The organism is Streptomyces sp. CS113 (assembly GCF_002188365.1).
GTDB classification, from domain to species: Bacteria; Actinomycetota; Actinomycetes; order Streptomycetales; family Streptomycetaceae; genus Streptomyces; species Streptomyces tendae.
This window is the reverse complement of the sequence record NZ_KZ195574.1, coordinates 4,755,932-4,868,742: the sequence shown is the minus strand read 5'-3', so window position 1 is coordinate 4,868,742 and position 112,811 is coordinate 4,755,932. Positions and strand designations below refer to the sequence as shown.

Genomic DNA, 112,811 nt, shown 5'->3' with positions numbered 1-112,811 from the left:
TCGTGGCGCTGCGGGCGGCGGTCGGTCTGTTCGAGGATCCGGATGTGAAGCTGCGCACCTGGGCCGGACAGTCGGTGCAGCGATGGCATCCGCTGCCGGACGGGCGGGGCGGCGACGCGGAGGTGGGTGACCTGCTCGACCGGAGCCGGCACCTCTTCAGCGACTACGTGCTGCGCCGGCGCAAGTGGGAAGCCGGGCTGGACGGCTGAGGCTGCGCAGCGGTCCGGCAAGGGCCGCGGTGACCGTCACCGAGGCAGGCGTGCCGCACCAGGGCCCCGGTCGGTGAGCGCCGAGCCGCGTCGAGGCTCCGGGGATCGGAGTGATCCCACGGTGGCACCCCGGGCCTACGGGATCAGTCTCCGGTCGTACGTCCAACTACCGCTGTGAGCCGACGCGTTGCGCGGTGCCCGGCGTCTAGCTTCGGCTGCATGACCGACAGCAGACCGCGCACCTCGCGCCGAACCGTCCTGACCGCGCTCCTCGGCGGAGCCCTGTCCGTGCCCCTCCTGGGCGCGGCCCCCGCGTCGTCGGTGCCCGCCGCGGCCCTGGAGTTGCCCCCGCTCACCGGCCCCCACCCCGTGGGCCGGCGCACCCTGCACCTCGTCGACCGGCACCGCGGCGACCCCTGGGTGCCGACGGCGCGGGGCCGGGAGCTGATGGTGTCCGTGTCCTACCCGGCGCGCCCGTCCGGCGGGCACCCGGCGGCGTACATGACCGAGAGCGAGGCGCGGCGGCTCCTGGAGCTCAAGGGGTTGGCCGGGGTCGTGCCGGCCGCGACGGTCGCGGGGACGCTGACGCACGCGCAGGCCGACGCGCCCCCTGCGCCGGGGCGCTTCCCCCTCGTACTGCTGTCCCCCGGCTTCTCGATGCCGCGCACCACGCTCACCGCGCTCGCCGGGGAAGTGGCCGCCCGCGGTTACGTCGTCGCCGCGGTGGACCATGCCTACGAGTCCGTCGGGACGGAGTTCCCCGGCGGCCGGGTCCCGCCGTGCGTGGCCTGCGACCGGGTCGGCGTCGACGTCGACGAGGCGACGGTCGTGCGGGGCCGGGCCGCGGACCTCTCCTTCGTGATCGACGAGTTGACCGACCGCCGGAGAGCGGGGGCACTGGCGCGCATGATCGACCCGGGCCGTATCGGAGTCGCCGGGCATTCGATCGGCGGAGCGGCCGCCCTGGCCACGATGGCGGCCGACCGCCGGGTACGGGCGGGGGTCAACCTGGACGGGGGCTTCTTCGTGCCGGACGCGGGACACCGCATCGGCAGGCGCCCGTTCATGATGATCGGCGCCGAGGCCGTCCACGGTCCCGGCAACACCGCGAGCGACTGGGCCGGCACCTACGACCGCCTGCACGGCTGGAAACGCTGGCTGACCGTGGCGGGGGCCGGGCACTTCTCCTTCACCGACATCCCCTGGCTGGCGGAGCAGCTGAGGCTGCCCGATCCGGAGGTGCCGCTCTCGGGCGAGCGGGGCTGGTACATCACCCGCGACTACGTCGGCGCCTTCTTCGACCTCCACCTCCGGAACATCCCCCAGCCCCTCCTCCACGGCCCCACGCCGTCCCACCCCGAGGTCGGCTTCCACCAGCCGTAGCGGGGGCCGCAACGGGCCCCGCCGGGACCGTCACTCCAGCCCCTCCGCCAATCCCTCCGCCAGCACCTCCGCCAGATGCCGCCCCCGCACCCCCGCCAGCTGCTCCAGCTGGGTCCGGCAGGAGAAGCCGTCCGCCAGGACCACCGCGCCGTCCGGGGCCTCGCGCACCGCCGGGAGGAGCTGGTCCTCGGCGCACGCGGCCGACACCTCGTAGTGGCCGGCCTCGAAGCCGAAGTTGCCGGCGAGGCCGCAGCAGCCGCCGCTCAGCTCACCGGTCAGGCCCGCCGACGCGCGCAGGCGCCGGTCGGCCGCGTCACCCAGGACCGCGTGCTGGTGGCAGTGGGTCTGGCCGACCGCCGGAAGGTTCACGGCGGGCGGTGTCCAGTGGGGGGCGTGGCGCTCCAGCGCTTCCGCGAAGGTCAGCACCCGCGCCGCGAGCCGGGCCGCGCGCGGGTCGTCGTGCAGCAGCTCGGGCAGGTCCGTGCGCAGGGCGGCGGCGCAGCTCGGCTCCAGGACGACGACCGGCGCGGACGTCTCCAGCACCGGGGCCATCAGGTCCAGGGTGCGCCGCATCACCGCCCGTGCCCGGTCGAGTTGGCCGGTGGAGACGTACGTCAGGCCGCAGCAGACCCGGCCGCCCCGGCGGGCCGTCAGCAGCGCCAGGGCCGACCGCGACGTACCGTCCCCGACCACCGCACGTCCCCGCAGCGTCGGCGGCAGCGCGACCCGCAGCCCCGCCGCCTCCAGCACTCGTACGGCCGCCCGGCCGACGGAGGGCGCGAGGTGCTCGGTGAAGGTGTCAGGCCACAGGACCACCAGGTCCCCGCCCGGACCCCCGCCCGCGGCCGGCCGCCCTCCCCGCCTCCGCCACCACCTGCTGAAGGGCTCCCGCGCCAGCCGCGGCACCTCCCGCTGCCCCGCGATCCCGCCGAGCCGCTTCGCCACGGCCGTCAACGGCCGTACCGACGCGAGCGCGTTGACGACCGGTGCCGCCCGCACCCGGGCCGCCCAGCGCAGCCACACCGGCAGCCATCCCATCGCGTAGTGGGCGGCGGGGCGGCGGCGCCCGGCGTAGTGGTGGTGCAGGAACTCCGCCTTGTACGTGGCCATGTCGACCCCGACCGGGCAGTCGGAGCGGCAGCCCTTGCAGGACAGGCACAGGTCCAGGGCGTCCCGGACCTCCGTCGACCGCCAGCCGTCCGTGACCAGTTCACCGGCGAGCATCTCGTGCAGCAGGCGGGCGCGGCCCCGCGTGGAGTGCTCCTCCTCCCCCGTCGCCCGGAAGGACGGGCACATCACGCCCGCGCCCGGCGCCGACGTCGTACGGCACTTGGCGACCCCCACGCAGCGGCGCACCGCCGCCGAGAAGTCGCCGCCGTCGGACGGGTAGCCGAACGCCACGTCCACCGGCTCGCGCGGCAGGACGGCGAAGCGGAGGTTGGTGTCGAGCGGCGCCGGGCGGACCAGCATCCCCGGGTTGAGGAGGTCGTCCGGGTCCCAGAGGGCCTTCGCGCGCTCGAAGAGGGCGACCGTCTCCGCGCCGTACATCCTCGGCAGCAGCTCGGCCCGCGCCTGTCCGTCCCCGTGCTCCCCGGACAGCGAACCGCCGTGCGCCACGACCACGTCGGCCAGTTCCTCGGAGAAGCGGCGGAAGCGGGCGACTCCGGCGTCCGACAGCAGGTCGAAGTCGATGCGTACGTGGATGCAGCCGTCGCCGAAGTGCCCGTACGGCGTGCCGCGCAGGCCGTGCGCGGACATGAGGCGCCGGAAGTCCCGCAGATAGCCGCCCAGCCGGGCCGGCGGCACGGCGCAGTCCTCCCACCCCGGCCACGCCTCCGAACCGTCCGGCATCCTGGTCGCCGTACCGCTGGCGTCCTCCCGGATCCGCCACAGCGCCCGCTGCCCGCCCGGGTCGGTGACGACGAGGGCGTCCACGACGTCCGCCGCCCGGACGACCGCCTCCGCGCGCGCCCGCGCCTCCGCCTCCGTGTCGCCGCCGGTCTCCACGAACAGCCAGGCGCCGCCCCTCGGCAGCCCCTCCGTGGACGGCACCAGGTCCACCGCCATGCCCTCCACCGTGAGCGGGCCGAGCGGCAGCAGTCCGGCCGCCGCCTCCGCCGCGCCCGCCTCGTCGGCGTAGCCCAGCACCGCCAGCGCACGTGCGCGGGGCGACTCGACCAGCCCGACGACCGCCTCGGTCAGCACGCCCAGCGTGCCCTCGGAGCCGCAGAAGGAGCGGGCCACGTCCGCGCCCCGCTCCGGGAGCAGGGCGTCCAGCGCGTAGCCGGAGATACGGCGGGGCAGGTCGGGGAAGCCGGTGCGCAGGCGGGCGAGGTCGCCGTCGACGAGGTCGCGCAGGCCTTCCGGCGCCCCGGCCCACTCCTGGCCGAGCCGCAGCCGCCGTCCCCGCGCGGTGAGCACGGACAGCTCGCGCACGCTGTCCGCCGTCGTGCCCCACGCCACCGAGTGGGAGCCGCAGGAATTGTTGCCGATCATGCCGCCGAGCGTGCAGCGGCCGTGGGTGGAGGGGTCGGGGCCGAAGCGCAGGCCGTGCGGCGCGGCGGCGTCCTGGAGTCGGTCCAGGACCAGCCCCGGCTGGACGACGGCGGTACGCGCCTGCGGGTCGAGCGCGACCAGCCGGTTCATGTGCCGGGTGAAGTCCAGCACCACGCCCGTGCCCGTCGCCTGACCGGCGATCGACGTCCCGCCGCCCCGCGCCACGACCGGCACCTCTCGCTCCCGGCACACCTCCAGTACGGCGGCCACGTCGTCGGCGTCCCTGGGCGCGACCACCCCGAGCGGAACCCGCCGGTAGTTCGAGGCGTCCATGGTGGTCAGCGCCCGGGACGTGGTGTCGAACCCGACCTCGCCGCGGACGGCCCTGCGCAGTGCTGCCTCCAGATCGGTCATGCCCTCCAGCATGGGCTCTCGTGGTTCCGTACAGGTCCGCACGGCGGAGATCTCGTCTCATCGGACGGACATGGCTTCGCCCGGTTTGGCCGACGGGATACCCTCCGGCACGTGGCTGAGATCCAGATTCCTGCTGACATGAAGCCCGCGGACGGTCGTTTCGGCGCGGGTCCCTCCAAGGTGCGGGTGGAGGCGCTGGACGCCCTGGCCGCCACCGGTACGTCCCTGCTCGGCACCTCCCACCGCCAGGCGCCCGTCAAGAACCTGGTCGGCAAGGTCCGTGAGGGCATCCGCGAGCTGTTCCGGCTCCCCGACGGCTACGAGGTGATCCTCGGCAACGGCGGCTCCACCGCGTTCTGGGACGTCGCGACGCACGGCCTGATCGAGAACAAGTCGCAGCACCTGAGCTTCGGCGAGTTCTCCTCCAAGTTCGCCAAGGCCGCGAAGCTCGCCCCGTGGCTGGCCGAGCCGACCGTGGTCTCCGCCGACCCGGGCACCCACCCCGAGGCGCGCGCCGAGGCCGGCGTGGACGTCTACGGCCTCACGCACAACGAGACCTCGACCGGTGTCGCCATGCCGATCAAGCGCGTGGCCGGTGCCGACGAGGGCGCCCTCGTCCTGGTCGACGCGACGTCGGGGGCGGGCGGCCTCCCGGTGGACATCGCCGAGACCGACGTCTACTACTTCGCCCCGCAGAAGTCCTTCGCCTCCGACGGCGGCCTGTGGATCGGCGTGTTCTCCCCGGCCGCGATCGAGCGCGCCGAGCGCGTGCACGCGTCCGGCCGCCACGTCCCGGAGTTCTTCTCGCTCCCCACGGCGATCGACAACTCCCGCAAGAACCAGACGTACAACACCCCGGCGCTGGCCACCCTGTTCCTCCTCGGCGAGCAGCTGGACTGGATGAACGGCCAGGGCGGCCTGGACTTCACCACGGCCCGCACCAAGGACTCCTCGTCCCGCCTGTACACGTGGGCCGACGAGTCCAAGTACGCCACCCCGTTCGTCTCGGACCCGGCCAAGCGCTCGCAGGTCATCGGCACGATCGACTTCTCCGACGACATCGACGCCGCCGCCGTCGCCAAGGTGCTGCGCGCCAACGGCATCGTCGACACCGAGCCGTACCGCAAGCTCGGCCGCAACCAGCTCCGCGTCGCGATGTTCCCGGCGATCGACCCGGCGGACGTCGAGGCACTCACCAAGTGCGTCGACCACGTCATCGAGAAGCTGTAACCGTCCCACCGGCTCGACGACGAAGGGCGCCCGGCGGATCATCCGCCGGGCGCCCTTCGCGTATCCGCAGGCTTTGGTCGGCGACCCGCACCACAGGCCCCGCCCGGCGACGCGCACCGGCCGTGGACAGCACCGCGCCGCTTGAAGCTGACACCGTGTGAGGACCTAGCGTTGCCGTCGTGGACGACGACGGGACGTGGTGGACAGTGGGCGAACTGGCGCTCGCGTCCGGGGTGTCGGTGCGGGTGCTGCGGCACTGGGACGCCCTGGGGGTGGTGTGTCCCGAGCGTACGCCGAGCGGCCATCGCCGTTACGGCCCCGCACACGTCACGCGTCTCTACCGGGCGCTGGCCTTGCGTCGGACCGGTCTGGAGCTTCGCCGGATCGCCGCGTTGCTGGACCACGAGGATCCGGACCCGGCGGCGACCCTGCGTGCCCACCTCGACGACGTCGAGGAGGACCTCGAACGGCGAAGCCGGCTCCGCGACCGGCTCGTGGCGGCGCTCGGGAGCCCGGAACCGGACCAATTGATGAAGGTGATCGAGAACATGACGATGTTCGAGCAGTATGTGCACGGCTACCGTCCCGAGGAGAGCACGCGTCTCGCGGACCAGGCGGACGCCCTGGTCGAACTGCTCCACGGCGGCACCCGCTTCCGGCCCGGCGAACGGGTCCTGGAGATGGGGTGCGGCGTAGGTGCCCAGACCACCACCCTGGCGTCGCGGAGCCCGCACGCGCACTTCGTGTCCTGCGACATCGCCCCGGACTCGCTGGAGTCGGCCTCGCGTCGCGTCGCCGCCGCGGGGCTGACGAACGTCGAGTTCGCCGCGAAGAACGTGTTCGACCTCCCCGAACCAGAGGGAGGGTTCGCCGAGGCGTCCTTCGACCACGTCTTCGTGTGCTTCCTGCTCGAGCACCTGCCCGCTCCGGTCGACGCGCTGGAACGGCTGCGGCGCCTCGTCCGGCCCGGCGGCACGATCACGGTCATCGAGGGCGACCACGGATCGGCCTACTTCCATCCGGACGACGAAGCCGCGCGCGCGGCCATCGCGTGCCAGGTGACCCTGCAACGCCACGCCGGCGGCGACGCCCTCGTCGGCCGGCGGCTCTTCCCCCTGCTGCACGAGGCGGACTGGTCGGACATCACCGTCACCCCTCGCACCGTCTATGTCGACGGCAGCCGGCCCGAACTGGCCGACAGCTTCACCAGACGCACCTTCACCGCGATGATCTCCGGTGTCCGGGAGCCCGCCGTCGCGGCGGAGCTGATCGATCCGGCCACCTTCGACGCGGGCATCGCCGCCCTGCGGCGTACGGCCGAACCCGACGGGGTGTTCTGCTACACGTTCTTCAAGGCGGTCGCCCACCGCCGGACCTGACCGCGGCTCACGCGGATACGTTTCTCAGGCCAGCCCCGCCGCGATGGCGCGCCGTACCGCGTCGGCGCGGTCGCGGATGTGGGTCTTGGCGAACAGGTTGTTGATGTGGGTCTTGACCGTGGCCTCGCTGATGTAGAGCCGCTCGGCGATGCCGCGGTTGGACAGGCCCTGGCCGATCAGGGTGAGGACCTCGCGTTCGCGGGGGGTGAGGTCGTCCGGCAGGGGCTGCCCGGCCGTCCCGCCGGGGGCGGGCGCCGCCTTCGCCCTGGCCGTGGCGAGCAGGCGGTCCTGGACCTCGCGGTCGAGGACGGACTGGCCCGCGCCGGCGGCCCGGATGGCCCGGGTGATGTCCTGGCGTCCCGCGTTCTTGGTGAGGTAGCCGCGGGCTCCCGCGCCGAGCGCGCCCAGGATCGACTCGTCGTCGGCGAAGGTGGTCAGGACGACCACCGCCACCTCCGGGTGCTCCTCGGTCAGGCGGCGGGTGGTCTCGATGCCGTCCATCACCGGCATCCGCAGGTCCATCAGCACCACGTCGACGGGGCCCGCCGCCACCGCCGCCAGCACCTCGCCGCCGTCCGCGGCCGCCGCGACGACCTCGATGTCCGGGGCCAGCCCGAGCACCGCGGCGAGCGGCTCCCGCACGGCGGCCTGGTCGTCGGCGACGATCACCCTCAACCGCGCCGGTCCCTCAGTCGGTTCGCTCATCCCGGAATCACCGCTTCCACCTGCCAGCCGCCCTGGTCCTGCCCCTCGGTGACCGGCCCCACGCTGACGCTCCCGCCCAGCAGGGCGACGCGCTCGCGCATGCCGATCAGCCCCATCCCGCTGCCCGCGCCCGGGGTCACCGCACGGGTGGCGGGCCGGTTGCGGACCCTCAGTGTGATCGACGCGGCGGTGAACGCCAGCTCCACCTCGGCCCGTGCGCCGGGAGCGTGCCGGGCCGCGTTGGTCAGGGCCTCCTGGGCGATCCGCAGGAGGCCCTGGGTCACCTGGGCCGACGGCTCGCGGACGGTGCCCGTGACCGTCACGGCGTCGCGGTGGCCCGCGGATTCGGCCATCGCCGTCAGGCTCTCCAGCAGCGGCAGCGCGTCCTCGCGCAACGCGTGCACGGTCCACTGCGCCTGCTTCAGACTCTCCTTGACCAGGCCGTGGGCCTTGGCGGTGGCCTCCCTGACCTTGTCCAGGTCACCGGTGTCGAGCAGCGCGTCGGCCAGCTCCAGCTGCATGTTGATCCCGGCGAGGGAGTGCGCCAGGACGTCGTGCACGTCCCGGGCGATCCGGCCGCGCTCGGTGAGGACGGCGGTGCGGGCCTCGGCGCGGGCGGCGCGTTCCGCCGCCTCGGCGGCCGAGAGTGCCGACCGTACGGCCCGGCGCTGGGTGCGGTTGAGGATGCCGACCACCACCGGGACGCCGGTAGTGAGGCCGAGCAGCCAGGGCAGCTCCGGGTCTCCCGGACCGAGGTGGAAGTGGAGGACGGCGGCGCAGAGCAGGGAGCACGCCGCCGCGAGGGTGAGGGCCCGCCCGGTGTCGAGGCGGTATCCGATGTGCCCGGCGAGGAAGTAGGCGAACAGGTAGCTCGTACCGCTGTCGCTGACGCCGATCAGGGCCGCCGCCGCGGCGATGCCGAGGGCGAGCCAGGTGAGCGCCAGACGCGGGGGGACCCGGTGCTCGGGGACGGCCCGCGCGAGCAGTGCCGCGGAGTTGAGCACGAAGAGGACGGTCACCGCCAGGCCCTGGCCGCTGAATCCCATGGGCCGGATCGTCAGCGCTCCCACGGCGACCACCGCGAGGCTCAGGCCCCACTGCACCCGCGGATCCTGACCGGGGACCGGCCGCGGGTCCTGACCGGGGACCGGCCGCGGGTCCTGACCGGGGACCGGTCGCGGGTCCGCCCCCGGGGACGGGGGCGGAGGGAACTCGGTGGCGGACACCGGCCGAACATAGCGCACGGTCAGGCCGTACGGTCGAGGACGGGCGCGGCGGGAGCCCCGGCGACGGCCCCGGCCCGGGCCCGGCTGCGTACGTAGATCGTGCCCACCCGCGTGACCACCTCGGTGACCGCCATCAGCACGAACGCCGTCACCCAGGCCTGGTCGCCCGTGATGTGGTGGGCGATGCTGAAGCGGGCGACGTCGTCGGCACCGCCGCCGTGCTCGACCCAGACCTGGAAGCCCATGCGGGCGCCCATGCCCAGCACCCACAGGATCGCCGACACGGCACCGGCCTTGATCATGAGCTGCCCGCCGAGCGCCCTGATCCGGGTGTAGACACCGCCCGCGACGCCGAGCGCCGCGCCCACGGCCGTCAGGGCCCCGATCAGCACCAGGTCGTTGCCGCCGGTCGGGACGGAGTCCAGGTAGGAGTACGCCACGAAGGCCACGATCCCCAGCGGGATCAGGAACGTCTTGCGGTCGAGCCGGTCTTCTCGCAGCTGCCGGAAGACGACCAGGACGAGGGCGATGTCGGTGATCCACTCAGTCGTTGTCATGCCCTCAAGGCTGCTCCGACCAGGCGCTCAGCACCTGGACCCATGGGTGGAGCCGGGGGTGGAGATCTCCCGGTTCCCCGGTCTCCACCCCCGCTCTTCACCCCGGCCCCGCCCAGCCGCCGACTACCGGCCCAGCCGCTGGAACCTCCGCACCGCCAGCGGCAGGAAGACCGCCGTCAGGATCACCGGCCACACGCCCGCCATCAGCAGCGCGTGCTGCTCGACCCACGAGTCGCCGCCGCCGACCGGCGTGCCGAACAGGTCGCGGGCGGCCGCCGCCGTGGACGAGATCGGGTTCCACGCGGCCACCCAGCCCAGCCAGTCGGGCATGAGCTGCGGGGCGACGAAGATGCTGGAGATCATCGTCAGCGGGAAGGCCACGGCGAACAGGCCGCCCGCCGCCTCCGGGTTGGGGACCAGCAGGCCCAGCCACACGCCGATCCAGATCAGCGCGAACCGCAGCCACAGCAGCAGTCCGAACGCGGCCAGGAAGCCCCAGCCGCCGTCCGGACGCCAGCCCATGGCCATCGCAGTCAGCATCATGATGGCCAACTCCGCGCAGGCGACGACCAGATCGGTCACCCCGCGCCCCGCGACCACCGCCGAGGACGACATCGGCATGGAGCGGAACCGGTCGATGACCCCCTTCGTGGAGTCGTACACCACCACGGTCGCGGTGTTGATGAAGCCGAACGCCATGGTCATCGCGAACATGCCCGGCATCAGGAAGTCCTTGTAGTCCCCGCCGCCGGGCACGGTCATCGCGCTGCCGAAGACATAGCCGTAGAGGAGGACGGACAGGATCGGGAAGCCCAGCTGCCAGGCGATGTTGACGGGCTGGCGCTGGTAGTGGGTCAGGCCGCGGCGGACGATGTTGCCGCAGTCGGCGAGCAGCCAGTACAGCCTCCCGCGCTCGCGCGGGGCCGTCGCCGGGTCGGCGTGCAGGTCGAGGGCGCTCATGCCGCCACCGCCTCCTTCGCCGGGCTCTGCGCGTCCCGCGCGTCCTCCGCGCCCGTACGGTGGCCGGTCAGGCGCAGGAACACGTCGTCGAGGCTCGGCCTGCGCAGTCCGATGTCCTCCACGGCGACGCCCTCGTCCTGGAGGGTGCGCGCCACCTCGGTCAGGGCCGCCACCCGGTCGGTGACCGGGGCGTGCACGCGCAGCGCCTCGTCCTGGACCTCGGGTTCGCCCTTGCAGACCCGGGCGACCGTCTTCACCACCCGCGGGATCTCGGTCCGGTCCGCGACCACGACCTCGATCCGGTCGCCGCCGACCAGGTTCTTCAGCCCGTCCGGGGTGTCGTCGGCGATGGCCCGGCCCCGGTCGATGACGGTGATGCGGGAGGCGAGCTTGTCGGCCTCCTCCAGGTACTGCGTGGTCAGCAGGACCGTCGTGCCGCCCGCCACCAGCGCCCGGACCGACTCCCAGACCTCGCCGCGGCTGCGCGGGTCGAGGCCCGTCGTCGGCTCGTCCAGGAACAGCACGGACGGGGCGAGGATCATCGACGCGGCGAGGTCGAGGCGGCGCCGCATGCCGCCGCTGTACTTGCCCACGCCCCGGTCGGCGGCGTCGGTCAGGTCGAACCGCTCCAGCAGCTCGACCGCGCGGGCCCGGGCCCGCCTGCCGCCCAGGTGGAACAGGCGGCCGAACATCTCCAGGTTCTGCCGGCCGGTGAGCACCTCGTCCACGGCCGCGTACTGGCCGGTGAGGCCGATCCGCGCCCGCACCTCACGGGCCTGCCGGGCGAGGTCGAGGCCCGCCACCTCGGCCCGTCCGCCGTCCAGCCGGATCAGCGTGGACAGGATGCGCACGGCCGTGGTCTTGCCCGCGCCGTTCGGCCCCAGCAGGCCGTGCACGGTGCCCTCGCGGACGGCCAGGTCGAAGCCGTCCAGGGCGCGTTTGTCGCCGTACCTCTTCTCCAGCCCCTCGGCCCGTACCGCGTACGTGTCGCTCATGGGTCCCAGCCCCCTTTCCCTTCCCAACTGAGTACACCGTACCCGATTGCGCGTACGCCGTACCCAGTTTTCCGGCGCGGACTTAAACTGACCCCATGGCGAGCGGCACGGACACCAGCGGCAGCGGCGACATCGGCCGCACCCTCGACCTGTTGTGGGACACCGGCCGGCGCCCCAGCCGGGGCCCGAGGCCGGGCCTGACGCTGGAGCGGATCGTGGAGGCCGCCGTCGAGGTCGCGGACCGGGACGGTCTCGGCGCCGTCTCGATGCGCCGGATCGCCACCGAGCTGGGCACCGGCACGATGTCCCTGTACCGCTACGTCCCGGGCAAGGGCGAGCTGCTCGACCTGATGCTGGACCGCGTGCAGCGCCCGTCCGAGAACCCCGCCGACCTCGGCGACGGCGGCTGGCGTGCGGCGCTGGAGGGCCTCGGCCACGCCACGCTCGCCCTCTACCGCCGCCACACCTGGCTGCTGGAGGTCAACCAGTCCCGCCCGATCCTCGGCCCGGCCGCCCTGGACGGCATGGAGAGGGTGCTCGCCCGGATCAAGCCGATGGGCCTGACCGACCCCGAGCTGGTCTCGGTGATCGTCATGGTCGACGGGTACGTCGTCGGGGCCGCCCGCACGCAGGTGTACGAGCGGGAGGCCGAGCGCAGCTCCGGACTGACGGACGCGGAGTTCTGGCAGGCCCAGGAGCCGGCGCTGGTGAAGGCCATGAGCAGCGGGCGCTACCCCGTGCTGTCCTCCCTCTCCGAGGACGCCTTCGGCACCGGCTTCGACCACTTCGAGTTCGGGCTCCAGCGCATCCTGGACGGGCTGGAGGTACTGGTGACCGCACGCCGGGCCGCCGACGCCCAAGCCACCGACGCCCGGGCCGCGGGGGACGCCCCCGCCCCGGCGGACGACTCAGCGGCGGCGGAAGACCCGGCGTAGGCCGAGCAGGGCCGCGAGCGCGACGAGCAGCCCGACCGCGCCGACCTTGAGCGTGGTCCCGCCCGGGCCGTCGGACCCGTCGGAGCCCCCGCCCGAGGCGTCGGAACCGCCGCCGGAACCGCCGCCCTTGCCCGGCACGTCCTCCGCCTTCACGGGGCTGTTCGCCCCCTCCATGCCGAGCAGCAGCTTCTTGCCGTCGATGGTGTAGGTGGCGGACTCGCCCTGCCCCAGGGGCACGCTGATCCGGTCCTGGCGCTGGATCTTCCCGCCGTTCCAGTCGTACCAGATGCCCCCGAGATAGCCGCGCACGGCGAGCTGCTCGCCGTCCGGGGAGAACGCGGCGTCCGTCGCCCACAGGTCCACGGGCACGGTGGGCTTGAAGACGTTGGCGCCGGAGGACGACAGCTTCGCCGGGCCCTCGTACAGGTGCCCGCCGTCCTCGTGCTTGTCGATGAGGTAGACCCGGCCAGTCTTCGGGTGGACCAGCATCGACTCGGCGTCGCGCGAACCGTCGGCGTACTTCACCACGTACTGCGTCGCCTTGACGGTCTGGTCCTTCAGCTCGGTCGGCTCGGGCAGCTCGTAGATCCACACGTACGGCCAGGTCACGCCGTCGTTGTCGCCGATGTCGCCGACGAAGATCTTGTTGCCGGGCCCGATGGCGATCGCCTCGACGTCCCGGGGCGTGCCGACGCCGGACAGCGCGACGCGGGCGACGGTCTCGCCGGTGGCGCCGTCCACGGCGTAGAGGTAGGGCCCGGTGTCCTGGTCGTTGTGCGTCCAGTAGACGCCGGGGTGCAGGCGGGACGCGGCGAGGCCGCTGGACTCGGTGATGCGCGGGTCCTTGATCGTGAACCCGTCGCTCCCGGCGGGCGCGTCGCCCCCGTCCGCCGCTGAGGCGGGCACGGCGAACGCGCCCACGAGAAGGGCCGAGGCGAGGAGGGCGAAGGGTCGGCGCATGCGCCAAGCCTGCCATCCCGCGCGGGCGTTCACGTCGCCGGTCACCCCGTCGGTCACCCTGCGTGGTCGGGCTCACATCGCGCCGGTCGGGCCGATCGTCCATGATGAGCGGATGCTCAGGTTCATGTTCGTCGGTGACTCCATGACGATCGGAAGCGCCGGCGAACACACGTGGCGCTACCGGCTGTGGCAGCACCTGCGCGACTCCTACGGCCGCCCCTTCACCTTCGTCGGCCCGCGCGAGAGCCTCCACGACCAGGTGACGGACGCACCCACCTCGTACGCCTACGCCGAGCCCGACTTCCCCCGCGCCCACCTGGCCGGCTGGGGCGAGGGCTGGCACCACATGGCCCCGCTGATCGAGGAGACGGTGCGGGCCTGCCGAGCGGACGTCCTCCTGGTCTCGCTGGGCCTGATCGACCTGGGCTTCTACACCAACGCCGAGCAGACCAACGACAACGTCCGCGTCTTCGTGGCGAACGCGCGCTCGGCCAACCCACGCGTGCGCGTGGCCGTGATGCCGGTGCTGCACAACATCCGGGTGGACGCGGACGACACCTTCGCCGAGCAGGTCGCCCACTTCAACGAACTCCTCGCCAAGACCCTCACCGACCTCGACGACCCGCGCTCCCCTCTGCTGTTCGTCCCGTCGCCGGCGGCGTACGACTTCCACACGGACACCTACGACGGCACGCACCCCAACGGGAGCGGCGAGCACCGGATCGCGGAGGCGTTCGCGGCGGCGATGGACGAGGAGTGGGGGCTGGGCGGGCCCTACTCCCCCGCCGCGTAGGCCGCCCGGATCTCCCGGACCAGCCGGCCGGCGCAGGACCGCACGGCCCGGCCGTTCCAGTTCTCCGTCTCGTGCCCGAGGTAGACGGCGCGCGCGTGGGCAAGCGGCGGCCGGTACGGGGCGGGCAGCCGCCCCAGGGCCCAGTCCGCCGCCGCGTCCTTGGACCGGATGTCACCGGTGACGAGCGTGCTCCAGACCCGCGCGAGGGTGAGCAGCACGTTGCGCGTGTCCGACTCCAGCCGGCCAGCAGCTCCGGCACCCCGGCGGCGATCGCCCGGCGCAGGTCGCCGAGCGGCACGGGATCGAGCAGGGTCGCGGACGGCGGGCCGTACAGCGGGGCGTCGGCGCGCAGCACCATGGTCAGGAGCGGGGCGAGGTCGGGGTCGTCCTCCGGCTCCGGGACGGTGCCGCGTTCGTAGGCGTCGCGCAGCCACTCGCCGTACAGGTACTCCCGGCGGGGCGGGTACCGCCAGGGCCGGACCTCGTCCCGCACGACGGCGATCAGCTCGACGGGACGCCCTTCACCGCCGGACACCCCGAGCAACTCCCTGGTGATCCCTTCGCGTTGCCCGTAGGTCGTCGGACGCGCCAGGACGACGAGGAGATCGAGGTCGCTGTACGGGCGCAGCCCGCCGAGGGTGGCCGAGCCGTGCGCGTAGACGCCGAGCACGTCGCCGTCCTCGTCGAGGTGACGCCGGACGAGGGCGACGAGGTGATCGGTGCGGTCCCGGTCCCGCTCTGGCATATGCGCGTCCTCCCGTGCCCTGGTCGCCGTGCGTATCGTTGTACCGCGCGGCTGCTCCCGCCCGTGGGACAGCCGGGCAGGAGCGCCACGATGACCGTCCTTGACGACAGGATCGACATGGCCGACGCCAACACCAAGCGCTTGGACGAGTGGTTCGAGCGGCTGGAGCGGATGCCCGTCCCCGAAGGATTCAGGGTCGAGATCGTCGAGGGCAACGTTCATATGACACCGCAGCGGGACACGCATTGGGCGATCATCTTCCGCATCGCACGAGCCGTCGACGACAAGTTCGGCAAGGACGTCAAGATCTTCTCGGACGTTCGCATCGACTTCCCCGGCCATGAGAACGGCTTCTGCCCGGACGTCGCCAAACTTCGCGACGGAGCGGAGCCGGACGGAACGGGCCACTGGCGCTACCAGGATGTCGAGTTCGTGGCCGAGGTCATCTCCCAGGGCACCGCCGTCAACGACTACGGCCCCAAAAAGCTCGCCTACGCCGCAGCCGAGGTCCCCCTCTACCTCATCGCCGACCCCTACCAGGGGCGCTGCCACGTCTTCTCACAGCCTAAGGACGGGGACTACACGGCCGAGTTCCGGCTCGCCTTCGGGCAGGACCTGGACCTCACCGACACCGTCCTCGGCCTCACGCTCCCCACCGCGGACTTCCCCCGCGACTGACCGGACCTGCCCGCTTGCCTGGAGCGCACTCCAAGTCGTTGGCTTGGGGACCATGAAGTACACGCAGCTCGGACGCACGGGACTCAAGGTCAGCCGGCTCGTCCTCGGCACCATGAACTTCGGTCCGCAGACCGACGAGACCGACAGCCACGCCATCATGGACGCGGCGCTGGACGCCGGCATCAACTTCTTCGACACCGCCAACGTGTACGGCTGGGGCGAGAACAAGGGCCGCACCGAGGAGATCATCGGCAACTGGTTCGCCCAGGGCGGCGACCGGCGCGACAAGACCGTCATCGCCACCAAGGTGTACGGCAACATGGGCGCCGACGGCGAGGCGTGGCCCAACCACGACAAGCTGTCCGCCGTGAACATCCGGCGTGCGGTCGATGCCAGCCTCAAGCGGCTCCAGACCGACCACATCGACCTCTACCAGTTCCACCACATCGACCGCGCCACCGGCTTCGACGAGATCTGGCAGGCGATCGACACCCTGGTCCAGCAGGGCAAGGTGCTGTACGCCGGGTCGTCGAACTTCCCCGGGTACAAGATCGCCCAGGCCAACGAGACCGCCGCCCGGCGCGGCGGGACCATCGGGCTGGTCAGCGAGCAGTGCCTGTACAACCTGGCCGAGCGGCGCGCCGAGATGGAGGTGATCCCGGCCGCGCAGGAGTACGGCCTGGGCGTCATCCCGTGGTCGCCGCTGCACGGCGGGCTGCTCGGCGGGGTCATCAAGAAGGAGGTCCAGGGCGGGCGCCGGGCCTCGGGGCGCGCGGCCGACGCCCTGGCCGACCCCGCGAAGCGGGCGCAGATCCAGGCCTACGAGGACCTGCTCGACAAGCACGGCGTCGAACCGGGCGAGGCGGCGCTGGCCTGGCTGCTGACCCGGCCCGGCGTGACCGGTCCGATCGTGGGTCCGCGCACCGCCGAGCAGCTCGCGTCGGCGCTCAGGGCCGTGGAGCTGGAGCTGTCGGACGAGCTGCTGGCCGGGCTCGACGAGGTCTTCCCGGGGCCGGGCCCCTCTCCGGAGGCCTTCGCCTGGTAGCGGGGTGAGGCGGTGAGCGGGGCGGCGGCCGCCCCGTCGGCAGGTCAGCCGAGGGCCGCCGCCACCGCCACCACGACGAGCATCAGCACGAGCACACCGGCCATGATCCGGTTACGGGTCTTCGGTTCCACGTCCCCGAGCCTAACCGGACGCGCCGAGCGGGCTGCGGGCGACCGCCTCGTAACGGGGCTGCTCGCCCGGCACGCCCGACTCCGGCAGGTTGCTGCGGACCAGTGCCAGGTCGGTCACGGTCCAGGTGGGGCCGGTGAAGCCGGCCAGCGCCTCGACGTAGGGGCGGAGGTCGCACGCCTGCCTGCTGCGGGCCAGCGTCAGGTGGGGCTGGTAGCGCCGGTGCTCGCCCATTTCGACGCCCGCCCTGCGTCCCGCCGACTCGGCCCGGTCGGCCAGCAGCCGCAGGGTCGCCAGGCCGCCCTCGGCGCCCGCCCACAGCGCCCGCCCGCGCCCGAACTGGCCGCCGCCGCGCAGCGCCAGCTCGAAGGGCGCCGTGCGGCGGGCCGCGCGCTCCAGGCGGGCCGACAGGTCGGGGACGACGTCGTCGTCGACCTCGCCGTAGAAGGCGAGGGTCAGGTGCCACCCGGGACGCCCGGTCCAGCGCAGCCCGTCCGCGCCGGGCAGCCCGCGCAGCGCGGCCACCTCGCCGGCGAGCGCGGCGGTGACGTCCTCGGGCGGCAGCACGGCGGCGAACAGTCTCATGCCGGACAGTCTCCCCCCGGGGAACACGTGTGCGTCCGCGCGTGTCCTGGTCACCGTGCGTATCGTTGTACTGCGCGGCTGCACTCGCGTCGGGGGCAGCCGGGGAGGAGCGCCACGATGACCGTCCTTGACGACAGGATCGAGATGGCCGAAGAGAGCGCCGAGCTGACTCTGGACGTCATGTTCGAGTGGCTCGAGAAGATGCCCGTCCCCGAGGGATACAAGACCGAGATCGTCGGGGGTCACATCTTCATGACGCCGCAGCGGGACACCCACTGGGACATCATCGCGGACATCTATGACCAGCTGCGCACCAAGTATCCGCGCAAGCGCGTGAAGTCCGACGTGCGCATGGACTACCCGGGGTATCTCAACGGCTTCGCGTCCGACGTCGTAGCCCTGGCAGAAGGGGCCCGGAAGGACGACAAGGGCCACTGGCGCCCCGAGGACGTCGAGTTCGTCGCCGAGGTCATCTCCCGGAGCACGGCGGGCAACGACCACGGTCCCAAGAAGGACGCCTATGCCGCCGCCGACGTCCCCGTGTATCTCATCGTGGACCCCTACGCGCGGGAGTGGCACCTCCACACCCTCCCCAAGGACGGCAAGTATCACGCCGCCGTCAGCTTCGGTTTCGGCGAGGACGTCGACCTGACCGGCACCGTCGTCGGCCTCACTCTCGAGACCGACGACTTCCCCCGCGACTGACCGGGCGCCGGAGACGGCCTACGCCGCCGGTGCCAGTGCCTCCCGGCGCTCCCGCGGGACGAAGCGGACCTGCGGGTGGCCGCGGTGCCAGCCGACCGACAGGCGCAGGTTGCCGACGCGGGCCAGGACCAGGCCGATGACCAGCGCGGCGGTGGCGGCCACCGCGCCGCCCGCGGCGAAGCCGGCCCGGGCGCCGTAGGTGTCGGTGACCCAGCCGACGATCGGGGCGCCGACCGGGGAGCCGCCGAGGAAGACCATCATGTACAGGGCCATCACGCGGCCCCGCATGGCCGGGTCGGTGGACATCTGGATGCTGGTGTTGGCGGTGACGTTGACGGTCATGCTGAAGACCCCGATCGGGACCATGAGCAGCGCGAACAGCCACAGCTCGGGCGCGGCCGAGGCCACGATCTCCAGGGCGCCGAAGCCGAGCGCCGCCGCGATCAGGACGCGGAGGCGGGCCGTGCCGCGGCGGGCGGCGAGCAGCGCGCCGGCCAGCGAGCCGACGGCCATGAGGGTGTTGAAGAGGCTGTAGGCCCCGGCACCCGCGTCGAAGACGTCGTCGGCGAAGGCGGACAGGAAGACCGGGAAGTTGAAGCCGAAGGTGCCGATGAACCCGACCAGCACGATGGTCCAGATCAGCTCGGGGCGGCCGGCGACGTAGTGCAGGCCCTCGCGCAGCTGGCCCTTGCCGCGCGGGGCGGGCTGGACGGTGTGCAGCTCGCGGGCGCGCATCAGCAGCAGGCAGCTGAGCGGCGCGACGAAGGACAGGCCGTTGGCGAGGAACGCCCAGCCGGTGCCCACCCCGGTGATCATCAGACCGGCGACGGCGGGGCCGACGAGCCGGGCGGACTGGAAGTTGGCCGAGTTCATGCTGACCGCGTTCTGCAACTGGTCGCGGCCGACCAGCTCGGAGACGAAGGTCTGGCGCGCCGGGTTGTCCATGACGGTGGCCAGGCCCATCGCGAAGGCGGCGACGTAGACGTGCCAGACCTGGACGTGGCCGCTCAGGGTGAGGACGGCGAGGGCGAGCGCGGTCAGGGCCATCGCGGACTGGGTGACGAGCAGCGTGGGCCGCTTGGGCAGCCGGTCGACGAGGACGCCGCCGTAGAGGCCGAAGAGCAGCATGGGCAGGAATTGCAGGGCGGTGGTGATGCCGACGGCGGCCGAGGAGCCGGTGAGGCTGAGCACCAGCCAGTCCTGGGCGATGCGCTGCATCCAGGTGCCGATGTTGGAGACGACCTGGCCCATGAAGAACAGGCGGTAGTTCCTGACCTTGAGGGAGGCGAACATCGACGTCCTGCGAGGGGCGTCGGGGGTGGTGGTGGTCGGGTTGTCGTGGCCGTCAGGTGCGGGGGCGGAAGCTGCTCCGGATCCCGTACTCAAAAGGTTCGCCTCCTCGCGAGAACTGCCTTACTTGTGTGCGAGCTTCTCCAGCACGGGGGCGGCGGCGCGCAGTTTCGCCCACTCGTCCTCGTCGAGCCCCTCGACCAGCGTGGCCAGGAACGCGTTCCGCTTGCGGCGGCTCTCCTCGAGCATCACCACGGCCTGCTCGGTCTGCGTCACGACCTTCTGGCGCCGGTCCTCGGGGTGCGGCTCCAGCCGGACCAGGCCCTTGGCCTCGAGCAGCGCCACGATGCGGGTCATCGAGGGCGGCTGGACGTGTTCCTTGCGGGCCAGCTCGCCCGGGGTCGCACTGCCGCACAGGCCCAGGGTGCCCAGCACCGACATCTCGGTGGGGCTGAGCGACTCGTCGACCCGCTGGTGCTTGAGTCGACGGGACAACCGCATCACGGCGGAGCGCAGGGAGTTCACGGCGGCGGCGTCGTCGCCATGCTTGAGGTCCGGCATGTTCCTTAGCCTAACTCATTAGTCTCGCGAAATACCACCGCACGACCGCCGACTGCCCGTGACGCCCACCACTGAAACCCGCAGTTCACCCGTACGAGTGAGTCGTTTCCGGAAATGGAGGCATCACCCGGCCGACCGGGGCGACCCTCGTGCTCATGGGGACCAGCGTGCTCAGCCTGCGGATAGACGGGGAGCTGCTCGACCGGCTCCGGGGCCATGCGGCCAAAAGAGGAATGAGCGTCCAGGACTATGTCGTCCGGACGCTCATCCGCGATGACTTCGACGAGCGGTTCCAGTCCGCCGTGGAGGAGACGGAACGGTTCTACGGGGTGCCGTGACCCCGGAGGATCAGGTCAGGCCCAAGGCCGGCATCAGGTAGTAGAAGACGAAGACCGCCGACACCACGTGCATCGCCACCGGCACCTCGCGGCCCCGTCCGGCCGCCAGGCGCAGCACCGAGAAGGTGATGAAGCCCATGCCGATGCCGTTGGTGATCGAGTAGGTGAACGGCATCATCAGCATCGTCACGAAGGCCGGGATGGCGATGGTGAAGTCGGACCAGTCGATCTCCCTGATCGAACCGGCCAGGATCAGGAAGCCGACCGCGATCAGCGCCGGGGTCGCCGCCTGCGACGGGACCATGGTGGCGATCGGCGTGAGGAACAGCGCCAGGGCGAACAGCGCGCCGGTGACGATGTTGGCGAAGCCGGTGCGGGCGCCCTCGCCGACGCCCGCCGTGGACTCCACGAAGCAGGTGGTGGCGGAGGCGGAGCTGGCACCGCCCGCGGCGACCGCGACGCCGTCGACGAACAGGACCTTGTTGATGCCCGGCATCTGGCCCTCGCCGTCGGTCAGCTTCGCCTCGTCGCCGACGCCCATGATCGTGCCCATCGCGTCGAAGAAGCACGACAGCAGCACCGTGAAGACGAAGAGCACGCCGGTCAGGACGCCGACCTTGTCGAACCCGCCGAACAGGCTGACCTCGCCGACCAGCCCGAAGTCGGGCGTGGCGACGGGGTTGCCGGGCCACTCCGGGGTGGTCAGGCCCCAGGACGGGATGTCGGTGACCGCGTTGATGATCACCGCGAGGACCGTCATCACGACGATGGAGATCAGGATGGCGCCCGGGGTCTTGCGGACGATCAGCGCGAGGGTCAGCAGCACGCCGAGGACGAAGACCAGCACCGGCCAGCCGTGCAGGTGGCCGCCCACGCCCAGCTGGAGCGGGACGGTGGTCTGCGCGGCGTCGGGCATCCGGGTGATGAAACCGGAGTCGACGAGGCCGACGATCATGACGAACAGGCCGATACCGATGGAGATCGCCTTGCGCAGCCCGTAGGGCACCGCGTTCATCACGCGCTCCCGCAGACCGGTGGCGACCAGCAGCATGACGATGAAACCGGCCAGCACCACCATGCCCATGGCGTCTGGCCAGGACATCCGCGGGGCGAGCTGGAGGGCGACGACGGAGTTCACGCCGAGACCGGCGGCGAGCGCGATCGGCACGTTGCCGATGACGCCCATCAGGAGGGTGGTGAAGGCGGCCGTCAGGGCGGTGGCGGTGACCAGCTGGCCGTTGTCGAGCTGGTTGCCGTACATGTCCTTCGCGCTGCCCAGGATGATCGGGTTCAGCACGATGATGTAGGCCATCGCGAAGAAGGTGGCGAAGCCGCCGCGGATCTCACGGGGCAGGGTGCTGCCGCGCTCGGAGATCTTGAAGTAACGGTCGAGACCGTTCTGCGGGGGACGCCGGTCTTCCGGCGACTCGGGGGACGGGGGGACCTTGGCGGAGGCCGAGGTGGACATGCGGGGACCTCATCACCAACAGGTTCCCCCACGGCCTTGTCGGTGTTCCTATTGGTGTTTTCTACGAATGAAAGCGGTCAGAGACAAACGGGTTCAGTATGAACGTATGAGCCCCTGATCGCTATCTCCGCGCGTAGACCGGTTCGCTCACCGCGTGGCGCCGCGCCGTCAACCCGTTCGCACGCTCCTCGTAAGCTGTACGCATGACGAAGTGGACACCCACGCACGAGGCGCCGGAGCCCCTGGAGGGCCCCGTGGTCCCGACCATCGTCGGCGGCACCATCCTCTGGTTCGTCCTCTTCCTGGTGCAGCTGCCCTTCTACGGCTGGTTCGAGGACCACGGGCACACCTGGTGGGTGTGGACCTGCCTGGCCGGCGCCGGCCTCGGCCTGATCGGCATCTGGTACGTCCGGGGGCGCGACGCCGCGATCAAGCGGGACGCCGCCGAGGCCCGGAAGTAGTACCTGGGCAGCACACCGCGCCGGTGCGTCTCGTACCCAGGTCGGATCTTCTCCGCACTCGGTGGGTGAAGCCGTAAAACCGCACGTACCGTCGAATGCATGACGCATCTCGACGCGGACAGACGCGATCCCGCGCACCCCGCGCACCCCGCGCACGCCGTGGACACCTCCTCGCCCGCGACCGGACTCACGGCGGCCGGGGTCGCCGAACGGCTCGCCCGCGGCCAGGTCAACGACGTGCCGGTGCGCAGCAGCCGGTCCCTGGCCGACATCGTCCGCGCCAACGTCTTCACCCGGTTCAACGCGATCATCGGCGTGCTCTGGGTGATCATGCTGATCGTCGCGCCGATCCAGGACAGCCTGTTCGGCTTCGTGATCCTCGCCAACACCGGCATCGGCATCATCCAGGAGTGGCGGGCGAAGAAAACCCTGGACTCGCTGGCCGTGATCGGCGAGGTCCGGCCCACGGTGCGCCGGGACGGGAAGCCCGCCGAGATCAGCACGTCCGAGATCGTGCTGGACGACGTCATCGAGATCGGGCCCGGCGACAAGGCCGTCGTCGACGGGGTGTGCGTCGAGGCGGACGGGCTGGAGATCGACGAGTCGCTGCTGACCGGCGAGGCCGACCCGGTGGTCAAGCAGCCCGGCGACCAGGTCATGTCGGGCAGCTTCGTGGTCGCGGGCGGCGGCGCCTTCCGGGCCACCAAGGTGGGGCGCGAGGCGTACGCGGCGCAGCTCGCCGAGGAGGCGTCCCGCTTCACGCTGGTCCAGTCCGAGCTGCGCTCCGGCATCTCCACGATCCTCAAGTACGTCACGTGGATGATGGTCCCGACCGCGATCGGCCTGATCCTCAGCCAGCTGCTCGCCAAGGACAATGAGCTGGACGACTCGATCGCGCGCACCGTCGGCGGCATCGTGCCCATGGTCCCGGAGGGCCTGGTCCTGCTCACCTCGGTCGCCTTCGCGATCGGCGTCGTCCGGCTCGGCCGCAAGCAGTGCCTCGTGCAGGAGCTGCCCGCGATCGAGGGGCTGGCCCGGGTCGACACCGTCTGCCTGGACAAGACCGGCACCCTCACCGAGGGCGGCATGGACGTCACCGGCCTGCGCCTGCTCGACGGCGCCGACGAGGGACACGTCCGCACCGTGCTCGGCGCGCTCGGCGCGTCCGACCCGCGTCCCAACGCCTCCCTCCAGGCGATCATCGACACCTACCCGGTCGACGGGGCCGCCGGGGCGTGGCGGTCCACGGGGGCGCTGCCCTTCTCCTCCGCCCGCAAGTACAGCGGCGCCACCTTCGACGAGGGCGACGGCGTCTCCCGTACCTGGCTGCTGGGCGCCCCGGACGTGCTGCTGGCCGAGGACGACCCGGCGCTCGCCGAGACCGGGCGGCTCAACGAGCAGGGCCTGCGGGTGCTGCTGCTGGCCCGCACCGACCGGGGGCTGGACGACCCCGGAGTGGCCCGGGGGGTGACGCCCACCGCCCTGGTCGTCCTGGAACAGCGGCTGCGCCCGGACGCCGCCGACACCCTGCGCTACTTCGCCGACCAGGACGTGCGCGCCAAGGTCATCTCCGGGGACAACGCGGTGTCGGTCGGCGCGGTGGCCGCGAAGCTCGGGCTGTCCGGGGCCACCGTGGACGCGCGCCGGCTGCCCGCCGAGCGGGAGGAGATGGCGGGCGCGCTGGACGAGGGCACCGTGTTCGGGCGGGTCACCCCGCAGCAGAAGCGGGACATGGTGGGCGCCCTCCAGTCACGCGGGCACACGGTCGCGATGACCGGCGACGGCGTCAACGACGTCCTCGCGCTCAAGGACGCCGACATCGGCGTGGCGATGGGCTCCGGCTCGGAGGCGACCCGGGCGGTCGCGCAGATCGTGTTGCTCAACAACAGCTTCGCCACGCTGCCGTCGGTGGTGGCCGAGGGCCGCCGCGTGATCGGCAACATCACGCGCGTGGCGACCCTGTTCCTGGTCAAGACCGTCTACTCGGTGCTCCTGGCGATCCTGGTGGTCTGCTCCCAGGTGGAGTACCCGTTCCTGCCCCGCCACCTCACCCTGCTCTCGACGCTCACCATCGGCGTCCCCGCCTTCTTCCTGGCCCTGGCCCCCAACAAGGAGCGGGCCAGGCCCCACTTCGTCCGGCGCGTGATGCGGTACGCGATCCCGGGCGGGGTGGTGGCGGGCGCGGCGACCTTCGTGACGTACCTGGTCGCACGGCAGCACTACACCGGCCCGAACGCGCTGGACGCGGAGACCAGCGCGGCGACGCTGACGCTGTTCCTGATCTCGATGTGGGTGCTGGCGATCATCGCCCGCCCCTACACCTGGTGGCGGGTGCTGCTGGTGGCGGCGATGGGGCTGGGCTTCCTGATCGTGCTGGTGGTGCCGTGGTTGCAGGACTTCTTCGCGTTGAAGCTGGTGGGGGTGACGATGCCTTGGACTGCCGTCGGCATTGCGGTGGCTGCGGCCGGCGTTCTGGAGTTCACCTGGAGGTGGGTGGACCGGCGGTTTCCGGTGTGACGGTTGCGGATTCGTTGCCGACTGCTGCGCCGTTGTGGCTGGTCGCGCCCACGCGGCGGAGCCGCATATCGAACACTGCCCCGCGCCCCTTTGGGGCGCGTTGCGCCTCCCCTAGTCGAACCAGCGGTCCCTTGCCAGCTCGTCCGTCCTCGACTCGTCCTCCAGGAGGGCGGCCACCTCGAAGCGGCGGGGCCACTCGCCCGCCGCCCAGGCCAGGCCGGCCGCCACGCCCTCCAGGGTCGCGGCGTGCAGCGCCCCGTCGTCCGTGAGGCGCCAGTCGATCTCCACGCCGTCGACGACCAGTTCGTCGTGCTCCACGTACGACACCGGGGTCCGCGCCCCGAGCAGCACCCGCACCGGCTCCGGTACGTCGTGCTCGCTGCCCTCGGAGTCGACGCGGCCGGTGACCGACTCGCTCAGTCGCCGTACCTGGAACAGCTCGGCCAGTTCGGCGGCGCGGGCCGGGCGGACCGGCAGCAGCGGGACGCCGGAGGTGAACGGCAGCAGGTCGGGCGAGTCGACCACGACGGCGTCGGCGGCGTCCACCACGCGCACCTCGCCGTCGACCACGGCCCGCACCTCGTCCGGCAGGGTGACCTGCTCCGGGTCCAGGTCGGCCAGCGCGCCGTAGAGGGCGTGCAGTTGGGCGGCCGTGACGGGGCGGTCGGGGTCGGCGAGGCGGTCCAGGAGTTCGGCCGCGCCGCCGGGCTCGTCGAGGAGGGCCGCGACCGAGGTGCGCACGCCCAGCGCCCTCAGTACCTGCTCGTCCTCGAAGCCGGTCGCGTCGGCCTCGTCGTACAGGCCCCGCAGCAGCGGGTCGCCGCCCGCCGCGCGCAGACCGGCCGGGCGGCGTCCGCCGAGCACCGGGTGCCCGCGCAGCCACCACGCGGTGTACGGCCGTACGACCTCGTGGGTGCCGTCGGGCAGCAGGACGCGCACGGGCTCGACCAGCGCGTCGCGCAGCGGCGGCCGGGACAGCAGGGCGAGGGCCTCGGGCCAGTGGTCGTCGTCCACGAGGTCGAGGTCGCGCACGGCGACGATCTCGGTGGCGACCGGCGGGACGGGGCTGTCCGGGAAGCGGTCGAGGACGTCCTCGCCCCACACGTCCACGGCGTCGAGCAGCCCCGCGTCGTCGGGCTCGGCGAAGTCTCCCTCGCGGGGCTCCAGTTCGTCGGGGTCCAGGACGACGTCGGTGGCGCGGACCAGGGCGAAGGTGACGAGCACGCCGCAGGCGGCCAGCGGGTCCGGCCCCCACTTCTCGGCGAGTTCCGCGTCCACGGCGGCGAGTTCGTCCTCGCGCATGACCTGGGCGAACGGGCCGCCGGGGAAGACGAGTTCGCCCGCCGGGGAGAGTTCGCCGTCCTCGTCGGGCAGGGCGAGGGCACCCAGCCAGGGCTCGTCCCCGGCGTCGAGTCCGGCGCCCTGGACCAGGCCGAGGACGGTGTCGGCCAGTTCCTCGGCGTCGAGGGCGTCCTCCTCCCAGTCGACGCCGCCCTCGTCGTCCAGGGAGGCGGCGACGGCGGCCCTCACCTGCGGGGTGGTGAGCACGGCGCGCGGGGTGGCCGGGAGGGCGCCGAGCTTCTCCAGGAGCGGGTGCGCGGCGTCCGGGTGGGCGACCTTGAGGCCGAGGCGGGTGAGGACCTCCGGGTCGAGGGAGGCGGCGTCCGGGGAGGGCAGCAGCACCTGCCGGGGCCCGATGGTCGTCCGCCCGTCCGCAAGGGGCACGGGCAGCCCGGACAGCCGGTCCGGGTCGACCCCGGCGAGGCTGTCGTAGAGGCTGCGCCACCAGGCGGGGGCCTTCTCCAGCCCCGCCAGCCGGTCGATCGCGTCGGTCAGCGGCACCCGGGCCACGCCCAGCGTGCGCAGTTCGGCGCGGCGTTCCAGACCGGCGGGCAGCAGGGTCGGCAGCACCTCCGCCAGCACCCGCACCGTGTCGGCGCCCGCGCCCTCCACCACCTCGGCGTCACGGGGCCGCAGGGACTCCGGAAGGTCGTCCTCCGCGTCCCGGCCCCCGGAGGGCAGGGCGGGCGGCAGGAAGGAGGTGCGGGGCAGCCGGTCGAGGATCGCCTGCCGCAGCGCGCCGTCCAGTTCGCCCCGGCCCAGCGCGCCGGGCACCAGGTCGATGAGGCCGACGGCGACCGGGCGCCAGTCGGCGAGCAGCCCGGCGTAGGCGTCGGCGGCCCGTTCCGTCAGGAAGTCGGTCAGCGGTCCCGGGGCGGTGTGCCGCCGGGTGGCGTCCAGCGGGAAGGACGCGATGAGCAGGGCGGGCACGCCGAGCGGCTCGTCGCTGGGGGTGGGCGCGTGGACCACCGGACTGGTGCGGGGGCGTTCGGGGGCGCCGTCGGCGTCGACGGGCACCGCCCAGGTCACGGACCAGTGGGGGCGCAGCCGCTCCTCCACGGGCCGGTCGGCGAGGAGGTCGGGGGTGAGCGGGCCGTGTGCGGCGGCGGTGCGCCAGCGGGTGACGCCTTCCCGGGAGTCCTCCACGACGGTGAGGGAGTCCTCGGCGCGGCGGGCCAGGGTGCGTACCTCGTCGCCCGCCTCGATCACCACCTCCGCCAGGCCCGGCAGGGCGAGCAGCAGGGCGTCGTCCACACCGTGCAGGAGCCGTTCGGCGAGGTCGGCGGCGGCCGTGTCGCGCAGCGGCAGGATGACGGCCGTGTCGTAGGGGGCGGGGGCGCTGCCCTCGGCGGGGAACGGCAGCCGCAGCAGCGGGACGTGCCCGTCGCGCCGCCGGATCTCGTCGCCCAGGCCGGGGCTGTGCCGGGCGGTGTCGGCGGCCAGGTCGCGGGCCTCGGCCAGGGACCAGCGCACCCCGCCGTGCCGGCCGACGACGGCGGGCTCGTCGGTGACGGCCAGGACGGCGGCGAAGCCGACCCCGAACCGGCCGACCGAGCCCTCTGCCGCGTCCCGCTTCGCGGAGGCGCGCAGGGTGGACAGCGACTCGACGCCGGTCGCGTCGAGCGGGGCGCCGGTGTTGGCGGCGACGAGGACGCCGTCGCGCAGGGTGAGCCGGAGCCGTCCGGGCACGCCCGCCCGTGCGGCCGCGTCGGCGGCGTTCTGCGCGAGTTCGACGACCAGCCGGTCGCGGTAGCCGCCGAGGACGAGGTCCTCCTCCGCGTTGGCGTCCTCACGGAACCGGGCCGGGCTCGTCGCCCAGGCGTCCAGCACCCCGCGCCGCAGCCGTGCCGTCCCGAACGGATCGGCACCCTCGGCGGCAGGCCGTACGAACATGCTCACGGTGACTCTCCTCATCGACGGACCACGAAGGTACCGCCCAACCAGCCCGTCCTGGGGGTGCCCCCTCTGGGGGAGTTTGAGGACGAGGCCGTCAAGGCCGAAGCGGGGTCTGGGGGCGCAGCCCCCCAGGGAACTCGGCCACGACGCACCCGCGCCGAAGAACGCACCCGCGCTACGAGTGCCCCAGCTCCGCCGCCGCCTGGTCCTCGGCCACCGGCACCGAACCGGAATCCGCGGCCGGCCGCAGCGGGAACGGATCCACCCGCGTCTCGTCGATCACCGGCGGAGCCACCCGCGGCGGCTTCGGCATGACCGCGGCCTCGGAGTGCCCGCCGCACCCGTAGGCCAGCGACACGACGTGCCCGTCGGCCGGGGAGAACTCGTTGGCGCACACCCCGAAGGCCTGCCCGAGCGAGCCGCCGATCCGGGCGAGGAAGCCGCAGCTGACGCAGGAGGCGGGGGCCGCCTGGGCCATCGCGGTCTTGGGGCCGTAGCCGTCCTCCCAGCGATCGGCGGCGACGTGCAGGCCGTACCGGGAGAGCACCCGGGTACGGCGCAGGCCCAGCTCCTCGGCGACCGCCGAGATCGTGCCGCGGGCCGGGACGGTGGACAGCTCGGCGGGCGGCCCGGCGGTCACCTCGGCGTCCTCGGCCTCGACCAGGTCGGCCATCTCGTGGGAGACGGCCGAGTTCGGCGGCGGCTCGTCCTCGCCGGTCCAGCCGGGCTCGAGGCGCAGGTCGTCCGCGTCGGTGGGCAGCAGGTCGCCGGGGCCCATGTCGCCGGGGCGCAGCCGCTCGCTCCACGGCACCCACTCGGGGGCGAGCAGCGCGTCGGGGCCGGGCAGCAGCACCGCCTCGTCCACCGTGACGATCTTGGCGCGGGAGGCGCGGGCCACCGTCACGGCCCAGCGCCAGCCCCGGTACCCGAGCTCCTTGCAGGCGAAGTAGTGCGTGACGACCCGGTCGCCCTCCGACACCATGCCCTCGTGCTCGCCGACGACGCCTGGTGCGGCGGCCTCCTCGGCTGCGGCGCGGGCGAGGTCGAGGGCCTCGGCGCACAGGCGGTCAGGGGTGCGGCTTCGCGTTGTCGCTGCGCTCACAGGTATCGCTTCTCTCCATACGCCGTCTCACGAGTGCGCCGCTGTGTGCGAGGGGCGGACGGAGCGGACCTGTGGACCGCGTCGACGTCCGCGCCCGATCGCGCTCGGGCGCACCTACGTCATCCATTCTGCGGGATGGCCGTACGGCGCGCGGCCGAGAACGTTCGCCACGGCGCGCTACGCACGCTACCTGTTCATGTGCCCTGGGCCTACACCGACGGAGGTTTCGGCGGGGTACGGTCCGGCGCGTCCGGGCGGTGCCGGCGCCCGGGTCACCCGACTCGATCACCGCCATACGTGCCGTATCGACGCTACAGGGGCCGCTCTCGGGGCACTATGACGGGGTGGCAGCCGCACGGACGGAGTTCAAGCGCGGGAGCCGGCGGCACGGTCCCGGCTCCCGGTTCCGTGCGGTCGGCCGGGCGCTGCGCCTGCCGGTGACCGGTACGGCGCGCGGCATCCGGCGGGCGACGCACGCGCACGGCGCGGGCGAGTCGGGCCTCGGCAAGCTGATCGAACTGCACGGGGTGAACGGCGCCGGGGACGTGATGATCACCGTCTCGCTGGCCTCCACCGTCTTCTTCTCCGTCCCCACCGACGAGGCGCGCGGGCGGGTCGCGCTGTACCTGGCGATCACCATGGCGCCGTTCACGCTCCTCGCGCCGGTGATCGGCCCGCTCCTGGACCGGCTGCCGCACGGCCGGCGCGCCGCGATGGCGACCGCGATGGGCGCCCGCGCGGTCCTCGCGCTGGTGCTGTCCGGCGCGGTCGTCACCGGCGGCATCGAGCTGTACCCCGCCGCACTGGGCGTGCTGGTCGCCTCGAAGGCGTACGGGGTGGTCAGGAGCGCGGTGGTGCCGCGGCTGCTGCCGCCCAAGGTCTCCCTGGTGAAGGCGAACTCGCGGGTCACGCTGTGCGGGCTGCTGGCCACCGGCGTGGCCGCGCCGATCGGTGCGGGGCTCCAGCAGGTGGGGCCGCGGTGGCCGCTGTACGGCGCCTTCGTGATCTTCGTGGCGGGCACCGTGCTGTCGTTCACGCTGCCGCGGAAGGTGGACTCCGCGCGCGGCGAGGACCGGGCGCTGCTCGCCGCGGACGAGGAGCACCTGCCGGGGCCGCTGCGCAAGCGGGGCAAGCGTCCGGGGCTGCGCACGGTGGGTCCGGCGGTGACGCACGCGCTGGCCGCCAACGCCGGCATCCGCTGTCTGACCGGCTTCCTGATCTTCTTCCTGGCGTTCCTGCTGCGGGTGCACCCGATGACCGGCCAGAGCGCCGCGGTGTCGCTGGGGATCGTGGGCGTCGCGGCCGGCGCGGGCAACGCGCTGGGCACGGCGGTCGGGGCGTGGCTGCGGTCCCGGGCGCCGGAGGTGATCATCGTGACGGTGGTGGCGATCGTGCTGGGCGCCGCGGTGGTCGCCGCGGTGTTCTTCAGCGCCTTCCTGGTGGCGTGCCTGGCGGCGGTCGCCGGCTTCGCGCAGGCGCTGGCCAAGCTGTCCCTGGACGCGCTGATCCAGCGGGACGTGCCGGAACTGGTGCGCACGTCGGCGTTCGCGCGCTCGGAGACGCTGCTCCAGGTCTCCTGGGTGCTCGGCGGCGCGGTGGGCATCGTGCTGCCGCTCAACGGCACGCTGGGCCTGTCGGTGGGCGCCGCGATCATCGCCGCCGGATGGCTGACGACCGTACGGGGTCTGCTCGACTCGGCCCGGCACGGGGGCCGGACTCGGCCGAGGGTGGCGTGACCACGCCACGCCGTACCCAGGTGGGGGACGGGCCCGGAGCGCCGTATAGCCTTCGGCCATGACCACGTTGCCCCGCGGCACCGCCGCTCTCGGACATCGCGTTGTGCGACGCCGCCGCGCCGTCGCCGCCGTAGGCGCCGTGTCCGCCGGACTTCTCCTGCTGTCCGCCTGTGACGAGCCGACCCCGATCGCGACGATCACGGTCGGCAGTGACTCGGTCAGCTCGGAGGCCACCTGCGGCGGAGAGGGCGAGACCCTTTCGGCCGACGAGATCGACAAGTGCCTCCAGGACAAGGACGCGAAGACCATCACGGTCGACCAGGACGAGACCGTGCGGTTCGGCGTCGACCCGGACGTCGCCGACAAGCACTGGACGATCCTGATGAACGGTCAGCAGCTGGTCGAGGACAGCGACAAGACCTACCGCACCGTGCCGGGCAGCGTGTTCTTCAACGCGCAGTACGGCGCCCAGGGCAACTCGACGAACGTCGCCGTCGCGGCCCGGGACGGCAAGGACGGCAGCCAGAACATCACCGGTGTGTGGGTCTTCAAGCTGAAGAAGGACTGACCGCCCACGTCCTCCGTGCACCTTCTCGTGGCCACCGCGGTCCCCGTCGAACGGGACGCGGTGGCTCGGGCGTTCCCGGCGCCGGGCGCCGAGGTGCCCCGTCCGGGCATCGTCCTGCACCGGCTGCCGGACGGCTGGGACCTGCTGGCCGCCGGGGTGGGCCCGGGCCGCGCCGCCGCCTCCACGGCCGCCGCGCTGACCGCCGCGGCCCTCGACGGCACGCCCTACGACCTGGTCGTGTCGGCCGGCATCGGCGGCGGCTTCGCCCCGGACGCGCCCGTCGGCTCGCTCGTGGTCGCCGACGCGATCACCGCGGCCGACCTGGGCGCCGAGACCGCCGACGGCTTCCTGCCGGTCACCGACCTCGGCTTCGGCACCGTCACCCACCTGCCGCCGGCCCCGCTGGTCCGCGCCGTCGCCGCGGCGACCGGGGCCCGGCCCGGCACCGTCCTGACCGGTTCCACCGTCACCGGTACCGCGGAACGCGCCGCGCTGCTGCGGGCCCGCCACCCGGCGGCCCTGGCCGAGGCGATGGAGGGTTTCGGTGTCGCCGAGGCCGCCGCCGCGCACGGCGTGCCGGTGCTGGAACTGCGCGCGGTCTCCAACCCGGTCGGTCCGCGCGACCGCGCCGCCTGGCGCATCGGCGAGGCACTCGCGGCACTGACGGACGCCTTCGGGAAGCTCGCCCCCGCCCTCACGAGTTGGAACGAACATGACCGACATGACTGCTGACGCCGCCGCGCCCCTGCGGATCGCGTACTCCCCCTGCCCGAACGACACCTTCGTCTTCGACGCCCTGGCCCACGGCCGCGTGCCGGGCGCCCCCTCCCTCGACGTGACCTTCGCGGACATCGACGTCACCAACGGCATGGCCGAGCGCGGCGAGTCCGACGTGCTGAAGGTGTCGTACGCCGTGCTGCCGTACGTCCTCGACGACTGGGCCCTGCTGCCGTGCGGCGGCGCGCTGGGCCGGGGCTGCGGGCCGCTGGTGCTGACCCGGGAGGCGGACGCGGACCTGCGCGGGCGCACGGTGGCGGTGCCCAGCGAGACGTCGACGGCCTATCTGCTGTTCCGGCTGTGGGCGGCGGACACCGTGCCCGGCGGGGTGGGCGAGATCGTCGTCATGCCCTTCCACGAGATCATGCCGGCCGTGCGGGACGGGAAGGTCGACGCGGGACTGGTGATCCACGAGGCGCGCTTCACGTACCAGAACTACGGGCTGCACAAGCTCGCCGACATGGGCGAGCACTGGGAGCACACCACCGGGCTGCCGATCCCGCTCGGCGCGATCATCGCCAGGCGCTCGCTGGGCGAGCCGACGCTGACCCGGCTCGCGGACGCGGTGCGCGCCTCGGTCCGCGCGGCCTGGGACGACCCGGAGGCTTCCCGGCCGTACGTCATGGAGCACGCGCAGGAGATGGACCCGGCCGTCGCCGACCAGCACATCGGGCTGTACGTCAACGAGTTCACCGCCGACCTCGGCGAGGACGGCTACGCGGCGATCCGGGGCCTGCTGACCCGCGCGGCGGCCGAGGGACTCGTACCGGCCCTCGGCCCGGACGCGCTGGCGTTCCCGTAGGACGGCCGGGCCCTGGGGGATCAGACGTCGAGCTGGTCCGCGACCGCGCGGAGCAGCCCGGCGATCTTCTTGCCCGCGGTCTTCTCGGGGTAGCGGCCGCGCTCCAGCATCGGCGTGATGTTCTCCAGGAGCGTCGTCAGGTCCTGCACGATGGAGGCCAGCTCGTCCGGCTTCTTGCGCTGCGCGGCCGCGACCGAGGGGGCCGGGTCGAGCAGGGCGAGCGACAGGGCCTGGTCCCCGCGCTGTCCGGCGACGACGCCGAACTCGACGCGCTGTCCCGGCTTCAGGCTCTCGACTCCGGCGGGGAGGACCGAGGAATGGACGAAGACGTCACCGCCGTCGTCGCGGGAGAGAAAGCCGAAGCCCTTCTCGCTGTTGAACCACTTGACCTTGCCGGTAGGCACGTCTGTCCTCGTCCTCGTACTCGTCGGAAACTGCTCGGAAATGTGCTCGGAAACGGCTCTTGATAGCACTCGGGCGGGTCGTCCTGACCCGCCGGTACCCAGGCTAATGGTGATCGGACGGGTGACAAGACGTCCCCCGGCTGTTCTCCAGGCCTGGGAACTACCCTGGTCGGGTGCGTGAACAAACCCAAATGAATTCCGCCGCGCCCGGTGACCGACTGATCCGCGCCGGTGCGATCGTCTTCTTCGTCGGCGCCGTGGCCACTCTGGTCACGGTGGCCCCGCTGCTGCTGGGCACGACGCCGTTTCCCACCTACATGTTCGGACTGAGCATGCTGATGGGAGTGGGCTTCCTGGTCGCCGGTGCCGGGGTGCTCCGGTCGATCGCCGCCGGGCGGCGTCAGGCGCGCGCCGCGTCGAGCCCCTCGGCGTCGCCCTCGCCGTCCCGGTAGGCCGCGAGCCACTCCGGGAGCGCGGTGAGGTCGGCGAGGACCACGTCGGCGCCCGCCGCGCGCAGCTCCCCGGCGTCGCACGGTCCGCTGGCCACGGCCACCGAGCGGGCCCCGGCGGCGCGGGCGCCGCGGACGTCGCCGACGTGGTCGCCGACGTAGACGTCCGCGTCGTGCTCGCGCAGCGCGACGGCCTTCTGCTCGGCCCACAGGCCGCCGATGACGGCGTCCGGCTCGATGCCGAGGTGCGCGAGGTGCAGCTTCGCGTTCGGCTCGTACTTCGCGGTGACGACGATCGCCCGGCCGCCCGCCTCGCGCACGGCGGCGACGGCCTCGCGGGCGCCGGGCAGCGCGAGCGTCGGCTCGATCGCGTACTCCGGGTAGATCTCCCGGTACAGGTCGGCGACGGCCTCGATCTCCCCGGCCGGGAACCAGTTCGCCAGCTCCTCGGCCAGCGGCGGCCCGAGCCGGGTGACGGCCAGGTCGGCGTCCACGTACGTCCCGGTGCGCGCGCTCAGTTCGAGGTAGCAGGCACGGATGCCGGGCCGCGAGTCGATCAGCGTCATGTCGAGGTCGAAACCGACGGTGGGCGCGGGACGGTTCGTGGAAGCCATGCCCCCCATTGTGCCGGGCGCCCGACGGGCCCGGCCGGCCGCGGGCTCCGTCGGGCGCCGGGCGGTCGGGCGGGGGCCGGGACCCAGGGGCGCCGCGTCCTTCGGCCCCGGGCCGTTCGTGTCCCCAGGGGGCCGTCGCCCGGGGTGCCGTCGCCGGCAGCCCCCGGGTCGTCCGTGCCCTCCCGGGGCCGGGACCCAGGGCGGGCGCCGCCTTCCGCCCCGGGTCGTACCGTCGCCCCGGGCGTTCTCTTTTCAGCCCACCGAGTCGGGTGGTGAGTGGGCACAGGCCGGGGGTCCAGGGGGCGGAGCCCCCTGGTGCGGCCACCGTGACGCGCCCCGCCGAGCATCCGGGGCCACGGACTCGGGGAGGGGGCGACGGACGTGGCGCGGGCAGTCACGAACGACTCGGCTGCCGAAGGGCCCCGTCAGCCGCGTGGGCGGCGGGAGCGCCAGAGGAGGTAGAGGGCGGTGGCGACGGCGGCGGTGCGCAGGACCCAGGGCCAGGTGTCGGCGATCGCGTCGTTCATGTGGCCCTCGGCGACCGGGTCGCCCCAGCGGCCCTCGGTGCGGCCCCAGAGCCAGACCACGCCCGCGGCGACGACCGTGCCGGGCAGGCCCAGGACGGCCCACTTCGACTCGGCCGGGGTCAGCCGGCGGGAGAGGTAGGCGATCAGCCAGCCCAGGCCGAGGGGGACGAGGCTGCCGAGCACGGCGCCGACGAGCAGCAGGGCCGCGGCGAGCAGCAGGAGCGGGTTGTTCCAGCCGCCCTCGGGCCACACGCGGGGCAGCCGGCGGACCTTGCCCCGGCCCCCTGTTCCGGCCGCCGGGTCGTCGGCCTGCGCCGGGGCCGCGGCGTCCGGCGTCTTCCCGGTGGGGGTGTCCGGCCGCTCCGCCTCGTCCGCCGGGCCCGGCGGTCGCCTGAGCAGCTCCGGGATCTCGACGCCGCCGGTGAACCCGGGCACGCTGTCGCCGAGGCCCCCGCCGGCGAAGGGGCCGTCGTCGACGCGCCACCAGTCGGGTTGGCCCTCACCGACGTCCCCCAGTTCCCGCGCGCCCGCCAGGTGGGGCGGCACGGCGGCCTCCGGCGCGGCCGGGGCTTCCGGCACGGGGCGGCGCCGGCCCTTGCGCCGCGGGGTGGCGCGAGGCCCGGTGTCCCGCTGCTCGGGCACGGCGGTGGGCGACGGCGCCGCGCCCTGCTGCCGTACGGCGCCGGTGCCGGTGCCGCCCGCCGCGGTGACGATGTCGTCGGGTTCGCCGAGCCGGTCCAGGATGCGGCGCACCGCGGCGGGGCTGTCCACGGTGGTCTTCGCCCGGTGCCGGTCGATCTCGTTGCGCAGCTCCGACACCAGGCGCATCCGGGTGGCCGACGGCAGCTGCCGCTGCTGGGCCACGTCGCCGACGCGGCTCAGATACTCGAAGACGACCTGGTCGCTCTCGATCCCCACGTTCCCCTCCGGGGCGGTGCGTTGTGGTACTCCGTCGTGCCCTGTCGTACCCCGTCGGACGAAGGTACCGAATCCTCCCCGCCCGGCCGACGGCACCGCACCGGCGCACGCGCACCCCCGCCGTCCGACCCACCCGCTAACGTGGGCCGGATGAGCACCGAGGAGAAGTCCGCGGCCCCCCGGTCCCTCGCGGAAGCGCTCCGCGTCAGGGACGACGTCTCGCTGGCCGCCCTCCTGCGCAGTCGCCCCGACCTCATCACGCCCGTGCCGACGGACCTCACCCAGCTCGCCACCCGCGCCGGCACCCGCGCCTCCGTGGTGCGGGCACTGGAGCGCCTCGACCGGTTCACGCTCCAGACGGCCGAGGCGCTGGCCGTGGCGCCGGACCCGGCGTCGTACGGCGAACTGCTCGGCCTGATGGCCGGTGACGAGGAGGACCCGGCCGTCGCCGCCGCGCTGCCCCGGGCCGCCGCCCTGCTGCGCGAACAGGCGCTGGTGTGGGGCGCCGACGACCGGCTGCGGCTGGTGCGCACCGCCCGAGAGCTGCTCGCGCCCTCCCCGCAGCACCCGTCCCCGACGGGGCTCGGCCCCACCGTGCGGGAGGCGACGGCGGGCATGTCCCCGGGCCGGATCCAGGAGATCCTCGCCGCCGCCGGACTGCCCTCGACCCACGACTCGGTCTCCGCCGTGTCCGCGCTCGGCGCCCTGTTCGCCGACCGGCGGCGGATGGCCGCGCTCCTGGCGGCGCTGCCCGCGGAGTCCCGGGAGGTGCTGGACCGGCTGGTGTGGGGGCCGCCGTACGGCCAGGTCACCCACGACCCCGCCGCGCACCTGCGCGCACTCCTGGACCGCGGCCTGCTGCTGCCGACCGCGCCCGGCACGGTCGTGCTGCCCCGCGAGGTCGCCCTGCACCTGCGCGCGGGCCGGGCGCACCGCGCGCCCGAGCCGGTGCCGCCGCCGGTGGAGGCGGCCGCCACGCACCGTCCACAGGTGGTGGACGCCACCGCGGCCGGGCAGGCCCTGGCGGCGCTGGCGACCGTCGACGAGCTGCTGAAGGAGTGGGACGAGGGCGGCCCGTCGGTACTGCGGGCCGGCGGTCTGAGCGTGCGCGACCTGAAGCGGACCGCCGTCGCCCTGGACCTGCCCGAGCCGGTCGCCGCCTTCTGGGTCGAACTGGCCTACGGTGCCGGTCTGATCGCCTCCGACGGGGAGGCCGACGAGCGGTACGCGGCGACCCCGGCGTACGACGAGTGGCGCGAGCTGCCGCCCGCCGAGCGCTGGGCGCGGCTCGCCGGGACGTGGCTGACGGCCACCCGGACGCCGGGCGTGGTCGGCGGGCGGGACGCGAAGGACCGCACGCTCTCGGCGCTGGGCCCGAACCTGGACCGCTCGGCGGCGCCGGAGGTGCGGCACCGGGTGCTGGCCCTGCTGGCGGGGCTGCCCGAGGGCGCCTCGCCCGTCGCGGAGTCGGTGCTGGCCCGGCTGCGCTGGGAGCGCCCGCTGCGCGGCCCGCGGCAGGAGCGGGAGACCGGGTCCGGCGAGGCGCGGGACGACGACCTGCGCAGCCGGATCGCCCGGTGGACGCTGTCCGAGGCCGAGCTGCTGGGCGTCACCGGGCGCGGCGCCCTCGCGGCACCGGGGCGGGCCCTGATCGGCGCGCCCGAGGCACCCCGCCCGGCGGCCAAGGGGCCTGGGGGACCGGAGGGTCCGGGCGACAAGCTCCCCGTCCACCACCACCGCACGCCCCCGGTGTCCGCTCCCCCGAGCCCCGCCGAACGGGCCGCGGCCACCGCGACCGCCGCCCGGCTGCTCGCCCCGCTCTTCCCCGAACCGCTGGACCACGTGCTGCTCCAGGCCGACCTGACGGCGGTGGCGCCGGGGCCGCTGGAGCCGGAGCTGGCCGACGTGCTGGGGGTGCTCGCGGACGTGGAGTCCAAGGGCGGGGCGACGGTCTACCGGTTCACGCCGGGTTCGGTACGCCGGGCGCTGGACGCCGGCCGGAGCGCCGCCGACCTGCACGCGTTCCTCGCCCGGCACTCCCGTACGCCGGTGCCGCAGCCCCTGACGTACCTGATCGACGACGTGGCCCGGCGGCACGGGCGGCTGCGGGTCGGCGCGGCCTCGGCGTACGTGCGCTGCGACGACGACGCGACGCTGGACGAGATCCTCGCCGACAAGCGGGCCGCCGCCCTCGGCCTGCGCCGTCTCGCGCCCACCGTGCTGGCCGCGCAGGCCGACCCGGCGGCGCTGCTCGAGGGGCTGCGCGCGATCGGGTTCGCGCCGGCCGCCGAGTCCGCCGCGGGCGACGTGCTGATCGCCCGCGCGGACTCCCGCCGCACCCCGCCGCGGGCCGCCCCCGAGCCGGTCCCGGACGGTCCGCCGGCGCCCGACGACACACTCCTGGCGGCGGCGCTCCGCGCCGTGCGCGCCGGTGACCTCGCCTCCACGACCCCGCGCAAGCCGGGCCCCGGCGACGAGGGGAACGGCGGCGGGGGCGGAGCGCCGGGCGGCACGCTGCCCCGCACGGGCGCGGCCGAGACGCTGGCCACGATGCAGGCGGCGGTCCTGACCGGCGAGGCGCTGTGGATCGGCTACGTGAACGCCGAGGGCGCCGCCAGCCAGCGCGTGATCGCGCCGATCCGGGTCGAGGGCGGCTTCGTCACGGCGTACGACCACACGGCGGACGAGGTGCGCACCTACCCGCTGCACCGGGTCACGGGCGTGGCCGAGCTGGCGGACGACGCGGGCTGAACCGGCGTACGGCACCGACGTACGAGACACGCGTACGGCACACGCGTTACGAGACACGTGTACGGCCCCCGTGTACGACGCGCGGCGCACTTTCGGGTGTACGCGGTGGTTCATGCACGCCACGCCGGGTGATTCGCACCTGAGAGGGAGCTTTTTTCATATTCCGCATCGGGTCACGGGCGGTCGGGCAGCCACCGGGTGCCCTGCAAACCAACCGAAAGGAAGAACCCGATGCGTACTGCCGTTCGCCGTGTCGCCACCGTCCTGACCTCCACCGCGGCACTGATCGCGGCGTTCGCCGCCGAGGCCGCCGCCGTCGGCATCGACCTCGGTGGGGGCCTCACCCTCTGACCGTCCCCCTTCCGCCATCCTCCGGCGGGCCGGACCCCCAGCCCTTCCGGGCCCGGCCCGCCACCCCCGCCGAGACCTTCGCCGAGAACCCCGAAAGGCCCCCCATGCGCGGCAAGACCCCCGCCCCCGGTCCCGACCGTTCCACCGCCCGCTCCGCCGTCGCCGTCTCCGTCGCCGCCCTGATCACCGCGGCGGCGCTGTTCGGGGCGCTCGCGCCGAAGGCCGCGGCGGTGGAGGGGCCGCTCATCAACAACATCAGCATCGCTCTCCTGTAGGCCCCGCGCCGCGATCAGGCACACTTGACGTTTGGCCGAGCCGTCGTCCGGCCGTACGCACGCGAAAGGGTGCCGCCCGTGAATGGTCCGCTGATCGTCCAGTCCGACAAGACCCTGCTCCTGGAAGTCGACCACGAGCAGGCCGCCGACTGCCGTCGGGCCATCGCGCCGTTCGCCGAACTGGAGCGGGCGCCGGAGCACATCCACACCTACCGGGTGACCCCGCTGGGCCTGTGGAACGCGCGGGCGGCGGGCCACGACGCCGAGCAGGTCGTGGACGCCCTCGTCGAGTACAGCCGCTACCCGGTGCCGCACGCGCTGCTGGTCGACATCGCCGAGACGATGGACCGCTACGGCCGCCTCACCCTCTCCAAGCACCCGGCGCACGGCCTGGTCCTGACGACCACCGACCGGCCGGTCCTCGAGGAGGTCCTGAAGTCGAAGCGGATCGCGCCGCTGGTCGGCACCCGCATCGACGCCGACACGGTGGCCGTGCACCCCTCCGAGCGCGGGCAGATCAAGCAGACGCTGCTGAAGCTGGGCTGGCCGGCCGAGGACCTCGCCGGGTACGTCGACGGCGAGGCGCACCCGATCGACCTGGCCGAGGACGGATGGGCGCTGCGCCCGTACCAGAAGCAGGCGGTGGAGAACTTCTGGCACGGCGGCAGCGGTGTCGTCGTGCTCCCCTGCGGCGCGGGCAAGACGCTGGTCGGCGCGGGTGCGATGGCGCAGGCCAGGTCGACGACGCTGATCCTGGTCACCAACACCGTCTCCGCCCGGCAGTGGAAGCACGAGCTGGTCAAGCGCACCTCGCTGACCGAGGACGAGATCGGCGAGTACAGCGGCACCCGCAAGGAGATCCGGCCGGTCACCATCGCCACGTACCAGGTGCTGACCACCCGGCGGAAGGGCGTCTACCCGCACCTGGAGCTGTTCGACTCCCGGGACTGGGGGCTGATCGTCTACGACGAGGTGCACCTGCTGCCCGCGCCGGTTTTCAAGTTCACCGCCGACCTCCAGGCCCGGCGCCGGCTCGGCCTGACCGCGACCCTGGTGCGGGAGGACGGCCGCGAGTCGGACGTGTTCTCCCTGATCGGGCCGAAGCGGTTCGACGCGCCGTGGAAGGAGATCGAGGCGCAGGGCTACATCGCGCCCGCCGACTGCGTGGAGGTCCGGGTCAACCTCACCGACTCGGAGCGGCTCGCGTACGCCACCGCCGAGGCGGAGGAGAAGTACCGCTTCTGCGCGACGACCGACACCAAGCGGAAGGTGACGGAGGCGATCGTGCGGCGGTTCGCCGGACAGCAGATCCTCGTCATCGGCCAGTACATCGACCAGCTGGACGAGCTGGGCGAGCACCTGGGCGCGCCGGTCATCAAGGGCGAGACGTCCAACGCCCAGCGGGAGAAACTCTTCGAGTCCTTCCGGCAGGGCGAGATCAGCGTGCTCGTCGTGTCGAAGGTCGCGAACTTCTCGATCGACCTGCCGGAGGCGACGGTCGCCATCCAGGTGTCGGGCACGTTCGGCTCGCGGCAGGAGGAGGCCCAGCGCCTGGGCCGGGTGCTGCGGCCGAAGGCCGACGGCCACCAGGCGCACTTCTACTCGGTCGTCGCCCGCGACACCCTCGACCAGGACTTCGCCGCCCACCGCCAGCGCTTCCTGGCGGAACAGGGCTACGCCTACCGGATCATGGACGCGGACGAGGTCCTCGGCTGACGCTCAGCGGCGGCGGACGCCGGCCTCCTCGCCGTACTCGCCGAGGACGACGACGTCGAAGGCGGCGCCCGCGAACACCCTGACGGCGCGCAGGGTGTCACCGAGCCGGTGCCGGTGGCTGCCGGCCACGGGCGTGGCACCGGACGCGCGGCCCGGTGCCGGGGCGGGGGAGATGGTTGCTGCGCTCATGTCTCCATGGTGCGACCGCCCACCCCCGACCGGCATCGGTCTGCGGACCCAATCCCCGCCCGCCTCGGCTACGACCCTGGAGGGAGCGCATCCCCCAGCGCGGATGACGTGATCCCCTAGGGGTCGACCACGGGTCGGTCCCGGGACCGCGAAAAACGGTTGGCCCGCGCCACCCCCGCTCCCCTAGAATCTCCGCTCTTGCCCGCCTCCCCACGGAAGGCCGCCGTCCGGACGGAAACCGGTCGGTTCGTCGCGCGCCGACAGCGCGCCCACCACACCGCAGGTCATCCGGAGGCACCCCCTTGTCCACGCCCGGCCACGACGACCCCCTCTCCAAAGAGCGCTCCCACCTCGCCGCGTCCCGCTCCGCGCTGCGCGCCATGCGCGAGGACGTCGAGTCCCTCGACATCACCGACGTGACCGCGAACTGGGTCAACGCCGCGGTGCTGGAGGCGCAGATCGAGCAGCGCATCAAGGCGCTCGCGGACCTCAGCGAGACCCCGCTGTTCTTCGGCCGGCTCGACTACCTGCACGCCCCGGGCGCCGAGCAGGCGGAGGGCGGGGAAGGGGAACGCTTCTACGTCGGGCGGCGGCACGTGCACGACGCGGACGGCGACCCGATGGTGATCGACTGGCGGGCGCCGGTCTCCCAGCCGTTCTACCGCGCGTCGAAGAAGGACCCGCAGGACGTCTCGCTGCGCCGCCGCTTCGGCTACACCGGCGGCGACCTGACCGCGTACGAGGACGAGCACCTCCTCGACCCGGCCGAGGCCGCGACCACCAGCAGGCTGCTCCAGCAGGAGATCGAGCGGCCCCGCGTCGGACCGATGCGGGACATCGTGGCGACGATCCAGCCCGAGCAGGACGAGATCGTGCGCGCCGGGCTGGCCGGCTCGGTCTGCGTGCAGGGCGGCCCCGGCACCGGGAAGACCGCCGTCGGCCTGCACCGCGTCGCCTACCTCCTGTACGCGCACCGCGAGCGCCTGGCCCGCACGGGCACGCTGGTCATCGGCCCGAACCGGTCCTTCCTGCACTACATCGAGCAGGTGCTGCCGGCGCTCGGCGAGCTGACGGTGCGCCAGGCCACCGTGGACGACCTGGTCGCCCACGTCGAGGTGCGCGGCACGGACGAGGCGGCGACGGCGGTGATCAAGGGCGACGCCCGGATGGCGGAAGTGCTGCGCCGGGCCCTCTACTCCCATGTCACTCCGCCCGCCGAGGGCGTCGTCGTGGTGCGCGGCTCGCGCCGCTGGCGGGTGCCGGTGCACGAGCTGGAGGAGATCGTCCGCGAGCTGCTCGCCCGGGACATCCGCTACGGCGCCGCCCGCGAGGCGCTGCCGCAGCGGATCGCGCACGCGGTGCTGGTGCAGATGGAGCGGGCGGGCGAGGCGCCGGACGACCGGGTGCAGAACGCGGTGGCGCGCAACGCGGCCGTGAAGGCGCTGGTGAAGTCGGTCTGGCCGCAGGTCGACCCGGCGAAGCTGGTGCTGCGGCTGCTCACCGACGCGGACTTCCTCGCCGAGCACGCCGAGGGGGTCCTGACCGAGGACGAGCGGAAGGCGGTGCTGTGGGTGAAGCCGGCCCGCTCGGTGAAGTCCGCGAAGTGGTCACCGGCCGACGCCGTGCTGATCGACGAGGCGACCGACCTGATCGAGCGCACCCACTCGCTCGGGCACGTGGTCCTGGACGAGGCGCAGGACCTGTCCCCCATGCAGTACCGCGCGGTGGGCCGGCGCTGCACCACCGGCTCGGCGACCGTGCTGGGCGACCTGGCGCAGGGCACGACGCCGTGGGCGACCCGGAGCTGGGCCCAGGCGCTGGGGCACCTGGGCAAGGGCGAGGCGGTGGTCGAGGAGCTGACGGCCGGTTTCCGCGTGCCGACGGACGTCATCGCGTACGCCTCCCGGCTGCTGCCGCACATCGCGCCGGGGCTGACGCCGGTCGCGTCGATCCGCGAGAACCCGGGCTTCTTCGACATCCGTACGGCCCCGGACGGGGCGGCCGACGTGGTGGCGGCCTGCCGTGAGCTGCTGGAGCGGGAGGGCTCGGTCGGCCTGATCGCCGCGGACGCGCGGGTGCCGGAGCTGGCGGCGGCCCTGGCGGCGGCCGGGATCGGCCATGTGGGCCCCGGCGAGGAGACCACCCACGCCACCCGCCTGACCCTGGTCCCGGCCTCGCTGGCCAAGGGCCTGGAGTACGACTACGTGGTCCTGGACGAGCCGCAGGCGGTGGTCGACGGCGAGCCGGACGAACGGACGGGGCTGCGCCGCCTGTACGTGGCCCTGACCCGAGCGGTCTCGGGCCTCATCGTGACCCACACGACGGGCCTGCCACCGCAACTGGCGTAGCTGCGGGCAGTCGCCCGCCGCCGCTGCGGGCAGTCGTGCCGCTGGGGCGGCACGGGTGGGCGGTGGGGGTACCTCCCAGGCCGTTCAGGCACTGGGGGAGGCACCCCGCCACGCCGGGCTGCGTCCCCACCCCCCCGGCGAGCACCAGCCCAGGTGCACCGCTCATCCCCCGAGCACCCGCCGCCACTCCAACACCGCGTCCGCCGACACCGCCCCCGCCCACCCGGAGGGCCGCGCCGCGCCGCCGATGTGGAAGCCGTCGATCCCCGCGTCCAGCAGACCCGGCACGTGGTCGAGCCGCAGTCCGCCGCCGACCAGCAGCTGCTGCTCGTACCCCGGCTCCCCCCGCCGCCGCGCCTCCGCGAGCAGCACGGTCAGGCCGTCGTCCACGCCACCGGCCGCCCCGGCCGTCAGATAGGTGTCCAGGCCGGGGAAGTCCGCGAGCTGCTTGCGCAGCGCGTCGCGGTTCGCGGCGCGGTCGATCGCGCGGTGGAAGGTCCACCGGCACCCGTCCAGCACCTCGGCGATCCGCTCCACCGCGCCGAGGTCCACGTCGCCCTCCGCGTCGAGGAACCCCAGTACGAACTGCGTGGCCCCGGCCTCCCGCATCTCGTCGGCGACGCGTGCCAGACGCTCGACGTCCCCGGCGGCGAACCCGTCCGCGAGCCGGAGCATCACCCGTACGTCGATGTCGACGGCGGCACGGATCGCGGCGACGGTCGCGGCCGACGGGGTGAGTCCGTCGGCCGCCATGTCGGTGACCAGTTCGAGGCGATCCGCGCCTCCGGCCTGGGCGGCGACCGCGTCCTCGACGTCGAGGGCGATCACCTCCAGGACTGCACGCTTGCTCATGGGACCCCATTCGTCGGCCTGCTACAGGTCTAGTCCAATCCAAGACTACGCCCCAACGGCAGGCCCGGGGTCCCGCGCCGCCGCTCAGTCGCCGAAGATGTTCAGCTCCGCCGCCTCCACCCCGGCCAGCTCGTACGCCGCCGCGCCGTCCAGGGGTCGGCCCGCGTAGAGCCGCAGCAGGGTGGGACCGTCGCCGATGTACCGGCCCGGCGGCCGCTCGCCGCTCGCCTCGCCCAGCTTCAGCGGCTCGTCGAGGTCGTCCAGGTCGGCGTGGAGCGGCACGTGACCGCGCGCCCGGGTGATCGCGCCGAGCAGCGCGAGCGCCTCCGGCAGCCCGCGCCCCGCGTACGCCCCCGGCTCGCCGAGGGTCACCCGTACGTCACCGGCGTGCACCCACTCGCCCAGGGCGACGGCGTCCAGCCGGCCGTCCGACCGGGCGATCACCGGGCCCGCCTCGGTCATGCCCCGTTCCAGTTCGTCGACGACCCGGGCGTTGCTCCAGTCGGCGCGTTCGGCGATGTCGCGGTCGTTGGACTCGGGCGAGAAGACGCCCTTCTCGAAGCGTCGCTCCACCACCCGGATCAGGGCGCTGGAGCAGTGCGCCAGCACGTCGCGCACGGTCCAGCCCGGACACGCGACCACCGGCAGTGCGAAGTCCGCGTCCGCGCGGGAGCGCAGCAGGGGCACCAGTGCGTCGCGTTCGAGGGTCAGCAGTCGGCCGGGCAGCTCGGGGTCGCGTACGTCGCGCAGGTCTGCGGGAGTCGTCATGGCTCCACGTTAGGGCCCGAGCAGGTCCTCCAGTTCGGCCGCGTAGAGAAGTGCGGGGTCGAATCCCATGCCGGTGAACTGGCCGGCGAGTTCCAGCGACAGGACGCCGTGCAGCCGGGACCAGAAGGACAGGGCCCGGCGGAGCGCGGCGGAGGGCACCGGGCGGTCGCCCGCCCAGTGCCGGTGGGCCTCCAGGTGTGCGTCGAACGCGCCGGCGGCGCCCTGCGGCGCCGGTCCGGACGGCAGCGCGGCACAGGCGTCGACGATGACCGCCATGGTCTCGGCGGCGATCCCGGTGATGTCGTCGGGCGCCCGGTAGCCGGGGACGGGGGTGCCGAAGATGAGGAAGTAGCGCTGCGGGTCGTCCAGTGCCCAGGCGCGCAGGGCGTGCGCGAGACCGGCCAGGTCGGCACCGGCCTCGGCGGCCGCCCGGAAGGCGTCGGCCTGGCTGCGGTAGGCGTCCCGGATGAGTTCCGTGATCAGCTCGTCGCGGCCGTCGAAGTAGCGGTAGAGCGCGGGGCCGCTCATGCCCATCCGCTTGGCGATCGCGTTGAGGGAGAGCGCGGAGGCGCCCGCCGTGGCGATCTGCTCCCACGCGTGTTCCTTGATCTCCGCGCGCACCTGGGTGCGGTACCGCTCGCGCGGGGTGCTGGTGCGCGCCTCCGGCATGGTCCGCCCGCCGCCTTTCGAGTTCGCCCGGCCACCCGCCGGGAACGCGAGCACTTCGGTTAGAAGCTATCACGAACATTATCTGGAAGAATGCGCCCATGGCCGACCTCGACGCCCTGCGCTCCCGCTTCGCCCGCGCCCTGGCGGGAGCCACCGCCCCCGGCGCCGCCTCCGGTACCTCGCCCGGCGCCGCGCCCGGCGCCGCCCCCGGCACGCGCGCCGCCGCCGTCCCCGGTCCCGACCCCGCGCCGTACGCCGACGATCTGCTCGCCCGCTGGCAGGAGCCCCAGCGGCGCTACCACACCCTGGCGCACCTCACGGCGGTCCTGGACCACGTCGACGTACTGGCCCAGCACGCCGACGACGCGGACGTGGTGCGGCTCGCCGCGTGGTTCCACGACGCCGTCTACCGGCCGGACCGGTCCGAGAACGAGGAGCGCTCGGCCCGGCTCGCCGAACGCGCCCTGCCCGAGGCCGGGGTGCCGGCGGCGCGGACCGCCGAGGTGGCCCGGCTGGTGCGGCTCACCGTGACGCACGCCCCGGCCGCCGACGACCGCGACGGGCAGGTTTTGTGCGACGCGGACCTGGCGATCCTCGCCTCGCCGCCGTCGGCGTACGCGGCGTACACGGCGGCCGTGCGCGAGGAGTACCACTTCGTGCCGAACGAGGCGTTCCGCGAGGGCCGGGCCGCGGTCCTGCGCCAACTCCTCGACCTGCCCGTCCTGTTCCACACCCCGTACGGACGGCGGGAGTGGGAGGCGACCGCCCGCCACAACCTCACCGGCGAGCTGGAAATGCTGTCGCTGCCGGACACCCCGGACGTCTAGCCTGCCCGGCATGCGAAGCATGGGCGGGGATCAGGTGGAGGAGGCCGTCGCGGGCGCCGTGGCGCTGCTGCGGACGGCGACGGACCGGGACTGGCGCGCGACACGGGCCGGACGGCTCGCATGGGACTGCCGGTACACGGCGGAGCACGTCGCCAGCGACCTCATCGCCTACGCCGGGCAGCTCGCCGGACGCGCCACCGAGGCGTACGTGCCGTTCGAGATCACCCTGGACGGCGGCGACGACGGCCTGGACCCCGCCGACAACGAGGGCGTCCTCCAGGTGATCGAGACGACCGGCGCGCTGCTCGCCGCCGCCGTCCGCACCACCCCGCGCGAGGTCCGGGCCTTCCACCCGTACCCCTTCCGCAGCGCGGACCGCGAGGGCTTCGCCGCGATGGGGATCACCGAGGTGTTCCTGCACACGCACGACATCGCCGAAGGTCTCGGACTGACCTACGAACCGCCCGCCGAGCGCTGCGCGGACCTCCTCGCCCGGCTCTTCCCGCACGTGCGGCCCGACGCCGACCCCTGGCGCACCCTGCTGTGGGCCACCGGCCGCGGCGACCTGCCCGGACGCGCCCCGGTCACCGAGTGGCGCTGGCGCAACAACCTGGTGATCCCGGCCGAGCGGCTCACCCTCCAGGGCCTCACGCCGGCCGCCGCCACCGACCTCGCCGCGGGCGGCGACGGCGGCTTCGCCTGGGTCGACGGCGGGCCCTTCCAGGGCACCCGGGACGCCGCGGGCATGCTGGTGAAGGCCTACGAGACGGGGGTCCACCGCCCGGTGTGGGGGGTCTTCGTCCTCGTCCGGCGCGAGGACGGGCGCGCCGTCGGCGGGATCGGCTTCCACGGGGTGCCGGACGAGGAGGGCCGGGTGGAGATCGGCTACGACCTCGTCGAGGCGGCCCGGGGCAACGGCTACGCGACCGAGGCACTGCGCGCGCTGTCCGCGTGGGCGCTGGGGCGGGAGACGGTGACGTCCGTGCGCGCGACGACCGAGCCGGAGAACACGGCGTCGCAGGCGGTCATCGTCCGCGCCGGGTTCACCCGGGTCGCCGGGGACTTCGCCGAGACCGGTGCGACCGGTGCGACCGGTGGGACCGGTGAGGGCGGCGAGGGCGGCGAGCGCGCCGGGCAGTTCGCCTACGAGCTGCGCGGCTGAGCACCCGGGGCGGTACGGGCGGCCCCCTTGCGGCGGCGCAGTCCCGCCCCGTGCAGCAGCCGGACCACCTCGCGGCTGCTGACCTCCAGCGCGCCGGCGGACACCGCGTCGGTGTACCGGTGGGCGGGCAGGTCGTAGTGGTCGCGTTCGAAGGCGCGGCGCGGCACGCCCAGGGCCTCGGCGAAGGCGTGCAGTTCGGCGTAGGAGACGTCGCTGACCAGGTGGGACCAGAGACGGCCGTGGCCCGGCCAGGTCGGCGGGTCGATGTAGAGGGTCATCGGAGGGTCCTCATGAGGAGGCGCCGCCGGCGGCCGCGCCCAGCGAGCCGACGGCCGCGACCTTCACGCCGGCCTTGCCGCACACCCAGTGCGGGTCGGGGCCCAGCTCCGGCTCGACGTCCAGCGCGTGCGGGTCGCCGGTGCCGCACACCGGGCACAGCGGCCAGCGGCCGTACCGCTCCAGCAGGGCGTCCTGCACGTCCTGCGCGACCAGCCCGGCGACGAACTCCGCGCCCTCGGGCCACTGCTCGACCCACCAGCGCCGCTGCACGACGGACTCCTCGACCAGCGAGACGACGTCCGGTTCGGCGACCTCGCCCGCCACCAGGTCGGCGAGCACGAGGGCGCGTGCGGCATGCAGGGCCTGCTCCAGGGGGCTGATGGGGTTCATGCACCCATTGTGCGCACTCTTGACCCGCGGACCGAAACGAAAATATCTTTCATGAGTGACCGATGAAGTGAAGGAAACTTTCGCGAACGCCTCCGGGAGCCGCCGCGCCGCCGGAGGCGGGAGCGCGCCACCCGCGCCGCCCGCGCCCGCCGCCCTCGCGGCCAAGGTCCGCACCCTGGCGCCGTCGATGACCCGGTCCATGCAGCGGGTCGCCGAGGCCGTCGCGGGCGACCCGGCCGGCTGCGCGGCCCTCACGGTCACCGGCCTGGCCGAGCTGACCGGCACCAGCGAGGCGACCGTCGTCCGCACCGCCCGGCTGCTCGGCTACCCCGGCTACCGGGACCTGCGCCTCGCCCTCGCCGGGCTCGCCGCCCAGCAGCAGTCCGGCCGCGCGCCCGCCATCACGACGGACATCGCGGTCGACGACCCGATCGCCGACGTGGTCGCCAAGCTGGCCTACGACGAGCAGCAGACCCTCGCGGACACGGCCGCCGGTCTGGACACCGTCCAGCTCGGCGCGGCCGTCGCCGCACTGGCCGCCGCCCGGCGCACCGACGTGTACGGCATCGGCGCCTCCAACCTGGTCGCCCAGGATCTCACCCAGAAGATGCTGCGCATAGGGCTCATAGCCCACGCGCCGGGCGACCCGCACCTCGCCGTCACCAACGCGGTGCAGCTGCGCGCGGGGGACGTGGCCGTGGCCATCACGCACTCCGGCTCGACCGGGGACGTCATCGAACCGCTGCGGGTCGCCTTCGAACGGGGCGCGACGACCATCGCCGTCACCGGGCGCCCCGACAGCTCCGTCACCCAGTACGCCGACCACGTGCTGACCACGTCCACCGCCCGGGAGAGCGAGCTGCGGCCGGCGGCGATGTCGTCCCGGACCAGCCAGCTGCTGGTGGTGGACTGCCTGTTCGTGGGAGTGGCGCAGCGGATCTACGAGTCGGCCGCGCCGGCTTTGGCGGCGTCTTACGAGGCGTTGGCGCATCGGCACGGGGCGCTCCGCGCGGGGGCGGGGGACCGTAGGGCTTGATCATTGTAGGCGGCTGCGGGCCGAGTGTGGCTGGTCGCGCAGTTCCCCGCGCCCCTGGGTATCTACAGCCACCGTAAGCTGAAAAGGGCTGCATCCTGATGACCTCCACCCCCCATCACCCCAATCTGCGTTCCCAGTTGGAGACGTTGACGACCGAGGCGTTCCGGCCGGAGCTGGCCGAGATCGACCAATTGGACACACTCGACATCGCGCGGCTGATGAACGGCGAGGACGCCACCGTGGCCGCCGCCGTCGCCGAGCGGCTGCCGGAGATCGCCGCCGCGATCGAGGCCGTGGCCGTCCGCATGGCGCGCGGCGGGCGGCTGGTCTACGCGGGCGCCGGTACCGCCGGACGGCTCGGCGTGCTGGACGCCTCCGAGTGCCCGCCCACCTTCAACACCGCCCCCGGGCAGGTCGTCGGCCTGATCGCGGGCGGCCCGGACGCCATGGTGACCTCCGTCGAGGGCGCCGAGGACTCCCCCGAGCTGGCCCGCGCCGACCTGGAGGCCCTCGCGCTGACCGCCGACGACACGGTGGTCGGCGTCTCCGCCTCCGGCCGCACCCCGTACGCCGTCGGCGCCGTCGAGTACGCCCGCTCGCTCGGTGCCCTGACCGTCGGCCTCGCCTGCAACCGGGACAGCGCCCTGGCCGCCGCCGCCGAGCACGGCATCGAGGTGGTCACCGGGCCCGAGCTGCTCACCGGCTCGACGCGGCTGAAGGCGGGCACGGCGCAGAAGCTGGTCCTGAACATGCTGTCGACGATCACGATGATCCGGCTCGGCAAGACGTACGGGAACCTGATGGTGGACGTCCGCGCCTCCAACGAGAAGCTGCGGGCCCGCTCGCGCCGTATCGTCGCGCTCGCCACCGGGGCCGCCGACGACGACATCGAGCGGGCCCTGACCGCGACCGACGGCGAGGTCAAGAACGCGATCCTGGTCCTGCTGGCCGACGTGGACGGCCCGACGGCCGCCCGGCTGCTGGCGGAGTCCGGCGGCCACCTGCGGGCGGCGCTGGCGGCGGCGCTCGGCTGACCGGCCGCGCCGCCTCCGGTCGGCCGGGGGCCCGGGGCGGTCCGCGCCGTGTGCGATTCTGAAGGACATGAACCACGCCCAGCTGACCGCCCTGGGCCGCGCCCTGCGCCTCCTCGGTGAGCACGGCGAGGCCCTGACCACCGACACCCCGGAGGCCAAGCTGCACGAGGTCCGCGCGGACCTGAAGCGTGCGCTGGACCAGCTGGAGGAGAGCGTCACCACGACGGCCCCCAGCACCCGCTGCCCGGAGCACCCGAACGGGCCGGTCGACAGTGCCGCCCCCGACCTGTGCCTGCTGTGCGAGACCCGCCGGCGCACGGCCCGCCGCGCCGAGTACAGCGGCGGACCGCTGCCGGCCCGGCCCGCCGAGCCGGTCCAGTCCCGCTACGGCGTCCGGGGCGACCGGCCGCAGCCCCAGCAGCGCTGGCTGCCCGAGCAGTGGACCGGCCAGACGTGGCAGCTGTGCGGCACCCCGCGCCGCGACCGCCGCGAGGCCGAGCTGTACATCGCGGCCCAACTGCGCGGACCGCACGCGGCGATGGCGTACCGGCTCGTCCACGAGTTCACGGACTACGAGGTGCTGCGGGTGTGGGGCACGCCGGTACGGGTGGACATCGAGCCGATGGGCGGCTTCTGACGTGGTGAGACGCAACGACCAGCGGCGCGCCGCCCTCGTCGACGCGGCGATCGAGGTACTGGCCGCGCAGGGCGCCCGGGGCCTGACCTTCCGGGCGGTGGACACGGAGGCCGCCGTCCCGCCCGGCACCGCGTCCAACTACTTCGCCAACCGCGACGACCTCCTCACCCAGGCGGGCGCCCGCGTCTACGAGCGGCTGCACCCGGGCGAGGCCGCCCTCGCACGCCAGCGCACGGCCCCTCGCGACCGTGACACCTACGTGCGGCTGATGCGCGAACTGGTCGACCGGGTCGCCGGGTTCCGCACCGGCTACCTCGCCCTGCTCGAACTGCGCCTGGAGGCCACCCGGCGCCCCGAGCTGCGCGCGGTGCTGACCGAACGCGTCCGCGAGGACGTCGCCGCCAACGTCGCCCACCACGAGGCGTCCGGCCTCCCCGGCGACGCCATGGCCGTCAAGCTGCTCATGCTCGCCCTGAACTGGCTGATCGTCGAACGGCTCACGCTGCCGGACGTGTTCACCGAGGAGGAGCGGGACCGCCTGGTGACGGCGGCGGTCGACCGCATCGTGATGCCGCAGGGACCGGCCGGGGGCTGAACGCCCGCTCCCGCCCGCCGGGTCAGATCTGGTTCTCGCCGCCGTCGACGTACCAGTTGGCGCCGAGGACGAAGCTGCTCTGGTCCGAGGCGAGGAAGGCCACCACGGCGGCGACCTCCTCGGGGCGCCCCATCCGGCCGATGGCGGTGTCCCCGGCGAGCTTCGTGTGGACGGTGGGCGCGTTCGACTCGCCGAAGAGGTTGGTGATCCCGGGGGTGTCGACCGGGCCGGGTGAGATCGCGTTGACCCGCACGCCCCGGCCCTTGAGTTCGTTGGCCCAGCCCCGCGCGAAGGTCCGGACGGCGGCCTTGGAGGCGGCGTACAGGCTGAACGCCTCCGCGCCGTTGTCGGCGGCGGTGGAGGCGTTGAGGATCACCGAGGCGCCGTCGTTGAGCAGCGGCAGCGCCTTCTGCACGGTGAAGAGGGTGCCCCGCACGTTGACGCCGAAGATCTCCTCGTACCGCTCCGCGGTGATCTCCGCCAGCGGCACGAGGGACGCGGTCGCCGCGTTGGCGAAGACCACGTCGAGCCCCCGGCCGCGGGCGCGGACCGCGTCGTAGAGCCGGTCCAGGTCGGCCGGGTCCGAGACGTCACCGGCCACCGCCGTGACCCGCTCCGCACCGATGATCTCCACGGCCGCGTCCAGCGCGGTCTTGCGCCGCCCGGTGATGAACACGTGCGCGCCCTCGTCCGCCAGCCGCACCGCACTGGCCAGGCCGATCCCCGTGCCGCCGCCGGTGACGACGGCCGTCCTGCCTTCGAGCTGTCCCATGGTCAAAGACCTCCAGAGATTCCGTACCGATCGGTACTGAAATCGACCGTAGCACATCCGTACCGATCGATACGGAAGGAGTAGACTGAGGCCATGGAGACGCGACAGAAGGGGTCGATCGGCCGGCCGAGGGGATTCGACGCCGACGAGGCGCTGGAGAAGGCCATGCGGGTCTTCTGGGAGCAGGGCTACGAGGGCGCCAGCCTCACCGACCTGACCGGCGCCATGGGCATCACCCGCACCAGCATGTACGCGGCCTTCGGCAACAAGGAGGACCTGTTCCGCAAGGCGCTCGAACGCTACGAGGAGGGCCCCGCCTCCTACGTCGCCCGCGCCCTGCGGGAGCCGACCGCCCGCGAGGTGGCGACCGCGTTCCTGAGGGGTGCCGTCCAGGTCAGCACCCGCCCCGACTGCCCGTCCGGCTGCCTGGGCGTCCAGGGCTCACTCGCCGCCGGCGAGACCGGACGCACCGCCCGCGACCTGCTCGCCGACTGGCGTGAAGGGGGCGTCGGCCAACTCCGCGACCGGTTCCGGCAGGCCGTCGACGACGGCGACCTGCCGCCCGGCACGGACCCCCTGCACCTCGCCCGGTACCTCATGACCTTCGCCAACGGCATCTCCGTACAGGCCACCGGCGGCGCCACCCGGGAGGACCTCCAGCGGGTGGCCGACACGGCCCTGCGCACCTGGCCGCCCGCGTGATCCGTCAGGCGCCGACCGGACCGGCCGCCGCCAGGGCCTCCGTGACCGCCTGCCGCAGCGAACGGCCGGTGACCCGGCGGTTCTCCCCGCCGGCCAGGTGCGCCGCGGCACGCCCCACCCAGTCCGGGTCGCCGAGGAGCTGGAGCGTCCCGTCATCGGTGAGCTGCCGCAACAGGGCTTCCAGCCGGAGCGCGTCGACCGCCCGGTAGGGGCGGGTGTGCTGATCGAAGCGCAGCTGGTGGTCCTCATAGGGGTGGCGCAGCGTCATGTGCAACCAGCCGCCGTCACGCGAGGCGACCATGCCCCTCAGCGTGTACTGGCCCCTGGTGTTCGTGTTCCAGGGGTGCTTGCCCCAGGTGATCCTGATGCCGTTCATGATCCTGGACCACGGCACCAACTGCCCCTCGGAGCCCGGCTCGCGCTGGTGCAGCCCTTCCGGGCGGAACTCCACCCAGTGGGCGCCGGCCTGCGTGGCGTCCCCGACCCCCCAACGGCCGTCGGTCAGTTCCAGCGGTCCCAGAGACACACGGTCCTCCCCCATGCGGTCATTGAACCACGCGGACGGCGACGCCCTCAGGGGTGCGCACTCTCGCGGTTCGTCCTGCGCAGCCGCGCCTTCAGCACCTCCTCCGGCCGCGCCACGGCCACCGACGCCTGCGGGCAGTCCCACTCCCGGCCCCCCGCGACCGGCCTCAACTGCACATGGCCGCCCACGTGCCCCATCACCTCCCCAACGCGCCCGTCCCTCGCGTCCACGGCATGCGTGCCGACGGCCGGCCGCTCGCCCCGCACCACCGACGCCAGCCGCTCCGCGACCCGTACGTTGCACCGCCCCAGGTCGACCAGGGCGAACGGCTCGTCACTCGCGCCGGTCACCGGATCGACGCACAGGGACGGCAGGACGACACCGGCGCCCACGAGGGCCTGCCGCAGGGACTCGACGACTTCTTCGGTCGACCGCACCCTTCCTCACCTCCACGCTGAGTTCGTGATTCGCGACACAGCGTGTCCGTTGCGCTCCTAACCTGGCCATACAGGGCGCTCCAACAATCCCTGCTGTGCGACCGGGAGTTCCGTCACCATGCCAGGACCGAAAGACCTCGACCCGTCCTCGTCCCCCCGCGCCCTCCTCGGCGCCGAGTTGCGCCACGCCCGCGAGAAGTCCGGCCTGAGCCAGGAGGAACTGGGCGCGCGGCTGTTCGTCAGCGGCTCCTTCATCGGCCAACTGGAGTCCGGCACGCGCCGGATGCAGCCGGAGTACGCCCGCCTGCTGGACGACGTCCTCGGCACGGAGGATTTCTTCCGGCGGAACTGCGGGGCGTCGGCCAAGTCCAAGTATCCGGAGCACTTCGCCCAGGCGGCGGAGGCGGAGGCTGTCGCTACCACGATCAGGCACTACCTGCCGCTTCTGGTTCCGGGCCTCTTGCAGACCCCGGGCTACGCCGAGGCGCTGTTCCGCACGTATCGACCCATGGCGTCCGACGCCGAGGTCGAACAACTGGTGGCCATCCGGATGGAGCGAGCGCGGCTGCTGAACAATCCAACAACCCCGCTGTTGTGGGTGGTGCTTGACGAAGCCGCGCTCCGTCGTCCGGTCGGCGGCAGTGCGACCATGGCGGAGACCTTGCGTCATGTAGCGGAACTGGCGGCCAGGCATCGGATCATCGTGCAAGTTCTGCCGTTCAGCGCCGGAACACATGCCGCGATGGGCGGCTCTCTGAAGCTCATGGAGTTCGCTGACGCGCCTACTCTCTGCTTCGTCGAGGGACTGGACATGGGCGCGCTGCTGGACGATCCCCTCACTGTCGCCCGGCACAACCTGACGTTCAGCCTCCTCCAGGCCACCGCTCTGTCTCCACCCGACTCGCTGGTCCTGATTCAGTCGGTGGCGCAGACTTACGAGCATGAACAGCACTCCTGAGGCCACTTGGCGCAAGTCCAGCTACAGCGCAGGAGACGGTGGCGACTGCCTCGAAGTCGCCACCGGCATCCCCACCGTCGTCCCGGTCCGGGACTCGAAGAACCCCGTCGGCCCAACCCTCCGCTTCCAGGCCGAGGCATGGTCGGTCTTCGTCGACGAGATCAGGCGCGGCGTCTCTGGCCGAGGTGGGTGGTGACCGCGGCCAACCCGGCTGCGCCGTACGCCGGCCACCGGCCCCCGGCCCGGTAGCCCTCCGCTGCTCGTACGTCCGCGTACCCGCCGACGACGACCGGGACGGCGAACAGGCCCAGCGGGAGTCCCCGGAAGATCACGCCTTCGGGTCCACCAACGGCAGCGGCGCGAACTCGTACCCTTCCCACAGGCGGCGGGAGATCTCCTCCGGATAGGGCGCGACGGCCGACTCGGCGTCGAAGACCCGCACCAGGCGCTGCCGCGTGTCGTACGCGGGCCAGCCCGGGTCGCCGGTGCGGGCGAAGGCCGTCCAGGCGGCGCGGAAGCCGGACGACAGGGCCAGCGCCTCCGGGGACGGCTCCGTGCCGCCGAACTGGAGCAGCCCCAGGTCCGCCTGGAAGGTGCCGAAGAGGAGCGGGATGTCCAGGGCGTGGCAGGCGCCCAGGGCGCCGTCGAAGGCGGGGGCGGGCCAGGTGAGTTCGTAGACGTGGGACCGGCCGCCGCCCGCGAGGTGGGCCTCGGCCAGGTGCAGGGACGGCATGGCGAACAGCCAGTCGGTCTGGACGCGTTCGTAGAGGTCGTTGGCCGACGCGTCCGGGAACGCGGCGCGGTAGGCGGCCTCGCCGCCCGGGGCGTACAGACGCAGCGCGGCGCTCGCGCGGTCCTCGCCGATCTCGCCCAGCTTGCCCGCCATGGCGGTGAACAGGCGGTTCTCGTCCCGGTTGTGACCGGCGATCAGCTCGACGTCGCGGGCCGCGCCGGCGGCGAGCGCCTGCCAGGGCGTGACGGGGAGGAACTCGCCGTCCACGACGGGCGCGTACGGGGTGACCGTGGGCGCGGCCTGGCCCCAGCGGGGGACGTTGCCCGGCATCTTCGGGGCGAGGGCCTGGCCCGCCTTGACGAGCTGGTCCGGAGTGAGGTCCGCGAGGTCTTCGACGGTCGGGCGCAGGCCCAGCTCGGCGGCGAGGGCGGTGCCGATGTCGGCGGCGAGTGCGGTGGAGAAGAACGTGCCCGGCACGCTCTGGGCGACGGCCCGCCGGAAGAGACCGGCCGCGCGGGGCATGGCGAGCAGGGCGGCCACGGAACCGGCGCCGGCCGACTCGCCGAAGATCGTGACCTGGTCGGGGTCCCCGCCGAACGCGGCAATGTTCTCCTGCACCCAGACCAGCGCCGCGATCTGGTCGAGCAGGCCGCGGTTGGCGGGGGCGCCCTCGATGTGGGCGAATCCCTCCATGCCGAGGCGGTAGTTGAGGGTGACGACGACGAGGTCGCCGTCGGCGGCTATGCGGCGGGCGTCGTAGGCGGGGCTGCCGGAATGGCCCATCTTGTAGGCGCCGCCGTGGATCCAGACCATGACCGGGCGGTGGGCGGCCGGGTCGGGGGCGGGCGTCCAGACGTTGGCCGTCAGCCAGTCGTCGCCCCCGGGGGCGTCCGAGGAGCCGGCGGTGCCCGCGACTCCGAGGTCCTGCGGGGGCGGCGGGCCGAAGGCGTATGCGTCGCGTATGCCGTCCCAGGGGCGGGGGCGGCGCGGGGCGGCGAAGCGGGCGTCCCCCACCGGGGGCTGGGCGAAGGGGATGCCGCGGAAGACGGTCAGGCCGTCCTCGGTCCGGCCGCGCACCGCGCCGGAGGAGGTGCGCACCACGGGTTCCACTGACTCGGCAGGTCCAGGGATCGTCATCCTCCGGACCCTACGCCGTGGTGCGCACCGCGCTCAGCTGAGGGTCTTCAGCGATGCCGCGTCGTACGGGGCGAGTTCGTCGAAGCGTCCGTCGAGGACCTTCTCGGCCCACCGCGGGTCGTGGAGCAGCGCGCGGCCGACGGCGACCAGGTCGAACTCGTCGCGCTCCAGGCGGTCGAGGAGGTTGTCGAGGCTGCCGACGGGGGCGCCCTCGCCCTGGAAGGCCTTGGTGAAGTCGCCGTCGAGGCCGACCGAGCCGACGGTGATGGCGGTCCTGCCGGTGAGCTTCTTGGTCCAGCCGGCGAGGTTGAGGTCCGAGTCCTCGAACTCCGGGAGCCAGTAGCGGCGGGTGGAGGCGTGGAAGGCGTCGACACCGGCCGAGGCAAGCGGGGCCAGGATGGCCTCCAGCTCCTGGGGGGTCTGGGCGAGGCGGGCGCCGTAGACGTCCTGCTTCCACTGGGAGTAGCGGAAGATCACGGGGAAGTCGGCGGAGACCGTCTCCCGTACGGCGGCCACGATCTCGGCGGCGAACCTGGTCCGGGCGACGGGGTCGCCGCCGTAGGCGTCGGTGCGGCGGTTGGTGCCGGACCACAGGAACTGGTCGACGAGGTAGCCGTGGGCGCCGTGGATCTCCACGCCGTCGAAGCCGATGCGCTCGGCGGCCGCGGCGGACTCGGCGAAGGCGCCGATGACGTCGTCCAGGTCGCGCTGGGTCATCGCGGTGCCGGTGGGCTCGTCCTCGCCGATGCGCAGGCCGGACGGGCCGACGGCGGGGGCCTCCGGGAAGGGCTGGTCCCCGGCCTTGCGGACCATGCCGATGTGCCACAGCTGCGGCACGATCGTGCCGCCCGCCGCGTGCACCGCCTCGGCGACCTTCGCCCACCCGGCGAGCTGCTCCTCGCCGTGGAAGCGCGGGACGCGGTCGCTCTGCCCGGCCGAGTCGTGGCCGACGTAGGTGCCCTCGGTGACGATCAGTCCGACACCGGCGGCGGCGCGACGGGAGTAGTACGACACCACGTCCTCGCCGGGGACGCCGCCGGGGGAGAACATCCGGGTCATCGGCGCCATCGCGATGCGGTTGGGCACGGTGAGGCCGTTGATGGTGGCCGGGCGGGCGAGCAGTTGGGCGGCACGGTGGGTGGCCTCGGCGGGGGTGACGGTCACGTGGGGGCTCCTGGGATGGGGTACCAGTCGGTATGTGCGCGCGCATTCATCGCACTCCAACGGGAACGGGCCGGCCCCGCCGGACCATTCCGCCCGGCGCCCCGATGTGACCCGGGCCACAGCGGAAGGAGTGAGGGGCGGAAGGGGCGAGCGGTGGGCGGGGGCCGGACACGCCCGAGGGCGGCACCCCCCTCGCGGGGAGTGCCGCCCTCGGTCCGTGCTGGACGGTCGATCAACCGGAACCGGTCGATCAGAAGTCCATGTCACCGCCCGGCATGCCGCCCGGGGCGCCCGCCGGAGCGGCCTTCTCGGGCTTGTCGGCGATGACGGCCTCGGTGGTGAGGAACAGCGCGGCGATGGAGGCGGCGTTCTGCAGGGCAGAGCGGGTCACCTTCGCCGGGTCGATGATGCCCTCGGCGATCATGTCGACGTACTCACCGGAGGCGGCGTTCAGGCCGTGGCCGACGGTCAGGTTGCGGACCTTCTCCACGACGACGCCGCCCTCGAGACCGCCGTTGACGGCGATCTGCTTCAGCGGGGCCTCAAGGGCGAGCTTCACGGCGTTGGCGCCGGTCGCCTCGTCACCCGTCAGCTCCAGCTTCTCGAAGACCTGGGAGGCCTGGAGCAGGGCCACGCCACCACCGGCGACGATGCCCTCCTCGACGGCCGCCTTCGCGTTGCGAACGGCGTCCTCGATGCGGTGCTTGCGCTCCTTGAGCTCGACCTCGGTGGCGGCACCGGCCTTGATGACGGCCACGCCGCCGGCCAGCTTCGCCAGGCGCTCCTGGAGCTTCTCGCGGTCGTAGTCCGAGTCGCTGTTCTCGATCTCGGCGCGGATCTGGTTGACCCGGCCCTGGACCTGGTCGGCCGAGCCGGCGCCGTCCACGATCGTGGTCTCGTCCTTGGTGATGACGACCTTGCGCGCGCTGCCCAGCAGGTCCAGCGTGGCGTTCTCGAGCTTGAGGCCGACCTCCTCGGAGATGACCTCGCCGCCCGTGAGGATGGCGATGTCGCCGAGCATGGCCTTGCGGCGGTCGCCGAAGCCCGGGGCCTTGACGGCGACGGACTTGAAGGTGCCGCGGATCTTGTTGACGACCAGGGTCGACAGGGCCTCGCCCTCGACGTCCTCGGCGATGATCAGCAGCGGCTTGCCCGACTGCATGACCTTCTCCAGGAGCGGCAGCAGGTCCTTGACGTTGCCGATCTTGGAGTTGGCGATCAGGATGTACGGGTCGTCGAGCGACGCCTCCATACGCTCCATGTCGGTGGCGAAGTACGCCGAGATGTAGCCCTTGTCGAAGCGCATACCCTCGGTGAGCTCCAGCTCCAGACCGAAGGTCTGGGACTCCTCGACGGTGATGACGCCTTCCTTGCCGACCTTGTCCATGGCCTCGGCGATGAGCTCGCCGATCTGGGTGTCGGCGGCGGAGATGGAGGCCGTGGAGGCGATCTGCTCCTTGGTCTCGACATCCTTGGCCTGCTCGAGCAGGGCGGCGGAGACGGCCTCGACGGCCTTCTCGATACCGCGCTTGAGGGCCATCGGGTTGGCGCCGGCGGCGACGTTGCGCAGGCCTTCCTTGACCAGGGCCTGGGCGAGGACGGTCGCGGTGGTCGTACCGTCACCGGCGACGTCGTCCGTCTTCTTGGCGACTTCCTTGACCAGCTCGGCGCCGATCTTCTCGTACGGGTCCTCGAGCTCGATCTCCTTGGCGATGGAGACACCATCGTTGGTGATCGTGGGGGCGCCCCACTTCTTCTCGAGGACGACGTTGCGGCCCTTGGGGCCGAGCGTCACCTTGACGGCGTCCGCGAGCTGGTTCATGCCGCGCTCGAGGCCGCGCCGCGCCTCCTCGTCGAACGCGATGATCTTGGCCATGTGAAGTGGTCCCTCCAGGACTGGGGGTGATTCCTTCGGACCGCGCCCGCGCCCGCGACGGACGGCTCGCCGACCGCGTGGTTCCTTCCCCACCCGGCCCGCGGGCCTCACCGACCCGGTCCTTCGTTGTCACTCTCACCTTCAGAGTGCTAACGCCAATGATTAGCACTCGCCCCCATCGAGTGCAAGCGCCTCTCGGGGATCGGGCCCCGCCGTCAGCCACCCGCGAACAAGGGGACGAGGGACGTCCGGGCAGGCCGAAGGGCCCGTACCCAGGAGGTACGGGCCCTTCGGATGAAGACCGGGTGCTGCGGTGGCCGCGCGTCTCAGGCGCTGAGGCGAACCATGTCGGCCTGCGGGCCCTTCTGACCCTGCGAGATCTCGAACTCGACCCGCTGGCCTTCTTCGAGGGTGCGGTAGCCGTCCATCTGAATCGCGCTGTAGTGGACGAAAACATCCGCACCACCGTCGACCGCGATGAAGCCGTACCCCTTCTCCGCGTTGAACCACTTGACGGTGCCCTGAGCCATGCCTAACTCCCCTATTACTGGCCCTTGCACAGATCCGCACTTCGCGAATCCGGGTCAGACCTCGCCCCCTCACGACTGGGGGCGTGCGCCGGAACGCGTCGACCGCGGCTGAATGTATCTGTCCAACTGCCGTCTGCAACAGGTCAATCGGACGAGAAATCTGGACGCACCCGGTCCGGAATGTGGCGAGAATTCGCCTGAATTCGGGTCAAGTCGGGTCACGCAAAGGGAACAAAAGCCGCGAAATACGCTCGCACTTTGGCTGCTTCTTGTCGGGCGGGCGGCAGGAATTAACGGTTCCCGTTGTGCTGATCGGGAGCGCGTTCCCCAACTCTACCGCGCTCAACCACATGGAATTGCCCCCTCCGTTTCTCTTACGGAGAGGGCAATACGCACTACAAGGTGTATCTGCGGTGGATCAGTCCCGCATCGGTGACCGCGTCAGCCGCCGGCCACCGCCGGGATGATCGAGACGCCCGCGCCGTCCGGCGTCGCCGTCTCCAGACCCTGCTCGAAGCGGACGTCGTCGTCGTTGACGTAGACGTTGACGAAGCGGCGCAGCTTGCCCTGGTCGTCCAGGACGCGGGCGGCGATGCCGGTGTGGTTCTTCTCCAGGTCGGAGATGACCTCCCCGAGGTTGGCCCCGTCGGCGCTCACCTCGGCCTTGCCGCCGGTGTAGGTGCGCAGGATGGTCGGGATGCGAACGGTCACGCTCATGCGAGGCCAGCCTCTCGGAAGGAGTCCAGGTTCGGGCGGATGGTGGCGGTGAGGCCGGTGCCGGCCACCGCGTCGAGGGTCTTCAGGCCGTCGCCGGTGTTCAGGACGACGGTGGTGAGCGAGGGGTCGAGGACGCCGTTCTCGATCAGCTTCTTGGTGACGCCGACCGTCACGCCGCCCGCCGTCTCCGCGAAGATGCCCTCCGTGCGGGCGAGCAGCTTGATCGCGTCCACGACCTGCTCGTCGGTCACGTCCTCCACGGCGCCGCCGGTACGGCGGGCGATGTCGAGGACATAGGGGCCGTCGGCCGGGTTGCCGATGGCCAGCGACTTGGCGATGGTGTTGGGCTTCTGCGGGCGGACCACGTCGTGCCCGGCCTTGTACGCGGTGGAGACCGGCGAGCAGCCCTCGGCCTGCGCGCCGAAGATCTTGTAGGGCTTGTCCTCGACCAGGCCCAGCTCGATCAGCTCCTTCAGCCCCTTGTCGATCTTCGTCAGCTGGGAGCCGGAGGCGATCGGCACGACGATCTGGTCGGGCAGCTGCCAGCCGAGCTGCTCGCAGATCTCGTACGCGAGGGTCTTGGAACCCTCGGCGTAGTACGGCCGCAGGTTGACGTTGACGAAGCCCCAGCCCTCGCCGGCCGGGTCGCCGATCAGCTCGGAGCAGAAGCGGTTCACGTCGTCGTAGTTGCCCTCGATGCCGACCAGCTCACCGCCGTAGACGGCGGCCATGACGACCTTGCCCTGCTCCAGGTCGTGCGGGATGAACACGCAGGAGCGGAAGCCGGCCCGGGCGGCGGCGGCGCCGACGGCCCCGGCGAGGTTGCCGGTGGAGGAGCAGGACAGGGTGGTGAAGCCGAAGGCGCGGGCGGCCTCGATGGCCTGGGCGACGACGCGGTCCTTGAAGGAGTGCGTGGGGTTGCCGGAGTCGTCCTTGACGTAGAGCCCGCCGGTGACGCCCAGCTCGCGGGCGAGGTTGTCGGCCTTGACGAGCTTGGTCCAGCCGGGGTTGATGTTCGGCTTGGTCGCGACGTCGGCCGGGACGGGCAGCAGGGGGGCGTAGCGCCAGATGTTCGCGGGGCCCGCTTCGATCCGCTTGCGCAGCTCTTCACTGTCGTAGGCGGAGAAGTCGTAGGCGATCTCGAGGGGGCCGAAACACTCTTCGCAGGCGAAGACCGGTCCGAGCGGAACCCGGTGGCCGCACTCCCGGCAGCTCAGCGCGGCGGCGGGGCCGAGGTCGACGGCGGCGTCGGTGGGGTTCGTGGAGGTTTCGGCAGTCTGCACAGCCATGGAGGCGAGGCCCTTTCTCCTCATCTTCCTCACGACGCATCTCGCCGTGAGACGGATTTGGCACCTTCCCTAGCCGGGAGCCTCGCCACGTCCGTGTGACAAGAACCGACTGGAGGGTTGCCGGGGCTTCATCGGGCCGTATCCCTCTGCCCCTCTGGATGAGCGGTGTGAAGTTGTTTCGCTGGTACACGCGGCGACCCCGGCATGCGGTGGTCCCACGCGTTGTTCAAGACTGTAACCGAAGGCCAGGACGGTTGAGATAGTCGTCCGTACCGCGAGATGGATCACAACGGATCACGAAGGAGACCTCGGGACGTGCTGGAAGAAGTCGAGCGCTGGCTGGACGCACGCTCCTGGGCCGCCGGGGACCGGCCGGTCCAGCACCTTCTGTCCGCCAAGCACGCCACCGGGCAGTCGGTCAGCGTGGTGCTCCCCGCCCTGGACGAGGAGGCGACGGTCGGCGACATCGTCGCGGTGATCCGGCGGGAGCTGGTGCTCGGGGTCCCGCTGGTCGACGAGATCGTGGTCGTGGACTCCGGGTCGAGCGACCGCACGTCGGAGGTGGCCGCGGCGGCCGGCGCGCGCGTCGTCCACCGGGACGCGATCCTGCCCCGCATCCCCGCCGTGCCCGGCAAGGGCGAGGTGCTGTGGCGTTCGCTGCTGGTCACCGGCGGGGACATCGTCTGCTTCGTCGACGCCGACCTGCGCGAGTTCTCGGCCGACTTCGTCTCCGGGATCGTGGGCCCGCTGCTCACCGACCCGGACGTGCACCTGGTCAAGGCCATGTACGACCGGCCGCTCGGCACCGCCCCCGGCCAGGGCGGCCGGGTCACGGAGCTGATGGCCCGCCCGCTGCTCAACATGCACTGGCCGCAGCTGGCCGGCTTCGTCCAGCCGCTGGGCGGCGAGTACGCGGCCCGCCGCTCCCTGCTGGAACGGCTCCCCTTCCCGGTCGGCTACGGCGTCGAGCTGGGCATGCTGGTGGACGCCCTGCACCTGGTGGGCCTGGACGCGCTCGCGCAGGTCGACGTGGGGGTCCGCGTCCACCGCCACCAGGACGGCCGGGCCCTGGGCCGGATGGCCGCCGCGATCTACCGCACCGCCCAGCTCCGGCTGGCCCGCGGCCACCTGGTCCGGCCGGCCCTCACCCAGTTCGAACGCGGCGTCGACGGCTTCGAGCCGCACACCTACGCCGTGGACACCGAGGAACGCCCCCCGATGACGGAGATCACGGAGTACGCGACCCGGCGGGTGGCCTGACCTCCGGGCCTCAGCCGGGGACGCCGTCCGACCAGCGCCACCGGCCGGCGGAGTCCGGCTCGCAGGTCAGGTACTCGCCGCCGCGGCCGTGGGTGCTCAGACCCCGGTGCTTCTTGGCGCAGAACTGGCCGTCGGCGTAGCAGTTGCCGGCCGGGCTCTTCAGCTCGCAGGTACCGCTGCCGCCGCCCCCGGTGCCGCCACCGGTGGTGCCGCCCGTGCCGCCGTCCCGGGTCTTCGACGGCTCGGGGGTCGGCTCGGGAGTGTGCAGCAGGCGGCCGGCGCAGTCACGGCCGTCACGCGGAACGGTGAACGTCACGGCACCGGAGCCGCCGCTCTGCTCGCAGACCTTCTCGCCGCTGCCCCAGGAGGAGGCCCGCTGTCCGGTGCCCTGGAGGCGCACGGTGTAGCCGACGTGTGCCTTCTCGGCCGCGCTGACGGCCGCCCCGATGCTGCCGCCGGTGAGGTCCGGCAGCGTGACGGCGGTCGGGGTGGGAGTCGGGGTGGGAGTCGGGGACTCGGTGCCGGGGGACGCCTCGGGAGTGGGACTGCTGCTCGGCGTGGCCGTGCCGGTGGCGGAGGCCGCGGCCTTCGCGGGAGTCTCGTCCGCCGTGCTGCTCGCGTCGCCGTCCCCGCAGCCGGCCAGGGCCAGCGCGAAGGCCGCGATCAGTGCCGCCGTGCCCGCGAGTCTGCTCGTGCGCCGGTGCCGTGTGCGTATGGGCATGGTGCGCCCACCCCCCAAGAAGTTGAAATGTGCACCGCACATCCTCAACCTGTTCACACTTTTCACACAAGACGCGTGACCGAATCGCCGTCGGGGTGACACCGGGGAACGTTTGAGGTTCGAGGGGTCGGGCTAGGTTGAGGCCATGGCTTCTAGGTTCGGTGCTGCTCAGGTGCTGGTCGCCTCCAACCGGGGGCCCGTCTCGTACGAGGTGCGGGAGGACGGGTCGCTGCACGCCAAACGGGGCGGGGGCGGGCTGGTCTCGGGGCTGTCGGCCATCGGGCCCGACGCCGGCGCGCTGTGGGTGTGCTCGGCGCTGGGCGACGGCGACCGCGAGGCGGTGCGGCGCGGGGTCGGCGAGGACGGCGTGCGGATGCTGGACGTACCGGCCGACGTGCACGCGGACGCGTACAACGGGATCGCCAACAGCGTGCTGTGGTTCGTGCACCACATGCTCTACCAGACGCCTCTGGAGCCCGTCTTCGACGCGGAGTTCCGGCGGCAGTGGGCCTCCTACGAGGCGTACAACCGGGCCTTCGCGGAGGCGCTGGCCGAGGAGGCGGCCGAGGGCGCGGTCGCGATCGTGCAGGACTACCACCTGACGCTGGTGCCGGGGATGCTGCGCGAGCTGCGGCCCGACCTCAGGATCGGGCACTTCTCGCACACGCCGTGGGCCCCGGTCGACTACTTCCGGCTGCTGCCGGACGACATCGCCGAGCAGGTGCTGCGCGGGATGCTGGGCGCCGACCGGCTCGGCTTCCTCACCCGGCGCTGGGCCGACGCGTTCAGCGCCTGCTGCGACGCCGTGGTCGGCGGGCTCGGCGGCACGGAGATCGGCGTGCACGGGCTCGGCGCCGACGGCGACTTCCTGCGCAAGCGGTCGCACGAGGCCGATGTCGAGGAGCGGATGGCGGAGCTGCGGGAGCAGATCGGCCAGGGGCGCCGCACGATCGTGCGGGTGGACCGGACCGAGCTGTCCAAGAACATCGTGCGGGGGCTGCTGGCCTACCGGGAGCTGCTGGCGGGGCGGCCCGAGTGGCGCGAGCGGGTCGTGCACGTCGCGTTCGCCTACCCCTCGCGGCAGGACCTCGCCGTGTACCGGGACTACACCGCCGAGGTGCGGCGGGTCGCGGAGGCCGTCAACGAGGAGTTCGGCACGCCGGGCTGGACGCCGGTCGTGCTGAACCTGAAGGACGACTTCGCCCGGTCGCTGGCGGCGTACCGGCTGGCGGACGTGGCGCTCGTCAACCCCGTGCGGGACGGGATGAACCTCGTCGCGAGGGAGGTGCCGGTCGTCTCCGACACGGGGTGCGCGCTGGTGCTGTCGCGGGAGGCGGGGGCGTACGAGGAGCTGGGCGAGGACGCGGTGGTGGTGAACCCGTACGACGTGGTCGGGACGGCGGACGCGCTGCACGAGGCGCTCGTCCTGCCGGCCGGGGAGCGGGCCGAGCGCTCGAAGCGGCTGGCGGCCGCCGGCACCGCGCTGCCCCCGGCCCGGTGGTTCCTGGAGCAGCTGGACGCGCTGCGGGGCTGACGGGCGGGGCTACCGGGCCTGGACCGGCGGGCAGGTGCCGGTGTCCTCGCCGATCGAGTTGATCTCGGCGTTCGGCCGCGGGTCACCGGCGTAGTCGAGCTGGTCCGTGCACTTCACCCCGTCCTGCTTCGGGGTGCCGGACGGCGTGCCGCCCGACTGGACCGGCGGGCAGGTTCCGGTCTCCGCGCCGATCGAGTTGATCTCCGCGTTCGACCGCGGGTCACCGGCGTAGTTCCGCTGGTCCGTGCACTTCTTTCCCGCACCCTGGTCCGGCTGCGTGGCGTCCGGGGTGTCCGGGGTGTCCGAGGACGTGCCGCCGGTGGTGGTCCCCTCGTCGGCGGTGGGGGTCCGGGCGGTGCTCGGCGCGGTGGCGGTGGGGGAGTCCGAGGCGAGGGCGTCGTAGGGGCCGCCGCCGTCGCCGCCGTTGCCGCAGGCGGTGAGCGCCAGGCCGAGGGCCAGGGCGGCGAGGGCGAGCATCGGGGTCTTCCGAGCGGTCATGACGGGTTCCTCCACGGTCCTGGGCCTTGGGCCCCACTGGGCGGCCTTACGGCGTGCAAGAGCGGGGGGCCGCGGGCCGGGTTGCCCCGCCCGCGGCGTCCGGACACGGCTGTGACAGGCGGGGGAACCGTCCGTGACGTTGTCTCAGCCCAGCCGGTGCGCGAGGGCCGCCAGCAGGGCCACCACGCCGGCCGGGCCGGGCACCTCCACGTCCGCGCGCTTCCTCAGTTCCGTCACCTCGTCGCTGCCGCTGCACACCAGGAGTCCCGGGGTGCCCTCGGCACGGAGGGTGTCGACGGCCGCGTAGGCCGGGAGGTCGCCGAGGTCGTCGCCGGCGAAGAGGACGCAGGCGGCGTCGAGGGAGTGGACGTACGCGCGCAGGGCCGCGCCCTTGTCCATGCCGGGTGGGCGCAGCTCCAGGACCATGCGGCCGGGTTCGACGATCAGGCCGTGCCGGGAGGCCAGGTCGGCGAGGGGGGCGCGCAGGGCGTCGAAGGCGGCCTGCGGGTCGGGGGCGCGGCGGGTGTGGACGGCGACCGCGTGCCCCTTGTCCTCGGTCCAGGTGCCCTGCGCCGCCCCGGACCGCTCCAGCAGCCCCGGCAGCTCGGCGCGGACGGCGCCGACGCCGGGGTGCGGTTCGGGTGTGGTGAGAGTGCCGGTGGCGGCGTCCCAGCGCTCGGCGCCGTAGTGGCCGAGGACGACGAGGCGGTCCAGGCCGGGGACGCCCGCGAAGCCGCCGTGGTGGACGGCGACCTCGGCGGGGCGGCCGGTGATCACGGCGATCGAGGCGACCTTCGGGGCCAGGGCCGCGAGCGCCGGTACGGCGTCCGGGTGGGCGCGCGCCCGGTCGGGGTCGGGCACGATCGGGGCGAGCGTGCCGTCGAAGTCGAGCGCGACCACCGCGCGGCCGGGCTGCGCGAGGAGCGCGTCGAGCCCCTCTCGTCCGGCCGCGGTGGCGGGCGTCGGCAGGGAGTGCGGGGAGTCGTCTCGGATGGTGTCCTGGTGGCTGCCCATACCGCGAACCTATCCCGCCGGCGCCGAAGGCAACCTCACCGCTCCGCGCGGCGGGACTCGCGGATGCGGCGCAGGCGGTTGACCGTCACCGGGTCGAACGCCAGGGCGCGGGGGTCGTCGAGGAGGGCGTTGAGGAGCTGGTAGTAGCGGACGGGGGCCAGGCCCAGCTCCTCGCGGACGGCGCGCTCCTTGGCGCCGGGGCCGGAGAAGCCGCGGCGCTCCAGCGCGAGGATGCGGCGCTCCCGCTCGGCCGGCTCTTCCAGGTCCATGTACGGCACCGTACCGCCCGCCACCGACAACGCGGCCGGGGCCGGGGCCGGGGCCGGGGCCGGGGCCGGTGGAGAGCCTCTACTCCGCGCTGCCCGCCCGCATCGCCGTCGCCTGGATCTGGCCGAGGACGCCCTTGGGGCTGCCGCCGGAGGCGACCGCCTCGCCGATGTGCTTCTTGACGTCCGCGCTGACCGAGGCCCAGGACGTCTTGCCCACCGGGTACAGCTGGGAGAGCAGCAGTTCGTCCAGGAACGGCTTGAGGTTCTTGTCCTCGGCCGCGGTGCTCATCGTCTGGGAGGCCGACGTGGTCACCGGGAGCAGTCCGTATTCGCGGGAGAAGTCGAGGACGTTCTCCTCGCTGTAGACGAAGTCGAGGAAGTCGCCGACCTCGTCCTGGTGGCCGTTCTTCTTGAAGGCCGTCATCCAGTCGGAGACGCCGAGGGTGTTCTTGCTCTCGCCGTCGATGCCCGGCGTGGTGACCATGCCGTACTTCACGCCCTTGGCGGAGGCCGTCTTCATCAGCGAGGGGTGCCCGTTGAGCATCCCCACGTCGCCGTTGGCGAAGGCTTCGAAGGCGTCGGCGCGGTTGAGCTTGCCGGGGGCGACGGGCCCGGTGAGGCCCTTGCCGACCAGCTCGTCCCGCAGCCAGGTGAAGGTGGTGACGTTCTGCGGCGAGTCGACGGAGTAGGTGCCGACGTCGTCGGTGTAGCCGCCCCCGCCGCTGAGCATCCACTGCATCGTCTCGGCCGGCGCCTCCTCGGGGCCCAGCGGCAGGGCGTACGGGTACTTCACGCCCTTGTCCTTGAGCGCCTCGGCGGCCTCGGCCAGGTCGTCCCAGGACTCGGGCGGCTGGACACCGGCCTTGTCGAAGAGGGTCTTGTTGTAGAAGAGCACGCGGGTGGAGGCCGCGAAGGGCAGGCCGTACTGCACGCCGTTGACCTGGCCGGCGCCGGCCAGCTGGGAGACGAAGTCGGCCTGGACCGGGATGGAGAGGACGTCGTCGGCCCGGTAGAGCAGGTCCTTGTCCGCGTAGTCGGAGTAGGCGCCGATCTGCGCCATGTCGGGCGCCTTGCCCGCCTCGACCATCTCGCGGACCTTGCGGTCGACGTCGTTCCAGGAGTAGACGGTGACGTCGACCCGCACGTCGGGGTTCTTGGCCTCGTAGGACTTGACCAGCTCGTCCCAGTACTTCTGGGAGCTGTTGTCCTTGCTGTCGCCGTAGTCGGCGGCGACGAGCTTCAGGGTCACCCCGTCGGAGTCGCCGGTGAGACCGCAGCCGCCGAGGACCGCCGTCATGCCCAGTGCGGACACCACCGCGATCGTTCCTGTCCTACGCCGCTGCACCCTGTTCCCCAACCCTGACTGCTCGTTCGCGCGTTCGCTTACCGGATTAAGGTCTACACCACCGCAGTGGACTAGACCTCTCCCGGGTGTACGGGCCACACTGTCCCCGTGAGACATGTCATCGCCCTCGATGTGGGCGGCACCGGGATGAAGGCCGCCCTGGCGGGGCCTGGGGGCGAGCTGCTGCACCAGGCGCGCCGGGCCACCGGCCGCGAGCGCGGACCCGAGGCGGTCGTCGCGGGCATCCTGGACTTCGCCGCCGAGCTGCGCGCCTACGGCGCGGACCGGTTCGGCGAGCCGGCCGGCGCCGCCGGTGTCGCCGTCCCCGGGATCGTCGACGCCGAGCGGGGCGTCGCCGTGTACGCGGCCAACCTCGGCTGGCGCGACGTACCGCTGCGGACGCTGCTCGGCGAGCGGCTCGGCTCCATTCCGGTCGCCCTCGGCCACGACGTGCGCACCGGCGGCCTCGCCGAGGGCCGGATCGGTGCCGGACAGGGCGCCGACCGGTTCCTGTTCGTGCCGCTGGGCACCGGGATAGCGGGCGCCATCGGCATCGACGGCCGCGTCGAGGCGGGCGCCCACGGCTTCGCGGGCGAGATCGGCCACATCGTCGTGCGCCCCGGCGGCACCCCCTGTCCGTGCGGGCAGCGCGGCTGCCTGGAGCGGTTCGCGTCCGCGTCGGCGGTCAGCCAGGCGTGGGCCGAGGCCTGCGGCGACCCCGGGGCGGACGCGGCCGACTGCGCCAAGGCCGTCGAGTCGGGGGACGCCCGCGCGCTCGCCGTGTGGCGGGACGCCGTGGACGCGCTCGCCGACGGACTCGTCACCGCGCTCACCCTGCTGGACCCACGCGTCCTGATCATCGGTGGCGGCCTCGCCGAGGCGGGGGAAACCTTGTTCTCACCGCTGCGGGACGCCGTCCGGCGGCGCGTCACCTTCCAGAAACTGCCGGAGATCGTCCCCGCCGCACTCGGGGACACCGCCGGTTGCCTGGGTGCCGGGCTGATGGCCTGGGACCTGCTCGACACCGCTGCCGCGACCGCTACGGCCGCCACGGCTCCGCCAGCTTCCCCGGCCGCCACGGCCGCGACTCCCCCGGAGGTAACCACCTGATGGCCCCAAGCAAGGTTCTCGCCGGTGCCCGGGTGGTACTGCCCACCGGGACCGTGGACGACGGCCGCGTGTGCGTCGACGGCACGCGGATCGCGGACACGGCTCCCCCGCGGGCCGAGGTCGTCGACGTGGCGGGCCACTGGGTGGTCCCCGGCTTCGTCGACATCCACAACCACGGCGGCGGCGGCGCCTCCTTCACCAGCGGTACGCCCGAGGAGATCCTCAAGGGCGTCGAGACCCACCGCAGGCACGGCACCACCACGACGGTCGCCTCCGCCGTCACCGGCGACCTGGACTTCCTCGCCCGGCGGGCCGGGGTGCTCGCCGAGCTGGCCCAGCAGGGCGACATCGCCGGCATCCACTTCGAGGGGCCGTTCATCTCCCCGTGCCGCAAGGGCGCGCACGACGAGCAGCTGCTGCGCGACCCGGACCCGGCCGAGGTGCGCAAGCTGGTCGACGCCGCGCACGGCCACGCGAAGATGATGACGCTGGCGACCGAGCTGCCGGGCGGTCTGGACTCCGTACGGCTGCTGGTCGAGCACGGCGTGATCGCGGCCGTCGGGCACACCGACGCGACGTACGAGCAGACCGTGCAGGCCGTCGACGCGGGCGCCACCGTCGCCACGCACCTGTTCAACGCGATGCCCCCGGTCGGTCACCGCGCGCCGGGTCCGATCACGGCGCTGCTCGAGGACAAGCGGATCACCGTCGAGCTGATCAACGACGGCACGCACCTGCACCCGGCCGCGCTCCAGCTGGCCTTCCACCACGCGGGTGCCGCCCGGGTCGCGTTCATCACCGACGCGATGGACGCGGCCGGCTTCGGCGACGGCCGCTACCGGCTCGGCCCGATGGACGTCGAGGTCGCCGACGGCGTGGCCCGGCTGGTGGAGGGCGGCTCGATCGCGGGCTCGACGCTCACCCTGGACCGCGCCTTCAAGCGGGCGGTGACGGTGGACCGGCTGCCCGTCGGCGACGTCGTCGCCGCGATCTCCGCCAACCCGGCGCGGCTGCTCGGCCTGGACGACCGGATCGGCTCCCTGGAACCGGGCAAGGACGCCGACCTGGTGGTCCTGGACGACGCCTTCGACGTGGTGGGCGTGATGCGCCGGGGCGCCTGGGTGGTCGATCCCCAACTGGGCTGATCCGTCCCCGAGTCCGCTGTGGGACCGCTCCGGGCCCGGCCGTCACCGGTCGGACCCGGGGACTGGGCCGACCGCCCGCCGTTTGGCATGATCGTGTCGTGGGCCACAGCTCCGCGGGCACACCCAGCCGCACACGATCGGGGGAGGTCGGCACGGTGATCCTCACCGTCACTCTCAACACCGCGCTCGACATCACCTACCGCGTCCAGGGCCTCCGGCCGCACGCCTCCCACCGGGTGACCGAGGTGACCGAGCGGCCCGGCGGCAAGGGACTGAACGTGGCCCGGGTGCTGGCGGCCCTCGGGCACGAGGTGACGGTCACCGGCTTCGCGGGCGGCACGACCGGGGGCGTCGTGCGCACGGGGCTGGCCGGCGTGCGCGGGGTGACCGACGCGCTGGTCCCGGTCGCGGGGGCGACGCGGCGCACCGTCGCGGTCGTCGACGAGCGCACCGGCGACACCACCCAGCTCAACGAGCCGGGCCCGGCCGTGGCGCCCGCCGAGTGGAGCGCCTTCCAGGAGACGTACGAGGATCTGCTGACCGGCGCCGCCGCGGTGGCGCTGTGCGGCAGCCTGCCGCCGGGGGTCCCGGTGGGCGCGTACGGCGGGCTGGTGCGGGCCGCGCGGGCCGCGGGCGTGCCGGTGCTGCTGGACACCAGCGGGGAGCCGCTGCGGCGGGGTCTTGCCGCCCGCCCGGACCTGATCAAGCCGAACGCCGACGAGCTGGCCGAGCTGACCGGTTCGCACGAGCCGCTGCGGGCCGCGCAGGCCGCCCGGCGCCGCGGTGCCCGCTCGGTGGTCGCCTCGCTGGGCGCCGAGGGGCTGCTGGCGGTGACTCCGGAGGGTCGCTGGCGCGCCGCCCCGCCGGCCCACGTCCGGGGCAACCCGACGGGCGCGGGCGACTCCGCGGTGGCGGGCCTGCTCTCCGGCCTGGTGGAACACCTGCCGTGGCCGGACCGGCTGGCCCGCGCGGTCGCCCTGTCGGCGGCGACGGTGCTGGCGCCGGTGGCGGGCGAGTTCGACCGGGCGGCGTACGAGGAGCTGCTCGGGCGCGGGGTCGCGGTGACGGCGGAGGCGGGCGCGGCCTGAGCGCGGGCCCGGCCTGAGCGCGGGCGCGGCCTGAGCGCGGGGCCCGGGTGCGGTTACCCGGGCCGCCCGGTCACTCGGACGAGATCGAGAGCTTGTCGAGGACGAAGTCGCACTTGTTGCCCTCGGCGCACGCCAGCTCGATCGTGTTGGTGCCCTTGGTCAGGTTCACGTTGGCCCAGGTGGTCTGCCAGCCCTTTTCCCAGTCGCCCTCGGGCGTGCCGCCGAAGTTCTTCATGTTCAGCGGGCGTTCGGAGGTCTTGCCGTTGATGACCAGGGTCGCGTCGGCGTCCTTGCCCGGAATGCCGTAGCGCACGTTCAGCCGGTAGCCGCCGGCCTTCTCGATGCCGTCGACGGTCCAGGTGGCCTTCGCGCCGACCTGGTTGAAGCCCGTGACGTAGGCGCCGCCGTCCGACTCCGCGCCCTTGAAGTCCGAGGCGGTCCCCATGCCAGGCGACAGCTGGAGCGCCTTCGCGTCGGTCGCGGGCAGCTCGGCCTCCTCGTCGGCGCCGTCGCTCGCGGAGGGGCTGGGACCGGTGCTCTGGGACTGGGTCGGCGACGGGTCGCCGCCCGCCTCGTTGCCGCCCTTGTCGTCGTCGGAGCCGCTGCTCGTCATGGCCACGGCGATGCCGATGACCACCGCGGCGACGACCGCCACCGCGCCGATCAGCAGGCCCTTGGTGTTCGGGCCGCGGCGTCCGCCGCCCCCGCCGCGTCCCGACGGCTGCTGCGGGCCCCCCGGGCCGCCGGTGCCGGGGAAGGTCTCCGGCGCGGCATAGTGCGCGTTCGGCTGCCCGTACGCGCCCTGCGGCTGACCGTAGGCGCCCTGCTGGGGCGGGGCGGCCTGGCCGTAGGCGGCGGTCTGCGCGCCCTGGCCCTGCGGTGCGCCGTACTGCCGTGTGCCGACGGGTCGCACCCGGTTGACCGAGTTCGGGTAGCCGTAGCCACCGGACGGCGGCTGGGCCCCGTTGGCCTGCCCGTCGGCGTAGAGGTAGCCGAAGGGGTCGTCGTCCTCGGGCGTGCTCGCGCCGTTGTTGCCGGGCGTCATCCCTAGGTCTCCTAACCAGATGCGGTGCGTGGTGCGGTACGGGTCGAGATGGCGAGCCTACCCTCCCCCATTCTCGAATTTGCTCGAACGGGGGGACCCCCATCCACTGACCCGAAAGGGTGACTCAGACCGCATCGACGCGCTGACCTGCTGATCATCCGGCTCGGCGGTGCTGTTTGGGACGAGATCGTTTCTCGACGTACATCCGTTCGTCAGCCGACTTCAACACCTCGTCCGCCGTCATGCCGCAGTGCGCCCAGCCGATGCCGAAGCTGGCGCCCACCCGGACGGCCCGGCCCTCGGCCCGGATCGGCTGGATGATCTCGCCCCGCAGCCGTACGGCGAGGTCCTGGGCGTCGGCCCGGCCGAGCCCGTTGGCGAGGATCACGAACTCGTCGCCGCCCAGCCGGGCCACCGTGTCGCCGTCGCGGACGCCGCCGCTGAGCCGCCGGGCGACCTCGATCAGTACGGCGTCGCCCGCGTTGTGCCCGAACCGGTCGTTGATCGACTTGAAGCCGTCCAGGTCGCAGAAGAGGACCGCGAGCCCCTTGGTGCCGTCGTCGCGCCCGTCCTCGGGGGCCACGGCGTGCACGTGGTGGTCGAAGGCGCCGTAGGGCTCGGCGGCGGCGGAGAAGTCGAAGGTGTGGCCGCCGGAGTCGAACACGGCGGAGTGCCCGTAGGCGGCGTCCATGGCGTCGGCCACGGCCGCGTGCGGGGACTGCGGGCGCTGGCACAGCCGGGCGGCGAGGCGGGAGCGCAGCTCGGCGCTGTTCGGCAGGCCGGTGAGGGAGTCGTGGGAGGCGCGGTGGGCGAGCTGGAGCTCGCGGCGCTTGCGCTCCTCTATGTCCTCGACGTGGGTCAGCAGGAAGCGCGGCCCGTCGGCGGCGTCGGCGACGACGCTGTTGCGCAGCGAGACCCAGACGTAGGTGCCGTCGCGGCGGCCCAGGCGCAGCTCGGCCCGGCCGCCCTCGGCGGAGGTGCGCAGCAGGGTGCCGATGTCCTCGGGGTGCACCAGGTCGGAGAAGGCGTAGCGGCGCATCGAGGAGGCGCGGCGGCCCAGCAGCCGGCAGAGCGCGTCGTTGGTGCGCAGGATGCGGCCGTGCTGGTCGCCGCCCATCTCGGCGATGGCCATGCCGGAGGGGGCGTACTCGAAGGCCTGCCGGAAGCTCTCCTCGCTGGCCCTGAGCGCCTGCTGGTCGCGCTCCAGGCGGACCAGGGCGCGCTGCATGTTGGAGCGGAGCCGGGCGTTGCTGATCGCGATGGCGGCCTGGAACGCGTACATCTGCAAAGCCTCGCGGCCCCAGGCGCCGGGACGGCGGCCGTTGCGCGGCCGGTCCACGGACAGGACGCCGATCAGCTCGCCGCTGCTGCCGCCGCCCTGCGGGCCGGGCGCGTACATCGGGGCGAAGAGCCGGTCCGAGGGGTGCCACTCGTCCTCGAAGCGGGGCGCGGGCCCGTCGGTGTACCACTGCGGGACGTCGTCGTCGTCGAGAACCCAGCCCTCGGTGTGGGGTATGAAGATCAGGTCGCCCCACTGCTCGCCCATGTTCAGGCGGCGGTCCCAGGACTCGCGGGAGCCGGAGCGGCCGGTGATGAGCGCCTCGGCGGCCTGGTTGCCGGCGAAGGCGGCGACGACGAGGTCGCCGTCGGGACCGACCAGGTTGACGCACGCCAGCTCGTACCCGAGGGCCTGGACGACGCCGTCGGCGACGGCTTGCAGGGTGTCGGCCAGACTGCGGGCCTTGTTCATGTCGGCCATGGCCTGATGCAGCTGGCGCAGGGACGCCAGGCGGACATAGGGCTCCGAGTCGGTCTCCATGCTCGCCCTCCCCCCGAGACCTCGCAGTGAATCAAGGGTTCTCTTCGGCGCCTTTACTGATGGTGCCCTTGCAGGTTCCCCGCCACTGAATCACAGTGCGCTCCGCACTCGGTACACAGGGTCAACAATTACCGCTCCTTGTGACTCAAGTCACAGCGAAACATGAACAATTGAGTGGGGATTTCTGGGTTTTCCGCGGGTTCCCGGTGCGTTTACCGATCGCAAAGTCCCAAGGAATGCGCACGTCTCCTTCCTTGGTCCTAGGTCCCGTTCGGGACCGGGGTCCGATGCCCCGCCCACGCACCGGACATTAGCGTGACGGGGTGCCGAACACTCCGTCTCTCACGTATCCCGGGTCTCCCGCGACCCCCGCGTCCCCCTTGACCTCGGCCGCCTCCGGGCATGCTGAGGGGGTGAGCAACGAGGAGTTCCGTGCCGCCATGTCCCGGCTGGCCTCGGGCGTGGTCCTGGTGACCGCGCAGGAGCCGCCGCTGGACCCCGACGACCCGCTGGCGCCGGGCGGCGAGGACGTCGGGATGACGGCGACCGCCTTCATGTCGGTCTCCCTGGACCCGCCCCTGGTCCTGGTCAGCCTGCGCGAGGGCTCCCGCATGGACGACCTGCTGGACGAGCAGCCGCTGTGGGCGGTCTCCGTCCTCGCCGAGAGCCAGCGGCACATCGCGGGCCGCTTCGCCATGAAGGGCCGGGTCAGCGACCGCCTCCTGTTCGCGGACATCCCGTACGTGCGGGGCGAGGCGACCGGGGCGCCCCTGGCGGGCGGCGCCCTGGCGACCCTGGAGTGCCGCACCGAGCGCCGGGTGCCGGCCGGCGACCACACCCTGGTGATCGGCCGGGTCCTGACCGCGGCGCTGCCCAGCGCGGACGGCGGCCCGCTGGCGTACTTCCGGGGCCGGTACCGGCAGCTGGGCTGAGCGGGCCATGCGCTCGCCCGCGCCCTCGCGTCCCGCCTAGGGTGCGCGCATGACGACCAGCGCCGGGCTCCGACTCGAGCCGATCACTCCCGCGAACATCGAGGCCGCCCTCGCGATACGGGTACGGCCCGACCAGGAGTTCGCCGTCTCCCCGGTCGTGAAGTCCCTCGCCGAGGCGTACGTCTACGGTGAGAAGGCCTGGCCGCGGCTGATCCTCGACGGCGGCCGCCCCGTCGGCTTCCTCATGGGCTTCTTCGGCGTCGACTGGTACGACGACGGCCGCGCGCTGCGCTCCGGTCTGTGGCGCCTGAACATCGCCGCCGCGGAGCAGGGCCGGGGATACGGCCGCTTCGCCGTGGAGTCGGTGGCCGCCGAGATCCGGCGCCGGGGCGGCACGGAGTGCTTCGTGACCTGGCACCCCGGCGAGCACGGTCCCGAGAACTTCTACCTGGGCCTCGGCTTCCGTCCGAACGGGGAGAAGGCCGAGGAGGAGACGGTCGGCGTGCTGGCACTGGACCGGCACTGACGCGTGGTCAGTCCCAGTCCCGCGCGGAGCGCCCCCGCTTGGTCTGCGAGCGCTGCTTCTTCTCCCGCAGCCGGCGTTCGTTGATGCCGCGCGGGATGCGGGTCGGCCTGCGGGGCCTGGGCGGGGGTGCGGTGGCCTCGGCGAGGAGGGCGGCCAGGCGTACGGCGGCGGTCTCGCGGTTGCGCCACTGGGAGCGGTGCTCGGAGGCGCGGACGGTGACGACCCCGTCGGACAGGCGCCCGGCCAGCCGCTGGAGCGCCCGCTGCTTCCACACCTCGGGCAGGGCCTCGGTGCGCGCCAGGTCGAAGCGCAGCTCCACCGCCGTGTCCGTGGTGTTGACGTGCTGTCCGCCGGGCCCCGAGGAGCGCGAGAAACGCCAGACCAGCTCGGCCTCGGGCAGGGAGACGGAGCCGCGGATGACATGGGGACCGGACATGCCTTCCATGTTCCCGTCCCCGGACGGCCCACGTCACCCGAATATCCCGGACCCGCCCAGGTCCGGTCTCGGTCCCAATCCCGGTCTCGGTCTCGATCCCGGTCTCGGTAAAGAAAGTAAAGAGAGGTGGAACCTTGTGGACCCCTCTCGTCGTTCATGGTGGTAGCTGTAGCTTTCTTGCCGTACGTAAACGAGGGAAGGGACTCCCAACAATGGCTGTAAGCCTGTCCAAGGGTGGCAACGTCTCGCTCACCAAGGAGGCTCCGGGCCTGACCGAAGTCACCGTGGGGCTCGGCTGGGACGTCCGCACCACCACCGGCACCGACTTCGACCTCGACGCCTCCGCGATCGCGGTCAACACGCAGGGCAAGGTCTACTCCGACGCCCACTTCGTCTTCTTCAACAACAAGCAGACGCCGGACAACACGATCGTCCACACCGGTGACAACCGCACCGGCGAGGGCGCCGGCGACGACGAGGCGATCAACGTCAACCTGGCGGGTCTGCCGGCCGACATCGAGAAGATCGTCTTCCCGGTCTCGATCTACGACGCCGAGAACCGCTCGCAGAACTTCGGCCAGGTGCGCAACGCCTACATCCGCATCCTCAACCAGGCCGGCGGCGCCGAGATCGCCCGCTACGACCTGTCCGAGGACGCGGCCACCGAGACCGCCATGGTCTTCGGCGAGCTGTACCGCAACGGCGCCGAGTGGAAGTTCCGCGCCGTCGGCCAGGGCTACGCCTCGGGCCTGGTGGGCATCGCCCAGGACTTCGGCGTGAACGTCTGACGTTCACCGCCCGTCTGATCCGTACGCAGGCCCCCCGGACGTCCGGCCGGGGGGCCTGCGTGCGTCCTCTCACGGCAGCAGGCGCTGCTCCTTCGCCACCGCGACCGCGCCCGCGCGGGTCTCGACGCCGAGCTTGTCGTAGATGCGGCGCAGATGCGTCTTCACCGTGGCCTCGCTGATGAACAGGGCGCGGGCGATCTCCCGGTTGCCGAGACCGGTGGCGAGCTGGGCCAGGATGTCGCGCTCGCGGCCGGTGAGGGCGGGGCGCGGCCTGCGCAGGCCGGCCATGACCCGGCCCGCGACCGGTTCGGACAGCGCCGTACGGCCCTGGGCGGCGGCGTGGATGGCGGCGAACAGCTCCTCGGGGCGTTCGGCCTTCAGCAGGTAGCCGGTGGCGCCCGCCTCGATGGCGCGGGTGATGTCGGCGTCGGTGTCGTACGTGGTCAGGACGAGGACGTACGGCGCGCGGCCGGTGCCCGGGGTGGGCGTGCCCGCGGTGAGGCGGCGGGTGGTCTCCACGCCGTCGATGCCCGCGCCGAGCTGAAGGTCCATCAGGACGACGTCGGGCGCCAGCCGTGCGGCGAGCGCGAGCGCCTCCTCGCCGGTGCCCGCCTCGCCGACCACCTCGATGCCGGGGGCGCTGTCGAGCAGGGCGAGCAGCCCGGCGCGTACGACGACGTGGTCGTCGCAGACCAGGATGCGCACGGGGGCGGGCCCGCCGTCTGCCGGATGGGTCATCGGGGGGCCTCCTGCGGGTCGGCCGGTGCGGCCGGGTCGGTTCGGGGCGGGTCCAGGGGCACGGCGGCGGACAGGACGGTGCCCTCGCCGGGTGCGGACTCGACGGTCAGGGTGCCACCGAGCTGGCGCAACCGGGCGTGCATGGCGGGCAGTCCGTGTCCGCGCAGCCCGGCCGGGTCCTCGGACGGCTCCGCCGGGTCGAAGCCGTGCCCGTCGTCGGTGACGTCCAGGACGACCTCGTCGTCGAGGAGGGTGAGGCTGAGCACGGCGCCGGCGGCGCCCGCGTGCTCCCGGACGTTGGCCAGCGCACCCTGGGCGATGCGCAGCAGGGCCGACTGGACGCGGTCGGGCAGCGGCGGGACGCGGGCGCCGTCGTCGACGTGGACGCGGACGGTGAGGTGGTCGCCGGACTCCCGCGCGGCCAGGGCCCGCAGCGCCGCCTCCAGGCCGGCGCCGCGGGCGAGGTCGGCCGGGGCCAGGTCGTGGACGAAGCGGCGGGCCTCGGCCAGGTTGTGCTCGGCGACGGAGGCGGCGCCCCGGACGTGGGTGCGGGCCTTGCCCGGGTCGGACTCCCAGACCCGCTCGGCGGCCTGGAGCAGCATCCGCTGGCTGGACAGGCCCTGGGCGAGACTGTCGTGGATCTCCATGGAGAGCCGCTGGCGCTCGGCGAGGGTGCCCGCGCGGCGTTCGGAGGCGGCGAGTTCGCGGCGGGTGCGGATCAGGTCGTCGATCAGGGCGCGCTGCCGGGCCGCCTGCCGTTCGGTGTGCAGGAAGACGGCCGCGGCGAGGGCGGCGACCGCGGGCGGGGCGAGCAGCAGGTTGGGGTCGAAGCCCCCGGCGAGCCGCAACTGCGCGGCGACGACGAACACGGTCAGGACGCTGACCAGGACGAGCGCCGCCCGGGCGGGCAGGGTGCGCAGGCCGGTGTAGAAGAGGGGCACCGCGCACCAGGCGAAGCTGGGCGCCAGCACCACCAGCACCATCCACACCACGACGACCGCACCCAGCCAGGCCAGGCGCCACCGGGCGGGCGGGACGGCGGGGCCGGACGGCTCGGGCCCGTTCAGGACCGGCCCGAGCAGGTGCAGCACGGCAAGCGCGAGGGACAGGGCGAGGATCCACGGGGTGCGGGGCTCGCCGGGGTGGCGGAGCAGGAAGCGGGCCAGGGCACCGCCGAGCAGCAGGAAGAACGCCACGTGCATGACGGCCCCCAGCCACCGGGTGTCCGGATGGTCGTACGGCTTCGGCATCCCTCACCCGCCTCCTTGGGCCCCGGCTCTGCTGCCGCGCTGCCCTCCAACGTGCCGCAGGAGACCGCTGAGCTGCGCGAACACTCCCATGGTGCCCCCTTCGGAGACCTTGTGGGTCAACCGATCGGACGACCCCGCCGTCGCCCGTTCCGTCGCCCACGAGCAGCCGGAACGGCGACCGTGCACCACCGGTGCGGCACGGAGGGTGGAGAGCACGAGCCCGACCCCCTCACTCCTGCGAGGAGCAGACCACCATGAAGAAGACCTTCTCCCGCCGCGCCCGTCTCGCCACCGGCGGTGCCGTGCTCGCCGCCGTCGCCGCCGGCACCTTCGGCACGGTGGCCGCGAACGCCTCCGCGCCCGAGGCCGCCCGGGACGGCGCGGTGTCCGCCGCCCCCGCCGCGGCCGGCAAGCGCGACACCACCACCTCCACGCACCTGACCATCGACGCCGCCACCGAGGCCGCGCAGGCCGCGCTGAACGCCGCCGAGAAGGAGGGCCAGCGGGTCACGGTCGCGGTCGTCGACCGCAACGGCAACACCATCCTCACCCTGCGCGGTGACGGCGCCGGTCCGCAGTCCTACGAGTCGGCCGAGAAGAAGGCGTACACGGCCGTCTCCTGGAACGCCCCGACCAGCGAGCTGGAGGGCCGTCTGGAGAACGCCCCGAACCTGAAGGACATCCCGGGCACGCTGTTCCTCGGCGGCGGCGTCCCGGTCTCGGCGGGCAAGGCACCGATCGCCGGCATCGGTGTCGCGGGCGCGCCGTCCGGCACCCTGGACGAGAAGTTCGCCCGGGCCGGTGCCGCGACGCTGAACTGAGCGAGGGTCAGGGACCCGGCAACGGGTCCCCCCGGGCGGCCCCAACAGGCGGCCCCAACGGGCGTTTCACGTGAAACGCCCCATAGGATCACGTGGTGCGCACCCCCACCCCCCGTCTGCTCGTAGCCGCCGCCACCGTCCTCGCCCTCGCGGCGTGCAGTGGCGGCGGCGCGGTCGACGGCACCCCCGGCGGCTCGGGCGTGCGCGACCCGTACTTCCCCAAGGCGGGCAACGGCGGCTACGACATCGGCCACTACGACCTGACCCTGGACTACGACCCCGACACCGACGCCGACTCCGGGCACCTCGCCGGCAGCGCGACGATCACCGCCCGCGCGACGCGGGACCTGTCCGCCTTCGACCTCGACCTCGAGGGCCTGGACGTCGAGGAGGTCACGGTCGAGGGCCGGGAGGCCCGCTTCAACCGGGCCGGACAGGAGCTGACCGTCCGCCCGGCCGAGGAGCTGAACGACGGGGAGACGTTCCGCGTGACGGTCCGCTACTCCGGCGAGCCGGAGACGATCACCGACCCGGACGACTCCGAGGAGGGCTGGCTGCCCACCGCCGACGGCGCGGTCGGGCTGGGTGAGCCGACGGGCTCGATGGCCTGGTTCCCCGGCAGCCACCACCCTTCCGACAAGGCGACGTACGACCTCGCGATGACCGTGCCGGAGGGCCTCGGCGTGGTCTCCAACGGCGAGTTGCGCGACGAACGGACCCGGGACGGACGGACGACGTTCACCTGGCACACCTCCGAGCCGATGGCGAGCCATGTCGTCACCGTCGCCGTCGGCGAGTGGGAGACCGACCGCTCCACCACGGACGACGGCCTGCCGGTCTACACGGCCGTCGACCCGACGCAGGCCGACGCGAGCCGGACGGTCCTGAAGCGGATCCCCGAGGTCATGGACTGGGCGCAGGAGAACTTCGGGCCCTACCCCTTCTCCTCCACCGGCGCGATCGTCGACCGGGACGAGGACGCCGGGTACGCCCTGGAGACCCAGAACCGGCCCTACTTCCCCGGCGCCCCGGACATCGTCCTGCTCGTCCACGAACTCGCCCACCAGTGGTACGGGAACTCCGTCAGCCCGAAGACCTGGCGGGACATGTGGCTCAACGAGGGCTTCGCCACCTACGCGGAGTGGCTGTGGGAGGAGGACCACGGCGGCGACTCCGCCCAGGAGACCTTCGACGCGCTCTACGACGGGACGTACTACGACGACGAGGAGGCGAACGACTCGATCTGGGCGTTCCCGCCCGCGGACCCGCCCGACGCGGCGCACATCTCCGACAGCCCGGTCTACCAGCGGGGCGCGATGGTCCTGCACAAGATCCGTCGGACGGTCGGCGACGAGGCCTTCTGGGACCTGCTGCACGGCTGGGCCGCCGCCCACCGCCACGGCAACGCGGACACCGGGGACTTCACGGCGTACGTGGAGAAGTCGGCGCCGGACGAGGACTTCTCGGAGATCTGGGCGGACTGGCTGCGCGGGGACGGCCGGCCGGACTCCCCCTGAGCCGCCCGCCGGTCCCCGGCCGTCTCACCCCTCGTCGCCCCCGAAGGTGTCGAGCAGCAGGGCCAGGTCCGGCGGCCAGAGCGGCTCGGTCGCCGCGGCCAGTTCGGCCCGGCTCCACCAGCGCCAGGTGAGGATGCCGTCGGCGGCGTGCGCGGCGGCGAGGTCGGGGCCGGTCGGCTCGCGGCGGGGGCCGTGGGCGACGTAGACGTGCTCGTACTGGCGGACCGGGCCGACGCTCAGGTGGGTGAAGTCGTGTTCCCAGGTGCAGAGCAGGGGCCCCGGCTCCAGGTCGGTCCAGCCCGTCTCCTCGCGCACCTCGCGCAGGGCGCCCTCGCGGGGGTTCTCGTCCGCCTCCAGGCCGCCGCCGGGCATCGCCCAGTGCACGCCGACCTCGACGTTGTCGTAGCGCAGGAGGAAGACGGCGCCCGCGGGGTCGAGCACGGCGACGCGGGCGGCGCGGCGCGGGGTGCGCGGCTTGTCGCTGGGCAGTTCCTTGCGCAGCACCGTGCACGGGCGGTCGGCCCCGAGGTCGCGGCGGTGGTCCAGGACCTGATAGCCGAGGGCGGTCCAGAAGGCGAGGGCGGCGGTGTTGCCGTCGAGGACGGCGAGCCGTACGGCGGTGCGGCCCGTGGCGCGGAAGTGGTCCTCGATCAGGGACGCGAGCCGGCTGCCGTGTCCCCGCCGGGTCAGCCCCGCGTCCACCATCAGCAGCCCGATCCACGGGTCCGGGTCGGTCGGGTCGGGGTGCCGGGCGAGCGTCACGGCGACCCCGGCCAGCCGGCCCGCGTCCCTGGCCAGCAGCACCTCGGCGCCGGGCCGCGCCAGTTCATCGGCGAGCGCGGCCGCCACCTGCTCCGGGCGGATGTCGTCCGGGTCGGGGAAGTCGCCGCTGAGCGCGTGGAAGGCGCGGTGGGAGGCGTAGAGGGCGGTCAGTTCGGTGAGCACGGGGCCCGGGATGTCGTGGTCGGGGGTGAGGGCGAGCGGGGTGAGGATCACCCCGGCAACCTATCCGGCCGTCGGGCCCGGCCCGGGGCGGTCCGGGCCGGGGCGGTCGAGGTCGGAGAGGTCGAGGACGAAGCGGTGGCGGACGTCGCCCCGGTCCAGGCGGTCGAGGGCCTCGTTCACACGGGCGGAGGGGAGGAGTTCGACGTCGGCGGTGATGCCGTGCGCGGCGCAGAAGGCCAGCATCTCGGCGGTGCCCTTCCGGCCGCCGCTGCCGGCCGAGCTGAGCTTCTTGCGGCCGATGAGCAGGTCGAGGGTCTCCAGGGTGACCGGTCCGAGGTACCCGAGCTGGCTGAGCGTGCCGTCCACGGCGACCAGGCGGAGGTAGGGGCCGAGGTCGTGCGGGGCGGAGACGGTGTCGACGACGATGTCGAACCGGTCGCGGGCGGCGGCCGGCTGCTCGGGGTCCGTGGAGACGACGAACCCGCGGGCGCCCAGGCGGCGGGCGTCCTCGGCCTTGTCCGGTGACCGGCTGATCACCGAGGTGTCGGCGCCGAGCGCGACGGCGAACTTCACGGCGAGGTGGCCGAGTCCGCCGAGACCGGCCACGGCGACGCGGGTGCCGGGTCCGGCGCCGAGGGCGCGCAGGGGCTCCCAGACGGTGATCCCCGCGCACAGGAGCGGTGCCGCGGCCGCCGGGTCCAGGCCGGCGGGGAGGGCGTACGCGAACCGCTCGCCGAGCACGTACTCGCGGCTCCAGCCGCCGAGGGTGGTCGATCCGTCGACGCGGTCGGTGCCGCCGTAGGTCAGGGTGGGGAAGGCGTGGCAGAAGTTCTCCTGTCCCGCGCGGCACATGGCGCAGGTGCCGCAGGAGTCGACGATGTTGCCGACCGCGACCGGGTCTCCGGCCCGGAAGCGGGTGACCCCGGTGCCGGTCTCGGTCACCACGCCCGTGAACTCGTGCCCCGGGACGAGGGGCCGCGGGCCGCTCCCGTCGGTGGCCCCGGCCCGGACCGCGTGCAGGTCCGTGTGGCAGACGCCGCAGTAGTCGACCCGGACGGCGAGGTCGTCCGGGCGCAGGTCGCGCCGTTCCAGGGGTGCCCGGCGCAGCGTCGGCCCGGTCGCCTGCCAGCCCACGGTGGTCCTCATGACTCTCTCCGACTCATTAGACAGACTGTTCGGTCTATTTCTTGTCCGAGCCTAGGCGCCCTCGCGGCATCAGGCAAACCAACTGTTCTGTTTGGGCGTGGGCTATTCTGCGGAGATGCCCGACCACACCCCCGACCGCACCCCCGACCAGCCCCTGACCTCGCGCGGAGCCGCCACCCACCGGCGCATCCTGGACGTCGCGACCCGGGAGTTCGCCGAACACGGGATCGCCGGGGCGCGCGTCGAGCGGATCGTGGCCGCCGCCCGCACCAACAAGGCGCAGCTGTACGCGTACTTCGGCAGCAAGGACGGGCTGTTCGACGCGATCTTCTTCGGCTCGCTGGACCGCATCGTGAACGTCGTGCCGATCGACGCCGACGACCTCGCGGACTGGGCGGTGCGCCTCTACGACGAGTACCTGCGCCGTCCCGACCTCATCCGGCTGGCCACCTGGGCGCGGCTGGAGCGGCGTCCGGCGGGGCACCTGGTCGACGACGCCGACCGCCGCGACGACGCCAAGCTGCGGGCGATCGCCGAGGCGCAGGCGGCGGGCCGGGTGCGGCCGGGCGAGCCGTTCGACGTGCTGGCCCTCGTCATCGCCATGTCCATGGCCTGGTCCCCGGTCAGCAACGTCTACGCGGCGACCGCCGACGAGCCCGACGACGTGCACGAACGCCGTCGCGCCCTGCTCCGCGACGCGGTCCGCCGGGCCACGTCACCGGACTGACCGGGCTCGCGGCGCGTGGCCCGTTCGGGGTCCATGACACCATCTCCTGCGTGCTCGACATCGGCTACGCCCTCTCCACCCGCTTCCCGGACCCGCCGCAGACGGACTACCGGCGCGCGGACGTCCACGCCCTGCGGCACGACCTGTTCTGCGGGGACGTGTACCTCGCCGACACCAAGGCGGACCGGGAGTTGTCCACAGCCTGGGGATGGGTGCCGGTGCTCGACTTCGCCTGGGCGCTGTGCGACATCGTGGAGCACGTCGACCGGGACCCGGCGGGCTCCCGGGCCGCCCGGCCGCAGCGGGCGGAGCTGGACTTCACCGAGTCCACCGACCGCCTGCTCTTCGAGCGCCGCTTCGGCTGGGTCGACATCGAGGCGGAGTGGCTGCCGGCGGACGAACCCCCGCTGTCCTTCTCCCACGCCGAACTGCGCCGGGAGGCCCGGGACTTCCTGCACGACCTGCTCGCCGACCTCACCGACCTGCACGAGGACCTGGCGGACAACCCGGCCGTCTGGTCCCTCCAGGCCCGCTTCCCGCGGATGCCCTCCGACTAGACAGCAGGGAGTGTCCCTTCCGATGACCGCACAGCCCGCACGCCCCGGGCGCAGGGGTCCCGAGACCGCCCCGGTCACGGCCGCCCCGCCGTTCAAGCCGCCCCTCGTCAGAGCCGTGTTCAGGGACGTGACCCCGCTGCACGTCTCCCGGTCCGCCGCGTGGGCCGCCGCGTCGGTCACGCGGACCGTGCTGACGGAGATCATCGACGGCGCGAGGAGGGCGGCGGCGGAGCAGTCCCGGAAGAAGCTGATACCCGGGGACCTGATCTCGGCGACCGACCGCGACGTCGAGCTGGAGGTGGGGGGCACGTGGTACGTCCACAGCCCGACGTTCCGATGCCGGACCGGTGACCTGTACGACGCCGACGGTGTCCTCGTCCCCCTTCGTGAGCGCAGGGGGACGCGCACCCCGAGTGCCGTGGCCGGTGCCCACAGGTTCGAGGCCGGGGTCAGGAGGCTGCTGCGGAGCCGGGGTGCGAGGGCCGTCCCGGCGGTGGTCCGCGACCTGGACGGCATCGCGAGCGTGTTCCTGACGGACCTCGCCCGGGGCGCGGCCGTGGTTGTCCGCGAGGGCGGGGTCAAACGCTTCGGCACGGTCGTCCTGGGGACGCCGGACGAAGCGGCCGCGCCCCCGTTCCCCAAGGATGTCCTCGGGGCCCTGTCCACCCGCACGGGAGACCGGCGGACCGTCGCCAGGGACGACGTCCTGGCCGCCACCACGACGGTGTTGTTCGGCGACCTCAGGCAGCGGGCCCTCACCGGAGCACGCGCCCACGCGTGATCCGCCGGACCCGCCCTACTCCTCCGCCACCACCCGCACCCCCAGCTCCGCCGCGAGCACCGGGGCCAGGTCGAGGAGCTGGGTGGGGCTGATCACCGCGCCCGAGAGGCGGTCCACGCCGCGGGAGAGCTCCAGGGGGGCGGCGCCGCGCAGGTCGACGTCGGTGAGGGTGGCCGCGCTGAGGTCCGCCTGCTTGAGGGCGCAGTCCACGAACTCGACCCGCTCCAGGCGGGCGCCCCCGAAGTCCGGCTCGACCAGGACGCAGCTCTCGAAGACGACGTCCTTGAGGCGGGCCCGGCGCAGATTGAGGTAGTCGATCTTGCCGCCGCGGATCACGACCCGTTCCAGGACGGCGCCGTGCAGCTGGGTGCCGCCGAGGCGGCCGTCGAGCAGCTCCACGTCGCGCAGGGTCGCCTCCGCGAGGTTCGTGCCGACGCCCCGGACGCCGGTGAGGCGGGTGTCGAGCAGCCGGGCGGCGCGCAGCGACGCCTCGTCCAGCGCGCAGCCCGTCAGCGCGCAGTCCATGAAGCGGGCGCCCGCGCCGTCCTGGCCGGTGAGGTCCGCCTCCCGGAACTCCAGCGCGTCGTAGTCCCCGTCCGGCTCCAGTCCGCCGCCGTCCTCGTACGGCGTGAGGGGCGGCAGGCGCAGCTGGGGGCGTCTGGCCGCTCGTACCGTCGCCGCGCCGCGCCCGCCCGCCGTCCCCGCCACTCTCCTCGCCATGGCCCCATGCTGCACCCCGCCACTGACAACCTGCTCCGACCTGCGGCGATCCCTCGGGCGTCGCCCTTCTTCCGGCCGCATGTCACATCCGGCACCCCCGGGCACGTCGTACGGGCAGACAGGCGCCGCGCACGGCGACCCCGACCGCGACCCCGATCCGAGGGAGAACCCGAGTCATGCATCGCATCACCGTCATCGGCGGCGGCTTCGCCGGACTGACCGCGGCCATCACCGCCGCCGAGGCGGGCGCCGAGGTCACCGTCCACGAGGCCCACCACACACTCGGCGGACGGGCCCGGACGGCCGACGGCCCCTACCGGACCAACGACGGCCCGCACGCCCTCTACAACGGCGGCCCGCACTGGGCGTGGCTGCGCCGGCGCGACCTGATCGGTCCGCTCGCGCCCATCCCGCCGCTGGAGGCGGCCCGGCTGCGGCTGCGCCACAAGGGAGCGCTGCGCCGCACCCCGCCGTTCGCCATGCTGAAGCTGCTGCGCCGGGGTGTCGGGCCGGCGCCGGCCGACGTCGACTTCCTGACCTGGGCGACCGGGGTCGCGGGCGAGGAGGGGGCCCGGGCCGCCGCCCACTACTGCGCGGTCGCCCTCTTCCACCACGATCCGGGCTCGCTGTCCGCGGCCTTCGTGCAGGAACGGCTGCGCCGGGCCGCCAAGCTGCCGCCCGAGGCGCACTATCCGCGCGGCGGCTGGGGCGAGGTCGTGGAGCGGATGGCCGCCCTGGCCTGGAACCTCGGGGTCCGGATGGAGACGGTCTCCCGCGTGGACACGCTGCCCACCGACACCCCCGTCATCGTCGCCACCTCCCTCGACGCGGCCCGCCGCCTGCTGGACGACTCCTCGCTGACCTGGCCGAGCGGCCGCACCACCCTGGTCGACCTGGCCGTACGCACCCGGCGCGGCGACGCCTTCGCCGTCTCCGACCTGGACGCGCCGGGGTGGATCGAGCGGTTCACGGCGCAGGACCGCACGCTCGCGCCGGCGGGCGAGCAGCTGATCCAGGGACAGATCCCCCTCGCGCCCGACGAGTCGAAGGCCGACGGCACCGCACGGGCCGAGCAGTTGCTCGACCTCGGTTTCCCCGGCTGGCGCGAGCGGGTCACCTGGCGGCGCGAGGCGGTCGCGAACGGCCGTACCGGCGCCGTCGACCTGCCCGGCACCACCTGGCGCGACCGGCCGGCCGTCGACCGGGGCGACGGCGTCTACCTCGCCGGTGACCAGGTCGCCTCGCCCGGTCTGCTCTCCGAGGTCTCCTTCAACAGCGCCCTGACGGCGGTCTCCCTCGCCCTCGGCCGGCGCGAGCTTGACCTCAAGCACGCTTGAGGTCGTTGGGTGGGGGGCGCAGCAGCTCCGTTTCTCACTCTGGGGGTTCCGCCATGCACGCCATCCGTCTGCACGCCTTCGGCGCGGCCGAGAACCTCGTCCTGGACGAGGTCGAGGACCCGGTGCCGGGCCCCGGCCAGGTGCGCGTCGCCGTCCGCGCGGCGGGCGTCCACCTCCTGGACACCGCCCTGCGCGAGGGCATGCGGGGCCCCGCGCCGGCCCTTCCCGAACTGCCCACGGTCCCCGGCCGCGAGGTGGCGGGAATCGTCGACGCCCTGGGCGACGGCACCCCGGAGAGCTGGCTGGGCAGGCGCGTGGTGGCCCACCTCGGCTTCGCCCCCGGGGGCTACGCCGAACTCGCCGTCACCGACCTCGCCCGCGTCCACGAGATCCCCGCGAACCTGGACTTCGCCCAGGCCGTGGCCATGATCGGCACCGGACGTACGACGATGGGCATCGTGCAGTTCGCCGAGCTGGGCCCCGGCTCGGTGGCCGTGGTCCCGGCCGCCGCGGGCGGCATCGGCACCCTGCTGGTGCAGTACGCGAAGAACGCGGGCGCCACGGTGGTCGGCCTGGCCGGCGGCCCGGAGAAGACGGCACTCGTCGCCGCGAACGGCGCCGATCTCGCCGTCGACTACCGGGAACCCGGGTGGCCGGCCAAGGTCCGCGCCCACCTGGGCGGCCGGGAGGCCACCGTCGTCTTCGACGGCGTCGGCGGTGACGTGGCGCGCGAGGCCGTCGCCCTGCTCGGGCCCGGCGGCCGGCACCTGGTCTTCGGCTGGTCGGGCGAGGGCCTGCACGACGGCACGCCCTACCTCGTCGACGGCGTCTCCGAGCAGGTGCTGGGCCCGGCGATGATGCAGCGGGCCGGTGGCGCCGATCCGGTACGCACCCTCGAACTGCGCGCCCTCGCCGAGGCCGCCGGGGGCCGGCTCGTCCCGGCCGTGCGGCGTTTCCCGCTCGCCGAGGCCGCGGCCGCGCACCGCGCCCTGGAAAACCGGGGGACCACCGGGAAGGTCGTCCTGGAGCCGTGACCGGCGGGCGCCGGCGCGGACTGGTGCGGCGGCGCATGCCCGCGGTACGGCCGCGCACGCCGCGGTACGACCGCGCATACCGCGGCCCGCGCAACGGGATGCGATACGTCCCGAATCATGGTCTTCTGGCCAGATGAGTGGCTCCCGGACAGGTGGTCCCGCCGCGCCCGCGGAGGCCGACCCCCACCGCTGGTGGGGGCTGGTGGTGATCGCCCTGGCCCAGCTGATGGTCGTCCTCGACGCGACGATCGTGAACATCGCGCTGCCCTCGGCCCAGCGCGACCTGGACATCTCCGACGCCGACCGGCAGTGGGTGATCACCGCGTACACCCTCGCCTTCGGCGGCCTGCTGCTGCTCGGCGGGCGCGTCGCGGACCTGGTGGGTCGCAAACGCACCTTCGTCATCGGCCTGATCGGCTTCGCCGCCGCCTCCGCGATCGGCGGCGCCGCCACGACCTCGGCGATGCTCTTCGGCGCCCGCGCCCTCCAGGGCGTCTTCGCCGCCGTCCTCGCGCCGTCCGCGCTGTCGCTGCTGACGACGACCTTCACCGACCCGAAGGAACGCGGGAAGGCCTTCGGCATCTACGGCGCGCTGGCCGGCAGCGGTTCCGCGATCGGCTTCATCGTCGGCGGCGTGCTCACCGAGTACCTGAACTGGCGCTGGTGCCTGTACGTCAACGTCCCCATCGCCGTCCTCGCGGTGATCGGCGCGTTCGCGCTGCTGCACGACCGGCCCGGCCACGCCGACGCCCGGCTCGACGTGCCCGGCGTCGTCCTCGGCTGCGGCGGCCTCGTCGCCCTCGTCTACGGCTTCAGCGAGGCCCAGCCGCGCGGCTGGACCGACCCGCTGGTGCTGGCCCTGTTCGCCCTGGCCGTGGTCCTGCTGGCCGCCTTCGTGTGGTGGCAGACCCGGGCGCCCACGCCCCTGCTGCCGCTGCACGTCATCCGGGAACGCAACCGCGCCGGCTGCTTCCTGACGATGATGCTGGCGGTCATCGGCATGTTCGGGCTGTTCCTGTTCATGACGTACTACCTCCAGGGCATCCTCGGCTACTCCCCCGTGAAGACCGGCCTGGCTTTCCTGCCGCTGACCGCCGCGATCGTCGTGGGCTCCACCCAGATCTCGGCCCGGCTGCTGCCGCACGTGGGCCCGCGCATGCTGATGGTCCCCGGCATGCTCCTCGCCTCCGGCGGCATGGTGATCCTCACGCAGATGACCGTGCGCTCGGAGTACGCCTCCGAGATCCTCCCGGCGCTCCTCCTGATGGGCCTCGGCATGGGCCTGACCTTCATGCCGGTGTTCTCCACGGCCACCGCCGGGGTCGCCCCGAAGGACTCCGGCGTGACCTCCGCGACGGTCAACACCTCGCAGCAGGTGGGCGGCTCGATCGGCACGGCGCTGCTCAACACCATCGCGACCAGCACGAGCGCGTCGTGGATCGCGTCGCACCTCACCGATCCCTCCCAGCGGGAGCTGATCGTGCGGGAGGGCATCGTGCACGGGTACACGGTCGCCATCTGGGTGGCCGCCGGGATCATGCTCCTGGCGGGGCTGGTCGCGGGGGTGATGGTGACGGCGAAGGCGCCCAAGCACGGGGTGCCGGCGGACCGGACGGTGCCGGAACCGGTGCGCTGAGGGGAAATCCGGGTGACCGCGGGCCCCGCTCACCGGTAGCGTCCGGCGATGTGATCGACGTACCCGAGGGGCTCGCGGCCGCGCAGGCGAAGTACAACGGGGAGGCCGGGCGGGCCTTCGTCGCGGGGCTGCCCGCGCTGGCGGCCGGGTTCCTCGAGCGGTGGGAGCTGCGGCTCGACGGGCCCTCGATGCACGGGTGGGCGGCGCTGGTGCTGCCGGTCGTGCGCGGCGACGGCACCGAGGCCGCGCTGAAGCTCCAGATCCTCGACGCCGAGACCGAGGGCGAGCCGCTGGCGCTGCGGGCGTGGGCCGGGGACGGCGCGGTCCGGCTCCTCGACCACGACCCGGCCACCGGGACCATGCTCCTGGAGCGCCTGGACTCCGGCCGGATGCTCAGCCACGTCGAGGACTCCCGCGAGGCCGTCCAGGTCATCGCCCGGCTGCTGGCCCACCTCACCGCGACGCCCGCACCGCCCGGGATGCGCCGCCTCGGGGACATCGCGCGGGGCATGCTGGAGCGGACGCCCGGCACCCTGGAACGCATCCCGGACCCGGCCGACCGGCGGCTGGTCGCCGACTGCGCGGCGGCCGTGCGCGAGGTCGCCGACGAGCCGGGCGACCGGCTGCTGCACTGGGACCTGCACTACGAGAACGTCCTCGCCGCGGGCCGCGCGCCCTGGCTGGCCATCGACCCCAAGCCGCTGGCCGGCGACCCCGCGTTCGACCTGCTGCCCGCCCTGGACAACCGCTACGACCCGGACGAGACCCGGTGGCGTTTCGACGCCATGACCGACGTCCTCGGCCTCGACCGGGAACGGGCCCGCGCTTGGTGCCTCGGCCGCGTGCTCCAGAACAGCCTGTGGAACGTCGAGGACGGCGACCCGCTGGAGACGGAGCAGCTGGAGATCGGGCGGCTGCTGCGCGCCCTGTGAGGACCGCGCGGGTCACCCGCGGTCCTCAGCCGCGGGCATCGGGGTGCGGCTCCCGTTCCCGGCGTCCGCCGCGCGTCAGCGCGCCCGGCAGTTCCGTCCTGCGCCGTATCCGCAGCTTGCGGTAGGTGCTGGTCAGGTGGGTCTCCACGGTGCGCCGGGCGAGGTGCAGCAGGTCGGCGATCTCGGTGTTGGTGCGGCCGTCGGCGGCCAGTTCGGCGATCCGGCGCTCGCTGCCGGTCAGGGCGTCGGCGCCGGTGCGGGAGGCCACCGGGCTCCGCGCGCCGCCCTCGCGCAGGGCCTGCCCGGCCAGGGTGAGCCAGCGCAGGGCGCCCTTGCGTTCGGCCAGTTCCGCCGCCTCGCGGAGCCGGGCCCGGGCGCGTCCGCGTTCGCCCGCGTCGAGGAGCTGGCGGCCCTGGGCGAGCAGCGCGGGGATCAGCTCCGTGTCGGTGTCGGCGGGCGCGTCCCGCAGGATCCGTACGGCCTCCTCGGCCAGTTCCAGGCCGCGGCGTCCGCCGGTCGCGGTGCCCAGCACGCGCAGGGCACGGCCCACGGTGCGCGGGGTGCCCCACACCCGGGCCAGCCGCAGTTCCTCCGTCGCCAGGGCCAGCGCCTCGGGGCCGCCGCCCAGCGCCAGCCGGCACTCGGCGACGGCGGTCCGCCACGGGGTGACGACGGGGCTGATCACCTCGCGGGCCGCCTGGCGCCGCCCGCACTCCAGGAAGTCGTGCAGGGCACCCGCCGGGTCGCCGGTGGCGGCGCGCAGGACGCCCCGGGCGTACAGGTAGCGGTTCAGCTCCCAGTTCTCCGGGGCCTCGCGCAGGTCGAAGCGGTCGGCGTGGCGCAGTGCCTCGTCGGTGCGGCCGGTGTGGACGAGAGCCATCAGGGCGTGCGCGTCCCGGTTGGTGGGGCCGGTCCCCGGCCCGGGGTCGGCGGCGAGGGCGAGCACCCGGGCGTGGTCGCCGCGGGAGGCAACGATGTCGGCGCGGGTGTTGAGCAGCGCGTGCTGCATCGGGTGCAGCAGGGCCGGGTGCTGGCCGGCCAGCCCGCGTTCCACGAGCCGTTCGGCCTCGTCGAGTTCGTCGGCCCACTGGGCGACCGCGGCGGCGGTGCCGAGCAGGAAGGGCTCGGCGAGCGGGTCGGTGGGCTGCGCGAGCAGGTCCCGTACCCGGGCCATCGCCTCGTCGGCGGAGATCAGCGCGGCGGTCGCCGCGTACCGCACCAGCAGGGCCTGTCCGGCGGTGCCGACCAGTTCCGGGGAGACCCGGCCGGTCTCGGACAGCCACCGGTACACCTCCTGCCGGGTCGCGAGGTCCTCGTCGGACAGCAGCGCGGTGGCGGTCTGCACGGTGCGGGCCAGGCCCGGGTGCTCGGACAGCCGGCCCTCGGTGCGGCGCAGCACCTCCATCGCGGTACGGATCTCGCCGCGGCCGGCCAGTGCGGTGCCGAGGGCGACTGCCGTACGCACCCGGTTGCGCGGGTCGGCCGGCAGGTGCTGGGCCTCGGCGAGCCGCGCGATGGCGGCCGGGGTGTCGGCCGACGCGTACTCCAGGGAGCCCAGTTCGGTCAGCAGCCGTTGCCTGAGGTCGTCGGTCAGCGGCTCGTCCAGCGCCCGGCGCAGGTAGCGGACTGCGTCGCCGGGCCGCGCGTCGTGCACGGCCACGGTCACCGCGTCGCGCAGGACGCGCAGCGCCCAGGACCGGCCGACGGCCGGGGTGCGCAGCAGATGCCGGGCGACCGCCTCGACCCGGTCGCCGCGGCGCAGCATCGCCTCCGCCGCCGCCCGGTGCACGGCCTCGCGGCGCGGCCGGGGCCAGCCGGTCAGCACGGCGTCGCGCAGCAGCGGGTGGGCGTAGCGGGGGCGGCCGCCCGCGTCGGGGCGCAGCAGCCCGAGCCGTGTCATGGCGGCGAGCCAGCCCTCGATCCGCGCGGGATCGGCCCCGGCCGCCTCGGCGAGCACGTCGACCGGGTCACCGGCCGACCCCTGCGGCGCGGGCGGGGGCGAGTACGGGGTACGCGACGATGCCGTCCGGTGCGGCGCGTACGCGGGCGGGTCGGTACGGCCGTACGCGGCGCCGGGCCCGGCCGCAGGCCGTCCGTCGTAGGGGTCGTGGACCGGGTACGGGCGGTACGGCGACCCGTCCGCGGGTCCGGCGGGCTCGTCAGGGTGCGGATAGGGACCGTGCTCCGGGGCATCCGGGCCGAGGCCGGCGCGGCCCACAGGCCCCGGATCCGCGCCGCCCCTCACGTCCGCGCTCCACACGTCCCGGCAGCCCGGCGCGATGTCCCGGGGCCGGCGCGAACGCGCCGCCGGTGCCTCGTGGGGATGCCGGCGCGCGGTGTCGAACGGCGACGCCTGCGGGTACGCGCCGTCCGACGGCGGTGCCTGCCGGTAGCCGGCATCCGCCGACGGCGACGGCGACGCCTGGGGGTACGCACCCCCCAACGGCGGCGCCGGCCGGTACACGCCGTCCGACGGCAGCGGCTGCCGGTACCCGGCATCCGGCGACGGCGCGGGCGGATACGTGGTGCCCAACGGCGACGCCAGCCGGTACACGCCGTCCGACGGCGGTGCCTGCCGGTACGCCGCGTCCGACGGCAGCGGCTGGCGGTACGCCGCGTCCGGCGACGACGCCTGGGGGTACGCGCCGCCCAACGACGCCTGCCGGTACCCCGCGTCCGACGACGACACCTGCGCGTACGCACCACCCAACGGCGACGCCGGCCGGTACACGCCGTCCGACGGCAGCGGCTGCCGGTACGCCGCATCCGGCGACGGCGTCCGCGGGTGCGGGACGGCATGCCGGAGCGCGCCCCGGCCGTCCGGTGGGCCCGCGGGCCAGGCCTGCTCCAGGGCGGCGAGGCAGCGGGCCGCGTCGGCCGTCGCGGGACCCGCGCTCTTCAGCCACCAGGAGACGGCGGCCGGGTACGACCCCGGGTACAGCGCGGCGCACGTGTCCGGCACGGGCGGGAGGCCGTCGGGGTGCGGGGTGCCGCCGAGGTCGTCCAGCAGGGCGTGCAGGAGCAGCGGGCTGCCCGCGCCGGCCAGGACGACCTCCCGCGTCCAGGCCGGGGACGCCTCCGGGAAGGCGTCGCGGACCAGCCCGGCCGCCGCCGCGTCGCTGAGCGGGGCGAGGGTGTGGGTGCGCACCAGGGACGGCGACAGCGCCTGGGTGAGTCCGGCGGGCCGCGGTTCGACGTCGTACTGGCTGCGCTCGGTGGCGACCAGCAGTACCGGTAATCGGTCGACGTGCCTGGCCGCCTCCGTCAGCCAGCGGCGGGAGGAGTCGTCGGCGAGGTGGACGTCGTCGACGGCCACCAGCACCGGGCCGTCGGCCGCGTACCCGCGCAGCAGCCGCCACAGCCGGGCCGCGCTGCCCCGGTCGTCGCTGCCGGGCGTCGTGTCGGTGAACTCCGGTACCGGACCGAGGAGGTGGAGGACCATGGCGAAGGGCACCGAGGTGTCCTCGGGCGAGCAGCGCACGCGCAGCACCCGCAGACCGCGGTCCTCGGCGTGCCGGGCGGCGGTCTCCAGTACGGCGGTGCGTCCGGTGCCGGTGGCGCCGCGCAGCAGGACGAGGCGGCCGGTACCGGCCCGTGCGCGCTCGATCTCGGCCGCCAGCAGCGTGTGGGCGTCGTCGCGTTCACGGAGCGGTCCGGTCATCGGTGCCTCCTGTGGTGGATGGTGCTCCCCCGGTGTGTGAGACGAACGACTGCGGAGAACGGTGGTGCGAAGTGGCGCGGGTCACGGTGGCCCGGGGCCGGCGCGCTGGTCTCGTGGTGTGCCTCGTGGTGCTCCACGATTGCGAAGTCCCAGCAGTCCCATAAGTGTGGAACACGCACATCCGCTACTGGCCTGTGCCGGACGGCGGGCACGTGAAGAGGGGGGAAACGGTTGCTCAACTCACCCCGGAACACCACCACATCCATGGCGTCCACCAGCTCCGCGGCCGCGGCCCACGGACCCGGCAAGGCGACCGGTGTCGTCGACCGCCGTGTCCCGGTGGCGGTGTCCGCTCCGGACCCGATCAGCCGCGAGGGCGCGGTCAGCCAGTTGCGCCGGCACCCGGAGATCGACCTGCGCGAGGAGTCGGGGCCCGGCACGGTGGCCCTGCTCATCGAGGACGCGCTCGACGACGCGGCGCTCACCCGGCTGCGCCGGATCGTGCGCAGCGAGGGCGCGCGGGCCGTGCTGGTGATCGGCGCGATCCGCGAGAGCGAACTGCTCGACGTCGTCGAGTGCGGCGTCGGCGCCATCGTCTGGCGGCACGAGGCCACCGCCCACCGGCTGGTGCAGGCCGTCCTGGCCGCCTCGCGCGGCGACGGCGACCTGCCCGCGGACCTGCTGGGCCGGCTCATCAGCCAGGTCGGCACGCTGCACCGGGGCGCGGCGGGCCGCCCCGGCGCCCCCTCGCTGGGCCTCGCACCCCGAGAGGTGGACGTCCTGCGGCTGGTCGCCGAGGGTCTCGACACCGGAGAGATCGCCGGCAAGTTGTCCTACTCCGAACGCACCGTCAAGAACGTCATGCACGGGCTCACCACACGGCTCCATCTGCGCAACCGCGCCCATGCAGTGGCCTATGCCCTGCGGGAAGGCTACATCTGACCGAACGGGCAATCGAGGGCGGACCCTTCGGTCCGTACGGGCAGGGCTTCCTGCCCGTCCGTCGTCCCCGGGACGCGTGCGGCCGGACGGACCCGGAGGAACGATCGGTGAGGGCATCGGTGACAGGCGCCGGTGACCGGTGGCGGCAGTGTGCGGGCCGTGCGGAGTCGAGTGCGGCCAGGGCAGGAGCGCGAGCGTGATCCACGAGGTGGACGAGGTCCTCAAGTCCCTCCTCAAGGGCGGGGCCCTGACGGACTCGGGCATCGACGTGGCCTTCGAGGCACCCACCCGTGACTGGGCGGCCCGGCGCAACGCGCCCGTGGTCAACGCCTACTTGTACGACATCCGCGAGGACGTGAGCCGGCGGCACCGCGGCCATGTGGCGGTGCGCGACCAGGACGAGATCGTCGTCAAGCGCCGTCAGCCGCCCCGCTGGTTCCGGCTGTCGTACCTGGTGACCGCCTGGACGAAGACCCCGCAGGACGAACACCGACTGCTGTCCGCCGTACTGGCGACCCTGCTGCCCCGCGAGCAACTCCCCCCCTACGAACTACCCGGCGCACTCGGTGCGATGGGGCTCCCGATGCCGATGACGGTGGCCGGCGCCCAGACCGAGTCCCGTTCCCTCGCCGAGATCTGGTCCGCCCTGGGCGGCGAGCTGAAGCCGTCTCTCGACCTGGTGCTCACCGTGCCCTTCCCGTCCTTCCCCGAGTACGACGCCGGGCCCCCGGTCACCGAGGGCGCGACGGTCCGGGTCGGCGGCATCGAGGGCGACCCGCCGATGTCCGAGGGCCGCTCGCACCGGCCGCACCAGGTGGTGGCGGCCCGCGCGGCCCGCAAGGCCGTGACGGACGGCCGCACGAAACGACAGTGACGACAGTGACGACCGCGAACACCCAGCCCCAGCCTCAGCCCCAGCCTCAGCCCCAGAGCCAGACCCAGAGCCAGAGCCAGAGCCAGAGCCGCACCCACGCTCCCGTCACCGGCTCTGCCGCCGGCACACCGGCCACCGCACCGCCCGGCGAGTCCGGTGGCTCCGGTGGCTCCGGCCGGGCGCTGCTCGACCGGCTCGCCGTCCTGCGGGACCGGGTGGCCTCGCTGGTCGAGCACCGCACCGCCGACGACCCCACGGCCGACGACCCGCTGCGCGGCCTGTACCTGCCGGACGAGGCCGTCCACCACCTGCTGCGCACCTGGCCGTCCGCCGACGCCGACCCGGAGCCCGCGGCCCCGGCCGTCCCCGTCGGCGCTCCGGCCGGTCCCGGGGACCGGCTGGCCCGGCTGGCCGGGCGGACGGGGCTGACCGAGCTGGACACCGCCGCCCTGCTCGTCGCCCTCGCCCCCGACGTCGACCGCACGTTCGAGCCGCTCTACGGCTACCTCAACAACGACGTGAGCCGCCGCCGCGCCACCGTGGGCCTCGCCCTCGACCTGTGCGGGGTGCCCGCGCACCTGGCGACGGCGCGGGCCAGGTTCCACGCCTCGGCCCCGCTGCGCGCGCTCGGCCTGCTGGAGTTGGAGGAACCCGAGCGCCCCTTCCTGACCCGTTCGCTGCGCGTCCCGGACCGGCTCGTCGGTCATCTCCTGGGCGACGACACCCCGGACGCCGCGCTCCTCGGCCTGCTGCTCCCCATGCCGGACCCGCTGCCCGCCGCGGGCGGCGACGCCGACGCCGACGTCTTCGTCCGGCGCCTGGCCGCCCGGCTGAAGGACGGCCCGCTCACCGCCTATCTGCGCGAACCGCGCGAGGGCGACGGCCTGGCCGCCCTCTCCACCGTCCTGGCCGCCGCGGGCGTCGACGCGCTGCGCTGCACCGACCCCGAGGACCACGTGCCCGCGCTGCTGCGCGAGGCCCGCCTCGACGGCCGGGCGATCGTGGTGTCGGGCCTGCCCGAGAAGCCGGGCCCGCTGGTGCGGGCGCTGACCGCCGCGACCGGCGTGACCGTCCTCATGACGGACCCGCGCCCCTACGACCCGCACTGGGCGCCGGCCGACCCGCTCGTCCTGGACGCCCCGGGCCGCCGGGCCGGTGGCGTGGCCGTCTGGCGGGCCGCGCTGGGCACCGACGCCGACGGGTTCGACCTGGCCACGGCCGTCGCCCCGTACCGGCTCGGCGGCGACCGCATCCAGCGGGCCGCGCACACCGCCCAGGCCCTCGCCGCCTTCGACGGCACCCCGGTCGGCGCCGAGCACGTCCGGCTGGCCGCCCGGCGGCAGTCGGCGTCCGGGCTGGAGAGCCACGCCCGCCGCATCCGGCCGGACGTGGACTGGCAGGACCTGGTGCTGCCCGACAAGCCCCTGGTGCAGCTCCGCGAGCTGGCCCTGCGCGCCCGGCACCGCGACCGGGTCCTGGGCGACTGGCGGCTCAGCGCGGGCGGCGGCCGGGGCCGGGGCGTCCTCGGCCTGTTCGCGGGCGAGTCCGGCACCGGCAAGACCCTGTCGGCCGAGGTGGTCGCCGCCGACCTGGGCCTCGACCTGTACGTGGTCCAGCTGTCGTCGGTCGTCGACAAGTACGTCGGCGAGACCGAGAAGAACCTGGAGCGGATCTTCACGGAGGCCGACCGCACCGACGCCGTACTCCTCTTCGACGAGGCCGACGCCGTCTTCGGCAAGCGCTCCGAGGTCAAGGACGCCCACGACAAGTACGCCAACATGGAGAGCGCCTACCTGCTCCAGCGGCTGGAGTCCTTCGACGGCATCGCCCTGCTCACCACCAACCTGCGCGCCAACATCGACGAGGCGTTCACCCGCCGGCTGGACCTGGTCGTCGACTTCCCGTTCCCGGACGTCGAGCAGCGCCTGGCCCTGTGGCGGCACAGCCTGTCCCGGGTCCCGTCCTCCGACGGCATCGACCCGGGGGTGCTGGCCCGGGACTTCGAGCTGGCCGGCGGGTCGATCCGCAGCGCGGTCGTCACGGCCGCGTACCTCGCCGCCGGACGCGACGACATGGTGACGGCGGACGACCTCCTGGAGGGCGCCCGCCGCGAGTACCGCAAGGCCGGGAGGCTGGTCCCGGGCGAAGGCGGCTGGTGACCGCCGCCGGGACCGCCCTAGCCGTCAGCCCCTGTTCGGGTGGATGATCTTCCACTCCTGGTCGTCGACGTTGCTGCAATTGTCGAGCACCATCTTGGAGAAGAGGGCACCGCCGTTCGCGCCCTCGACGCCGAGGCACTTCTGGTTGCTGGAGAAGTTGCGGATCCAGTAGTCCCCGCTCTCCTGCTTGTCGATCCACCAGAGCTGGTTGTCGGTCGAGGTGGTGCTGTCGCAGGTGAACTCGGTGACGGGCGTCCCCACGGCAGCGGCACCGTGGTAGGGCAGGTCCATGCAGAACTTGTCCTTGATGTTCCGGATCTGGAAGAGCGCCGCCCCACCGGGGCCGCCCTTCGCGTACTTCACTTCGAGGTCCCAGATCTGGTTGTCCCCGTCGGTGTCGTCGCAGACGGCCTGCTGAACGGGCCCGTCGAGCGCGCCCTTCTCCCGACCGGGGAGTTCGGCGCACATGTTGCTGGTGGTGTTCCGCAGCAGGATGTTCTTGGCGGGGACCACCGGCTGCACAGCCGGCTTGGGCTTCTTCGACTCGCCGCCACCGCCGCCGCCGCCCTTGTCGCCGCCGTCGCCGCCGTCGCTCTTCTCCGACTCCTGCGCGGCCGGCGGCTGCTGCACCTGCGGCTGCTCGACGGGCGCGGACTCGGCGCTGCTGGGCAGCGCCTCAGGCGTCGCACTCGGGCTGGGCATGAGGGCGGCACCCGCCTGCTCGGTCTGCTCGGTCGCACTCGTACGGACCTGCGGCTTGTACGCGATCCAGATCATCACGAACGCGATCGCCAACGCGAGGAAGATCCCGAAGAACGTAGCGAGCCAGCGCGGCAGGAACCCGCGCTGGACGTAGGTGCCCTCGATCTCGGTCGGGTCCACCCCGGACCGGCGTACCGCCAGCGTGTAGGGCCGTTCCTCCTTCGCGCCGAACCAGATGATCTGCTTCGGCTTCAGCGTCGTCTCCACGAACGCCGCACGACCCGGCTCGATCTGCACATTCCCCGGCCGCACCTCGTACGACAGATGATCACCATGATCACTGCCCGCGATCGACGCGGTCACCTTGGTGTTGCCGAGGTTGTCCACCGCGAGGCGCGGCCGACCCCGGAACCGGCCCTTCACCGTCGGCGGCACCAACTCCGCCCGCACCTCGGTGAACGCCGTGATCGTCAGGTTCCCCTCCGGAACCGTCACCGCGTCCGGATGCTCCGTCGGCAGAATCCGCACCGCATAGGGATTGGGTCCCGCCACCGCGTCGGGGGTGCGGGGCGGAGCGAACGTCAGCTCCACCGTGCCCGTCGTCCCCGGATACAACCGCAACGTCTGCGGCTCCACCGTCGTCCAGGGAGCCACATCCCCGACCGGCTCGAACCGGTACTCGTCGACGACATCACCGGTATTACGCACCCTCAGGCGCACACGCGTACTACTGCCGGGGTCCACAGTCGCGGACGCGGGCTCCAGGGAAGTCCACAGGCTCACACGCCGACGCTACGGGTCAACTCCGCGCCCGTCAGCGGCACTCGGGGCAGTACTCGCTGCCCCGAGGTACCTGATCGTACGACTTTTCGGACCCTGTCTCAGTCCTTCGACGGGCGGATGATCTGCCACTCCTGGTCGTCGGTGTTGGTGCAGGTGGCGATGTTCAGCGGGGTCTCGGTGCCGCCGTTCTGGCCCTTCACGTTCAGGCATTTGTGGGCACTGGCGAAGTTGCGGATCCAGTAGTTCCCGCTCGCCTGCTTGTCGATCCACCACAGCTGGTTGTCCGCCTTGGTGCCGTCGCAGTGGAACTCGGCGATCCCCGTGCCCTCCGGGCGGGCGCCGTATTCACCCAGGTCCATGCACAGCTGGTCCGTGACGTTGCGGATCTGGAAGAGCTTGACCCCGTTGGGTCCGCCGTTCTCGTACTTGACCTCGAGGTTCCAGTACTCGTTGTCGCCCTCTTCGTGGCAGTTGGCCTGCTGGACGATCCCGTTGACCTTGCCCTTGTCCCGTCCGGGGATGTCGGCGCACATGTGGGTGGTGGCGTTGCGCAGCATGATGTTCATGGCGGGGACCACGTCCGGCTTCTTCGCGGGCTTCTTGGACTCCCCGCCCCCGCCGCCGCCTCCGCCACCGGCACCGCCGCCAGCGCCGTCGTTCTCGGGCTCCTCGGAGGCCGGCTGCTCGGGCTCCGCTTCGGGCGCGGACTCGGCACTGCTGGGCAGCGCCTCCGGCGTCGCACTCGGGCTGGGCACGAGAGCGGCACCGGCCTGCTCGGTCTGCTCGGTCGCACTCGTACGGACCTGCGGCTTGTACGCGATCCAGATCATCACGAACGCGATCGCCAACGCCAGAAAGATCCCGAAGAACGTCGCCAGCCAGCGCGGCAGGAAGCCGCGCTGGACATACGTCCCCTCGATCTCGGTCGGGTCCACCCCGGACCGGCGCACCGCCAGCGTGTAGGGCCGTTCCTCCTTCGCGCCGAACCAGATGATCTGCTTCGGCTTCAGCGTCGTCTCCACGAACGCCGCACGACCCGGCTCGATCTGCACATTCCCCGGCCGCACCTCGTACGACAGATGATCACCGTGATCACTGCCCGCGACCGAAGCCGTCACCTTCGTATTGCCGAGATTGTCCACCGCGAGGCGCGGCCGCCCCCGGAACCGGCCCTTCACCGTCGGCGGCACCAACTCCGCCCGCACCTCGGTGAACGCCGTGATCGTCAGGTTCCCCTCCGGAACCGTCACCGCGTCCGGATGCTCCGTCGGCAGAATCCGCACCGCATAAGGATTCGGCCCCGCCACCGCATCCGGCGTCCGCGGCGGAGCGAACGTCAGCTCCACCGACCCCGTCGTCCCCGGATACAACCGCAACGTCTGCGGCTCCACCGTCGTCCAGGGAGCCACATCCCCCACTGGCTCGAACCGGTACTCGTCAACGACATCACCGGTGTTGCGGACCCGCAGGCGCACACGCGTGCTGCTGCCGGGGTCGACGGTGGCGGACGCGGGCTCCAGGGAAGTCCAAAGGCTCACACGCCGACGCTACGCGGAGCCTTACCCGGACGTCAGGAGTCGCAAGGGCAAAGGCGGTTGCCCTTGCATACGCCGTCAGACCGTGATGCGAACCGCCTCCAGCTGGAGTCGGTCGTTCTCCATGTTGCTGCCGAAGTACCGCCAGTTCCCGGGCTCGGTGCAGCCCTGCTGCTGCCAGCCCTTGTCCTTGACGTGGGTGTTGGGGCAGACGGTGCCTTCGACGGTCTTGAGGGTGAACCCCTCCATCGGCGAGACCGCCTCCTTGGTGCTGCCCAGGTACATGTCGGTCTTGTCGGGGGCGCTCTCCCACTTGCTGCCGTTGAGCCACGCCTCGACCACATGGGCCCCGTTGCCCGTCACGCCCTTGGTCCCGGACACGGCGATGTTCAGGGCCTTGATCGGGAGGTTCTTGCCGACCGTGCCGGCCTCGGCACCGTCGCAGACCGGGGCCTGCCAGCCCTGGTCGGCCACGTAGGCGCGGTAGCAGATGTGCCGGCCCTCACTGCGGGCGGCGACCTCCTTCACGGCCGTGGCCGCGGTACGCACGGGCGGCTTGGGCTTCTTGGACTCACCGCCGCCGCCTCCTCCGCCGCCGCCGCCCTTGTCGCCGCCGTCGCCGCCGTCGCTCTTCTCCGACTCCTGCGCGGCCGGCGGTTGCTGCACCTGCGGCTGCTCGACGGGCGCGGACTCGGCGCTGCTGGGCAGTGCCTCAGGCGTCGCACTCGGGCTGGGCATGAGGGCGGCACCCGCCTGCTCGGTCTGCTCGGTCGCACTCGTACGGACCTGCGGCTTGTACGCGATCCAGATCATCACGAACGCGATCGCCAACGCCAGAAAGATCCCGAAGAACGTCGCCAGCCAGCGCGGCAGGAACCCGCGCTGGACGTAGGTGCCCTCGATCTCGGTCGGGTCCACCCCGGACCGGCGCACCGCCAGCGTGTAGGGCCGTTCCTCCTTCGCGCCGAACCAGATGATCTGCTTCGGCTTCAGCGTCGTCTCCACGAACGCCGCACGACCCGGCTCGATCTGCACATTCCCCGGCCGCACCTCGTACGACAGATGATCACCATGATCACTGCCCGCGATCGACGCGGTCACCTTGGTGTTGCCGAGGTTGTCCACCGCGAGGCGCGGCCGACCCCGGAACCGGCCCTTCACCGTCGGCGGCACCAACTCCGCCCGCACCTCGGTGAACGCCGTGATCGTCAGGTTCCCCTCCGGAACCGTCACCGCGTCCGGATGCTCCGTCGGCAGAATCCGCACCGCATACGGATTCGGCCCCGCCACCGCATCCGGCGTACGCGGCGGAGCGAACGTCAGCTCCACCGACCCCGTCGTCCCCGGATACAACCGCAACGTCTGCGGCTCCACCGTCGTCCAGGGAGCCACATCCCCCACTGGCTCGAACCGGTACTCGTCCACCACGTCACCGGTATTACGCACCCTCAGGCGCACACGCGTACTACTGCCGGGGTCCACAGTCGCGGACGCGGGCTCCAGCGAAGTCCACAGGCTCACACGCCGACGCTACGGGTGGCCCGATCCGGCGTCAGGTCTCGGCAGGGCACATTGCGTTGCCCTAAAGGGCCGTTCACGGGGTGAGCGGGACTAGTCCGCGTCCTCCACGTCGTGCGCCACCGCTCGCTGGGCGACGACGGACGGGGCGGCGGTGTGCCCGGCCTTGAAGGCCGCGCCGTCGTTCACCGCCGCGACCTCGGAACTCTGCCCCGGGTCGGTGACGGCGGGGCTGCCGCCGCTCCCGCTGCCCGTCTCCGTGATGCCCCGGCTGTTCTTGTCGAGGTGGCTGGCCTCGTGGGCGAGGATCTCCTCGTTGCCGATGGCGGACGGGCCGAGGAACACGTCCATCCCGATCGTCATGGCCTCGGCCCCCATGGCCGCCGTCGCGCGCTGAGCGACCGGGCCCGTGTACATGCGGGCGCCGACGAGGGCGGGGTTGTCGTAGAACGGCACCGCCTTGTCGAGGAAGCTCCCGGGAAGCGACGAACTGGGCGACTCCTTGGCCTCCTTCAGGAGCTGGTGCTGCCCCTCCGGGCTCCGGTCGTCGATCCCGTCGTGCCCGCAGCCCGCGCCGTGCTGGTGCGCTTCCGGGTCGGTGCGGCGCTGGACGGTGTGCCCGCAGCCGGGGCCGTGCTGGTGCGTGTCCCGGGCGACGACCCGCTGGACGGCGGCGTTGCCGGCCGAGCCCTGAAGCGCCAAGACCGTCGCCGGGGTCATCGGCGCCCCGCTGACTCCGGCGGTGGGCGCGGGCGCGGCCCGGTGCGGGGTGCGGCCGCCCCGGGCGGCCAGCTGGTCGGCGGCTTCCTCGTGCGCGCGCACCATGCGCTCCCTTCGACACCGGACGTGTGACCCTCAGCCTTACCGCAGCTTCGCCTGCCGCCGACAGGTCTCCGCGGGCAACCCCGGGGGCAACGGCCCCCGGGGCCGCGTCAGGACACGGCACACGGCACACGGCACACGGCACACGGCACACAACAATCAGCGATTGACGCTCAGAGCGAGCTGAGCTGTTTGGCGATCGCCTCTTCCCATTCCTTCTGCTGCCCGGGGTCGTTGAGCGACGCCAGCCAGTCCTCTTCCTCCTGCTTGTGGTCATCCGGTCCGCACTTGAGTGCCTTGAGGAACTCACGTGCCTCGTCGCGGATGTCCTTGGGAACGTTCCTGCCCGCGGGAACGGCCGGCCCGGCTGCGACCGCGTAGATCTCCTGTGCCCTGAGCTGCCGCTTCCCCTGCGGGATGGAGTGCGTCACCATGGCCGCCTCCTTCCACGCGTCGCGCCTCCTGCCCCTCCTGCTCGTGCCGTCCTTGGACATCCTCGGCGCCTCGTCCGTCTCGGGGGCCTTCGGCTCCTCGGTTCCCTCCTGGGCCGGCGTGGTGCGGGCGTACCGGTCCGGCTGGCGTACCGAGATGTAGCGCTTGTTGGCCTTCTTCACGCCCTTCTTGGCGGCGAGGCCGCCCAGGAACCCCGCCGTCAGACCGCCCGCGACGCCAGGAGCGATACCGCCCGTGACCGCGCCCGTGGCGGCGGCGATCGCCACGGCACCGGCTGCGATGCGCGCGAGGTTGCCCGTCAGGTTGGCGAAGCGGTGCCCCAGCTTCCACTTCTTCTTGTGCACCACGTATTCCCGTGCGCTGGCCATCTGCTCCCGCACCTCTGTCCTGAGGCTCTCGACGCGGGTCCGCCGTTCCTCGACGGCGGCCAGGACCGCCGTGTCCGCGCCGTCCGCCGAGTCCCCCAGCCTGGACGACGCCTGGGCCAGCTCGTCGGTGGCCGTCCCCAGGTCGCCCAGTACGTCCTGGAGTTTCCGGTCGCGCTTCGCGGCTACGTCGCTGAAGTGGTCCTTCAGCTCCTTGCGCTGGGCGTGGGTGTTCTTGATGACCATGCTGTCGCGGCCCACGTGTATGGCCGAGAACGAGATGGTGAGGGCACCGCTGGCGTCCGCGAGCGCGGCCGTCCCCGCCAGGTCTCCGGCGGTCTTCGTACCCGTGTTGGCGATCTTGAGGACGTCGTTGGCGGCCATCTGGGAGCTGCTCGCCAGCCCGAGGGGCTTGCCCACGTAGTTCTTTCGGTGCGCATGGGAAGCCGGGCCCGACTCCTTGCGCTTGGCGGACGCGTCCTTGATCGCCGCGATGTCGTTCACGGCCCCGGTCACGTCGCTGACGAGGTTGATCGGGTTCTCGACGTTCTGCTGGATCACGGTGTCGTGCGCCGTCGCGTGGTCCCCTTGCTTCATCGATGCCGACTGGACCGTCGCCGCGGGCGGCGCACTGCCGCGCAGCACCAGCGTGTCGGGGACGTCGGCCCACGGCTTGGTCTTGGCGGAGGCCTTCTTGACCGCCTGCCCGGTACCGTCGACCGCGCGCCCGACACCGCTGGACGAGGCCTCGCCCGTCTTCTCCTCGGCCGTCTTCTCGTCCGCCGCCTTCTTCTCGGCCGCCTTCTCGTCCGCCTTCTTCTCCGCGGCCTTCTTCTCGGTCTCCTTCGCCGCGGCCAGTGCCGTCCTCGCCTCGGTTTCGGCCGTCCCTTGGCGCAGCTGCCCCTGCGCCGCGGCCGCCGCCCGCTGCCGGGCCTCGGCCGCCTCCCGCCCGAGGCGGGTCACCTCGGTGAGGGCGGCCGCGTGCTCCGTCTGCTTCTCCCCCGCGGTCCTCGCGTACCCGGCCGCTTCGGTCTGGGCCTCCCTGGCCTTGTCCTGTGCGTCCTGCGCGGTCTTCTCGTGCCCGGCCGCGGCACGCTCGGCGGTCTCGCGCGCCTCCTGCGCGGCCCTGGCCTTGCGGTCCAGCTTCGCCGCCAGGTCCGCGGCTTCCCTCGCGGCCTCGTTCGCCTCGTCCCGGAGCCGGGCGGCCTCCTCCTGGTCGTCGTTCGCCTGCTGCAGCGGCGCACCGGCTCCCGCGGCCTCTTCGCGCCTCCCCTGCGCCTCTTCCCGGGCCGCCTTCACGCCCTTCAGCGCCTGGGCCAGCTCGACGGTCCGCTTCCTCATGGCCGCCGCGAACTGCTCCTCGGATTGCGCCTCCGCATCGGCCTCGGCCGCCTGCTCCTGCGCCCTGTCCTCGGCTTCCCCCGCCCTGCGCGCCGTCTCGTCGGCGGCCTTCAGCTGCGCCGCGGCCTCCTCCGCCCGACGCGAGAACCGACGCACCCTTTCCTCGGCCTCCGCCTGGCCCCTCCGGGCGTCCGCGATCCTTGCGGAGAGCGCGTCCACCAGGTCCTGGGCGTCCTTCCGCCGCTGCTCGGCGGCGTCGGCCTCCTTCGCGAACTCATCGGCCTGATCGAGTACTTCCTTGGCCGCCGCGGCCTTCTTCTCCTCGGTCTCGCCGTGCCTCCCGGCCGCCTGGAGGGATCTTTGCTGCCTCTTCGCCGCGAGCTTCGCCTCGCCCGTCCGGTCCCGTGCCGCGCCGAGCGCGGCCTGCTCCCCCCGCTGCGCGGTCCCGATCTCCCCCTCGAGCTCGTCGGCCCTGTTCCGGGCTGCCGTCTCTTTCTTGCGGGCCTCGATCGCCGTCCCGGACCAGGTCCGCACGTCGGCGGCGGCGTCGGCCCGGGCCTTCGAGGCGTCCGAGACCTTGGCCTTCTGGTCCGCCACCTCGTCCACGGCCGCCTGCCGCTCGGTGGTCGCCTCCTCCACCCGCCGCGTCCCGTCGGCCGGCCGCTCGGTCTCCGTGACCGGTGTGATCCGCAGGTCGTCCGGCGTCGATGAGGCCGCCCGTTCCGGTGCCGGGGCCTTGGGGAGCTGTGCCGTGCCGGGCGCGCGCTGGATCGGCGTACCTACCGCGCGCTGGATCGCCGTACCGGACCCGCGCTGGATCGCCGAGGTCACGGCCCGGTTCCCCGCCGCGGCCTGTAGCGACGCCAGGGGCGGCTGCGGGCGTCCCTGCGGGCGGGACCGCGCCGGGGCGGCCTCGGCCGGGCGGTGTCTCTGCGTCTGGTTCAAGCGGTCCGACACGGACGATCCCCTCCTGACACCCCGTCACCGTCCCCGCAGCGGGCGGGGCAGCGCCCCGGTGCGGCGGGACGGCGCGCCCCGGAACGGGGCTTGATCGCAAGATGACATCCTGGCGAACTGACAGTCGACACAAGACGTTGAATCAGAAACGCCGGGCGTACGCCAGGGGTCCTCGGGGGGAAGTGCCGGGAATGGGCGGGAGTCTGCCCCAACGGGCACGACCGGGGGCAAGGAACATGCCCCTGCTCCGGCACCCGGGGACGTTTCGGCGTCGGCAACGCGCGCGTGAGGCTGAGGGGCGTCCTGTCTCGTACCCCGAGGAGAGCAGAGCATGCCGTCCTACCTGTCGCCCGGCGTCTACGTCGAGGAGGTGGCCAGCGGCTCGCGCCCGATCGAGGGAGTGGGCACGTCGGTGGCGGCCTTCGTCGGTCTCGCCCCGACCGGCCCGCTGAACGAGCCCACGCTGGTGACCAACTGGACGCAGTACGTCGCGGCCTTCGGTGACTTCACCGGCGGGTACTACCTCGCGCACTCCGTCTACGGGTTCTTCAACAACGGCGGCTCCGCCGCCTACGTCGTCCGGGTCGGCGGTTCGGCCGAGGACGCCGTCGCCGACGGCGCGGTGAACGGCGCGGCCGCGCCCGCCGCCGTCACCGGCAGCACCGCCAAGGCGCTGCCCGCCGCCGAGCCCAAGCAGCTCGGCACGTTCGCGGTGACCGCCACCGGCGAGGGCCAGACCGGCCCGCTGACCGTCGAGGTCGCCGACCCCGAGGGCGAGGGCCCCGCCGAGCGCTTCAAGCTGATCGTCAAGGACGGCGACAAGCCGGTCGAGACCTTCGACGTGAGCGCCAAGAAGGGCAACCGCTCCTACGTCGTCACCCAGGTCAAGGAGCGCTCCAAGCTCATCACCGTGACCGAGGCCGCGCCGTCCGCGCAGCTGGTCCGGCCGGAGAACCAGACCCTGACGCTGCCCGCGCCGCCGTCCGCCGCCCCCGCCGTCCCGGCCGGGCAGGCAGAGAGCGCGCACCCCGGCCCCGCCCAGTACCTCGGCGACTCCTCGGACCGCACCGGCTTCGGCGGCCTGGAGGCGATCGACGAGATCTCCATGGTCGCGGTGCCCGACCTGATGGCCGCCTACCAGCGCGGTGCGATCGACCTGGAGGCCGTCAAGGCCGTCCAGCTCGGTCTCATAGCCCACTGCGAGCTGATGGGCGACCGCGTCGCCATCATCGACCCGCCGCCGAACCAGAACGCCCGCCAGATCCGCGTCTGGCGCCAGGAGACGGCTGGCTACGACTCCAAGTACGCCGCCCTGTACTACCCCTGGATCAAGTCCTTCGACCCGGCCACCGGCCAGTCCCGCCTGGTCCCGCCGAGCGGCCACGTCGCCGGCATCTGGGCCCGCAACGACTCCGAGCGCGGCGTGCACAAGGCCCCCGCCAACGAGGTCGTCCGCGGCGCCGTCGACCTGGAGCTTCAGATCACCCGCGGCGAGCAGGACCTGCTCAACCCGATCGGCGTCAACTGCATCCGCTCCTTCCCCGGCCGCGGCATCCGCGTCTGGGGTGCCCGCACCCTCTCCTCCGACCCGGCGTGGCGCTACCTGAACATCCGCAGGTACTTCAACTACCTGGAGGAGTCGATCCTGATCGGCACCCAGTGGGTGGTGTTCGAGCCGAACGACCACAACCTCTGGGCCCGCATCCGCCGCAACGTCTCCGCGTTCCTGGTCAACGAGTGGCGCAACGGCGCCCTCTTCGGCCAGAGCCCCGACCAGGCCTACTACGTCAAGTGCGACGAGGAGACCAACCCGCCGGAGTCCGTCGACCTCGGCCGGGTCGTCTGCGAGATCGGCATCGCGCCGGTCAAGCCCGCCGAGTTCGTCATCTTCCGGCTCGCCCAGTTCTCCAGCGGCGGCGGCGAACTGGACGAGTAGGCGGACCGCGCCCCCGCCCTTGTCCCACATCCTCTAGAAGGACAGCGAACCCATGTCTCTCCCCAAACCCGAAGACGTACTCGTCGCACCGAATTTCGGCATCCAGATCGACGGTGTGATGGTCGAGTACCTCAACTCGGTCTCCAACCTTCAGATCGAGCAGGACGTCATCAGGTACCAGCAGAACCAGGGCACGACCGGCCGCAACAACGTCACCCTGATGCCGGGCGTGGCCAAGGACGGCTCGGTCCAGGTCGAACGCGGTATGAGCCAGTCGTCGGTGTTCACCCAGTGGATCAACGACTCCATGGCGGGCCGGATGGCCACCGCCCGCAAGAACGCCACGATCATCGTGATGGACTACGAGGACAACCCGGTCAAGCGCTGGAACCTGCGCAACGCCTGGTGCAGCAAGGTCGTGGCGGGCACCCTGAAGGCGGGTGACACCAACGCGCTCACCGAGACCATCACCATCGTGTTCGAAGAACTGGTCGTCGAGTAATGCGCCGCAGCACCGCCAAGGCACCCGCCGCGGCACCCCAGAACGCGGCGGCGGGAGCGGACTTCCCCCGTTCGGCTCCCGCCGCCGCGCCCACGGAGGCGCCGGCCGGTTCTCCGGCCGGCCCTCCCGCCGGGCCCCCCGTCGACACCGCCCCGAGGCAGCAGATGCAGACCGAGTTCCCCTTCGAGCTGCCGCGCGGGTACGTCGACGAGTCGGGCACGGTGCACCGGGACGGTGTGATGCGCCTGTCGACGGCGCGGGACGAGCTGATCCCGCTGCGCGACGTGCGGGTGCAGGAGAACCCGGCGTACCTGTCGGTGGTGCTGCTCGGCCGGGTCATCACCCGGCTGGGCACGCTGGCGATGGTGCACGACGGCGTCGTGGAGAACATGTTCGCCTCCGACCTGGCGTTCCTCCAGGACTTCTACCGGCAGATCAACGCGGAGGGGCACACCCGGGCGGCCGTGGAGTGCCCGCACTGCTCGGAGCCCTTCGAGGTGGAACTCGGCGGGAGCCGCCTGGGGGAATCGTGACGTACGCGACCGACCGGCTGCACGAGGAGATCGCGTACGTCGCCTACCACTTCCACTGGAGCCTGGAGGCGATCCTGGACCTGGAACACCAGGACCGCCGCCGGTACACGGACCAGATCGCGTCCCTCGTGACGCGAGGCACGGCGGAGGGCTGATCGGTGGGACTCCTGGACCGGCTGCGGGGCCGTCGCGACGACGGCGGAGGTAACGGGAACGGGGGCGGGAGCGCGGCATCGGCGGCGGGCCCGTCCACCGGGACGGGTCCGCCCGCGGACACCGGCTCGCGTCCGGACCCGGGCGCGGGCGGGAGTCCGGCGGCCGCGTCCGGCCCCGCACCCGTGGCCGTCGCCGCCTGGACGGGCCTGCCGCCGATCCAGCGCGCCACGGGCGCGGACCGTACGGGGGTGGCGGACGCCGCTTTCGGCGGCCGCCTCCCGACCTGGCAGGACCCGTCGTTCACCCGGGCGCCGTCCCCGGGGGTGCTCAACCCGGCGGCCGGCGAGAGCCTGCTGTCCGGCGCCTTCGACGCGTCGGCCCGTCAGGCCTCCCCCACGCCCCTGGCCCGCCCGGCCGGGGCACCGCCGGTGCAGCGGATGCCGGTCGCGCCGCTGCGCGCGATACCGGCGGACGCACCGTCCCCGGCCACGGCGCCGACCACTCCCACGGGTGCCGCCCCGAGGGCACGCGGTGGTGCGTCGGGTACGCCGGGCAGGCCGGGTGTGTCGGCTGCGCCGGGCCCCGCGCCGACGGCGGCCGCGCCGTCGGCCACGTCCCCGGCCGCGCCGGTCCAGCGGGCGCGTTCCGCCGGGACGGCGTCGCCCGCCGTGCCCGCGAGCACGCCGGCCCCGGCCTCCCGCGGCGTCCGGGTGACCCCGGTACCGGCGCCGCCCGCGGCTCCGCTTCCGCGGCAGTCGCTGACCAAGGCCCCGTCCGGATCACCGGCCGTGCAGCGCCGTGCGTTGCCGGCCAGCCGCCGGACGACGGGCACCGCCCCGGCAACGTCCGGCACGGCTTCTTCCGGCACGGCTTCTTCCGGCACGGCTTCTTCCGGTACGACTTCTTCCCGCACGGCGTCGTCCGGCACGGCTTCTTCCGGTACGGCGCCCTCGTCGGCGGACGCCGACCGGGCGGACCCCGGCTCGGCACCGGCCGGGGGCGCCTCCCCGGCCCGCGGTTCCGGCACCCCGGCGCCCGCACCGACCGGTGCACCCGCGCAGCGGGCGGTGTCCGCGCCCGGGACCACACCGGCCCCCGGCACGTCCGGCGGCGCGACGGCACCGGCGTCCCCGGTACGGCGGCCCGACGGCGGCGCCCCGGCGACCCCGGCTCCGGCTCCGGCGAACAGCGGTGCCGGGTCCGGCACACCGCCGGTCCAGCGCACCGCCGTACGGCCGTCCGGCCCCACTCCGGCCGACGCGCCGGCAGGACGCGGCACCCGG

General features: G+C 73.4%; 104 protein-coding genes, 2 pseudogenes and 1 riboswitch (1 of these 107 cut by a window edge). Of the genes and pseudogenes, 54 read left to right on the top strand and 52 right to left on the bottom strand.

The genetic code is table 11. The annotated features are described in order from the left end of the window. A protein-coding gene (locus B9W62_RS21765; protein ID WP_256976541.1) for a hypothetical protein crosses the window boundary here: on the top strand, positions 1–209 show its 3' end. It extends 1,213 nt beyond the left edge of the window; the window shows 209 of its 1,422 coding nt (coding positions 1,214–1,422); its start codon lies off the left edge, out of view; the stop codon is at positions 207–209. A 219-nt stretch (positions 210–428) separates the two neighbouring features. Beyond that, positions 429–1,592, top strand: coding sequence for an alpha/beta hydrolase family protein (locus B9W62_RS21760; RefSeq protein ID WP_087808739.1), 1,164 nt, complete (start codon positions 429–431; stop codon positions 1,590–1,592). Positions 1,593–1,622: 30 nt separating this feature from the next. Here the strand turns inward: B9W62_RS21760 and B9W62_RS21755 are convergent, their stop codons facing one another. After that, entirely contained in the window at positions 1,623–4,502 is a 2,880-nt protein-coding gene (locus B9W62_RS21755; RefSeq protein WP_087812018.1) for an FAD-binding and (Fe-S)-binding domain-containing protein, read from the bottom strand. A gap of 111 nt (positions 4,503–4,613) precedes the next feature. Here B9W62_RS21755 and serC point away from each other — a divergent pair, with 111 nt between their 5' ends. Together serC and B9W62_RS21745 are read left to right on the top strand one after the other, a co-directional pair. Further along, a complete protein-coding gene (gene serC / locus B9W62_RS21750) occupies positions 4,614–5,732 on the top strand; it encodes a phosphoserine transaminase (RefSeq protein ID WP_087808738.1) in 1,119 nt (372 codons plus the stop codon). 179 nt (positions 5,733–5,911) lie between these two features. Next, positions 5,912–7,111 (top strand): methyltransferase, encoded by a 1,200-nt coding sequence (locus B9W62_RS21745; protein ID WP_087808737.1) that lies wholly within the window; start codon positions 5,912–5,914, stop codon positions 7,109–7,111. Between the two features lie 24 nt (positions 7,112–7,135). Here B9W62_RS21745 and B9W62_RS21740 read toward each other — a convergent pair whose 3' ends face one another. From B9W62_RS21740 to B9W62_RS21720, 5 genes are all read right to left on the bottom strand, one after another. Beyond that, positions 7,136–7,816, bottom strand: a complete 681-nt coding sequence (locus B9W62_RS21740; RefSeq protein ID WP_087808736.1) for a response regulator transcription factor — start codon at positions 7,814–7,816, stop codon at positions 7,136–7,138. Continuing rightward, positions 7,813–9,060 (bottom strand): sensor histidine kinase, encoded by a 1,248-nt coding sequence (locus B9W62_RS21735; protein WP_087808735.1) that lies wholly within the window; start codon positions 9,058–9,060, stop codon positions 7,813–7,815. The genes B9W62_RS21740 and B9W62_RS21735 overlap by 4 nt, the downstream gene beginning before the upstream one ends. Before the next feature lie 2 nt (positions 9,061–9,062). Beyond that, entirely contained in the window at positions 9,063–9,599 is a 537-nt protein-coding gene (locus B9W62_RS21730; protein WP_087808734.1) for a hypothetical protein, read from the bottom strand. Between the two features lie 123 nt (positions 9,600–9,722). Continuing rightward, a complete protein-coding gene (locus B9W62_RS21725; protein ID WP_087808733.1) occupies positions 9,723–10,559 on the bottom strand; it encodes an ABC transporter permease in 837 nt (278 codons plus the stop codon). Continuing rightward, the gene (locus tag B9W62_RS21720; protein ID WP_087808732.1) at positions 10,556–11,554 is read right to left on the bottom strand and encodes an ATP-binding cassette domain-containing protein; all 999 of its coding nucleotides are present in this window, start codon (positions 11,552–11,554) and stop codon (positions 10,556–10,558) included. Before B9W62_RS21720 ends, B9W62_RS21725 begins: the two co-directional genes overlap by 4 nt. Before the next feature lie 95 nt (positions 11,555–11,649). Between B9W62_RS21720 and B9W62_RS21715 the strand changes: the two genes are divergently transcribed. Continuing rightward, positions 11,650–12,489: a TetR/AcrR family transcriptional regulator gene (locus tag B9W62_RS21715; RefSeq protein WP_087808731.1), complete on the top strand. Its 840-nt coding sequence runs from the start codon at positions 11,650–11,652 to the stop codon at positions 12,487–12,489. Here the strand turns inward: B9W62_RS21715 and B9W62_RS21710 are convergent. Beyond that, entirely contained in the window at positions 12,463–13,449 is a 987-nt protein-coding gene (locus B9W62_RS21710) for a WD40 repeat domain-containing protein (protein ID WP_179235599.1), read from the bottom strand. The genes B9W62_RS21715 and B9W62_RS21710 overlap by 27 nt on opposite strands. A 112-nt stretch (positions 13,450–13,561) precedes the next feature. Between B9W62_RS21710 and B9W62_RS21705 the strand changes: the two genes are divergently transcribed. Further along, positions 13,562–14,242 (top strand): GDSL-type esterase/lipase family protein, encoded by a 681-nt coding sequence (locus B9W62_RS21705; RefSeq protein ID WP_087812017.1) that lies wholly within the window; start codon positions 13,562–13,564, stop codon positions 14,240–14,242. Here the strand turns inward: B9W62_RS21705 and B9W62_RS21700 are convergent. Then, positions 14,224–14,987: pseudogene (locus tag B9W62_RS21700) on the bottom strand (aminoglycoside adenylyltransferase family protein). The gene B9W62_RS21705 and the pseudogene B9W62_RS21700 sit on opposite strands and share 19 nt — an antisense overlap. 90 nt (positions 14,988–15,077) lie before the next feature. On the opposite strand from B9W62_RS21700, the gene B9W62_RS21695 reads away from it, so the two are divergent. Next, positions 15,078–15,665, top strand: coding sequence for a Uma2 family endonuclease (locus tag B9W62_RS21695; RefSeq protein WP_087808729.1), 588 nt, complete (start codon positions 15,078–15,080; stop codon positions 15,663–15,665). Between the two features lie 52 nt (positions 15,666–15,717). Next, entirely contained in the window at positions 15,718–16,710 is a 993-nt protein-coding gene (locus B9W62_RS21690) for an aldo/keto reductase (protein WP_087808728.1), read from the top strand. A 141-nt stretch (positions 16,711–16,851) separates the two neighbouring features. On the opposite strand, the gene thpR is transcribed toward B9W62_RS21690, so the two are convergent. Beyond that, entirely contained in the window at positions 16,852–17,424 is a 573-nt protein-coding gene (gene thpR, locus B9W62_RS21685; protein WP_087808727.1) for an RNA 2',3'-cyclic phosphodiesterase, read from the bottom strand. Between the two features lie 117 nt (positions 17,425–17,541). Between thpR and B9W62_RS21680 the strand changes: the two genes are divergently transcribed. Next, positions 17,542–18,129, top strand: a complete 588-nt coding sequence (locus B9W62_RS21680) for a Uma2 family endonuclease (RefSeq protein ID WP_087808726.1) — start codon at positions 17,542–17,544, stop codon at positions 18,127–18,129. Positions 18,130–18,147: 18 nt separating this feature from the next. Here B9W62_RS21680 and B9W62_RS21675 read toward each other — a convergent pair whose 3' ends face one another. Together B9W62_RS21675 and B9W62_RS21670 are read right to left on the bottom strand one after the other, a co-directional pair. Further along, complete coding sequence (locus B9W62_RS21675) at positions 18,148–19,515, bottom strand: MFS transporter (protein ID WP_087808725.1); 1,368 nt, start codon at positions 19,513–19,515, stop codon at positions 18,148–18,150. A gap of 27 nt (positions 19,516–19,542) precedes the next feature. After that, complete coding sequence (locus tag B9W62_RS21670; RefSeq protein ID WP_087808724.1) at positions 19,543–19,980, bottom strand: MarR family winged helix-turn-helix transcriptional regulator; 438 nt, start codon at positions 19,978–19,980, stop codon at positions 19,543–19,545. A 149-nt stretch (positions 19,981–20,129) separates the two neighbouring features. Here B9W62_RS21670 and B9W62_RS21665 point away from each other — a divergent pair, with 149 nt between their 5' ends. Next, a complete protein-coding gene (locus B9W62_RS21665) occupies positions 20,130–20,318 on the top strand; it encodes a ribbon-helix-helix protein, CopG family (protein ID WP_087808723.1) in 189 nt (62 codons plus the stop codon). A 10-nt stretch (positions 20,319–20,328) separates the two neighbouring features. Here B9W62_RS21665 and B9W62_RS21660 read toward each other — a convergent pair whose 3' ends face one another. After that, entirely contained in the window at positions 20,329–21,786 is a 1,458-nt protein-coding gene (locus tag B9W62_RS21660; RefSeq protein WP_087808722.1) for an NCS2 family permease, read from the bottom strand. Between the two features lie 203 nt (positions 21,787–21,989). Between B9W62_RS21660 and B9W62_RS21655 the strand changes: the two genes are divergently transcribed. Together B9W62_RS21655 and B9W62_RS21650 are read left to right on the top strand one after the other, a co-directional pair. Continuing rightward, positions 21,990–22,247 carry a DUF2530 domain-containing protein gene (locus tag B9W62_RS21655; RefSeq protein WP_087808721.1) on the top strand — a complete coding sequence of 86 codons (258 nt, stop codon included), beginning with the start codon at positions 21,990–21,992 and terminating at the stop codon, positions 22,245–22,247. Positions 22,248–22,346: 99 nt separating this feature from the next. Next, positions 22,347–24,764: an HAD-IC family P-type ATPase gene (locus B9W62_RS21650; protein WP_087808720.1), complete on the top strand. Its 2,418-nt coding sequence runs from the start codon at positions 22,347–22,349 to the stop codon at positions 24,762–24,764. Positions 24,765–24,875: 111 nt separating this feature from the next. Here B9W62_RS21650 and B9W62_RS21645 read toward each other — a convergent pair whose 3' ends face one another. Further along, complete coding sequence (locus B9W62_RS21645) at positions 24,876–28,004, bottom strand: sacsin N-terminal ATP-binding-like domain-containing protein (protein ID WP_087808719.1); 3,129 nt, start codon at positions 28,002–28,004, stop codon at positions 24,876–24,878. Positions 28,005–28,176: 172 nt separating this feature from the next. Continuing rightward, positions 28,177–29,103 carry a DUF3027 domain-containing protein gene (locus B9W62_RS21640; RefSeq protein ID WP_087808718.1) on the bottom strand — a complete coding sequence of 309 codons (927 nt, stop codon included), beginning with the start codon at positions 29,101–29,103 and terminating at the stop codon, positions 28,177–28,179. Positions 29,104–29,447: 344 nt separating this feature from the next. Between B9W62_RS21640 and B9W62_RS21635 the strand changes: the two genes are divergently transcribed. The 4 genes from B9W62_RS21635 to B9W62_RS21620 are packed head-to-tail and all read left to right on the top strand — an operon-like array spanning position 29,448 to position 32,986. Next, positions 29,448–30,839, top strand: coding sequence for an MFS transporter (locus tag B9W62_RS21635; RefSeq protein WP_087808717.1), 1,392 nt, complete (start codon positions 29,448–29,450; stop codon positions 30,837–30,839). 58 nt (positions 30,840–30,897) lie between these two features. Next, entirely contained in the window at positions 30,898–31,407 is a 510-nt protein-coding gene (locus B9W62_RS21630) for a DUF2771 domain-containing protein (protein WP_179235597.1), read from the top strand. 27 nt (positions 31,408–31,434) lie between these two features. After that, on the top strand, positions 31,435–32,139 hold the full coding sequence (locus B9W62_RS21625; RefSeq protein WP_087812016.1) for a futalosine hydrolase: 705 nt from the start codon (positions 31,435–31,437) through the stop codon (positions 32,137–32,139). Then, positions 32,129–32,986, top strand: a complete 858-nt coding sequence (locus B9W62_RS21620) for a 1,4-dihydroxy-6-naphtoate synthase (protein WP_087812015.1) — start codon at positions 32,129–32,131, stop codon at positions 32,984–32,986. The genes B9W62_RS21625 and B9W62_RS21620 overlap by 11 nt, the downstream gene beginning before the upstream one ends. 20 nt (positions 32,987–33,006) lie before the next feature. Here the strand turns inward: B9W62_RS21620 and B9W62_RS41125 are convergent, their stop codons facing one another. After that, positions 33,007–33,390, bottom strand: coding sequence for a cold-shock protein (locus B9W62_RS41125; RefSeq protein ID WP_003974650.1), 384 nt, complete (start codon positions 33,388–33,390; stop codon positions 33,007–33,009). Positions 33,391–33,563: 173 nt separating this feature from the next. Here B9W62_RS41125 and B9W62_RS21610 point away from each other — a divergent pair, with 173 nt between their 5' ends. Then, entirely contained in the window at positions 33,564–33,842 is a 279-nt protein-coding gene (locus B9W62_RS21610) for a hypothetical protein (RefSeq protein WP_087808715.1), read from the top strand. Here B9W62_RS21610 and B9W62_RS21605 read toward each other — a convergent pair. Both B9W62_RS21605 and B9W62_RS21600 read right to left on the bottom strand, forming a co-directional pair. After that, entirely contained in the window at positions 33,791–34,453 is a 663-nt protein-coding gene (locus B9W62_RS21605) for an HAD family hydrolase (protein WP_087808714.1), read from the bottom strand. The two genes, B9W62_RS21610 and B9W62_RS21605, sit on opposite strands and share 52 nt — an antisense overlap. A 425-nt stretch (positions 34,454–34,878) precedes the next feature. After that, positions 34,879–35,898 carry a hypothetical protein gene (locus tag B9W62_RS21600; protein WP_087808713.1) on the bottom strand — a complete coding sequence of 340 codons (1,020 nt, stop codon included), beginning with the start codon at positions 35,896–35,898 and terminating at the stop codon, positions 34,879–34,881. 150 nt (positions 35,899–36,048) lie between these two features. Between B9W62_RS21600 and B9W62_RS21595 the strand changes: the two genes are divergently transcribed. From B9W62_RS21595 to B9W62_RS21580, 3 genes are all read left to right on the top strand, one after another. Then, a complete protein-coding gene (locus B9W62_RS21595) occupies positions 36,049–38,649 on the top strand; it encodes a helicase-associated domain-containing protein (protein WP_087808712.1) in 2,601 nt (866 codons plus the stop codon). 455 nt (positions 38,650–39,104) lie between these two features. Beyond that, a complete protein-coding gene (locus B9W62_RS21585) occupies positions 39,105–39,275 on the top strand; it encodes a hypothetical protein (protein ID WP_087808710.1) in 171 nt (56 codons plus the stop codon). A gap of 78 nt (positions 39,276–39,353) precedes the next feature. After that, entirely contained in the window at positions 39,354–40,991 is a 1,638-nt protein-coding gene (locus B9W62_RS21580; RefSeq protein ID WP_087808709.1) for a DNA repair helicase XPB, read from the top strand. Positions 40,992–40,994: 3 nt separating this feature from the next. Here the strand turns inward: B9W62_RS21580 and B9W62_RS21575 are convergent, their stop codons facing one another. After that, positions 40,995–41,180, bottom strand: a complete 186-nt coding sequence (locus B9W62_RS21575; protein ID WP_179235596.1) for a hypothetical protein — start codon at positions 41,178–41,180, stop codon at positions 40,995–40,997. Positions 41,181–41,482: 302 nt separating this feature from the next. Between B9W62_RS21575 and B9W62_RS21570 the strand changes: the two genes are divergently transcribed. Then, complete coding sequence (locus tag B9W62_RS21570) at positions 41,483–43,528, top strand: HelD family protein (protein ID WP_087808707.1); 2,046 nt, start codon at positions 41,483–41,485, stop codon at positions 43,526–43,528. A 162-nt stretch (positions 43,529–43,690) separates the two neighbouring features. On the opposite strand, the gene B9W62_RS21565 is transcribed toward B9W62_RS21570, so the two are convergent. The 3 genes from B9W62_RS21565 to B9W62_RS21555 form a co-directional block, all read right to left on the bottom strand. Then, positions 43,691–44,380 (bottom strand): copper homeostasis protein CutC, encoded by a 690-nt coding sequence (locus B9W62_RS21565; protein ID WP_087808706.1) that lies wholly within the window; start codon positions 44,378–44,380, stop codon positions 43,691–43,693. 84 nt (positions 44,381–44,464) lie between these two features. Further along, a complete protein-coding gene (locus tag B9W62_RS21560; protein WP_087808705.1) occupies positions 44,465–45,148 on the bottom strand; it encodes a maleylpyruvate isomerase family mycothiol-dependent enzyme in 684 nt (227 codons plus the stop codon). 9 nt (positions 45,149–45,157) lie between these two features. Next, the gene (locus B9W62_RS21555) at positions 45,158–45,817 is read right to left on the bottom strand and encodes a TetR/AcrR family transcriptional regulator (protein WP_087808704.1); all 660 of its coding nucleotides are present in this window, start codon (positions 45,815–45,817) and stop codon (positions 45,158–45,160) included. Positions 45,818–45,915: 98 nt separating this feature from the next. Between B9W62_RS21555 and B9W62_RS21550 the strand changes: the two genes are divergently transcribed. After that, positions 45,916–46,644, top strand: a complete 729-nt coding sequence (locus tag B9W62_RS21550) for an HD domain-containing protein (RefSeq protein ID WP_087808703.1) — start codon at positions 45,916–45,918, stop codon at positions 46,642–46,644. Between the two features lie 10 nt (positions 46,645–46,654). Next, positions 46,655–47,806, top strand: coding sequence for a GNAT family N-acetyltransferase (locus tag B9W62_RS21545; RefSeq protein WP_087808702.1), 1,152 nt, complete (start codon positions 46,655–46,657; stop codon positions 47,804–47,806). Here B9W62_RS21545 and B9W62_RS21540 read toward each other — a convergent pair. Next, positions 47,788–48,084, bottom strand: a complete 297-nt coding sequence (locus B9W62_RS21540; protein WP_087808701.1) for a DUF4031 domain-containing protein — start codon at positions 48,082–48,084, stop codon at positions 47,788–47,790. The genes B9W62_RS21545 and B9W62_RS21540 overlap by 19 nt on opposite strands. A 10-nt stretch (positions 48,085–48,094) precedes the next feature. Next, positions 48,095–48,475, bottom strand: coding sequence for a hypothetical protein (locus tag B9W62_RS21535; protein ID WP_087808700.1), 381 nt, complete (start codon positions 48,473–48,475; stop codon positions 48,095–48,097). Positions 48,476–48,530: 55 nt separating this feature from the next. On the opposite strand from B9W62_RS21535, the gene B9W62_RS21530 reads away from it, so the two are divergent. From B9W62_RS21530 to B9W62_RS21515, 4 genes are all read left to right on the top strand, one after another. Then, positions 48,531–49,511, top strand: coding sequence for a MurR/RpiR family transcriptional regulator (locus B9W62_RS21530; protein ID WP_179235595.1), 981 nt, complete (start codon positions 48,531–48,533; stop codon positions 49,509–49,511). 98 nt (positions 49,512–49,609) lie between these two features. Then, positions 49,610–50,545, top strand: coding sequence for an N-acetylmuramic acid 6-phosphate etherase (murQ, locus tag B9W62_RS21525; RefSeq protein ID WP_087808698.1), 936 nt, complete (start codon positions 49,610–49,612; stop codon positions 50,543–50,545). A gap of 67 nt (positions 50,546–50,612) precedes the next feature. Then, the gene (locus B9W62_RS21520; protein ID WP_087808697.1) at positions 50,613–51,182 is read left to right on the top strand and encodes a hypothetical protein; all 570 of its coding nucleotides are present in this window, start codon (positions 50,613–50,615) and stop codon (positions 51,180–51,182) included. A gap of 1 nt (position 51,183) precedes the next feature. Then, a complete protein-coding gene (locus B9W62_RS21515) occupies positions 51,184–51,777 on the top strand; it encodes a TetR/AcrR family transcriptional regulator (protein ID WP_087808696.1) in 594 nt (197 codons plus the stop codon). Positions 51,778–51,799: 22 nt separating this feature from the next. Here B9W62_RS21515 and B9W62_RS21510 read toward each other — a convergent pair whose 3' ends face one another. Then, positions 51,800–52,549, bottom strand: coding sequence for an SDR family NAD(P)-dependent oxidoreductase (locus B9W62_RS21510; protein ID WP_087808695.1), 750 nt, complete (start codon positions 52,547–52,549; stop codon positions 51,800–51,802). A 93-nt stretch (positions 52,550–52,642) separates the two neighbouring features. Here B9W62_RS21510 and B9W62_RS21505 point away from each other — a divergent pair, with 93 nt between their 5' ends. Beyond that, entirely contained in the window at positions 52,643–53,251 is a 609-nt protein-coding gene (locus B9W62_RS21505) for a TetR/AcrR family transcriptional regulator (RefSeq protein ID WP_087808694.1), read from the top strand. 4 nt (positions 53,252–53,255) lie between these two features. On the opposite strand, the gene B9W62_RS21500 is transcribed toward B9W62_RS21505, so the two are convergent. After that, positions 53,256–53,792, bottom strand: coding sequence for a hypothetical protein (locus B9W62_RS21500; protein ID WP_087808693.1), 537 nt, complete (start codon positions 53,790–53,792; stop codon positions 53,256–53,258). A gap of 32 nt (positions 53,793–53,824) precedes the next feature. After that, complete coding sequence (locus B9W62_RS21495; protein WP_087808692.1) at positions 53,825–54,214, bottom strand: hypothetical protein; 390 nt, start codon at positions 54,212–54,214, stop codon at positions 53,825–53,827. A 118-nt stretch (positions 54,215–54,332) separates the two neighbouring features. On the opposite strand from B9W62_RS21495, the gene B9W62_RS21490 reads away from it, so the two are divergent. Both B9W62_RS21490 and B9W62_RS21485 read left to right on the top strand, forming a co-directional pair. Beyond that, the gene (locus B9W62_RS21490) at positions 54,333–55,172 is read left to right on the top strand and encodes a helix-turn-helix domain-containing protein (protein WP_087808691.1); all 840 of its coding nucleotides are present in this window, start codon (positions 54,333–54,335) and stop codon (positions 55,170–55,172) included. Beyond that, positions 55,156–55,368, top strand: a complete 213-nt coding sequence (locus B9W62_RS21485; protein WP_087808690.1) for a DUF397 domain-containing protein — start codon at positions 55,156–55,158, stop codon at positions 55,366–55,368. Before B9W62_RS21490 ends, B9W62_RS21485 begins: the two co-directional genes overlap by 17 nt. 132 nt (positions 55,369–55,500) lie before the next feature. Here B9W62_RS21485 and B9W62_RS21480 read toward each other — a convergent pair whose 3' ends face one another. From B9W62_RS21480 to thrC, 6 genes are all read right to left on the bottom strand, one after another. Beyond that, positions 55,501–57,042: a carboxylesterase/lipase family protein gene (locus B9W62_RS21480; protein WP_087808689.1), complete on the bottom strand. Its 1,542-nt coding sequence runs from the start codon at positions 57,040–57,042 to the stop codon at positions 55,501–55,503. Positions 57,043–57,075: 33 nt separating this feature from the next. Further along, on the bottom strand, positions 57,076–58,206 hold the full coding sequence (locus B9W62_RS21475) for an NADH:flavin oxidoreductase (protein WP_087808688.1): 1,131 nt from the start codon (positions 58,204–58,206) through the stop codon (positions 57,076–57,078). Between the two features lie 250 nt (positions 58,207–58,456). Beyond that, complete coding sequence (gene groL, locus B9W62_RS21470) at positions 58,457–60,082, bottom strand: chaperonin GroEL (RefSeq protein WP_061444067.1); 1,626 nt, start codon at positions 60,080–60,082, stop codon at positions 58,457–58,459. A gap of 326 nt (positions 60,083–60,408) precedes the next feature. After that, positions 60,409–60,612, bottom strand: coding sequence for a cold-shock protein (locus B9W62_RS21465; RefSeq protein WP_004929928.1), 204 nt, complete (start codon positions 60,610–60,612; stop codon positions 60,409–60,411). A 441-nt stretch (positions 60,613–61,053) separates the two neighbouring features. Beyond that, positions 61,054–61,329, bottom strand: coding sequence for a MoaD/ThiS family protein (locus tag B9W62_RS21460; protein WP_030186288.1), 276 nt, complete (start codon positions 61,327–61,329; stop codon positions 61,054–61,056). After that, a complete protein-coding gene (thrC, locus tag B9W62_RS21455) occupies positions 61,326–62,618 on the bottom strand; it encodes a threonine synthase (RefSeq protein ID WP_179235594.1) in 1,293 nt (430 codons plus the stop codon). Before thrC ends, B9W62_RS21460 begins: the two co-directional genes overlap by 4 nt. Before the next feature lie 17 nt (positions 62,619–62,635). Beyond that, positions 62,636–62,783, bottom strand: a riboswitch (SAM riboswitch). Positions 62,784–62,933: 150 nt separating this feature from the next. Between thrC and B9W62_RS21450 the strand changes: the two genes are divergently transcribed. Next, on the top strand, positions 62,934–63,878 hold the full coding sequence (locus B9W62_RS21450) for a glucosyl-3-phosphoglycerate synthase (RefSeq protein ID WP_087808686.1): 945 nt from the start codon (positions 62,934–62,936) through the stop codon (positions 63,876–63,878). Positions 63,879–63,888: 10 nt separating this feature from the next. Here B9W62_RS21450 and B9W62_RS21445 read toward each other — a convergent pair whose 3' ends face one another. Further along, positions 63,889–64,599 (bottom strand): hypothetical protein, encoded by a 711-nt coding sequence (locus B9W62_RS21445; protein ID WP_087808685.1) that lies wholly within the window; start codon positions 64,597–64,599, stop codon positions 63,889–63,891. 145 nt (positions 64,600–64,744) lie between these two features. On the opposite strand from B9W62_RS21445, the gene B9W62_RS21440 reads away from it, so the two are divergent. Further along, the gene (locus tag B9W62_RS21440) at positions 64,745–66,133 is read left to right on the top strand and encodes an alpha,alpha-trehalose-phosphate synthase (UDP-forming) (protein WP_087808684.1); all 1,389 of its coding nucleotides are present in this window, start codon (positions 64,745–64,747) and stop codon (positions 66,131–66,133) included. Between the two features lie 9 nt (positions 66,134–66,142). On the opposite strand, the gene B9W62_RS21435 is transcribed toward B9W62_RS21440, so the two are convergent. From B9W62_RS21435 to B9W62_RS21420, 4 genes are all read right to left on the bottom strand, one after another. Beyond that, positions 66,143–66,631 carry a hypothetical protein gene (locus tag B9W62_RS21435; protein ID WP_087808683.1) on the bottom strand — a complete coding sequence of 163 codons (489 nt, stop codon included), beginning with the start codon at positions 66,629–66,631 and terminating at the stop codon, positions 66,143–66,145. A 144-nt stretch (positions 66,632–66,775) separates the two neighbouring features. After that, positions 66,776–67,645, bottom strand: coding sequence for a trehalose-phosphatase (gene otsB, locus B9W62_RS21430; RefSeq protein WP_087808682.1), 870 nt, complete (start codon positions 67,643–67,645; stop codon positions 66,776–66,778). A 35-nt stretch (positions 67,646–67,680) separates the two neighbouring features. Beyond that, positions 67,681–67,914 (bottom strand): DUF3263 domain-containing protein, encoded by a 234-nt coding sequence (locus B9W62_RS21425; protein ID WP_087808681.1) that lies wholly within the window; start codon positions 67,912–67,914, stop codon positions 67,681–67,683. 79 nt (positions 67,915–67,993) lie between these two features. Then, the gene (locus B9W62_RS21420) at positions 67,994–69,211 is read right to left on the bottom strand and encodes an ABC transporter substrate-binding protein (RefSeq protein WP_256976778.1); all 1,218 of its coding nucleotides are present in this window, start codon (positions 69,209–69,211) and stop codon (positions 67,994–67,996) included. Positions 69,212–69,367: 156 nt separating this feature from the next. Between B9W62_RS21420 and B9W62_RS21415 the strand changes: the two genes are divergently transcribed. The 3 genes from B9W62_RS21415 (at position 69,368) to B9W62_RS21405 (ending at position 72,602) form a co-directional block, all read left to right on the top strand. Next, entirely contained in the window at positions 69,368–70,369 is a 1,002-nt protein-coding gene (locus tag B9W62_RS21415; protein WP_087808679.1) for an ROK family protein, read from the top strand. Continuing rightward, a complete protein-coding gene (gene nagA / locus B9W62_RS21410; protein WP_087808678.1) occupies positions 70,369–71,514 on the top strand; it encodes an N-acetylglucosamine-6-phosphate deacetylase in 1,146 nt (381 codons plus the stop codon). Before B9W62_RS21415 ends, nagA begins: the two co-directional genes overlap by 1 nt. A gap of 155 nt (positions 71,515–71,669) precedes the next feature. Continuing rightward, positions 71,670–72,602, top strand: a complete 933-nt coding sequence (locus B9W62_RS21405; RefSeq protein ID WP_087808677.1) for a 1-phosphofructokinase family hexose kinase — start codon at positions 71,670–71,672, stop codon at positions 72,600–72,602. Positions 72,603–72,672: 70 nt separating this feature from the next. On the opposite strand, the gene B9W62_RS21400 is transcribed toward B9W62_RS21405, so the two are convergent. Further along, a complete protein-coding gene (locus B9W62_RS21400; RefSeq protein ID WP_087808676.1) occupies positions 72,673–73,647 on the bottom strand; it encodes a carbohydrate-binding protein in 975 nt (324 codons plus the stop codon). Between the two features lie 154 nt (positions 73,648–73,801). Then, the gene (gene cdgB / locus B9W62_RS21395) at positions 73,802–75,466 is read right to left on the bottom strand and encodes a diguanylate cyclase CdgB (protein ID WP_087808675.1); all 1,665 of its coding nucleotides are present in this window, start codon (positions 75,464–75,466) and stop codon (positions 73,802–73,804) included. A 323-nt stretch (positions 75,467–75,789) separates the two neighbouring features. On the opposite strand from cdgB, the gene B9W62_RS21390 reads away from it, so the two are divergent. Together B9W62_RS21390 and B9W62_RS21385 are read left to right on the top strand one after the other, a co-directional pair. After that, positions 75,790–76,398, top strand: coding sequence for a flavin reductase family protein (locus tag B9W62_RS21390; protein ID WP_087808674.1), 609 nt, complete (start codon positions 75,790–75,792; stop codon positions 76,396–76,398). Positions 76,399–76,447: 49 nt separating this feature from the next. Further along, positions 76,448–76,924, top strand: a complete 477-nt coding sequence (locus tag B9W62_RS21385) for a GNAT family N-acetyltransferase (RefSeq protein ID WP_087808673.1) — start codon at positions 76,448–76,450, stop codon at positions 76,922–76,924. 7 nt (positions 76,925–76,931) lie between these two features. Here B9W62_RS21385 and arfB read toward each other — a convergent pair whose 3' ends face one another. Then, on the bottom strand, positions 76,932–77,369 hold the full coding sequence (gene arfB / locus B9W62_RS21380; RefSeq protein WP_087808672.1) for an alternative ribosome rescue aminoacyl-tRNA hydrolase ArfB: 438 nt from the start codon (positions 77,367–77,369) through the stop codon (positions 76,932–76,934). Positions 77,370–77,572: 203 nt separating this feature from the next. On the opposite strand from arfB, the gene B9W62_RS21375 reads away from it, so the two are divergent. Further along, positions 77,573–78,148, top strand: coding sequence for a TerD family protein (locus tag B9W62_RS21375; protein ID WP_007450822.1), 576 nt, complete (start codon positions 77,573–77,575; stop codon positions 78,146–78,148). Positions 78,149–78,217: 69 nt separating this feature from the next. Here the strand turns inward: B9W62_RS21375 and B9W62_RS21370 are convergent, their stop codons facing one another. Together B9W62_RS21370 and B9W62_RS21365 are read right to left on the bottom strand one after the other, a co-directional pair. After that, positions 78,218–78,886 carry a response regulator gene (locus B9W62_RS21370; RefSeq protein WP_087808671.1) on the bottom strand — a complete coding sequence of 223 codons (669 nt, stop codon included), beginning with the start codon at positions 78,884–78,886 and terminating at the stop codon, positions 78,218–78,220. Next, on the bottom strand, positions 78,883–80,136 hold the full coding sequence (locus B9W62_RS21365) for a sensor histidine kinase (RefSeq protein ID WP_087808670.1): 1,254 nt from the start codon (positions 80,134–80,136) through the stop codon (positions 78,883–78,885). The genes B9W62_RS21370 and B9W62_RS21365 overlap by 4 nt, the downstream gene beginning before the upstream one ends. 254 nt (positions 80,137–80,390) lie before the next feature. On the opposite strand from B9W62_RS21365, the gene B9W62_RS21360 reads away from it, so the two are divergent. After that, a complete protein-coding gene (locus B9W62_RS21360; protein WP_087808669.1) occupies positions 80,391–80,957 on the top strand; it encodes a GlcG/HbpS family heme-binding protein in 567 nt (188 codons plus the stop codon). A 95-nt stretch (positions 80,958–81,052) separates the two neighbouring features. After that, on the top strand, positions 81,053–82,474 hold the full coding sequence (locus B9W62_RS21355) for a M1 family metallopeptidase (RefSeq protein WP_087808668.1): 1,422 nt from the start codon (positions 81,053–81,055) through the stop codon (positions 82,472–82,474). A gap of 24 nt (positions 82,475–82,498) precedes the next feature. On the opposite strand, the gene B9W62_RS21350 is transcribed toward B9W62_RS21355, so the two are convergent. After that, positions 82,499–83,470, bottom strand: coding sequence for a bifunctional GNAT family N-acetyltransferase/NUDIX hydrolase (locus B9W62_RS21350; RefSeq protein WP_087808667.1), 972 nt, complete (start codon positions 83,468–83,470; stop codon positions 82,499–82,501). Between the two features lie 9 nt (positions 83,471–83,479). Then, the gene (locus B9W62_RS21345; protein WP_087808666.1) at positions 83,480–84,565 is read right to left on the bottom strand and encodes an NAD(P)-dependent alcohol dehydrogenase; all 1,086 of its coding nucleotides are present in this window, start codon (positions 84,563–84,565) and stop codon (positions 83,480–83,482) included. A 115-nt stretch (positions 84,566–84,680) separates the two neighbouring features. On the opposite strand from B9W62_RS21345, the gene B9W62_RS21340 reads away from it, so the two are divergent. From B9W62_RS21340 to B9W62_RS21330, 3 genes are read left to right on the top strand one after another with little or no spacing between them, the layout of a single operon-like run. Then, on the top strand, positions 84,681–85,292 hold the full coding sequence (locus tag B9W62_RS21340; protein WP_087808665.1) for a TetR/AcrR family transcriptional regulator: 612 nt from the start codon (positions 84,681–84,683) through the stop codon (positions 85,290–85,292). Positions 85,293–85,342: 50 nt separating this feature from the next. Beyond that, entirely contained in the window at positions 85,343–85,849 is a 507-nt protein-coding gene (locus tag B9W62_RS21335; protein WP_059301074.1) for a hypothetical protein, read from the top strand. Between the two features lie 22 nt (positions 85,850–85,871). Then, on the top strand, positions 85,872–86,630 hold the full coding sequence (locus B9W62_RS21330; protein WP_087808664.1) for a hypothetical protein: 759 nt from the start codon (positions 85,872–85,874) through the stop codon (positions 86,628–86,630). A 15-nt stretch (positions 86,631–86,645) separates the two neighbouring features. On the opposite strand, the gene B9W62_RS21325 is transcribed toward B9W62_RS21330, so the two are convergent. Then, positions 86,646–87,350, bottom strand: a complete 705-nt coding sequence (locus B9W62_RS21325) for a pentapeptide repeat-containing protein (RefSeq protein ID WP_087808663.1) — start codon at positions 87,348–87,350, stop codon at positions 86,646–86,648. Positions 87,351–87,526: 176 nt separating this feature from the next. Here B9W62_RS21325 and B9W62_RS21320 point away from each other — a divergent pair, with 176 nt between their 5' ends. From B9W62_RS21320 to B9W62_RS21305, 4 genes are all read left to right on the top strand, one after another. Beyond that, on the top strand, positions 87,527–88,687 hold the full coding sequence (locus tag B9W62_RS21320; RefSeq protein WP_087808662.1) for an NAD(P)-binding protein: 1,161 nt from the start codon (positions 87,527–87,529) through the stop codon (positions 88,685–88,687). Between the two features lie 53 nt (positions 88,688–88,740). Further along, positions 88,741–89,721, top strand: coding sequence for a zinc-binding dehydrogenase (locus B9W62_RS21315; RefSeq protein ID WP_087808661.1), 981 nt, complete (start codon positions 88,741–88,743; stop codon positions 89,719–89,721). A 133-nt stretch (positions 89,722–89,854) separates the two neighbouring features. After that, the gene (locus B9W62_RS21310; protein WP_087808660.1) at positions 89,855–91,357 is read left to right on the top strand and encodes an MFS transporter; all 1,503 of its coding nucleotides are present in this window, start codon (positions 89,855–89,857) and stop codon (positions 91,355–91,357) included. Then, positions 91,354–92,289, top strand: coding sequence for an aminoglycoside phosphotransferase family protein (locus B9W62_RS21305; protein WP_373433741.1), 936 nt, complete (start codon positions 91,354–91,356; stop codon positions 92,287–92,289). The genes B9W62_RS21310 and B9W62_RS21305 overlap by 4 nt, the downstream gene beginning before the upstream one ends. A gap of 25 nt (positions 92,290–92,314) precedes the next feature. On the opposite strand, the gene B9W62_RS21300 is transcribed toward B9W62_RS21305, so the two are convergent. Then, a complete protein-coding gene (locus tag B9W62_RS21300) occupies positions 92,315–95,950 on the bottom strand; it encodes a helix-turn-helix transcriptional regulator (protein ID WP_087808658.1) in 3,636 nt (1,211 codons plus the stop codon). A gap of 231 nt (positions 95,951–96,181) precedes the next feature. Between B9W62_RS21300 and B9W62_RS21290 the strand changes: the two genes are divergently transcribed. From B9W62_RS21290 to B9W62_RS21280, 3 genes are all read left to right on the top strand, one after another. After that, positions 96,182–96,892 carry a helix-turn-helix transcriptional regulator gene (locus tag B9W62_RS21290; RefSeq protein ID WP_179235592.1) on the top strand — a complete coding sequence of 237 codons (711 nt, stop codon included), beginning with the start codon at positions 96,182–96,184 and terminating at the stop codon, positions 96,890–96,892. A gap of 196 nt (positions 96,893–97,088) precedes the next feature. Next, positions 97,089–97,766: a Pvc16 family protein gene (locus B9W62_RS21285; protein WP_087808655.1), complete on the top strand. Its 678-nt coding sequence runs from the start codon at positions 97,089–97,091 to the stop codon at positions 97,764–97,766. A gap of 5 nt (positions 97,767–97,771) precedes the next feature. Continuing rightward, positions 97,772–99,925, top strand: a complete 2,154-nt coding sequence (locus tag B9W62_RS21280; protein ID WP_373433695.1) for an ATP-binding protein — start codon at positions 97,772–97,774, stop codon at positions 99,923–99,925. 24 nt (positions 99,926–99,949) lie between these two features. Here the strand turns inward: B9W62_RS21280 and B9W62_RS21275 are convergent, their stop codons facing one another. The 5 genes from B9W62_RS21275 to B9W62_RS21255 form a co-directional block, all read right to left on the bottom strand. Beyond that, on the bottom strand, positions 99,950–101,410 hold the full coding sequence (locus tag B9W62_RS21275; protein ID WP_087808654.1) for an RICIN domain-containing protein: 1,461 nt from the start codon (positions 101,408–101,410) through the stop codon (positions 99,950–99,952). Between the two features lie 98 nt (positions 101,411–101,508). After that, positions 101,509–102,948: an RICIN domain-containing protein gene (locus B9W62_RS21270; protein ID WP_087808653.1), complete on the bottom strand. Its 1,440-nt coding sequence runs from the start codon at positions 102,946–102,948 to the stop codon at positions 101,509–101,511. Between the two features lie 75 nt (positions 102,949–103,023). Next, the gene (locus B9W62_RS21265) at positions 103,024–104,466 is read right to left on the bottom strand and encodes a hydrolase (RefSeq protein WP_087808652.1); all 1,443 of its coding nucleotides are present in this window, start codon (positions 104,464–104,466) and stop codon (positions 103,024–103,026) included. A 90-nt stretch (positions 104,467–104,556) separates the two neighbouring features. Beyond that, entirely contained in the window at positions 104,557–105,288 is a 732-nt protein-coding gene (locus B9W62_RS21260) for an eCIS core domain-containing protein (RefSeq protein ID WP_256976539.1), read from the bottom strand. Between the two features lie 170 nt (positions 105,289–105,458). Next, entirely contained in the window at positions 105,459–108,275 is a 2,817-nt protein-coding gene (locus tag B9W62_RS21255) for a hypothetical protein (RefSeq protein WP_256976538.1), read from the bottom strand. Between the two features lie 457 nt (positions 108,276–108,732). Between B9W62_RS21255 and B9W62_RS21250 the strand changes: the two genes are divergently transcribed. From B9W62_RS21250 to B9W62_RS40260, 4 genes are read left to right on the top strand one after another with little or no spacing between them, the layout of a single operon-like run. Next, positions 108,733–110,337, top strand: a complete 1,605-nt coding sequence (locus B9W62_RS21250) for a phage tail sheath subtilisin-like domain-containing protein (RefSeq protein ID WP_087808650.1) — start codon at positions 108,733–108,735, stop codon at positions 110,335–110,337. Between the two features lie 52 nt (positions 110,338–110,389). After that, on the top strand, positions 110,390–110,839 hold the full coding sequence (locus B9W62_RS21245) for a phage tail protein (RefSeq protein ID WP_003974723.1): 450 nt from the start codon (positions 110,390–110,392) through the stop codon (positions 110,837–110,839). Continuing rightward, entirely contained in the window at positions 110,839–111,372 is a 534-nt protein-coding gene (locus B9W62_RS21240; RefSeq protein ID WP_087808649.1) for a hypothetical protein, read from the top strand. The genes B9W62_RS21245 and B9W62_RS21240 overlap by 1 nt, the downstream gene beginning before the upstream one ends. Beyond that, positions 111,369–111,527 (top strand): DUF6760 family protein, encoded by a 159-nt coding sequence (locus B9W62_RS40260; RefSeq protein ID WP_007450918.1) that lies wholly within the window; start codon positions 111,369–111,371, stop codon positions 111,525–111,527. The genes B9W62_RS21240 and B9W62_RS40260 overlap by 4 nt, the downstream gene beginning before the upstream one ends. Before the next feature lie 383 nt (positions 111,528–111,910). Here the strand turns inward: B9W62_RS40260 and B9W62_RS40255 are convergent. Further along, positions 111,911–112,811, bottom strand: a pseudogene (locus tag B9W62_RS40255) (hypothetical protein); the annotation flags it as partial.

Bases quoted from the DNA above. Each gene is read 5' to 3' on its own strand.
- otsB (WP_087808682.1), bottom strand. From the start codon at position 67,645: ATGGGCAGCCACCAGGACACCATCCGAGACGACTCCCCGCACTCCCTG.
- B9W62_RS21720 (WP_087808732.1), bottom strand. From the start codon at position 11,554: ATGAGCGACACGTACGCGGTACGGGCCGAGGGGCTGGAGAAGAGGTAC.
- B9W62_RS21365 (WP_087808670.1), bottom strand. From the start codon at position 80,136: ATGCCGAAGCCGTACGACCATCCGGACACCCGGTGGCTGGGGGCCGTC.
- B9W62_RS21740 (WP_087808736.1), bottom strand. From the start codon at position 7,816: ATGAGCGAACCGACTGAGGGACCGGCGCGGTTGAGGGTGATCGTCGCC.
- B9W62_RS21435 (WP_087808683.1), bottom strand. From the start codon at position 66,631: ATGACCGCTCGGAAGACCCCGATGCTCGCCCTCGCCGCCCTGGCCCTC.
- B9W62_RS21445 (WP_087808685.1), bottom strand. From the start codon at position 64,599: ATGCCCATACGCACACGGCACCGGCGCACGAGCAGACTCGCGGGCACG.
- B9W62_RS21725 (WP_087808733.1), bottom strand. From the start codon at position 10,559: ATGAGCGCCCTCGACCTGCACGCCGACCCGGCGACGGCCCCGCGCGAG.
- B9W62_RS21490 (WP_087808691.1), top strand. From the start codon at position 54,333: ATGCCAGGACCGAAAGACCTCGACCCGTCCTCGTCCCCCCGCGCCCTC.
- murQ (WP_087808698.1), top strand. From the start codon at position 49,610: ATGACCTCCACCCCCCATCACCCCAATCTGCGTTCCCAGTTGGAGACG.
- B9W62_RS21585 (WP_087808710.1), top strand. From the start codon at position 39,105: ATGCGCGGCAAGACCCCCGCCCCCGGTCCCGACCGTTCCACCGCCCGC.
- B9W62_RS21385 (WP_087808673.1), top strand. From the start codon at position 76,448: ATGACGACCAGCGCCGGGCTCCGACTCGAGCCGATCACTCCCGCGAAC.
- B9W62_RS21605 (WP_087808714.1), bottom strand. From the start codon at position 34,453: ATGGCTTCCACGAACCGTCCCGCGCCCACCGTCGGTTTCGACCTCGAC.
- B9W62_RS21565 (WP_087808706.1), bottom strand. From the start codon at position 44,380: ATGAGCAAGCGTGCAGTCCTGGAGGTGATCGCCCTCGACGTCGAGGAC.
- B9W62_RS21760 (WP_087808739.1), top strand. From the start codon at position 429: ATGACCGACAGCAGACCGCGCACCTCGCGCCGAACCGTCCTGACCGCG.
- B9W62_RS21535 (WP_087808700.1), bottom strand. From the start codon at position 48,475: ATGAACCCCATCAGCCCCCTGGAGCAGGCCCTGCATGCCGCACGCGCC.
- B9W62_RS21370 (WP_087808671.1), bottom strand. From the start codon at position 78,886: ATGACCCATCCGGCAGACGGCGGGCCCGCCCCCGTGCGCATCCTGGTC.
- B9W62_RS21690 (WP_087808728.1), top strand. From the start codon at position 15,718: ATGAAGTACACGCAGCTCGGACGCACGGGACTCAAGGTCAGCCGGCTC.
- B9W62_RS21345 (WP_087808666.1), bottom strand. From the start codon at position 84,565: ATGAGGACCACCGTGGGCTGGCAGGCGACCGGGCCGACGCTGCGCCGG.
- B9W62_RS21325 (WP_087808663.1), bottom strand. From the start codon at position 87,350: ATGGCGAGGAGAGTGGCGGGGACGGCGGGCGGGCGCGGCGCGGCGACG.
- B9W62_RS21545 (WP_087808702.1), top strand. From the start codon at position 46,655: ATGCGAAGCATGGGCGGGGATCAGGTGGAGGAGGCCGTCGCGGGCGCC.
- B9W62_RS21715 (WP_087808731.1), top strand. From the start codon at position 11,650: ATGGCGAGCGGCACGGACACCAGCGGCAGCGGCGACATCGGCCGCACC.
- B9W62_RS21520 (WP_087808697.1), top strand. From the start codon at position 50,613: ATGAACCACGCCCAGCTGACCGCCCTGGGCCGCGCCCTGCGCCTCCTC.
- B9W62_RS21360 (WP_087808669.1), top strand. From the start codon at position 80,391: ATGAAGAAGACCTTCTCCCGCCGCGCCCGTCTCGCCACCGGCGGTGCC.
- B9W62_RS21655 (WP_087808721.1), top strand. From the start codon at position 21,990: ATGACGAAGTGGACACCCACGCACGAGGCGCCGGAGCCCCTGGAGGGC.
- B9W62_RS21500 (WP_087808693.1), bottom strand. From the start codon at position 53,792: ATGGGGGAGGACCGTGTGTCTCTGGGACCGCTGGAACTGACCGACGGC.
- B9W62_RS21630 (WP_179235597.1), top strand. From the start codon at position 30,898: ATGACCACGTTGCCCCGCGGCACCGCCGCTCTCGGACATCGCGTTGTG.
- B9W62_RS21505 (WP_087808694.1), top strand. From the start codon at position 52,643: ATGGAGACGCGACAGAAGGGGTCGATCGGCCGGCCGAGGGGATTCGAC.
- B9W62_RS21465 (WP_004929928.1), bottom strand. From the start codon at position 60,612: ATGGCTCAGGGCACCGTCAAGTGGTTCAACGCGGAGAAGGGGTACGGC.
- B9W62_RS21555 (WP_087808704.1), bottom strand. From the start codon at position 45,817: ATGCCGGAGGCGCGCACCAGCACCCCGCGCGAGCGGTACCGCACCCAG.
- B9W62_RS21420 (WP_256976778.1), bottom strand. From the start codon at position 69,211: ATGACGGCGGTCCTCGGCGGCTGCGGTCTCACCGGCGACTCCGACGGG.
- arfB (WP_087808672.1), bottom strand. From the start codon at position 77,369: ATGGAAGGCATGTCCGGTCCCCATGTCATCCGCGGCTCCGTCTCCCTG.
- B9W62_RS21485 (WP_087808690.1), top strand. From the start codon at position 55,156: ATGAACAGCACTCCTGAGGCCACTTGGCGCAAGTCCAGCTACAGCGCA.
- B9W62_RS21680 (WP_087808726.1), top strand. From the start codon at position 17,542: ATGACCGTCCTTGACGACAGGATCGAGATGGCCGAAGAGAGCGCCGAG.
- B9W62_RS21710 (WP_179235599.1), bottom strand. From the start codon at position 13,449: ATGCGCCGACCCTTCGCCCTCCTCGCCTCGGCCCTTCTCGTGGGCGCG.
- B9W62_RS21240 (WP_087808649.1), top strand. From the start codon at position 110,839: ATGCGCCGCAGCACCGCCAAGGCACCCGCCGCGGCACCCCAGAACGCG.
- B9W62_RS21260 (WP_256976539.1), bottom strand. From the start codon at position 105,288: ATGGTGCGCGCGCACGAGGAAGCCGCCGACCAGCTGGCCGCCCGGGGC.
- B9W62_RS21730 (WP_087808734.1), bottom strand. From the start codon at position 9,599: ATGACAACGACTGAGTGGATCACCGACATCGCCCTCGTCCTGGTCGTC.
- B9W62_RS21575 (WP_179235596.1), bottom strand. From the start codon at position 41,180: ATGAGCGCAGCAACCATCTCCCCCGCCCCGGCACCGGGCCGCGCGTCC.
- B9W62_RS21560 (WP_087808705.1), bottom strand. From the start codon at position 45,148: ATGACGACTCCCGCAGACCTGCGCGACGTACGCGACCCCGAGCTGCCC.
- thrC (WP_179235594.1), bottom strand. From the start codon at position 62,618: ATGGCTGTGCAGACTGCCGAAACCTCCACGAACCCCACCGACGCCGCC.
- B9W62_RS21310 (WP_087808660.1), top strand. From the start codon at position 89,855: ATGAGTGGCTCCCGGACAGGTGGTCCCGCCGCGCCCGCGGAGGCCGAC.
- B9W62_RS21340 (WP_087808665.1), top strand. From the start codon at position 84,681: ATGCCCGACCACACCCCCGACCGCACCCCCGACCAGCCCCTGACCTCG.
- nagA (WP_087808678.1), top strand. From the start codon at position 70,369: ATGGCCCCAAGCAAGGTTCTCGCCGGTGCCCGGGTGGTACTGCCCACC.
- B9W62_RS21460 (WP_030186288.1), bottom strand. From the start codon at position 61,329: ATGAGCGTGACCGTTCGCATCCCGACCATCCTGCGCACCTACACCGGC.
- B9W62_RS21755 (WP_087812018.1), bottom strand. From the start codon at position 4,502: ATGACCGATCTGGAGGCAGCACTGCGCAGGGCCGTCCGCGGCGAGGTC.
- B9W62_RS21300 (WP_087808658.1), bottom strand. From the start codon at position 95,950: ATGACCGGACCGCTCCGTGAACGCGACGACGCCCACACGCTGCTGGCG.
- B9W62_RS21330 (WP_087808664.1), top strand. From the start codon at position 85,872: ATGACCGCACAGCCCGCACGCCCCGGGCGCAGGGGTCCCGAGACCGCC.
- B9W62_RS21400 (WP_087808676.1), bottom strand. From the start codon at position 73,647: ATGACGCCCGGCAACAACGGCGCGAGCACGCCCGAGGACGACGACCCC.
- B9W62_RS21510 (WP_087808695.1), bottom strand. From the start codon at position 52,549: ATGGGACAGCTCGAAGGCAGGACGGCCGTCGTCACCGGCGGCGGCACG.
- B9W62_RS21480 (WP_087808689.1), bottom strand. From the start codon at position 57,042: ATGACGATCCCTGGACCTGCCGAGTCAGTGGAACCCGTGGTGCGCACC.
- B9W62_RS21320 (WP_087808662.1), top strand. From the start codon at position 87,527: ATGCATCGCATCACCGTCATCGGCGGCGGCTTCGCCGGACTGACCGCG.
- cdgB (WP_087808675.1), bottom strand. From the start codon at position 75,466: ATGGAGACCGACTCGGAGCCCTATGTCCGCCTGGCGTCCCTGCGCCAG.
- B9W62_RS21540 (WP_087808701.1), bottom strand. From the start codon at position 48,084: ATGACCCTCTACATCGACCCGCCGACCTGGCCGGGCCACGGCCGTCTC.
- B9W62_RS21440 (WP_087808684.1), top strand. From the start codon at position 64,745: ATGGCTTCTAGGTTCGGTGCTGCTCAGGTGCTGGTCGCCTCCAACCGG.
- B9W62_RS21670 (WP_087808724.1), bottom strand. From the start codon at position 19,980: ATGCCGGACCTCAAGCATGGCGACGACGCCGCCGCCGTGAACTCCCTG.
- B9W62_RS21695 (WP_087808729.1), top strand. From the start codon at position 15,078: ATGACCGTCCTTGACGACAGGATCGACATGGCCGACGCCAACACCAAG.
- B9W62_RS21650 (WP_087808720.1), top strand. From the start codon at position 22,347: ATGACGCATCTCGACGCGGACAGACGCGATCCCGCGCACCCCGCGCAC.
- groL (WP_061444067.1), bottom strand. From the start codon at position 60,082: ATGGCCAAGATCATCGCGTTCGACGAGGAGGCGCGGCGCGGCCTCGAG.
- B9W62_RS21245 (WP_003974723.1), top strand. From the start codon at position 110,390: ATGTCTCTCCCCAAACCCGAAGACGTACTCGTCGCACCGAATTTCGGC.
- B9W62_RS21595 (WP_087808712.1), top strand. From the start codon at position 36,049: ATGAGCACCGAGGAGAAGTCCGCGGCCCCCCGGTCCCTCGCGGAAGCG.
- B9W62_RS21425 (WP_087808681.1), bottom strand. From the start codon at position 67,914: ATGGACCTGGAAGAGCCGGCCGAGCGGGAGCGCCGCATCCTCGCGCTG.
- B9W62_RS21620 (WP_087812015.1), top strand. From the start codon at position 32,129: ATGACTGCTGACGCCGCCGCGCCCCTGCGGATCGCGTACTCCCCCTGC.
- thpR (WP_087808727.1), bottom strand. From the start codon at position 17,424: ATGAGACTGTTCGCCGCCGTGCTGCCGCCCGAGGACGTCACCGCCGCG.
- B9W62_RS21315 (WP_087808661.1), top strand. From the start codon at position 88,741: ATGCACGCCATCCGTCTGCACGCCTTCGGCGCGGCCGAGAACCTCGTC.
- B9W62_RS21550 (WP_087808703.1), top strand. From the start codon at position 45,916: ATGGCCGACCTCGACGCCCTGCGCTCCCGCTTCGCCCGCGCCCTGGCG.
- B9W62_RS21660 (WP_087808722.1), bottom strand. From the start codon at position 21,786: ATGTCCACCTCGGCCTCCGCCAAGGTCCCCCCGTCCCCCGAGTCGCCG.
- B9W62_RS21375 (WP_007450822.1), top strand. From the start codon at position 77,573: ATGGCTGTAAGCCTGTCCAAGGGTGGCAACGTCTCGCTCACCAAGGAG.
- B9W62_RS21705 (WP_087812017.1), top strand. From the start codon at position 13,562: ATGCTCAGGTTCATGTTCGTCGGTGACTCCATGACGATCGGAAGCGCC.
- B9W62_RS21250 (WP_087808650.1), top strand. From the start codon at position 108,733: ATGCCGTCCTACCTGTCGCCCGGCGTCTACGTCGAGGAGGTGGCCAGC.